The 115,343-nt window shown below is 38.7% G+C and carries 102 protein-coding genes and 5 pseudogenes (2 of these 107 cut by a window edge); 60 read left to right on the top strand and 47 right to left on the bottom strand.

Features of this window, described 5'->3' with window-relative positions; translation table 11 throughout:
- A protein-coding gene (gene obgE / locus PCY12_RS04000) for a GTPase ObgE (protein WP_050207537.1) crosses the window boundary here: on the top strand, positions 1–449 show its end. It extends 862 nt beyond the left edge of the window; 449 of the gene's 1,311 nt are visible here — the last part of the coding sequence; its start codon lies off the left edge, out of view; it ends in the stop codon at positions 447–449.
- 9 nt (positions 450–458) lie between these two features.
- Positions 459–617: a hypothetical protein gene (locus PCY12_RS03995; protein WP_301351662.1), complete on the top strand. Its 159-nt coding sequence runs from the start codon at positions 459–461 to the stop codon at positions 615–617.
- 42 nt (positions 618–659) lie between these two features.
- On the opposite strand, the gene PCY12_RS03990 is transcribed toward PCY12_RS03995, so the two are convergent.
- Together PCY12_RS03990 and PCY12_RS03985 are read right to left on the bottom strand one after the other, a co-directional pair.
- Positions 660–1,130 carry an arginine repressor gene (locus PCY12_RS03990; RefSeq protein WP_301351659.1) on the bottom strand — a complete coding sequence of 157 codons (471 nt, stop codon included), beginning with the start codon at positions 1,128–1,130 and terminating at the stop codon, positions 660–662.
- Positions 1,131–1,148: 18 nt separating this feature from the next.
- The gene (locus PCY12_RS03985) at positions 1,149–3,422 is read right to left on the bottom strand and encodes a Xaa-Pro dipeptidyl-peptidase (protein ID WP_301351658.1); all 2,274 of its coding nucleotides are present in this window, start codon (positions 3,420–3,422) and stop codon (positions 1,149–1,151) included.
- 347 nt (positions 3,423–3,769) lie between these two features.
- Between PCY12_RS03985 and PCY12_RS03980 the strand changes: the two genes are divergently transcribed.
- The 3 genes from PCY12_RS03980 (at position 3,770) to pyk (ending at position 9,525) form a co-directional block, all read left to right on the top strand.
- The gene (locus PCY12_RS03980; protein ID WP_301351656.1) at positions 3,770–6,871 is read left to right on the top strand and encodes a DNA polymerase III subunit alpha; all 3,102 of its coding nucleotides are present in this window, start codon (positions 3,770–3,772) and stop codon (positions 6,869–6,871) included.
- Positions 6,872–6,953: 82 nt separating this feature from the next.
- On the top strand, positions 6,954–7,961 hold the full coding sequence (gene pfkA, locus PCY12_RS03975) for a 6-phosphofructokinase (protein WP_000820862.1): 1,008 nt from the start codon (positions 6,954–6,956) through the stop codon (positions 7,959–7,961).
- Positions 7,962–8,019: 58 nt separating this feature from the next.
- Positions 8,020–9,525 carry a pyruvate kinase gene (gene pyk / locus PCY12_RS03970; RefSeq protein WP_001042817.1) on the top strand — a complete coding sequence of 502 codons (1,506 nt, stop codon included), beginning with the start codon at positions 8,020–8,022 and terminating at the stop codon, positions 9,523–9,525.
- 392 nt (positions 9,526–9,917) lie between these two features.
- Here pyk and PCY12_RS03965 read toward each other — a convergent pair whose 3' ends face one another.
- On the bottom strand, positions 9,918–10,904 hold the full coding sequence (locus tag PCY12_RS03965) for an L-lactate dehydrogenase (RefSeq protein ID WP_000204726.1): 987 nt from the start codon (positions 10,902–10,904) through the stop codon (positions 9,918–9,920).
- 193 nt (positions 10,905–11,097) lie between these two features.
- Here PCY12_RS03965 and gyrA point away from each other — a divergent pair, with 193 nt between their 5' ends.
- From gyrA to lepA, 16 genes are all read left to right on the top strand, one after another.
- Positions 11,098–13,566, top strand: a complete 2,469-nt coding sequence (gyrA, locus tag PCY12_RS03960) for a DNA gyrase subunit A (RefSeq protein WP_301351654.1) — start codon at positions 11,098–11,100, stop codon at positions 13,564–13,566.
- Positions 13,566–14,309: a sortase SrtA gene (srtA, locus tag PCY12_RS03955; RefSeq protein ID WP_000078843.1), complete on the top strand. Its 744-nt coding sequence runs from the start codon at positions 13,566–13,568 to the stop codon at positions 14,307–14,309. The genes gyrA and srtA overlap by 1 nt, the downstream gene beginning before the upstream one ends.
- Before the next feature lie 139 nt (positions 14,310–14,448).
- Entirely contained in the window at positions 14,449–15,246 is a 798-nt protein-coding gene (locus PCY12_RS03950; protein WP_301351652.1) for a formate/nitrite transporter family protein, read from the top strand.
- Between the two features lie 146 nt (positions 15,247–15,392).
- Positions 15,393–16,673, top strand: a complete 1,281-nt coding sequence (locus PCY12_RS03945) for an O-acetylhomoserine aminocarboxypropyltransferase/cysteine synthase family protein (protein WP_301351651.1) — start codon at positions 15,393–15,395, stop codon at positions 16,671–16,673.
- 95 nt (positions 16,674–16,768) lie between these two features.
- Positions 16,769–18,043: a DUF2130 domain-containing protein gene (locus tag PCY12_RS03940; RefSeq protein WP_301351649.1), complete on the top strand. Its 1,275-nt coding sequence runs from the start codon at positions 16,769–16,771 to the stop codon at positions 18,041–18,043.
- A gap of 10 nt (positions 18,044–18,053) precedes the next feature.
- Positions 18,054–18,932, top strand: a complete 879-nt coding sequence (gene truB, locus PCY12_RS03935; RefSeq protein WP_301351647.1) for a tRNA pseudouridine(55) synthase TruB — start codon at positions 18,054–18,056, stop codon at positions 18,930–18,932.
- Between the two features lie 110 nt (positions 18,933–19,042).
- Entirely contained in the window at positions 19,043–19,681 is a 639-nt protein-coding gene (gene udk, locus PCY12_RS03930; protein ID WP_001181376.1) for a uridine kinase, read from the top strand.
- Positions 19,682–19,791: 110 nt separating this feature from the next.
- Positions 19,792–22,140, top strand: coding sequence for a GbpC/Spa domain-containing protein (locus PCY12_RS03925; RefSeq protein WP_301351645.1), 2,349 nt, complete (start codon positions 19,792–19,794; stop codon positions 22,138–22,140).
- 239 nt (positions 22,141–22,379) lie between these two features.
- A complete protein-coding gene (gene xseA / locus PCY12_RS03920; RefSeq protein ID WP_173263067.1) occupies positions 22,380–23,720 on the top strand; it encodes an exodeoxyribonuclease VII large subunit in 1,341 nt (446 codons plus the stop codon).
- Positions 23,698–23,910, top strand: a complete 213-nt coding sequence (locus PCY12_RS03915) for an exodeoxyribonuclease VII small subunit (RefSeq protein ID WP_000043226.1) — start codon at positions 23,698–23,700, stop codon at positions 23,908–23,910. The genes xseA and PCY12_RS03915 overlap by 23 nt, the downstream gene beginning before the upstream one ends.
- Positions 23,907–24,782, top strand: coding sequence for a polyprenyl synthetase family protein (locus PCY12_RS03910; protein ID WP_301351644.1), 876 nt, complete (start codon positions 23,907–23,909; stop codon positions 24,780–24,782). The genes PCY12_RS03915 and PCY12_RS03910 overlap by 4 nt, the downstream gene beginning before the upstream one ends.
- Positions 24,775–25,590, top strand: a complete 816-nt coding sequence (locus PCY12_RS03905; RefSeq protein ID WP_301351642.1) for a TlyA family RNA methyltransferase — start codon at positions 24,775–24,777, stop codon at positions 25,588–25,590. The genes PCY12_RS03910 and PCY12_RS03905 overlap by 8 nt, the downstream gene beginning before the upstream one ends.
- Positions 25,583–26,014 (top strand): arginine repressor, encoded by a 432-nt coding sequence (locus tag PCY12_RS03900; RefSeq protein WP_050238300.1) that lies wholly within the window; start codon positions 25,583–25,585, stop codon positions 26,012–26,014. The genes PCY12_RS03905 and PCY12_RS03900 overlap by 8 nt, the downstream gene beginning before the upstream one ends.
- Positions 26,015–26,020: 6 nt before the next feature.
- Positions 26,021–27,688, top strand: a complete 1,668-nt coding sequence (recN, locus tag PCY12_RS03895) for a DNA repair protein RecN (protein ID WP_301351640.1) — start codon at positions 26,021–26,023, stop codon at positions 27,686–27,688.
- A 1-nt stretch (position 27,689) separates the two neighbouring features.
- Positions 27,690–28,418, top strand: coding sequence for a metallophosphoesterase family protein (locus PCY12_RS03890; protein ID WP_301351639.1), 729 nt, complete (start codon positions 27,690–27,692; stop codon positions 28,416–28,418).
- A 78-nt stretch (positions 28,419–28,496) separates the two neighbouring features.
- Positions 28,497–30,320 carry a translation elongation factor 4 gene (gene lepA / locus PCY12_RS03885; protein ID WP_301351637.1) on the top strand — a complete coding sequence of 608 codons (1,824 nt, stop codon included), beginning with the start codon at positions 28,497–28,499 and terminating at the stop codon, positions 30,318–30,320.
- 80 nt (positions 30,321–30,400) lie between these two features.
- On the opposite strand, the gene PCY12_RS03880 is transcribed toward lepA, so the two are convergent.
- Complete coding sequence (locus PCY12_RS03880) at positions 30,401–30,553, bottom strand: hypothetical protein (protein ID WP_301351635.1); 153 nt, start codon at positions 30,551–30,553, stop codon at positions 30,401–30,403.
- A 179-nt stretch (positions 30,554–30,732) separates the two neighbouring features.
- On the opposite strand from PCY12_RS03880, the gene PCY12_RS03875 reads away from it, so the two are divergent.
- The 13 genes from PCY12_RS03875 (at position 30,733) to PCY12_RS03815 (ending at position 42,278) form a co-directional block, all read left to right on the top strand.
- Positions 30,733–31,209 carry a PTS sugar transporter subunit IIA gene (locus PCY12_RS03875; protein WP_000521974.1) on the top strand — a complete coding sequence of 159 codons (477 nt, stop codon included), beginning with the start codon at positions 30,733–30,735 and terminating at the stop codon, positions 31,207–31,209.
- Positions 31,210–31,247: 38 nt separating this feature from the next.
- A complete protein-coding gene (locus tag PCY12_RS03870) occupies positions 31,248–31,553 on the top strand; it encodes a PTS sugar transporter subunit IIB (RefSeq protein ID WP_000590550.1) in 306 nt (101 codons plus the stop codon).
- Positions 31,554–31,600: 47 nt separating this feature from the next.
- On the top strand, positions 31,601–33,076 hold the full coding sequence (locus PCY12_RS03865; RefSeq protein ID WP_301351633.1) for a PTS galactitol transporter subunit IIC: 1,476 nt from the start codon (positions 31,601–31,603) through the stop codon (positions 33,074–33,076).
- Positions 33,077–33,175: 99 nt separating this feature from the next.
- On the top strand, positions 33,176–34,072 hold the full coding sequence (locus PCY12_RS03860; RefSeq protein ID WP_301351632.1) for an aldose 1-epimerase family protein: 897 nt from the start codon (positions 33,176–33,178) through the stop codon (positions 34,070–34,072).
- Positions 34,073–34,228: 156 nt separating this feature from the next.
- Positions 34,229–34,654 (top strand): galactose-6-phosphate isomerase subunit LacA, encoded by a 426-nt coding sequence (gene lacA / locus PCY12_RS03855; RefSeq protein ID WP_000029277.1) that lies wholly within the window; start codon positions 34,229–34,231, stop codon positions 34,652–34,654.
- Positions 34,655–34,684: 30 nt separating this feature from the next.
- On the top strand, positions 34,685–35,200 hold the full coding sequence (gene lacB / locus PCY12_RS03850) for a galactose-6-phosphate isomerase subunit LacB (RefSeq protein ID WP_001216916.1): 516 nt from the start codon (positions 34,685–34,687) through the stop codon (positions 35,198–35,200).
- A gap of 10 nt (positions 35,201–35,210) precedes the next feature.
- Positions 35,211–36,140 (top strand): tagatose-6-phosphate kinase, encoded by a 930-nt coding sequence (locus tag PCY12_RS03845; RefSeq protein WP_301351631.1) that lies wholly within the window; start codon positions 35,211–35,213, stop codon positions 36,138–36,140.
- Between the two features lies 1 nt (position 36,141).
- Positions 36,142–37,122, top strand: a complete 981-nt coding sequence (gene lacD, locus PCY12_RS03840; RefSeq protein ID WP_301351630.1) for a tagatose-bisphosphate aldolase — start codon at positions 36,142–36,144, stop codon at positions 37,120–37,122.
- Between the two features lie 232 nt (positions 37,123–37,354).
- A complete protein-coding gene (locus PCY12_RS03835; protein WP_301351629.1) occupies positions 37,355–38,191 on the top strand; it encodes a transcription antiterminator in 837 nt (278 codons plus the stop codon).
- Positions 38,192–38,226: 35 nt separating this feature from the next.
- Positions 38,227–38,544 carry a PTS lactose/cellobiose transporter subunit IIA gene (locus tag PCY12_RS03830; protein WP_262078539.1) on the top strand — a complete coding sequence of 106 codons (318 nt, stop codon included), beginning with the start codon at positions 38,227–38,229 and terminating at the stop codon, positions 38,542–38,544.
- Entirely contained in the window at positions 38,544–40,235 is a 1,692-nt protein-coding gene (locus PCY12_RS03825) for a lactose-specific PTS transporter subunit EIIC (RefSeq protein ID WP_301351628.1), read from the top strand. Before PCY12_RS03830 ends, PCY12_RS03825 begins: the two co-directional genes overlap by 1 nt.
- Positions 40,236–40,571: 336 nt before the next feature.
- Positions 40,572–41,978 (top strand): 6-phospho-beta-galactosidase, encoded by a 1,407-nt coding sequence (gene lacG, locus PCY12_RS03820; RefSeq protein WP_301351626.1) that lies wholly within the window; start codon positions 40,572–40,574, stop codon positions 41,976–41,978.
- Between the two features lie 42 nt (positions 41,979–42,020).
- On the top strand, positions 42,021–42,278 hold the full coding sequence (locus PCY12_RS03815; protein ID WP_301351624.1) for a DUF3884 family protein: 258 nt from the start codon (positions 42,021–42,023) through the stop codon (positions 42,276–42,278).
- Positions 42,279–42,561: 283 nt separating this feature from the next.
- Here the strand turns inward: PCY12_RS03815 and PCY12_RS03810 are convergent, their stop codons facing one another.
- The gene (locus PCY12_RS03810; RefSeq protein WP_000917603.1) at positions 42,562–43,323 is read right to left on the bottom strand and encodes a DeoR/GlpR family DNA-binding transcription regulator; all 762 of its coding nucleotides are present in this window, start codon (positions 43,321–43,323) and stop codon (positions 42,562–42,564) included.
- Between the two features lie 190 nt (positions 43,324–43,513).
- On the opposite strand from PCY12_RS03810, the gene PCY12_RS03805 reads away from it, so the two are divergent.
- Positions 43,514–43,660, top strand: a complete 147-nt coding sequence (locus tag PCY12_RS03805; protein WP_023933379.1) for a hypothetical protein — start codon at positions 43,514–43,516, stop codon at positions 43,658–43,660.
- On the opposite strand, the gene nrdF is transcribed toward PCY12_RS03805, so the two are convergent.
- From nrdF to nrdH, 3 genes are all read right to left on the bottom strand, one after another.
- Positions 43,657–44,619, bottom strand: coding sequence for a class 1b ribonucleoside-diphosphate reductase subunit beta (nrdF, locus tag PCY12_RS03800; RefSeq protein WP_000451369.1), 963 nt, complete (start codon positions 44,617–44,619; stop codon positions 43,657–43,659). The genes PCY12_RS03805 and nrdF overlap by 4 nt on opposite strands.
- Positions 44,620–44,806: 187 nt before the next feature.
- Positions 44,807–46,966 (bottom strand): class 1b ribonucleoside-diphosphate reductase subunit alpha, encoded by a 2,160-nt coding sequence (gene nrdE / locus PCY12_RS03795; protein ID WP_301351623.1) that lies wholly within the window; start codon positions 46,964–46,966, stop codon positions 44,807–44,809.
- Positions 46,967–47,046: 80 nt separating this feature from the next.
- Positions 47,047–47,265: a glutaredoxin-like protein NrdH gene (gene nrdH, locus PCY12_RS03790; RefSeq protein ID WP_000259242.1), complete on the bottom strand. Its 219-nt coding sequence runs from the start codon at positions 47,263–47,265 to the stop codon at positions 47,047–47,049.
- Positions 47,266–47,614: 349 nt separating this feature from the next.
- Here nrdH and PCY12_RS03785 point away from each other — a divergent pair, with 349 nt between their 5' ends.
- The 4 genes from PCY12_RS03785 (at position 47,615) to PCY12_RS03770 (ending at position 50,841) form a co-directional block, all read left to right on the top strand.
- The gene (locus PCY12_RS03785) at positions 47,615–47,878 is read left to right on the top strand and encodes a phosphocarrier protein HPr (RefSeq protein WP_000146947.1); all 264 of its coding nucleotides are present in this window, start codon (positions 47,615–47,617) and stop codon (positions 47,876–47,878) included.
- Between the two features lie 5 nt (positions 47,879–47,883).
- Positions 47,884–49,617 carry a phosphoenolpyruvate--protein phosphotransferase gene (ptsP, locus tag PCY12_RS03780; RefSeq protein WP_301351621.1) on the top strand — a complete coding sequence of 578 codons (1,734 nt, stop codon included), beginning with the start codon at positions 47,884–47,886 and terminating at the stop codon, positions 49,615–49,617.
- A gap of 133 nt (positions 49,618–49,750) precedes the next feature.
- On the top strand, positions 49,751–50,245 hold the full coding sequence (locus PCY12_RS03775; protein ID WP_000031471.1) for a YkgJ family cysteine cluster protein: 495 nt from the start codon (positions 49,751–49,753) through the stop codon (positions 50,243–50,245).
- A gap of 56 nt (positions 50,246–50,301) precedes the next feature.
- A complete protein-coding gene (locus tag PCY12_RS03770; RefSeq protein ID WP_173212595.1) occupies positions 50,302–50,841 on the top strand; it encodes a ClbS/DfsB family four-helix bundle protein in 540 nt (179 codons plus the stop codon).
- A 98-nt stretch (positions 50,842–50,939) separates the two neighbouring features.
- On the opposite strand, the gene dhaQ is transcribed toward PCY12_RS03770, so the two are convergent.
- Both dhaQ and dhaS read right to left on the bottom strand, forming a co-directional pair.
- Positions 50,940–51,929, bottom strand: a complete 990-nt coding sequence (gene dhaQ / locus PCY12_RS03765; RefSeq protein WP_301351619.1) for a DhaKLM operon coactivator DhaQ — start codon at positions 51,927–51,929, stop codon at positions 50,940–50,942.
- Positions 51,926–52,456, bottom strand: coding sequence for a dihydroxyacetone kinase transcriptional activator DhaS (dhaS, locus tag PCY12_RS03760; protein WP_112443715.1), 531 nt, complete (start codon positions 52,454–52,456; stop codon positions 51,926–51,928). The genes dhaQ and dhaS overlap by 4 nt, the downstream gene beginning before the upstream one ends.
- Before the next feature lie 153 nt (positions 52,457–52,609).
- Here dhaS and dhaK point away from each other — a divergent pair, with 153 nt between their 5' ends.
- The 12 genes from dhaK to pdrM all read left to right on the top strand — a co-directional run bounded on the left by dhaK (position 52,610) and on the right by pdrM (position 61,960).
- Positions 52,610–53,599, top strand: a complete 990-nt coding sequence (gene dhaK, locus PCY12_RS03755) for a dihydroxyacetone kinase subunit DhaK (protein ID WP_301351618.1) — start codon at positions 52,610–52,612, stop codon at positions 53,597–53,599.
- A 21-nt stretch (positions 53,600–53,620) separates the two neighbouring features.
- Positions 53,621–54,196 (top strand): dihydroxyacetone kinase subunit DhaL, encoded by a 576-nt coding sequence (gene dhaL, locus PCY12_RS03750; RefSeq protein ID WP_301351616.1) that lies wholly within the window; start codon positions 53,621–53,623, stop codon positions 54,194–54,196.
- The gene (gene dhaM, locus PCY12_RS03745) at positions 54,196–54,570 is read left to right on the top strand and encodes a dihydroxyacetone kinase phosphoryl donor subunit DhaM (RefSeq protein ID WP_301351614.1); all 375 of its coding nucleotides are present in this window, start codon (positions 54,196–54,198) and stop codon (positions 54,568–54,570) included. Before dhaL ends, dhaM begins: the two co-directional genes overlap by 1 nt.
- A gap of 669 nt (positions 54,571–55,239) precedes the next feature.
- Positions 55,240–55,971: a hypothetical protein gene (locus PCY12_RS03740; protein ID WP_301351613.1), complete on the top strand. Its 732-nt coding sequence runs from the start codon at positions 55,240–55,242 to the stop codon at positions 55,969–55,971.
- Positions 55,972–56,556: 585 nt separating this feature from the next.
- Positions 56,557–56,769, top strand: a complete 213-nt coding sequence (locus tag PCY12_RS03735) for a hypothetical protein (RefSeq protein ID WP_050253036.1) — start codon at positions 56,557–56,559, stop codon at positions 56,767–56,769.
- Between the two features lie 48 nt (positions 56,770–56,817).
- Entirely contained in the window at positions 56,818–57,036 is a 219-nt protein-coding gene (locus PCY12_RS03730; RefSeq protein ID WP_301351719.1) for a hypothetical protein, read from the top strand.
- A gap of 124 nt (positions 57,037–57,160) precedes the next feature.
- A complete protein-coding gene (locus PCY12_RS03725; protein WP_301351611.1) occupies positions 57,161–57,853 on the top strand; it encodes a YjjG family noncanonical pyrimidine nucleotidase in 693 nt (230 codons plus the stop codon).
- Between the two features lie 61 nt (positions 57,854–57,914).
- On the top strand, positions 57,915–58,568 hold the full coding sequence (locus tag PCY12_RS03720; RefSeq protein ID WP_301351609.1) for a uracil-DNA glycosylase: 654 nt from the start codon (positions 57,915–57,917) through the stop codon (positions 58,566–58,568).
- A 9-nt stretch (positions 58,569–58,577) separates the two neighbouring features.
- A complete protein-coding gene (locus tag PCY12_RS03715) occupies positions 58,578–59,042 on the top strand; it encodes an 8-oxo-dGTP diphosphatase (protein ID WP_001135770.1) in 465 nt (154 codons plus the stop codon).
- 12 nt (positions 59,043–59,054) lie between these two features.
- The gene (locus PCY12_RS03710; protein WP_301351608.1) at positions 59,055–60,323 is read left to right on the top strand and encodes a dihydroorotase; all 1,269 of its coding nucleotides are present in this window, start codon (positions 59,055–59,057) and stop codon (positions 60,321–60,323) included.
- 13 nt (positions 60,324–60,336) lie between these two features.
- A complete protein-coding gene (locus PCY12_RS03705; RefSeq protein ID WP_001105920.1) occupies positions 60,337–60,597 on the top strand; it encodes a hypothetical protein in 261 nt (86 codons plus the stop codon).
- 10 nt (positions 60,598–60,607) lie between these two features.
- Positions 60,608–61,960: a sodium-coupled multidrug efflux MATE transporter PdrM gene (pdrM, locus tag PCY12_RS03700; protein WP_301351607.1), complete on the top strand. Its 1,353-nt coding sequence runs from the start codon at positions 60,608–60,610 to the stop codon at positions 61,958–61,960.
- Between the two features lie 215 nt (positions 61,961–62,175).
- Here pdrM and xerS read toward each other — a convergent pair whose 3' ends face one another.
- The 12 genes and pseudogenes from xerS to PCY12_RS03640 all read right to left on the bottom strand — a co-directional run bounded on the left by xerS (position 62,176) and on the right by PCY12_RS03640 (position 85,461).
- Positions 62,176–63,246, bottom strand: coding sequence for a tyrosine recombinase XerS (gene xerS / locus PCY12_RS03695; RefSeq protein ID WP_301351605.1), 1,071 nt, complete (start codon positions 63,244–63,246; stop codon positions 62,176–62,178).
- A 406-nt stretch (positions 63,247–63,652) separates the two neighbouring features.
- Positions 63,653–64,219: a DNA methyltransferase gene (locus PCY12_RS03690; protein WP_301351717.1), complete on the bottom strand. Its 567-nt coding sequence runs from the start codon at positions 64,217–64,219 to the stop codon at positions 63,653–63,655.
- Positions 64,197–64,943 carry a HindIII family type II restriction endonuclease gene (locus PCY12_RS03685; protein WP_301351715.1) on the bottom strand — a complete coding sequence of 249 codons (747 nt, stop codon included), beginning with the start codon at positions 64,941–64,943 and terminating at the stop codon, positions 64,197–64,199. The genes PCY12_RS03690 and PCY12_RS03685 overlap by 23 nt, the downstream gene beginning before the upstream one ends.
- A 1,051-nt stretch (positions 64,944–65,994) precedes the next feature.
- The gene (locus PCY12_RS03680) at positions 65,995–67,545 is read right to left on the bottom strand and encodes a ClC family H(+)/Cl(-) exchange transporter (RefSeq protein ID WP_301351603.1); all 1,551 of its coding nucleotides are present in this window, start codon (positions 67,543–67,545) and stop codon (positions 65,995–65,997) included.
- Between the two features lie 15 nt (positions 67,546–67,560).
- The gene (locus PCY12_RS03675) at positions 67,561–68,340 is read right to left on the bottom strand and encodes a ribonuclease HII (RefSeq protein WP_301351602.1); all 780 of its coding nucleotides are present in this window, start codon (positions 68,338–68,340) and stop codon (positions 67,561–67,563) included.
- Positions 68,327–69,178, bottom strand: a complete 852-nt coding sequence (gene ylqF / locus PCY12_RS03670; RefSeq protein ID WP_301351600.1) for a ribosome biogenesis GTPase YlqF — start codon at positions 69,176–69,178, stop codon at positions 68,327–68,329. The genes PCY12_RS03675 and ylqF overlap by 14 nt, the downstream gene beginning before the upstream one ends.
- A gap of 353 nt (positions 69,179–69,531) precedes the next feature.
- Complete coding sequence (locus PCY12_RS03665) at positions 69,532–71,451, bottom strand: G5 domain-containing protein (protein ID WP_301351598.1); 1,920 nt, start codon at positions 71,449–71,451, stop codon at positions 69,532–69,534.
- 151 nt (positions 71,452–71,602) lie between these two features.
- A complete protein-coding gene (gene addA, locus PCY12_RS03660; RefSeq protein ID WP_301351596.1) occupies positions 71,603–75,253 on the bottom strand; it encodes a helicase-exonuclease AddAB subunit AddA in 3,651 nt (1,216 codons plus the stop codon).
- Entirely contained in the window at positions 75,250–78,525 is a 3,276-nt protein-coding gene (rexB, locus tag PCY12_RS03655) for an ATP-dependent nuclease subunit B (protein WP_301351594.1), read from the bottom strand. Before rexB ends, addA begins: the two co-directional genes overlap by 4 nt.
- 436 nt (positions 78,526–78,961) lie before the next feature.
- A pseudogene (locus tag PCY12_RS03650) lies at positions 78,962–79,387 on the bottom strand (transposase); the annotation flags it as partial.
- Between the two features lie 63 nt (positions 79,388–79,450).
- Positions 79,451–79,663 (bottom strand): hypothetical protein, encoded by a 213-nt coding sequence (locus tag PCY12_RS03645; protein WP_301351592.1) that lies wholly within the window; start codon positions 79,661–79,663, stop codon positions 79,451–79,453.
- Between the two features lie 479 nt (positions 79,664–80,142).
- Positions 80,143–85,461, bottom strand: a complete 5,319-nt coding sequence (locus tag PCY12_RS03640; protein ID WP_301351591.1) for a YSIRK-type signal peptide-containing protein — start codon at positions 85,459–85,461, stop codon at positions 80,143–80,145.
- Between the two features lie 222 nt (positions 85,462–85,683).
- Here PCY12_RS03640 and PCY12_RS03635 point away from each other — a divergent pair.
- From PCY12_RS03635 to PCY12_RS03620, 4 genes and pseudogenes are all read left to right on the top strand, one after another.
- Positions 85,684–86,823: pseudogene (locus PCY12_RS03635) on the top strand (IS110 family transposase); the annotation flags it as partial.
- A gap of 202 nt (positions 86,824–87,025) precedes the next feature.
- A complete protein-coding gene (locus tag PCY12_RS03630; RefSeq protein WP_301351589.1) occupies positions 87,026–87,835 on the top strand; it encodes a Cof-type HAD-IIB family hydrolase in 810 nt (269 codons plus the stop codon).
- Positions 87,836–87,976: 141 nt separating this feature from the next.
- Complete coding sequence (locus tag PCY12_RS03625) at positions 87,977–88,885, top strand: ATP-binding cassette domain-containing protein (protein ID WP_301351587.1); 909 nt, start codon at positions 87,977–87,979, stop codon at positions 88,883–88,885.
- Positions 88,886–88,895: 10 nt separating this feature from the next.
- The gene (locus tag PCY12_RS03620; protein ID WP_301351585.1) at positions 88,896–89,648 is read left to right on the top strand and encodes an ABC transporter permease; all 753 of its coding nucleotides are present in this window, start codon (positions 88,896–88,898) and stop codon (positions 89,646–89,648) included.
- A 40-nt stretch (positions 89,649–89,688) separates the two neighbouring features.
- On the opposite strand, the gene PCY12_RS03615 is transcribed toward PCY12_RS03620, so the two are convergent.
- On the bottom strand, positions 89,689–90,567 hold the full coding sequence (locus PCY12_RS03615; RefSeq protein WP_301351584.1) for a HAMP domain-containing sensor histidine kinase: 879 nt from the start codon (positions 90,565–90,567) through the stop codon (positions 89,689–89,691).
- Positions 90,564–91,265 (bottom strand): response regulator transcription factor, encoded by a 702-nt coding sequence (locus PCY12_RS03610; RefSeq protein ID WP_301351582.1) that lies wholly within the window; start codon positions 91,263–91,265, stop codon positions 90,564–90,566. Before PCY12_RS03610 ends, PCY12_RS03615 begins: the two co-directional genes overlap by 4 nt.
- 164 nt (positions 91,266–91,429) lie before the next feature.
- On the opposite strand from PCY12_RS03610, the gene PCY12_RS03605 reads away from it, so the two are divergent.
- Positions 91,430–92,125 carry a VIT family protein gene (locus PCY12_RS03605; RefSeq protein ID WP_301351580.1) on the top strand — a complete coding sequence of 232 codons (696 nt, stop codon included), beginning with the start codon at positions 91,430–91,432 and terminating at the stop codon, positions 92,123–92,125.
- 28 nt (positions 92,126–92,153) lie between these two features.
- On the opposite strand, the gene PCY12_RS03600 is transcribed toward PCY12_RS03605, so the two are convergent.
- From PCY12_RS03600 to PCY12_RS03590, 3 genes are read right to left on the bottom strand one after another with little or no spacing between them, the layout of a single operon-like run.
- Positions 92,154–92,357: a hypothetical protein gene (locus tag PCY12_RS03600; protein WP_301351578.1), complete on the bottom strand. Its 204-nt coding sequence runs from the start codon at positions 92,355–92,357 to the stop codon at positions 92,154–92,156.
- Positions 92,358–92,408: 51 nt separating this feature from the next.
- A complete protein-coding gene (locus PCY12_RS03595; protein WP_301351577.1) occupies positions 92,409–94,397 on the bottom strand; it encodes an ABC transporter permease in 1,989 nt (662 codons plus the stop codon).
- Between the two features lies 1 nt (position 94,398).
- Entirely contained in the window at positions 94,399–95,157 is a 759-nt protein-coding gene (locus PCY12_RS03590) for an ABC transporter ATP-binding protein (RefSeq protein ID WP_301351574.1), read from the bottom strand.
- A gap of 428 nt (positions 95,158–95,585) precedes the next feature.
- Between PCY12_RS03590 and PCY12_RS03585 the strand changes: the two genes are divergently transcribed.
- Complete coding sequence (locus PCY12_RS03585) at positions 95,586–95,783, top strand: hypothetical protein (protein ID WP_049524568.1); 198 nt, start codon at positions 95,586–95,588, stop codon at positions 95,781–95,783.
- 210 nt (positions 95,784–95,993) lie between these two features.
- Here PCY12_RS03585 and PCY12_RS03580 read toward each other — a convergent pair whose 3' ends face one another.
- The 3 genes from PCY12_RS03580 to PCY12_RS03570 are packed head-to-tail and all read right to left on the bottom strand — an operon-like array spanning position 95,994 to position 98,890.
- The gene (locus PCY12_RS03580; RefSeq protein WP_001085044.1) at positions 95,994–96,266 is read right to left on the bottom strand and encodes a PspC domain-containing protein; all 273 of its coding nucleotides are present in this window, start codon (positions 96,264–96,266) and stop codon (positions 95,994–95,996) included.
- A 58-nt stretch (positions 96,267–96,324) separates the two neighbouring features.
- Positions 96,325–96,774 (bottom strand): SprT family protein, encoded by a 450-nt coding sequence (locus PCY12_RS03575; protein ID WP_301351713.1) that lies wholly within the window; start codon positions 96,772–96,774, stop codon positions 96,325–96,327.
- A complete protein-coding gene (locus PCY12_RS03570; RefSeq protein WP_301351573.1) occupies positions 96,761–98,890 on the bottom strand; it encodes a Tex family protein in 2,130 nt (709 codons plus the stop codon). The genes PCY12_RS03575 and PCY12_RS03570 overlap by 14 nt, the downstream gene beginning before the upstream one ends.
- A gap of 128 nt (positions 98,891–99,018) precedes the next feature.
- On the opposite strand from PCY12_RS03570, the gene PCY12_RS03565 reads away from it, so the two are divergent.
- The 3 genes from PCY12_RS03565 to PCY12_RS03555 are packed head-to-tail and all read left to right on the top strand — an operon-like array spanning position 99,019 to position 100,868.
- Positions 99,019–99,150 (top strand): SPJ_0845 family protein, encoded by a 132-nt coding sequence (locus tag PCY12_RS03565; RefSeq protein ID WP_049511209.1) that lies wholly within the window; start codon positions 99,019–99,021, stop codon positions 99,148–99,150.
- Entirely contained in the window at positions 99,151–100,056 is a 906-nt protein-coding gene (locus PCY12_RS03560) for a permease (protein ID WP_301351572.1), read from the top strand.
- Entirely contained in the window at positions 100,053–100,868 is an 816-nt protein-coding gene (locus PCY12_RS03555; RefSeq protein WP_301351570.1) for a TIGR03943 family protein, read from the top strand. The genes PCY12_RS03560 and PCY12_RS03555 overlap by 4 nt, the downstream gene beginning before the upstream one ends.
- 154 nt (positions 100,869–101,022) lie before the next feature.
- On the opposite strand, the gene PCY12_RS03550 is transcribed toward PCY12_RS03555, so the two are convergent.
- From PCY12_RS03550 to PCY12_RS03470, 17 genes and pseudogenes are all read right to left on the bottom strand, one after another.
- A complete protein-coding gene (locus PCY12_RS03550) occupies positions 101,023–101,334 on the bottom strand; it encodes a hypothetical protein (protein ID WP_301351568.1) in 312 nt (103 codons plus the stop codon).
- A 112-nt stretch (positions 101,335–101,446) separates the two neighbouring features.
- Positions 101,447–101,626, bottom strand: a complete 180-nt coding sequence (locus tag PCY12_RS03545) for a hypothetical protein (RefSeq protein ID WP_301351567.1) — start codon at positions 101,624–101,626, stop codon at positions 101,447–101,449.
- Positions 101,627–101,638: 12 nt separating this feature from the next.
- A complete protein-coding gene (locus PCY12_RS03540; RefSeq protein WP_301351565.1) occupies positions 101,639–102,511 on the bottom strand; it encodes a DUF4300 family protein in 873 nt (290 codons plus the stop codon).
- Positions 102,512–102,597: 86 nt separating this feature from the next.
- Positions 102,598–104,337 (bottom strand): glycoside hydrolase family 13 protein, encoded by a 1,740-nt coding sequence (locus PCY12_RS03535; RefSeq protein ID WP_301351563.1) that lies wholly within the window; start codon positions 104,335–104,337, stop codon positions 102,598–102,600.
- Between the two features lie 161 nt (positions 104,338–104,498).
- Positions 104,499–105,383 carry a diacylglycerol kinase family protein gene (locus PCY12_RS03530; RefSeq protein WP_301351562.1) on the bottom strand — a complete coding sequence of 295 codons (885 nt, stop codon included), beginning with the start codon at positions 105,381–105,383 and terminating at the stop codon, positions 104,499–104,501.
- A gap of 113 nt (positions 105,384–105,496) precedes the next feature.
- Positions 105,497–106,349, bottom strand: a pseudogene (locus PCY12_RS03525) (ADP-ribosylglycohydrolase family protein).
- 43 nt (positions 106,350–106,392) lie between these two features.
- A complete protein-coding gene (locus PCY12_RS03520) occupies positions 106,393–107,022 on the bottom strand; it encodes an ABC-2 transporter permease (protein ID WP_301351560.1) in 630 nt (209 codons plus the stop codon).
- Complete coding sequence (locus tag PCY12_RS03515; RefSeq protein WP_301351558.1) at positions 107,022–107,870, bottom strand: ABC transporter ATP-binding protein; 849 nt, start codon at positions 107,868–107,870, stop codon at positions 107,022–107,024. The genes PCY12_RS03520 and PCY12_RS03515 overlap by 1 nt, the downstream gene beginning before the upstream one ends.
- Positions 107,863–108,243: a GntR family transcriptional regulator gene (locus PCY12_RS03510; RefSeq protein WP_301351556.1), complete on the bottom strand. Its 381-nt coding sequence runs from the start codon at positions 108,241–108,243 to the stop codon at positions 107,863–107,865. The genes PCY12_RS03515 and PCY12_RS03510 overlap by 8 nt, the downstream gene beginning before the upstream one ends.
- Positions 108,244–108,460: 217 nt before the next feature.
- Positions 108,461–108,589, bottom strand: a pseudogene (locus tag PCY12_RS03505) (ADP-ribosylglycohydrolase family protein); the annotation flags it as partial.
- An 11-nt stretch (positions 108,590–108,600) separates the two neighbouring features.
- A complete protein-coding gene (locus PCY12_RS03500; protein WP_301351554.1) occupies positions 108,601–109,407 on the bottom strand; it encodes an alpha/beta hydrolase in 807 nt (268 codons plus the stop codon).
- Positions 109,408–109,691: 284 nt separating this feature from the next.
- The gene (locus tag PCY12_RS03495; protein ID WP_301351552.1) at positions 109,692–110,435 is read right to left on the bottom strand and encodes a CPBP family intramembrane glutamic endopeptidase; all 744 of its coding nucleotides are present in this window, start codon (positions 110,433–110,435) and stop codon (positions 109,692–109,694) included.
- A 261-nt stretch (positions 110,436–110,696) separates the two neighbouring features.
- Positions 110,697–112,114 (bottom strand): annotated as a pseudogene (gtfA, locus tag PCY12_RS03490) (sucrose phosphorylase).
- A gap of 8 nt (positions 112,115–112,122) precedes the next feature.
- The gene (locus PCY12_RS03485) at positions 112,123–112,443 is read right to left on the bottom strand and encodes a PTS lactose/cellobiose transporter subunit IIA (protein WP_301351549.1); all 321 of its coding nucleotides are present in this window, start codon (positions 112,441–112,443) and stop codon (positions 112,123–112,125) included.
- 13 nt (positions 112,444–112,456) lie between these two features.
- Complete coding sequence (locus PCY12_RS03480; RefSeq protein WP_173218362.1) at positions 112,457–113,770, bottom strand: PTS sugar transporter subunit IIC; 1,314 nt, start codon at positions 113,768–113,770, stop codon at positions 112,457–112,459.
- Between the two features lie 10 nt (positions 113,771–113,780).
- Positions 113,781–114,083, bottom strand: coding sequence for a PTS sugar transporter subunit IIB (locus PCY12_RS03475; protein WP_001020606.1), 303 nt, complete (start codon positions 114,081–114,083; stop codon positions 113,781–113,783).
- Positions 114,084–114,095: 12 nt separating this feature from the next.
- Positions 114,096–115,343 carry the 3' portion of a 6-phospho-beta-glucosidase gene (locus tag PCY12_RS03470; protein ID WP_301351548.1) on the bottom strand. 183 nt of this gene lie beyond the right edge of the window, so only the last 1,248 of its 1,431 coding nucleotides appear in the window; the start codon falls outside the window, past its right edge — the gene reads right to left on this strand; the stop codon is at positions 114,096–114,098.

The raw sequence follows: 115,343 nt of genomic DNA, 5'->3' as shown, positions 1-115,343 counted from the left end.
TGCCTGAGAGTCAAGAAAATCTTAAAGAATTTAAGAAAAAATTGGCTGAAAACTACGATGAATTTGAAGAGTTACCAGCTATCTTCCCGATTTCTGGATTGACCAAGCAAGGTTTGGCTACGCTTTTGGATGCTACAGCTGAATTGTTAGATAAGACACCAGAATTCTTGCTCTATGACGAGTCAGATATGGAAGAAGAAGCTTACTATGGATTTGACGAGGAAGAAAAAGCCTTTGAAATTAGTCGTGATGACGATGCGACATGGGTGCTTTCTGGTGAAAAACTCATAAAACTCTTCAATATGACCAACTTTGATCGTGACGAATCAGTCATGAAATTTGCCCGTCAACTTCGTGGTATGGGGGTTGATGAAGCTCTTCGTGCGCGTGGAGCTAAAGATGGGGATTTGGTCCGCATTGGTAAATTTGAGTTTGAATTTGTAGACTAGGAGACTGGTATGGGAGATAAACCGATATCTTTCCGAGATGCGGATGGCAATTTTGTTTCTGCCGCAGACGTTTGGAATGAAAAGAAATTGGAAGAACTATTTAATCGTCTCAATCCAAGTCGTGCTCTGAGATTAGCACGAATTAAAAAAGACAATCCATCTCAGTAAAGAAGATAAAAAATTCCGTGCCTAATCAGACACGGAATTTTGCTATTCACCAAAGAAAAATGGTGGGGCGAATTTTTTCAGATCTTCAAAGCATTTTTGAGCAGCTTCTGCATCTTCGCAGATGACAAGACAGACATCATCACCACAGAGGGTAGCGATAGCGTCAGGGAAACTCAAAGCATCAATGATAGAACCAAAGGATTGCGCAAGTCCAGGAAGGGTTTTTAGTAGGACTTGGTGTTGAACTGGGCGCATCAAGACAAGGGCGTCTTCCATGTAGAGTTCGAGACGTTTTTCCCATTTTGAGATGGAACCATTGTTAAGAACATAATAAGAGTTATCCTCTTCGCGGACTTTTGATAGGTTCATATTTTTGATGTCACGTGAGAGGGTTGCCTGGGTCACTTGAATGTCGTTCTCAGCAAGAAGGGACTGCAATTCAGCCTGTGTATGAATCTTGTTTTTTGCGACAAGAGCGCGTATGAGTTGGTGTCGGTGTTCAGATTTATTCATAATAATGTAACTCCTTTTTTAGTGAGGTATGGTGAGCGTGGACTGAGTGAGGTCGACAGTCAAGTGATAGTCGGTATTGTCACGGATGGTGATTTCAAAGTCAGTAGTATAGAGGACTAAACGAAGAGCATCTCCTTCTTTTAACTTGTAAATAGTAGGTTGTAGTTCAAATTGCACATCCATCCATTCATCTGCAGTAATATCCTCTACTAACAGTAGATCAGTTCTATTTTGTAAATTAAGGTAGCCTTTTGTCACGACTCGTTGTGCATCTGGCCTAAATGGTAATTCACAGAGATTTTCCAACATGTGGTAGCGTCCATTATCAATGGTTCTAGCACTTAAAATAGCTGGATAAGGTTGTAGGTATTTCTTTTGACCAAGTTCCAGTAGTTGAGCAGATAAAAGCCCCTTGTTTGTGCTGGATTTGATACGTAGATTGAGCTGAGCGCGACCGTTCAGGTGGAGATCTTTGGTCACAGGAAGGTCAATAGTAATCTGATTGACTTTCCCTTGATAGAGTTCTGTATTGAAGGTCTGGTAGGTTTTTCCATAGCGCTCAAAATCCTCATCTGGGTACTGGTTTTGAATAACTTGCTCTTCTTGACCAAGTGAGAAGGTTTCACAGTTTTCCTGCCCACCGAAGTTATCAAGTGATAACCAAGTCTGAGGAGTGGTATTGTCCTGCCAGATAACAGTAGGAAGGTGGAAATCTGTATCTTGTCCCAGTAATTTCTTTGTCAACAAAGCATTCATGGACTCACGGAAGTCAATGGACTGCCAGTTGTTCATGTAAACATGGGCACCATTATGGAAAAAGAGATGCTTGTGTATATGAGTAGGAAGAGCATGGAACATCTGGTAAACATGAAGTGGTTTAACATTCCAATCCTGAGAACCATGGGTAAAGACAACCTCTGCCTTTACTTTATGGGCATTAAGCAGATAATTGCGGTCGTGCCAAAACTGATTGTAGTCACCAGACTTGCGATCCAGTTGTTCTTTTACTTTTTCTAAGTCAGCTTGGTGAGCTTCATTGCCACGGATATAGTCGCCAGCCAAGAGATTACGAGAATAGGTTAACTCAGCAAGGGAGTCAAAGTCCTCACCTGGATAGCCACCTGGGCTAGTCACCAGACCGTTTTCACGGTAGTAGTTGTACCATGATGAAATACCAGCCTCGGCAATGATAACCTCTAAACCATCGACGCCTGTAGTCGCAAGCCCGTTTGACATGGTACCTAGATAGGAAAGTCCAGTTGTAGCAACTTTTCCGTTTGACCAGTCAGCCTTGACTTGACACTGGCGCGTGTGGTCAGTAAAGGCACGGCAACGACCATTAAGCCAATCAATAACATTTTTATAAGCCTCAATTTGCTGGTAGTCTCCGTTAGTCATGAAACCAGTAGAGTCTTTGGTACCAACACCTGAGACATAGAGATTAGCAAACCCTCGTGGAAGGAAGTAGTCATTAAGAGTATAGCTAGAGTTGATGTGACTTAGCTTTTCCTCAGCTTCAGTCACAAGCTCAGCTTGGCCTTGAGGTTGGACGAGATTTAATTGAGGTTCCTCTAGTTCAATCTTATGAGCAGGTTTCACCTCAAGCTCGCCCTCCATCTTGTAGAGAGCCTTATCGCTTGCCTTGTCATTTGTTCCCTGATGATAAGGACTGGCTGTCATGATGGTAGGGATTTGCCCGTCATAACGAGGACGAATAATGCTGACCTTGACTAGGTCTGGTAAGCCTTTTTGGTCAGTATCGACACGAGACTCAACGTAAACGACTTCACGAATGACATTATGGCTGGAAAAAGTTGCTAAACTCTTGCCGTTAAAGTAGTGGTAGTCATTATCCTCCGGAATAAGACCATCACTAACAAGTTGGTCGATAAGAGTATTCCCCTTTTTGGTGCGAGTATTGAGTAACTGATAGAGATTTTCAATCAAGTCACCGTATACAATAGGAAATCCAGTCTCTTTACGAAAAGCTTCACTGTCTTCGAAGTCAATCAAATAAGAAAAGCCTAAAAGTTGAAAGGCGACAGTATAAAAAATAGCTGCTGTCAAGTCTTTGTCAGATTTGAAAAAAGTTAATATGTTAGTTTCTTTATCTATAGCTAAGCAGGAGAGTGGATAGTCGGTGTTCTCATAAGTGAAAAATAAGAGACGTAAAAAAGTTTCCAATAATTCCTTGGGATTGGCTGTGTTTTGTAAATCAAAGCCACATTTTTTTAGTTCAGATAAGATATTTTCTTTTGGAAAAGTGATATAACTATATTGATTAAAACGCATAGAACCTCCATATAGAATGATAGTTAAGGTTATTATATCAAAAAAAAAGCAGAAAGGGAATTGTTAACTGCAAAAGTAAATAATCCAATAAAAATGAATAAAGTGCTAAATTCAATATAGAGAACAGTGTAATAATAGACGTAATAGGTATAATATAAAAATTCTAGGAGATTTATATTATATGTTTTCTATTTCTATATATAATATAGTATAAATATAAAAAAACGATGACAAAAATACAAATGAATAGAAAGTAAATTAGTAAGCTGATGAAATTTTTCTCAAGAGCAGCCTTTTATAGGTGAAAATGGTATAATATAGTGAGAAGGATAGAGGAGAAGTGTAAATTGATCGCACAACTAGATACAAAGACAGTTTATAGTTTTATGGAGAGCGTTATTTCGATAGACAAGTATGTGAGAGCAGCTAAAGACTATGGCTACACTCATCTGGCTATGATGGATAGTGATAATCTTTATGGTGCTTTCGACTTTCTAGAGATTACAAAAAAATACGGCATTCATCCTTTGCTAGGTCTTGAAATGACAGTGTTGGTAGATGAGCAGGAAGTGAATTTGCGCTTTTTAGCTCTATCTAGTGTGGGCTATCAGCAGTTGATGAAGCTTTCAACAGCCAAGATGCAGGGGGAGAAAAGTTGGTCAGTCTTGTCCCAGTATCTGGAGGATATTGCGGTAATTGTGCCTTATTTTGAAGAGCTTGAATCACTAAATCTAGGCTGTGATTATTATATTGGAGTTTATCCAGAAACACTGACAAGCGAATTTCATCATCCTATTTTGCCTCTTTATCGGGTCAACGCTTTTGAAAGCAGGGATAGAGAAGTTCTTCAAGTTTTAACAGCGATTAAAGAAAACCTACCGTTCAGAGAAGTTCCCTTGCGCTCACGACAAGATGTCCTTATATCAGCAAGTTCTTTAGAGAAATTATTCCTAGAACGATTTCCGCAAGCCTTAGACAATTTAGAAAAGCTGATTTCAGGTATTTCTTACGACTTGGATACGAGTTTGAAACTGCCTCGTTTTAACCCAGCTAGACCAGCAGTAGAAGAGTTGAGAGAACGCGCTGAGCTTGGGCTTGCCCAGAAGGGATTGTCTAGTAAAGAATATCAAGATCGACTAGACCAAGAATTGGCTGTTATTCATGATATGGGCTTTGATGATTATTTCTTGGTTGTCTGGGATTTGCTGCGTTTTGGACGTTCGAATGGCTATTATATGGGAATGGGACGAGGTTCCGCAGTTGGTAGCTTGGTTTCCTATGCTTTGAATATCACAGGGATTGACCCAGTAGAGAAAAATCTGATTTTTGAACGCTTTCTCAATCGTGAACGCTATACCATGCCTGATATTGATATAGATATCCCTGATATTTATCGTCCAGATTTTATCAGATATGTTGGCAATAAATATGGTAGTAAACATGCGGCTCAAATCGTTACTTTTTCAACCTTTGGAGCCAAGCAAGCTCTACGAGATGTCTTGAAACGCTTTGGTGTTCCAGAATATGAATTATCCGCAATTACCAAGAAAATCAGTTTCCGTGATAATCTCAAGTCAGCCTATGAGGGCAATCTCCAGTTTCGTCAGCAAATAAATAGTAAGTTAGAATACCAAAAAGCTTTTGAGATTGCCTGCAAGATAGAGGGCTATCCAAGACAAACCTCTGTCCATGCGGCTGGTGTTGTAATCAGTGACCAAGATTTGACCAATTACATCCCTCTAAAGCATGGAGATGAAATTCCACTGACTCAGTATGATGCTCATGGAGTTGAGGCTAGCGGACTTTTGAAGATGGACTTTCTGGGACTACGAAATCTGACCTTTGTCCAGAAGATGCAAGAATTGCTTGCTGAAACAGAAGATATTCACCTTAAAATCGAAGAAATAGATTTAGAAGACAAAGAAACGTTAGCTTTATTTGCTTCTGGTAATACAAAAGGTATCTTTCAATTTGAGCAACCTGGTGCTATTCGCCTGCTCAAACGTGTGCAACCAGTCTGTTTTGAAGATGTCGTAGCAACTACTTCCCTAAATCGACCAGGTGCTAGTGACTACATCAATAATTTTGTGGCAAGAAAGCATGGGCAGGAAGAAGTGACTGTTCTGGATCCAGTACTGGAGGATATTTTGGCTCCAACTTACGGAATTATGCTCTATCAGGAGCAGGTTATGCAGGTTGCTCAGCGTTTTGCTGGATTTAGTCTTGGGAAGGCTGATATTTTGCGTCGAGCTATGGGGAAAAAGGATGCCTCTGCCATGCATGAGATGAGGGCTTCTTTTATTCAAGGTTCATTAGAAGCTGGACATACTGCGGAAAAGGCAGAGCAGGTCTTTGATGTCATGGAGAAGTTTGCAGGTTATGGTTTTAACAGGTCACATGCCTATGCCTACTCAGCCTTGGCCTTCCAGTTGGCTTATTTCAAAACACATTATCCAGACATTTTTTATCAGGTCATGTTGAATTCTGCCAACAGTGATTACTTAACAGATGCCTTAGAAGCAGGCTTTGAAGTAGCGCCTCTGTCCATCAACACCATTCCCTATCACGATAAAATTGCTAACAAGTCCATCTATCTAGGTCTGAAATCGATTAAGGGAGTCAGTAATGATTTAGCTCTCTGGATTATTGAAAATAGACCCTATTCTAACATTGAAGATTTTATAGCTAAATTACCTGAAAATTATTTGAAACTTCCTCTGCTAGAACCTTTGGTAAAAGTTGGTCTTTTCGATTTATTTGAAAAAAATCGTCAAAAAGTATTCAATAATTTAGCTAATCTATTTGAATTTGTGAAAGAGTTAGGAAGTTTGTTTGGGGATACCATTTATAGTTGGCAGGAATCGGAAGATTGGACGGAACAAGAAAAATTCTATATGGAACAAGAGCTTTTAGGGATAGGTGTCAGCAAACATCCCCTACAAGCTATTGCAAGTAAGGCTATTTACCCGATTACCCCAATTGGGAATTTGTCAGAAAATAGCTACGCTATTATTTTGGTTGAAGTTCAGAAAATAAAAGTAATTCGTACCAAAAAGGGCGAAAATATGGCTTTCTTACAGGTAGATGACAGTAAGAAAAAATTGGATGTCACTCTCTTTTCAGACTTATATCGACAGGTTGGACAAGAAGTAAAAGAGGGAGCCTTCTACTATATAAAAGGAAAAATCCAGTCACGTGATGGTCGTCTGCAAATGATTGCACAAGAAATAAGAGAAGCAGTTGCTGAACGCTTTTGGATACAGGTGAAAAATCATGAATCGGATCAAGAAATTTCACGTATTTTAGACCAATATAAAGGCCCAATCCCAGTCATCATCAGGTATGAAGAGGAACAGAAAACAATCGTTTCCCCTCATCATTTTGTAGCTAAATCCAATGAATTAGAAGCGAAATTGAATGAAATGGTTATGAAAACGATTTATCGCTAAAAATACGGAAAATAGAAGAATTTTAAAATCAAATGTGGTATAATCAATAAGAATGTTAAAAGAAAAAGGAGCATAAACCAATATGAAACGTATTGCTGTTTTGACTAGTGGTGGAGACGCCCCTGGTATGAACGCTGCTATCCGTGCAGTTGTTCGTCAAGCAATTTCAGAAGGAATGGAAGTGTTTGGTATTTATGACGGATATGCTGGTATGGTTGCCGGTGAAATTCATCCCCTAGATGCAGCTTCAGTAGGAGACATCATTTCTCGTGGTGGTACTTTCCTTCACTCAGCTCGTTACCCAGAATTCGCTCAACTTGAAGGGCAACTTAAAGGGATTGAGCAATTGAAAAAACACGGAATTGAAGGTGTAGTTGTTATCGGTGGTGACGGATCTTACCACGGCGCTATGCGTTTGACTGAACATGGCTTCCCAGCTATCGGTCTTCCAGGTACAATCGATAACGATATCGTTGGTACTGACTTCACAATCGGTTTTGACACAGCGGTCACAACTGCTATGGACGCTATCGATAAGATTCGTGATACGTCATCAAGTCACCGTCGTACTTTTGTTATTGAAGTTATGGGACGTAACGCTGGTGATATCGCTCTTTGGGCTGGTATTGCAACTGGTGCTGATGAAATCATCATTCCTGAAGAAGGATTCAAGATTGAAGATATCGTAGAAAGCATTAAATGTGGTTATGAGTGTGGAAAAAAACACAATATCATCGTCTTGGCAGAAGGTGTGATGTCAGCAGCTGAATTTGGTAAAAAATTAAAAGAAGCTGGGGATACAAGCGACCTTCGTGTGACAGAACTTGGACATATTCAACGTGGTGGTTCTCCAACTGCGCGTGACCGTGTATTGGCGTCACGTATGGGTGCGCATGCTGTTAAACTTCTTAAAGAAGGTATCGGTGGTGTTGCGGTTGGTATCCGTAACGAGAAAATGGTTGAAAATCCAATTCTTGGTACTGCAGAAGAAGGAGCATTGTTTAGCCTTACTGCAGAAGGTAAGATTGTTGTTAACAACCCACACAAAGCTGACATTGAGCTATCTAGCTTGAATAAGAGCTTGTCATAATTTACAATTTAGTTAATAAGACCAAAAAGGTCATATATATAAAGGAGTCACAAAAATCATGAACAAACGTGTAAAAATCGTTGCAACTTTGGGTCCTGCGGTAGAAATCCGTGGTGGTAAAAAATTCGGTGAGGACGGATACTGGGGTGAAAAACTTGATGTTGAAGCTTCAGCTAAAAACATTGCTAAATTGATTGAAGCTGGTGCTAACACATTCCGTTTCAACTTCTCACACGGTGACCACCAAGAACAAGGTGAGCGTATGGCAACTGTTAAACTTGCAGAAAAACTTGCAGGTAAAAAAGTTGGTTTCCTTCTTGATACAAAAGGACCAGAAATCCGTACAGAATTGTTCGAAGGTGAAGCTAAAGAGTATTCATACAAAACTGGTGAAAAAATTCGTGTTGCAACTAAACAAGGAATCAAATCAACTCGTGAAGTGATTGCATTGAACGTTGCTGGTGCTCTTGATATCTATGATGATGTTGAAGTTGGTCGTCAAGTTTTGGTTGACGATGGTAAACTTGGTCTTCGTGTGGTTGCTAAAGATGACGCAACTCGTGAATTTGAAGTTGAAGTTGAAAACGATGGTATCATCGCTAAACAAAAAGGTGTGAATATTCCTAACACTAAAATTCCTTTCCCAGCTCTTGCTGAACGCGATAACGACGATATCCGTTTCGGTCTTGAACAAGGTATCAACTTCATCGCGATTTCATTCGTACGTACTGCAAAAGATGTGAACGAAGTTCGTGCAATCTGTGAAGAAACTGGAAACGGACACGTTCAATTGTTCGCTAAAATCGAAAACCAACAAGGTATCGATAACTTGGATGAAATCATCGAAGCTGCTGATGGTATCATGATCGCTCGTGGTGACATGGGTATCGAAGTACCATTCGAAATGGTTCCAGTTTACCAAAAAATGATCATCACTAAAGTCAATGCTGCAGGTAAAGTTGTTATCACTGCAACAAACATGCTTGAAACAATGACTGAAAAACCACGTGCAACTCGTTCAGAAGTATCAGACGTATTTAACGCTGTTATCGACGGAACTGACGCAACAATGCTTTCAGGTGAGTCTGCAAACGGTAAATACCCACTTGAGTCAGTAACTACAATGGCTACAATCGACAAGAACGCTCAAACTCTTCTTAACGAATACGGTCGTTTGAACTCAGATTCATTTGAACGTAACTCTAAGACAGAAGTAATGGCTTCAGCTGTTAAAGATGCTACTAACTCAATGGACATTAAATTGGTTGTAACTCTTACTAAGACAGGTCACACTGCACGTTTGATCTCTAAATACCGTCCAAATGCTGACATCTTGGCATTGACATTCGACGAATTGACAGAACGTGGATTGATGTTGAACTGGGGTGTTATCCCAATGTTGACAGATGCTCCATCTTCAACTGACGATATGTTCGAAATTGCTGAACGTAAAGCAGTTGAAGCAGGTCTTGTAGAATCTGGTGACGATATCGTTATTGTTGCTGGTGTACCACTTGGAGAAGCTGTTCGTACAAACACAATGCGTATCCGTACAGTACGTTAATTAAAATGAAAAAAACCTATTATATCAAGCTTTCTAGCCTGTATGATGGGCTTTTTTGTATATGAGCAAAGTTTTTACTTTTGATTTAATGTAACTGTAGCTAAAGAGTAAATCGTTGCTTGTTCCATACTTTTTGTAATGTGAGTGTAAATCTGATTGGTAGTCTTTTTGTCTTCATGCCCAAGCTATGACATGATAGCTTTTAAAAGGATGTTGTTTTTTGAACGAAAATTTCATAAAATGTTTAGCTTTTATAGTGTATTGAAGCTAGAATAGTACGCCGTGGCTGCTAAAACATTTCTAGAAATTAATTTGTTCATATCTTATTTCAACCTACTATAATACAGAAAAAAACAACTCCCTGATGATTCAAGGAGTTGTCTATAGTTAAATTAGTTTTTTGAAGCAGCTTGGAATTCTGGGTTTTTCCATGCTTCGTCAATGATAGCTTGCAATTCTTTAGCAGATGCTTGCATTTTTTGAGTTTCTGCGTCGTTCAATGGGATATTTACTGGACGAACGATACCATGTGCACCAACAACAGCTGGTTGACCGATAAAGACGTTCTCAACTCCGTATTGACCTTCTTGGAATACTGAAAGTGGAAGTACTGCGTTTTCATCGTCAAGGATTGCTTTAGTGATACGAGCAAGGGCTACTGCAATACCGTAGTATGTTGCACCTTTTTTGTTGATGATTGTGTAGGCTGCATCACGAACACCTTCGAACAATTCAATCAATTCAGCTTCTTGAACATTTTGAGTGTCTTTAAGGAATTCTTCAAGGTTTACACCAGCGATGTTTGCGTGTGACCAAACAGCGAACTCAGAGTCACCGTGTTCACCCATGATGTAAGCGTGAACTGAACGAGCATCTACATCCAATTTTTCAGCAAGTGCTTGACGGAAACGAGCTGAGTCAAGTGAAGTACCTGAACCGATAACGCGTTCTTTAGGGAAACCAGAGAATTTCCAAGTTGAGTAAGTCAAAACGTCAACTGGGTTAGCAGCAACAAGGAAGATACCTTTGAAACCTGATTCAACAACTTGAGTTACGATTGATTTGTTGATAGCAAGGTTTTTACCTACAAGGTCAAGACGAGTTTCACCTGGTTTTTGAGGCGCACCTGCAGTGATCACAACAAGGTCAGCGTCTGCACAGTCAGAGTATTGAGCTGCATAGATTTTTTTAGGTGAAGTGAAGGCAAGGGCGTGACTAAGGTCAAGTGCGTCACCAACAGCTTTTTCATGCAATTGTGGAATTTCGATAATTCCAAGCTCTTGTGCAATTCCTTGGTTAACAAGTGCAAAAGCGTAAGATGAACCTACAGCACCATCTCCGACAAGGATAACTTTTTTGTGTTGTTTAGTTGAAGTCATTGTTCTAAACATCTCCTTAATTTTATTAGGGGATTTTCCCCAGACAACTTCATTCTATCACTTTTAAAAAACTTTGTCACGAATATGCCTTATAGTTCTCAATGTAAACGTTTTAGTGGTTTAGAGGCTGAAATAGATGGGAATTTATGGTATAATGTTGTTACTTACTAATTGTGAAATGAGGCATTTATTAATGCAGGATAAAAATTTAGTGAATGTCAATCTGACAAAGGAGATGAAGACGAGCTTTATCGATTACGCCATGAGTGTTATCGTAGCCCGGGCTCTTCCTGATGTTCGAGATGGCTTGAAACCTGTTCACCGTCGCATTCTCTACGGAATGAATGAATTGGGTGTTACTCCAGACAAACCTCATAAAAAATCTGCTCGTATTACAGGGGATGTCATGGGTAAATATCACCCACACGGGGATTCTTCTATCTATGAAGCCATGGTCCGTATGGCTCAATGGTGGAGCTACCGTTACATGCTTGTAGATGGACATGGGAACTTTGGTTCCATGGATGGTGATGGAGCTGCCGCCCAGCGTTACACTGAGGCACGTATGAGCAAGATTGCTCTAGAAATGCTTCGAGATATCAATAAGAATACGGTTGATTTCGTCGATAACTATGATGCCAATGAACGGGAACCCTTGGTCTTGCCTGCACGTTTTCCAAACCTTTTGGTCAATGGAGCAACTGGTATTGCCGTTGGGATGGCGACCAATATTCCCCCTCATAATCTGGGTGAAACCATTGATGCAGTGAAGTTGGTCATGGACAATCCTGAAGTGACTACCAAGGACTTGATGGAAGTCTTGCCTGGTCCAGATTTTCCAACAGGTGCCCTTGTCATGGGGAAATCAGGCATTCATAAGGCTTATGAAACAGGTAAAGGTTCTATTGTTCTTCGTTCTCGTACTGAAATCGAAGAAACTAAGACTGGCCGTGAGCGCATTGTTGTAACAGAATTTCCTTATATGGTCAACAAAACAAAGGTACATGAGCATATTGTTCGTTTGGTTCAGGAAAAACGGATTGATGGCATCACAGCAGTACGTGATGAGTCAAACCGTGAAGGTGTTCGATTTGTTATTGAAGTCAAGCGCGATTCCTCAGCCAATGTTATCCTCAATAACCTCTTCAAGATGACCCAGATGCAAACCAATTTTGGTTTTAATATGTTGGCGATTCAAAATGGTGTACCGAAGATTTTGTCTCTTCGTCAGATTTTGGATGCTTATATTGAGCACCAAAAAGAAGTGGTTGTTCGTCGGACACGTTTTGATAAGGAAAAAGCGGAAGCGCGTGCTCACATCTTAGAAGGTCTCTTGATTGCGCTAGACCATATCGACGAAGTGATTCGTATCATCCGTGCTAGTGAAACAGACGCAGAAGCACAAGCTGAGTTGATGAGTAAGTTCAAGCTTTCTGAACGTCAAAGTCAGGCTATACTAGACATGCGTCTTCGTCGTTTGACAGGTTTGGAACGCGATAAAATTCAGTCTGAATATGATGACCTCTTGGCTTTGATTGCAGATTTAGCAGATATTCTTGCTAAACCAGAACGTGTTTCTCAAATCATCAAAGACGAATTGGACGAAGTCAAGCGTAAGTTTGGCGACCAACGTCGTACAGAGTTGATGGTCGGTGAAGTATTGAGTCTTGAAGATGAGGATTTGATTGAAGAATCGGATGTCTTGATTACGCTTTCTAACAAGGGATACATTAAACGTCTGGACCAAGCTGAGTTTACTGCTCAAAAACGTGGGGGGCGTGGTGTTCAAGGTACAGGTGTTAAGGATGACGATTTTGTCCGAGAGTTAGTGTCAACTAGCACCCATGATCACTTGCTCTTCTTCACAAATAAAGGACGTGTCTATCGTCTTAAAGGTTATGAAATTCCTGAGTATGGTCGGACGGCCAAAGGTCTACCAGTAGTCAATCTCTTGAAATTGGATGAAGGTGAAAGTATTCAGACTATTATCAATGTTGAGTCTGAACGCAGCGATGATGCTTACCTCTTCTTCACAACCCGTCATGGTATTGTGAAGAGAACGAGTGTTAAAGAATTTGCTAACATTCGTCAAAATGGACTCAAGGCATTGAACCTCAAAGATGAAGATGAGCTAATTAATGTATTACTAACAGAAGAAGATACGGATATTATCATTGGTACCAAGTTTGGTTATGCAGTTCGCTTTAATCAATCAGCCGTTCGCGGCATGAGTCGTATCGCCACAGGTGTGAAAGGTGTGAATCTCCGTGAGGGAGACACAGTTGTTGGTGCTAGTGTGATTACAGACCAGGACGAGGTTCTTATCATCACAGAAAAAGGATATGGTAAGCGTACAGTCGCGACTGAATATCCAACAAAAGGTCGTGGTGGTAAAGGAATGAAGACGGCTAATGTGGCTGAGAAAAATGGTCCTCTATCAGGTCTCTTGACTGTGAAAGGTGATGAAGACTTGATGATTATCACTGATACAGGTGTCATGATTCGAACCAACGTTGCCAATATTTCACAAACAGGTCGCTCAACTATGGGAGTTAAAGTAATGCGCCTGGATCAAGATGCCAAAATTGTGACCTTTACAACGGTTGCAGCGGCAGAAAAAGAAGAAGTTGGGACAGAAAACGAAACAGAAGGTGAAGCATAATGTCTCAAAAAAATAATAAGAAGAAAAACAAACGAAAAAATCTGCTGACAAATATCCTGGCAGGATTTCTGATACTACTATCAATTGCTTTGATTTTTAATGCTAAAATTCGTGATATTTTCATAGTTTGGAATACCAATAAGTACCAAGTTAGTCAGGTATCAAAAGAAAAAATAGAAGAAAATCAGGATACAGAAGGAAATTTTGATTTTGATTCTGTCAATGCTATCTCTTCGGAAGCTGTTCTAGCTTCTCAATGGGATGCTCAAAAATTACCAGTTATCGGCGGAATTGCAGTCCCTGAATTAGAAATGAATCTGCCAATTTTTAAAGGGCTTGATAATGTCAATCTCTTCTATGGTGCTGGTACGATGAAACGCGATCAAGTGATGGGAAAAGGAAATTATAGTCTCGCTAGTCATCATATTTTTGGTGTCAATAATGCTAATAAAATGTTATTTTCTCCTTTAGATAATGCTAAAAATGGTATGAAGATTTATCTAACCGATAAAAATAAAGTTTATACTTATGAAATACGTGAAGTCAAACGTGTTACACCGGATCGTGTTGATGAAGTTGATGATAGAGATGGGGTAAATGAGATTACATTAGTAACCTGTGAAGACCTTGCTGCTACAGAACGTATTATTGTAAAAGGCGATTTGAAAGAAACAAAAGAATATTCACAAACATCTGATGAAATCCTAACAGCTTTCAATCAACCATATAGACAATTTTATTAATACAAATCAGTGAAATCCTGGATTTCACTGATTTTTTAAGCTTTTCATAAGAATAAACTTTTATGAAATACAGAAAACGCTTCCTTAATTTTAACGTTTGTGATATAATTATCAGGTAAAAAATTTTTAGGAGTTTATTATGGTTTCTTCAGAATTTATCTCAAAGATTGAATTTGCTTGCAAGAAGAAAGAAAGTCTTTATAGTCAAAGCAAATTTAAGTATGCGATTCGTTCTATGTTCGCAGGTGCATTTTTAACTTTCAGTACAGCTGCTGGTGCAGTTGGGGCTGACTTGATTAATAAAATTGCACCAGGTAGTGGACGTTTCCTCTTCCCATTTGTCTTCGCTTGGGGCTTGGCCTACATTGTTTTCTTGAATGCCGAGTTGGTAACATCAAACATGATATTTTTGACTGCTGGTAGTTTCTTGAAAAAAATCTCTTGGAGAAAAACAGCTGAGATTTTACTTTACTGTACCTTGTTCAATCTTATCGGAGCTTTGATAGCAGGTTGGGGCTTTGCCCACTCAGCAGCTTATGCACATCTGACTCACGATAGCTTTATTTCAGGTGTTGTTGAGATGAAGTTAGGCCGTTCAAATGAATTGATCTTGCTTGAGGCGATTTTGGCAAATATTTTCGTAAATATTGCGATTCTTTCATTTGTTTTGGTCAAAGATGGTGGTGCCAAACTTTGGCTTGTATTGTCAGCGATTTACATGTTTGTATTCTTAACAAACGAGCACATTGCGGCGAACTTTGCTTCTTTCGCGATTGTAAAATTCAGTGTTGCTGCTGACTCAATTGCTAACTTCGGTGTTGGAAATATGCTTCGCCACTGGGGTGTAACCTTCGTTGGAAACTTTATCGGAGGAGGCCTCTTGATGGGTCTTCCATATGCCTTCCTCAATAAAAACGAAGATACTTATGTAGATTAAGAAAATGAGCACGATTGAGTCGTGCTTTTTTCGATTTCGTAAGAAGTAATAGCCACTCCTTATATCAAAATATAGAAAACTGATATTGGTAAACTATACCATAAGGTGCTACAATATCCTTAATGAAACTATTTGGAGGTCGTTTTATGACTCGTGATTTTAAATTTGAAACCTTACAATTGCATGCTGGGCAAGTAGTTGATCCAGCAACCAAGTCTCGTGCAGTACCGATTTATCAGACTACATCCTTTGTTTTTGATGACACTCAGGAAGGTGCCGATCTGTTTGCCTTGAGGAAACCAGGGAACATTTATACTCGTATTACAAATCCTACAACGGCTGCTTTTGAAGAAAGAATTGCAGCTCTCGAAGGTGGTGTCGGAGCTCTTGCAACAGCATCAGGTATGGCCGCAGTGACTTATACGATTTTGGCACTTGCCCATGCTGGTGACCATCTAGTGGCTGCTTCGACTATTTACGGTGGAACCTTCAATCTCTTGAAAGAAACCCTTCCTCGTTATGGGATCACAACAACCTTTGTCGATGTTGATAATTTGAAGGAAGTGGAAGCAGCTATCAAAGACAATACCAAGCTTGTTCTGATTGAAACCTTGGGCAACCCCTTGATTAACATTCCAGACCTGGAAAAATTGGCTGAGATTGCGCATAAACATCAGATTCCACTTGTTTCTGACAATACCTTTGCTACACCTTATTTGATTAACGTCTTCTCTCACGGCGTAGATATTGCCATTCATTCTGCGACTAAGTTTATCGGTGGGCATGGTACGACTATTGGAGGAGTGATTGTCGATAGTGGTCGTTTTGACTGGGCGGCTTCAGGAAAATTCCCTCAATTTGTTGAGGAAGACCCAAGCTACCACAATTTGAGCTATACTCGTGATGTAGGTGCGGCTGCCTTTATTATCGCTGTTCGTGTCCAATTGCTTCGTGATACAGGGGCAGCCTTGTCACCATTTAATGCCTTTCTCTTGCTCCAAGGACTTGAAACCCTTTCACTTCGTGTCGAACGTCATGTGCAAAATGCAGAGAAAATTGTTGATTTCCTTGTAAACCATCCTAAGGTAGAAAAGGTAAATTATCCAAAACTTGCAGACAGTCCTTATCATGCCTTAGCTGAGAAATACTTGCCTAAAGGTGTGGGTTCAATCTTTACCTTCCATGTCAAAGGTGGGGAGGCAGAAGCACGCAAGGTAATCGATAATTTGGAAATCTTTTCTGACCTAGCAAACGTGGCAGATGCTAAGTCTCTTGTTGTTCACCCAGCTACAACCACTCACGGTCAATTGTCAGAAAAAGATCTAGAAGCAGCAGGAGTCACACCAAACCAAATCCGCTTGTCAATAGGTCTTGAAAATGTAGAAGATTTGATTGAAGACTTGCGCTTGGCCTTGGAAAAAATTTAAAGTAAAAGAAGATAAACAGTGGGTTTCGACTCACTGTTTTTGATTTTCCCTTAGGCATGATATAATGGTTACAGAAGTCTAGAAAGAGGAACGATATGAACGAAATCAAATGCCCTAACTGTGGGGCAGTCTTTACAGTAAATGAGAGCCAGTATGCTGAACTTTTATCCCAAGTGAGAACGGCAGAGTTTGATAAGGAATTGCACGACCGGATGAAGCAGGAACTGGCCTTGGCTGAGCAAAAGGCCATGAATGAACAACAGTCTAAACTGGCTCAAAAAGACCAAGAAATTGCGCAATTGCAGAGTCAAATCCAAAACTTTGATACAGAAAAAGAATTGGCCAAGAAAGAGGTTGAACAGACAAGTCATCAGGCTCTCTTGGCTAAGGATAAGGAAGTACAGGCCTTGGAAAACCAATTGGCCACCTTGCGTTTGGAACATGAAAATCAACTACAGAAGACCCTTTCTGACCTAGAAAAAGAACGAGACCAGGTTAAAAATCAGCTTCTCTTGCAAGAAAAAGAAAACGAACTCTCTCTTGCTTCTGTTAAACAAAACTACGAAGCTCAGCTTAAAGCAGCTAGTGAACAAGTCGAATTTTATAAGAATTTCAAAGCTCAACAATCTACAAAAGCCATCGGTGAAAGTCTGGAACACTATGCAGAGAGTGAGTTTAACAAGGTCCGTAGTTTCGCCTTCCCAAATGCTTACTTTGAGAAGGATAACAAGGTCTCTGCGCGTGGTTCCAAAGGGGACTTTATCTTCCGTGAGTGTGATGAAAATGGAGTGGAAATCATTTCCATCATGTTTGAGATGAAAAATGAAGCGGACGGAACAGAGAAGAAGCACAAGAATGCAGATTTTTACAAGGAATTGGACAAGGACCGTCGGGAGAAGAACTGTGAATATGCGGTTTTGGTGACCATGCTTGAGGCCGATAACGATTACTTTAATACAGGGATTGTTGACGTCAGTCACGAGTATGAAAAGATGTATGTGGTCCGTCCTCAGTTCTTTATTCAGTTGATTGGGCTTTTGCGAAATGCGGCTCTTAATTCCCTTAAATACAAGCAGGAGTTGGCCTTGGTTCGCGAACAAAATATTGATATTACAAATTTTGAGGAAGATTTGGACGCCTTTAAACTAGCTTTTGCCAAGAACTATAACTCAGCTTCGACCAACTTTGGAAAAGCTATTGATGAAATCGATAAGGCCATAAAACGGATGGAAGAGGTTAAGAAATTCCTAACCACATCTGAAAACCAACTCCGTCTCGCAAACAACAAATTGGAAGATGTCTCTGTTAAAAAATTGACTCGAAAAAATCCAACCATGAAAGCGAAATTTGAAGCACTGAAGGGGGAGTGAGAAAGCAAAAATGAACGGTATTATCAACTTAAAAAAAGAAGCGGGGATGACCTCGCATGATGCGGTTTTTAAACTGCGTAAGGTTTTGGGAACCAAGAAGATTGGTCATGGTGGGACCTTGGATCCGGATGTGGTGGGCGTTTTGCCGATTGCGGTTGGCAAGGCGACACGCATGGTCGAGTTTATGCAGGACGAGGGCAAGGTCTATGAGGGGGAAATCACTCTGGGCTATTCCACGACGACTGAGGATGCCAGTGGGGAAGTGGTCGCAGAGACACCTGTTTTGTCGCCTTTGGATGAAACCATTGTCGATGAAGCAATCGCTAGTCTGACTGGGCCTATTACTCAGATTCCGCCTATGTATTCGGCTGTCAAGGTCAATGGTCGTAAGCTTTATGAGTATGCGCGTGCTGGTCAGGAAGTGGAGCGTCCAGAACGTCAGGTGACTATTTATCAGTTTGAGCGGACAAGTTCGATTTCTTATGAGGGTCATTTTGCACGTTTTACTTTTCGTGTGAAATGCAGTAAGGGGACTTATATCCGTACCTTATCAGTTGACTTGGGAGAAAAACTTGGCTATGCGACTCATATGTCTCACTTAACACGAACAAGTGCAGCGGGTTTGCAGCTAGAAGATGCTCTTACCTTGGAAGAAATTGCTGAAAGAGTAGAGGCTGGTCAACTGGACTTTCTCCATCCTATAGAGATTGGGACAGGCGACCTTGTACAAGTTTTCCTAAGTTCAGAAGAGGCTACAGAAGTGCGCTTTGGTCGTTTTATCGAACTCGAACAAACAGAACAAGAACTGGCTGCCTTTGAAGGCAATCAATTGCTAGCTATTTTAGAAAAAAGGGACAATCTCTATAAGCCAAGGAAGGTTTTTATCTAATCTAACTGGAGTGTGGGGATGGAATTCTTCCCCTTGACTATCCAAATCAGACTATAAATTTTGCTAAAAATGTGATAGAATAGACGACGGATAAAAAAACGGAGGATAGCATGCAAAATAGACCAATCATTATCGGAGTGACAGGTGGTTCTGGTGGTGGTAAGACCAGTGTTTCAAGAGCCATTTTATCGCATTTTCCTGATGAAAAGATTTCCATGATCGAGCATGATTCATACTACAAGGATCAGTCTCATTTGACCTTTGAAGAGCGTGTCAAAACCAACTATGACCATCCTTTTGCCTTTGATACAGATTTGATGATCGAGCAGATTAAGGAATTGTTGGCAGGGCGTCCGGTGGACATCCCGACCTATGACTATACAGAGCATACACGAAGTAGCAAGACTTATCGTCAGGAGCCTCAAGATGTCTTTATCGTTGAGGGGATTTTAGTCTTGGAGGACAAGCGCCTGCGCGATTTGATGGATATTAAGATTTTTGTGGATACGGATGATGATGTGCGCATTATTCGTCGTATCAAGCGTGATATGGAGGAGCGTGGCCGTAGCCTTGATAGCGTCATTGACCAGTACTTAGGTGTAGTTAAACCAATGTACCACCAGTTTATCGAACCAACCAAGCGTTATGCTGATATTGTCATTCCTGAGGGAGTCAGCAATACAGTGGCTATCGATCTTTTGACGACCAAGATTGCAAAGATTTTGGAAGAAGCTCGAAATAGCAAATAATCAGATGAATTAGATTTAAGTAAATTTATTGTATATGTATTAAGTTTAGAAAATAAATAATCAAAAGAAACTAAGTTTTCTCTAAATCGTTCTAAGAAAGAGTGAGTAATATGAACAAAAACTCAGTAAAATTTGGATTAGCAAGCGCATGCTTAACTTCTGCTATCTTATTTGGGGTGCATACAGTTGAAGCTTCTGACCAATCTTCAAACATTCAACAAAACGAGTTTGATAGTTATGGCAAGGCTTTAACTACGTATAAGGCAGAAACAACAAAATATGAATTAGATAAGAAAGCATATGAAGCAGAACTTAAAGCCTACAATGAAAGTGTGGCTAAATATGAAGCGGACAAGGTTGAGTACGATAAGGCGAAGGCTGAATATGACAAAGCGTTAGTTGCAAACAAAGAGACACTTACAAAATACGAAAGTGACCTTTCGGAATACAATAAACAAAAAGCTGAGGCGGACAAGGTAAAAGCTGAATACGAAAAACTTAAAGCTGAGTGGGATGCTAAAAAAGCACAATATGAAAAAGATAAAGCGACCTATGACAAAGCTCAAACTGACTATAATATGGCCAAAGCTGATTATGACGCTAAACTCGCAACATACAATACAAAACTTGCAGAATACAATAAACAAGTTAAATCTAATGAAGCTGCTGATAAAATTGAAAACGATAAACGTAGAGCAGAATATAACGAAAAATTGAAAAAATTCGAAGAAGAATCGAAGAAACCAGGTCGTTTTGCAAGCGAAGAAAAAAACTATTTGATTTTCGTTAAAGAACCAAATGCTAAAATCAGCATAGAAGTTAAAGATACTGGTGATACTGGTGCTTTAGCAATGTTGAAATATACTCAGAAAGACGGAAGTTTTTGGAAACTAAATCATAAAAAGTTGAGTAGCGACCAATTATCAGATGAAGCATTAGCAAAAAATAATTTGACAGATAAGATCATCAAACGATGGGATGAAACAGTAACAGGTTATCGAGAATACGGCAAAGACCCACATATCACCACATATCCTGTCATTGCCAAAAAAGATAGACCGTTTACCGTGACTTACACAAACTTAGAGAACACCACATACGATAAGAAAAAAGTCACACGTATTGATTATGAATACACTGTCTTAGAGACTGGTAGTTCTGTTGATACAATGCAAATTTCTCCTGCCTACGATCCAACTATTTCAGTATCAATCTATGGTGATTTCAGAAAACATGGATATAGTACAAGAGTTCGTATGAAACCAACTCTATATCTTGAAGATGGAACGAAAGTGATTCCAACGAAAGAAAAACCAGTTATGTTTGCAGTGAGTTCTATGAATACAGGATGGCATGGTTATAGTGACAATTCGTATTATTTCGCAGACAATAAGGATATGTTTAAGGAATTCTATGGGAAATCAGGAGTTTATGACGAATACTTAAATGACGAATTTAAGAAACTGTATAACGTAGATCTCGAAACAGCATCAAAACCCGGCGGATTATTGAGTGACCCTTCCAAACGTCAAGAGTGGAATACAAAAAAAGCAGAATTGAAAACAGCATACGTAAAAGATGAAGAAGAGTACAAAAAAGATGGTTTCAAAAAAGTCAAAGATTATATGACTAACAAATATGGATCCAATGTGAATACATGGCCTAGTACCTATCGTGAAATTGTGTATGCTATTCATAATGCTTCATTTATCAAATTGAATGAATCTTTTGTCTATAAACATGATGATGGATTTTATGCCGATAAAACATTAGATGAAATTAACAGTGGAAACCCGGTATGGGATAACCAAGAATCACCTTACAAATACAAAGGTGCAGGTGTTATAAAAGTGACAGAAGATGGCTTCTATTTGGAATTTGGTGCAACCGTCCCATTCACTCAATTATTCGGAATCAACACGGCTATCGTTGACGAATATATTGATGTGAAACCGAAACTAGAATTGATTGAAACACCAAAACCAACGCCACCAACTCCACCGATTGAACCAAAACAACCAGAACTTAAAGAACCAACACCATTAGGAGTTGCTCCAAAAGAACCAAACAAGTTCGATAAAGAAAAACCAGTGAAACCTGACTTGAAAGAACCAAAAGCTCCAACCCCACCGGTTAAGCCTGACTTGAAAGAACCAACGCCACCAACGAGACCAGTGGAGCCACCAAAAGTGGAGAAACCAGTAAAACCTGTTGAACCACCAAAAGTGGAGACACCAGTAAAACCAGTGGAATCGCCAAAAGTGGAGAAACCAACAGAACCGGTTGAGCCACCAAAAATGGTGAAACCAACAAAACAAGTTAAGCCACCAAAAGAGGAAAAACCAACATTGCCACGTACGGGGAGTGCGTCGGACATGAGTATGACTGTGGTTGGGTTATTAACAACTTTAGCATCATTCTTTGTGTTTACTAAACGTAAAGATGAAAGTAACAAATAGTTATCAAGGTTTTGTCGAAAAGATTTAAGCAGAAGGCAAAAGTTCACTTTTAAAATATCAAAAAAACGAGTATATCCGTAATTGGAGATACTCGTTTTCTTATGCCATAAGCTGTCAGATATTTGTTGTAAACCTATTATTTATTTTTCCCTCATAATGGTACATAAATGGAGATTTTTAGGCATATTTTTGGTATAATAATACCCATGAAAGAGCAAGTAAATGAATAGTAGGTGGAGATGGAAAAGTATTTATCGGTAACAACTTTGACCAAGTATCTGAAAATGAAATTCGATAAAGACCCTTACTTGGAACGGGTCTATTTAACTGGTCAAGTTTCCAACTTTCGTAAACGACCTACTCACCAATATTTCTCCCTAAAAGATGACCATGCAGTTATTCAAGCGACCATCTGGTCTGGGATTTATCAGAAATTAGGCTTCGACCTGGAAGAAGGGATGAAGATCAATGTGATTGGGCGCGTACAGGTCTACGAACCAAGTGGTAGCTACTCCATCATCATAGAAAAGGCTGAGCCTGATGGGGTTGGGGCGCTTGCGATTCAGTTTGAGCAACTCAAGAAAAAATTGACAGAAGAAGGCCTGTTTCAAGAACGCTTCAAGCAACCTCTGCCCCAATTTGCTAAGCGAATCGGTGTAGTAACCAGTCGCAGTGGAGCCGTTATTCGAGATATTATCACGACAGTCAGCAGGCGATTTCCAGGTGTAGATATCCTTCTCTATCCGACTAAGGTTCAAGGAGATGGAGCAGCAGAGGAAATTGCTCGAAATATTGCGCGTGCCAATCAACGTGACGATTTGGATTTGCTGATTATTGGTCGTGGGGGTGGTTCTATCGAGGATCTCTGGGCCTTTAACGAAGAAATTGTGGTACGAGCTATTTTTGAGTCTCGTTTACCAGTTATCTCTAGTGTGGGGCATGAGACGGATGTGACCTTGGCAGATTTTGTGGCAGATCGACGCGCTGCAACGCCAACAGCGGCGGCTGAACTGGCAACACCTGTGACCAAGTTGGATCTATTAGCTCATTTGCAAAATCAGGAAAAACGGATGGCAACGGCAGTCCGAAATATCCTATCTAAGAAACAAGAAGCTTTGAAAAAATGCAGTCAGTCTGTTATCTTTAGACAGCCAGAGCGTTTGTATGATGGCTATATGCAACGCTTGGATCAACTGCAACTGCGCTTAAAACAAAGTTTACGAACACGGATTTCTGATAACAAGCAATTGGTCCAAGCAAGGACGCATCGACTGGTTCAATTATCACCTGTTACTAAAATCCAACGTTATCAAGATCGTCTAGGTCAGTTGGACAAGCTTCTCCGCAGCCAAATGGCTTTGGTTTATGATGCCAAGGTTGCTGAGGTCAAGCGACTTTCAGAAGCCTTGTTGATGTTGGATACCAGTCGAATCGTGGCGCGTGGTTATGCTATTGTCAAAAAAGAAGAGTCCGTTGTAGATTCGGTTGAGAGTTTGAAGAAAAAAGACCAAGTGACGCTTTTGATGCGAGATGGTCGAGTAGAATTAGAGGTTAAAGATGTCAAAACAAAAGAAATTTGAGGAAAATCTAGCAGAGCTGGAGACCATTGTCCAAAGTTTGGAGAATGGTGAAATTGCTCTGGAAGATGCGATTGCTGCCTTTCAAAAGGGCATGGTCTTGTCAAAAGAGCTCCAAGCGACGCTGGACAAGGCTGAAAAGACCTTGGTCAAGGTTATGCAAGAAGACGGAACAGAAAGTGATTTTGAATGAAGACGCAAGAAAAATTAGCTCTTGTCGAGTCAGTCCTGGAAGATTTTTATGGAGACCAGCAGTTTGCCTTTAGTTTGCGAGAGTCTGTTCTCTATTCCATTCATGCTGGTGGCAAGCGTATTCGGCCTTTTCTTCTGTTAGAAGTTCTGGAAGTCTTGCAGGTGGCTATTAAACCAGCACATGCACAGGTGGCTGCGGCCTTGGAAATGATTCATACAGGGAGTTTGATTCATGATGATCTTCCTGCCATGGATGATGATGATTACCGTCGAGGGCGTTTGACCAACCATAAGAAATTCGGTGAAGCTATGGCTATTTTGGCTGGAGATGCTTTGTTCCTAGATCCCTATGCCTTGATAGCGCAGGCAGATTTGCCAAGTCAGATTAAGGTGGACTTGATTGCCAACTTATCTCTTGCTTCAGGAAGTCTAGGCATGGTAGCAGGGCAAGTTTTGGATATGGAGGGCGAACATCAGCATTTGTCTTTGGAAGAACTTCAGACCATTCATGCTAATAAGACTGGGAAATTACTAGCCTATCCTTTCCAAGCGGCTGCTATTATAGCCGAATTGGAACCTGAAATGCAGGTGAAGCTGAAAATTGTTGGTGAATTGATTGGGCTTGCTTTTCAAGTTAGAGATGATGTGCTAGATGTGACAGCTAGTTTTGAAGAAATTGGCAAGACACCACAAAAGGATCTGCAGGCAGAAAAGTCAACCTATCCTGCCTTGTTGGGCTTGGAAGAGGCTATTGCCTTTTGTAACCAGACTTTGGATCAAGCTAATGCCAAATTAGAAGAAATTGCCCAGCAGGTTCCCTTTGAAACAGAGTCGATTGTAAAAGTAGTAGAAAGTTTGAGAATCAATGGCTAAGGAAAGAGTGGATGTACTAGCTTATAAACAGGGCTTGTTTGAAACGCGAGAACAGGCCAAGCGTGGTGTGATGGCTGGACTAGTCGTAGCAGTTCTGAATGGAGAACGGTTTGATAAACCAGGAGAGAAAATCCCAGATGACACCGAGCTGAAACTCAAGGGGGAGAAACTCAAGTATGTTAGCCGTGGTGGTTTAAAACTGGAAAAGGCCTTGCAGGTCTTTGATTTGACAGTAGAAGGGGCAACAACGATTGATATTGGTGCTTCTACTGGAGGTTTTACCGATGTCATGTTGCAAAATGGTGCTGAGTTGGTCTTCGCAGTCGATGTTGGTACCAATCAGTTGGCTTGGAAACTACGCCAGGACCCGCGAGTTGTCAGTATGGAGCAGTTCAATTTCCGCTATGCTGAAAAGACTGATTTCGAGCAGGAACCGAGCTTTGCCAGCATTGACGTGAGTTTCATTTCCCTCAGTCTGATTCTTCCGGCCTTGCATCGAGTCTTGGCAGCTCAAGGTCAGGTTGTGGCTTTGGTTAAGCCCCAGTTTGAGGCAGGACGTGAGCAGATTGGGAAAAATGGAATCATTCGCGATGCCAAGGTTCATCAACATGTCCTTGAATCTGTCACAGCTATGGCAGTAGAGGAAGGCTTTTCAGTCCTTGGTTTGGACTTTTCTCCCATCCAAGGTGGACATGGAAATATTGAGTTTTTAGCATATTTGAAAAAAGAAGAGTCAGCAAGCAATCAGGTTCTTGCTGATATTGAAGAAGTAGTAGAGAGGGCGCATAGTCAATTTAAAAATGAATAAAAAAGAGAGACTTGAAAAAATTAGACGATTTGTGACAGATTATCAAATCGGTACGCAAGAAGAAATCGTAGAACATTTGAAAGAAGCAGGTATCACTGCTACTCAGGCAACGGTATCCCGAGATATCAAAGAACTAGGTATTGTCAAAATTCCTTTGAGAGACAACACCTATGTCTACGAATTGCCAAAATCAATCGTAAAAAGTTTGCAACTGGCTGAAGATAATATCGAATCGGCTCAATTGATGGATAAGATGATCAATCTCCAAGTGATTCCAGGAAATACGGCTTTTGTAAAAGCTCAGTTAACCGAGACTTTTGCGGACAAGATTTTCAGCTGTTTGGCTGATGATAGCTCAATTTTAGTCATTGCCAGAAGTGAAAGTCTAGCTGAGGAAATCTTTGAACAAGTAAAAAATTGGTAGGTCTATATGTTACTTGAAATTTCGATAAAAAACTTTGCCATTATTGAGGCTATTTCCCTCAATTTTGAAAAGGGGATGACTGTTCTGACTGGTGAAACGGGTGCAGGGAAGTCGATTATCATTGATGCCATGAATATGATGTTGGGAGCTCGTGCGACGACAGATGTTATTCGTCATGGTGCGCCAAAGGCAGAGATTGAGGGGCTTTTCTCGGTTGAGAATAGTCGACTTTTACAGGAAATTTTTGATGAGCAAGGTTTAGAATTGGGTGATGAAATTATCATTCGTCGGGAAATCTTGCAAAATGGTCGGAGTATCAGCCGTGTCAATGGCCAGATGGTTAATCTGTCTGTTTTGCGTGCTATTGGACAACATCTTGTGGATATACATGGTCAGCATGACCAAGAGGAGTTAATGCGTCCTCAACTTCATATCCAGATGTTGGATGAATTTGGCGATGCAGCTTTTTGGAACTTGAAAGAAACCTATCAGACGAGTTTTGATGCTTATCGGAAAATGCGCAAGCAGGTTCTGGAAGTCAAGAAAAACCAACAAGAACATAAGGCACGTATCGAAATGTTGGAATTTCAAATGGCAGAGATTGAGTCAGCAAACTTGCAGGCTGGAGAAGATTTGGCTCTCAATCAAGAGCGAGATAAACTGCTCAACCATAAAAATATTGCGGATACACTGACCAATGCCTACAGTATGTTGGACAATGAAGACTTTTCAAGTCTGGCCAATGTTCGTTCAGCTATGAATGATATGGAAAGTGTCGAAGAGTATGACCCTGAATACCGTGAAATTTCAAGCTCTCTGTCTGAGACTTATTATGTCTTAGAAGACATTAGCAAGCGTCTGGAAGCTATTATTGAGGATCTTGATTTTGACGGCAATCGTCTCATGCAGGTTGAGAATCGTTTGGATCTCCTTCATACTATTACCCGTAAGTATGGTGGGACTGTAGACGATGTCTTGCTTTATTTTGCCAAGATTACAGAAGAGTACAATCTCTTGACAGGCAATAACCTTTCATCTGAGGACATGGAAGCAGAGCTCAAGAAATTAGAAGTCAATCTTGTTGATTTGGCAGGTCAGCTTGCATCTGCTCGTCATGACTTGGCTCAGCAGCTAGAAGCAGAGATTAAACAAGAACTGCAAGACCTCTTTATGGAAAAAGCCCAGTTTCAGGTTCGTTTTAGCAAGGGCAAATTCAGCCGTGAGGGCAATGAAATGGTCGAATTTTACATTTCAACCAACCCTGGCGAAGACTTTAAACCCTTGGTTAAGGTTGCATCTGGTGGGGAATTGTCTCGTCTCATGCTAGCCATTAAGTCTGCCTTTTCACGTAAAGAAGGAAAGACCAGCATTGTCTTTGATGAGGTGGATACAGGAGTTTCAGGCCGTGTAGCTCAGGCTATTGCACAGAAGATTCACAAGATTGGCCAGCATGGGCAGGTTCTAGCTATTTCCCATTTACCACAAGTGATTGCGATTGCGGATTATCAATTCTTTATTGAGAAGATTAGTAATGACCATTCAACGGTTTCGACTGTTCGTCTCTTGACGGTTGAAGAGCGAGTGGAAGAAGTTGCTAAGATGTTGGCAGGTGATGATGTGACGGAAGCAGCCCTGACGCAAGCCAGAGAATTGTTGAGAAACAGGGAGAAATAAGATGACAGACTATTATGTAATTGGAGATGTTCACGGAAAAGCTGGGGTGCTGGAAGACCTTCTCAAAACGTGGGATGGTCAGACCCAGTTGCTCTTTCTAGGGGATTTGATTGACCGTGGTGAAGATAGTCGCCGTGTCCTAGAGATGGTTAAGGACTTGGTCGATAATCAAGGGGCTATCTGTTTGTCAGGAAATCACGAGTATATGTTTTTGACTTGGCTCGATGACCCAGAAGAAAGCTATGACCATTATCGTCGCAATGGTGGAGATACAACCATTAACTCTATCCTAGGTCGTCCCTTGGATGCACCAGTTGATGGAGTTGAGGATGCCAAGCGTGTTGCTACTGAAGCGGCAGACTTGGTCGAATTTATTCGTCAAATGCCGTTTGTGGTAGAGACAGATAAGTATATCTTTGTGCACGCAGGTATTGATTTGATCTTGGACGACTGGCATGAAACTACAGATTACAAGAAAGTATGGCTTAGAAAACCATTCCACGAAGCAGAAAATCATACTGGGAAAACTATTGTCTTTGGTCATACACCGGTCTATGGTTTGTTGAAGCAAGAACGCGGTACAGCTGAGCTTTGGATGACGGAAGATGGCAAGATTGGAATGGATGGAGGAGCTGTTTATGGTGGTGTCCTTCATGGGATTGTCTTTACAGACCAAGGGATGACAGAACACCACTTTATCGAAAATGACGGCTTTGTCGCTGAAGATTAGTACTCCTAGCAGGGTATGGTCTTGTCAAAATGTCAAAAACAATTTATAATAAATAGATACCCTGAAAGGAAGAGAATCATGAACTTAGAAGAATTGAAAAAACGACAGGAGAAGATCCGTAACTTCTCTATTATCGCCCATATTGACCATGGAAAGTCGACTCTAGCAGACCGCATTTTGGAAAAGACAGAGACAGTATCCAGTCGTGAAATGCAGGCCCAACTTTTGGATAGTATGGATTTAGAGCGGGAACGTGGGATTACCATTAAGTTGAATGCCATCGAGCTGAATTATACTGCAAAAGATGGGGAAACTTATATTTTCCACTTGATTGACACACCAGGACACGTAGACTTCACCTATGAAGTTTCACGTTCGCTAGCTGCCTGTGAGGGAGCGATTTTGGTGGTCGATGCTGCCCAAGGGATTGAGGCTCAAACCCTTGCCAATGTTTATCTGGCTTTGGATAATGATTTGGAAATCATGCCAGTCATTAACAAAATTGACCTACCAGCTGCAGATCCTGAGCGCGTGCGTACGGAGATTGAAGATGTCATTGGTTTGGATGCCAGTGAAGCAGTTTTAGCATCTGCCAAGGCTGGTATCGGTATTGAAGAAATCCTCGAGCAAATCGTAGAAAAAGTACCAGCACCAACGGGTGATGTGACGGCGCCACTTAAGGCCTTGATTTTCGACTCTGTTTACGATGCCTACCGTGGGGTTATTCTCCAAGTGCGTGTCATGGATGGGGTGGTCAAACCTGGTGATAAGATTCAGCTCATGAGTAATGGCAAGACCTTTGATGTGACCGAAGTCGGTATTTTTACTCCGAAAGCAGTTGGTCGTGATTTCCTTGCGACTGGTGACGTTGGTTATATTGCGGCTTCTATTAAGACGGTTCAGGATACGCGTGTGGGTGATACCGTTACCTTGGCAACCAATCCTGCGGCAGAGCCATTACATGGTTACAAGCAGATGAATCCGATGGTCTTTGCGGGTCTCTATCCAATTGAATCAAACAAGTACAATGACCTTCGTGAAGCCCTTGAAAAATTGCAACTGAATGATGCTAGTCTTCAGTTTGAACCAGAAACATCTCAGGCACTTGGATTTGGTTTCCGTTGTGGATTCCTTGGACTTCTCCATATGGATGTTATCCAAGAACGTTTAGAGCGTGAGTTCAATATCGACCTCATCATGACAGCTCCGTCTGTTATCTATAAGGTTAATTTGACCGACGGTGAGTCTATGGATGTGTCCAACCCGTCTGAGTTCCCAGACCCAACCAAGATTGCGACCATTGAAGAGCCATATGTTAAAGCGCAAATCATGGTACCGCAAGAGTTTGTTGGAGCAGTGATGGAGCTAGCTCAGCGCAAGCGTGGGGACTTTGTGACTATGGACTATATTGACGATAACCGTGTTAATGTCATCTATCAAATTCCACTTGCTGAAATCGTCTTCGACTTCTTTGATAAACTCAAGTCTTCGACACGTGGTTATGCAAGTTTTGACTACGAATTGTCAGAATATCGCCCATCTAAGCTGGTCAAAATGGACATCCTTCTCAATGGAGACAAGGTGGATGCCCTCAGCTTTATCGTTCACAAGGACTTTGCCTACGAGCGTGGGAAACTCATCGTTGATAAGCTCAAGAAAATTATCCCTCGCCAACAATTTGAGGTGCCAATTCAAGCAGCTATTGGACACAATATTGTGGCTCGTACTGATATCAAGGCCCTTCGTAAGAACGTACTTGCTAAATGTTATGGTGGTGACGTTTCTCGTAAGCGTAAACTCCTTGAAAAACAAAAAGCTGGTAAGAAGCGTATGAAAGCCATCGGATCAGTAGAAGTTCCTCAAGAAGCCTTCCTCAGCGTCTTGAGCATGGATGAAGAATAAGTTGTCATAATTGCTTTTCCTTGTTCATAGGAAATTTATATAAGAATCAATAGTAAAGCAGGCTTAAATGGTCTGCTTTTTTAGTTTTTATACTCTTCGAAACTCTCTTCAAACCACGTCAGCGTCGCCTTGACGTATGTATGGTTACTGACTTCGTCAGTTTCATCTACAACCTCAAAACTGTGTTTTGAGCAACCTGCGGCTAGCTTCCTAGTTTGCTCTTTGATTTTCATTGAGTATTAGAACAGAAAAATGCTTGGAGTATTTGTTTGTGTGTTTATTTTTATATAACAAACTATAAACACAACAAAAATATAAAAAAAGAGACAAAAATCAACAGAAAACTATTGACAACGATTTCATATAGTGTTATACTTATGGCATAAAGTTAATGGAAAGAAGGGAAAACCTTATGGGATTAGATCATTTCTTTGACAAAAACCTTGTGTTTTGCTTAGAAGCGGATAATCAAGAACATCTCTTTGATCAGGTTGCAACTTTATTGGAAGAACGAGAAATCGTAACTCCGACCTATCGTGAAGCCTTGATCACGCGTGAAAAGTCATTTCCAACTGGCTTAGATATGGAATTTTTGGGTAAGGATTTGCCGAATGTGGCTATTCCTCACACAGATATTGTTCATAATCTGGCTGAAAAAGTTGTGGTCGTTCGATTAGAGAAACCGGTGACCTTCCACAATATGATTGCGCCGGATAAGGAAGTAGAAGTATCCTTACTCTTCTTTATCATCAATAACTCGAGTTCAAGTCAAACCAACATTCTTGCTCAGTTGATGGACTTCTTCACAGGAAATGGTCATCTTGAAGACCTATCAAAAATTTCTGAACCAGAAGCCCTCTATGCTTATATCGCTGAAGCAATCGCTTAATCTTGTCTATTAAAAATATTAAATCGGAGGAGATCCATATGATTAAAATTCTTGCTGCCTGCGGTGCAGGTGTTAACTCAAGCCACCAAATTAAAAGTGCTCTTGAAGAAGAACTTTCAAACCGTGGCTACGATGTTCACTGTGATGCAGTTATGGTCAAAGACGTTAACGAAGACCTTATCAAAGGTTATGACATCTTCACACCAATTGCTGCGACAGACCTTGGTTTTGACCCAGGTATTCCAGTTATCGAAGCTGGACCAATCTTATTCCGTATCCCAGCTATGAGTGCTCCAGTATATGATAATATTGAAGCAGCTATCAAAGAACACGGGTTAAGCTAATTTTAATTTGTTAACATTCATATAACATAAAAAAGGGAGGAACTGTTATGGATGCAATCTTTGACCTAATCAAAGAGGTCTTTACACCCGTCTTAGATATGGGTGGACCTGTCATCATGTTAATCATTTTGACAGTATTGGCTTTACTTTTTGGAGTGAAATTCTCCAAAGCGCTTGAAGGTGGTATCAAACTTGCCATCGCTCTTACAGGTATCGGTGCCATCATCGGTATGCTAAACACTGCTTTCTCAGCATCACTAGCAAAATTCGTTGAAAACACTGGTATCCAATTGAGTATTACTGACGTTGGTTGGGCACCACTTGCTACAATCACTTGGGGTTCTGCTTGGACACTTTACTTCTTGCTCATCATGTTGATTGTCAACATAGTGATGCTTGCAATGAAGAAAACAGATACACTTGACGTTGATATCTTTGATATCTGGCACTTGTCTATCACAGGTCTTTTGATTAAATGGTATGCTGACAACAATGGTGTGAGTCAAGGGGTTTCACTCTTTATTGCTACAGCAGCTATCGTGCTTGTTGGTGTGTTGAAAATTATCAACTCTGACTTGATGAAACCTACATTTGATGATCTTCTTAACGCTCCAAGTTCATCACCAATGACATCAACTCACATGAACTACATGATGAACCCAGTTATCATGGTTTTGGATAAGATTTTTGAAAAATTCTTCCCAGGTCTTGATAAATATGACTTTGACGCTGCTAAATTGAACAAGAAAATCGGTTTCTGGGGATCTAAATTCTTTATCGGTTTCATTCTTGGTATTGTAATCGGTATTATGGGAACTCCACATCCAATTGCAGGAGTTGAAGATGCAGATAAATGGCGTCTTGTTATCAGAGGATGGTTGTCTCTTGGTTTGACTGCCGGTGTATCTTTGGAACTCTTCTCACTTATCGGTTCATGGTTCATCGCTGCCGTAGAACCACTATCACAAGGTATTACGAACGTTGCTACTAAACGTCTTCAAGGACGTAAATTCAACATCGGTCTTGACTGGCCATTCATCGCTGGTCGTGCTGAAATCTGGGCTTGTGCTAACGTACTTGCACCAATCATGTTGATTGAAGCTGTGCTTCTTTCAAAAGTTGGAAATGGTATCTTGCCACTTGCAGGTATCATTGCTATGGGTGTTACTCCAGCTCTCTTGGTTGTAACTCGTGGTAAATTGCTCCGTATGATCATCTTCGGAACACTCTTGTTGCCACTCTTCCTTCTTTCAGGTACACTTATTGCACCATTTGCAACAGAACTTGCTAAAGGTGTAGGTGCTTTCCCAGCAGGTGTGAGCGAAACTCAATTGATCACTCACTCAACTCTTGAAGGACCAATCGAAAAACTTCTTGGTTGGACAATTGGTAACACTACAACTGGTGATATCAAAGCAATCCTTGGTGCTGTAGTCTTCCTTGTATTCTATATCGGTATCTTTGCTTGGTACAGAAAACAAATGATCAAACGTAACGAAGAGTACGCAGCAAAAGCAAAATAATGCGCTCCTATAAAATGTAAATTGTTGAAACTAGGTTGTCATACCGTTTAGGAGTGACAGCCTAGTTTTTTATAAACTATCAAGAAATCGGAGAAAATAATGGTAATTGAATTAAAATCAGAACAATTAAGAGTTCAATTTAACAGTTTTGGTGGGGCTCTTTCTTCTATAAAAGATGCTGAGGGACTGGAGTATTTGTGGCAAGGAGATGCTACTTATTGGAGTGGACAAGCTCCTGTTCTCTTTCCTATTTGTGGTTCACTGAGAGAGGATACAGCACTTTATATAGATGATAATGGACAAGAAAGTAAAGGAAAGATTCCTCGTCATGGTTTGGTTCGCAAGAAAGAATTTGAATTAGTTGAACAGACAGATAAGAGTGTAACTTTTGCAATTGAAGACGATGAGAATAGCTATCAAAACTATCCTTATCATTTTCGCCTAGAAATCACTTATAGCCTTACTGGCAAGACAGTACGGACTCAATACAAAATAATTAATAAAGAAACTAGCAAGGTCATGCCTTACTTTATTGGTGGACATCCAGGATTTAATTGTCCTCTACTGGATGATGAAGTCTACGAAGATTACTATATAGAGTTTGAGAAAGAAGAGACTTGCTCTGTTCCACGTCCTTTCCCAGACACGGGTCTGCTGGATTTTCAAGATAGAAGTCCATGGCTAGATGGTCAAAAAGAATTAGACCTCAGCTATGATCTTTTCAGCACAGATGCAGTGACTTTGGATGAATTGCAATCTCGAACAATTGCCCTTCGTTCTCGTAAACATGATAAGGGATTGAAAGTGCACTTTGCAGAGTTTCCAAACCTCATCATCTGGTCAACTTTGAACAAGGGGCCTTTCATTGCCTTTGAGCCATGGTCTGGCTTGTCAACATCCCTTGAAGAAGGAGATCATTTAGAAGATAAGAAGAATGTTCGTCTCTTAGAAGCCAATCAGGTTGAAGAAATAGGGTTTGAGATAGAAGTTTTATAAAAAAGTAAAAAATAAATAACAAAAACAAACACAAACTGTTGACTTTTTCAAACAATAGTAGTATATTATGTTTGTGAGGACTAATTGACTGTTTTTTAAAGACAGCCAATACACTGCTGGAATCCAGCATAGAAAAAATAAAAAGGAGTATACAATATGTCTATTGTTATCGGTGCAGATGCTGCAGGTTTGAGATTGAAAGAAGTTGTGAAAGACTTCTTAGAAAAAGAAAATTTCCACGTTGTGGATGTTACAGCTGAAGGTCAAGACTTTGTTGATGTGACTCTCGCTGTTGCTGCAGAAGTAAACAAAGAAGAACAAAACCTTGGTATCGTGATTGATGCTTACGGTGCTGGTCCATTTATGGTTGCAACAAAAATCAAAGGAATGGTTGCTGCAGAAGTATCTGACGAACGTTCAGCTTATATGACTCGTGGCCACAACAACTCACGTATGATCACTATGGGTGCACAACTTGTTGGTGATGAATTGGCTAAAAACATCGCTAAAGGATTTGTTAACGGTAAATACGATGGTGGACGTCACCAAATTCGTGTCGACATGTTGAACAAAATGTGCTAAGTAGATTACAGTAAGAAAGGTAAGATAAAAATGAGAATTGCAATTGGATGTGACCACATCGTAACAGATGAAAAAATGGCGGTTTCAGAATTTTTGAAATCAAAAGGATATGAAGTCATTGACTTTGGTACATATGACCATACACGTACTCACTACCCAATCTTTGGTAAAAAAGTAGGGGAAGCTGTAACTAGTGGTCAAGCTGATCTTGGAGTATGTATCTGTGGTACTGGTGTTGGTATCAACAACGCTGTAAATAAAGTTCCAGGTGTCCGTTCTGCCTTGGTTCGTGATATGACAACAGCCCTTTATGCTAAAGAACAATTGAACGCCAACGTTATCGGTTTTGGTGGTAAGATTACTGGTGAATTGCTCATGTGCGATATCATCGAAGCTTTCATCCATGCTGAATACAAACCAACTGAAGAAAACAAAAAATTGATTGCGAAAATTGAACACCTTGAAAGTCACAATGCTCAACAAACAGACGCAAACTTCTTCACTGAATTCCTTGAAAAATGGGATCGCGGAGAATACCACGACTAAGAGGTGACCTATGATTTTAACAGTCACAATGAACCCATCCATTGATATTTCCTATCCCTTGGATGAGTTGAAGATTGATACTGTCAATCGTGTGGTGGATGTAACCAAAACGGCTGGTGGTAAGGGACTCAATGTTACCCGAGTACTTTCAGAATTTGGGGATTCTGTTCTTGCTACTGGTTTAGTGGGTGGTAAACTTGGTGAGTTTTTGGTTGAACATATCGATGATCAAGTAAAGAAAGATTTCTTCTCAATTCAGGGAGAAACTCGTAACTGTATCGCTATTCTTCATGGAGATAACCAAACAGAAGTTCTTGAAAAAGGTCCTGAAGTATTGGAACAGGAAGGTCAAGACTTTTTGGAACATTTCAAAAATCTTCTGGAGTCAGTTGAAGTAGTAGCTATCTCAGGCAGTCTGCCAGCTGGTCTTCCAGTTGATTACTATGCGAGCTTGGTAGAAATTGCTAATCAAGTTGGCAAGCCTGTTGTCTTGGACTGCTCTGGTGCAGCACTTCAGGCGGTTCTTGAATCACCACATAAACCAACAGTCATCAAACCAAATAATGAGGAATTGTCCCAGCTTCTAGGAAGAGAAGTTTCTGAGGATTTGGATGAATTAAAAGAAGTACTTCAAGAACCTTTGTTTGCAGGGATTGAATGGATTATTGTTTCACTTGGTGCCAACGGTGCCTTTGCCAAACATGGTGACACTTTCTACAAGGTAGATATTCCTAGAATTCAGGTAGTCAACCCTGTCGGATCTGGAGATTCTACTGTGGCAGGAATTTCTTCAGGACTTCTTCATAAAGAATCGGATGCAGAATTACTCATCAAGGCAAATGTCCTTGGTATGCTCAATGCTCAAGAAAAAATGACTGGTCATGTCAACATGGCCAACTATCAAGCTCTATATGATCAATTAATAGTAAAAGAGGTATAAAATGGCTTTAACAGAACAAAAACGTGCACGCTTAGAAAAACTTTCTGATGAAAATGGTATCATCTCAGCTCTTGCATTTGACCAACGCGGTGCTTTGAAACGTCTCATGGCTCAACACCAAACAGAAGAACCAACTGTGGCTCAAATGGAAGAACTCAAAGTCTTGGTAGCAGATGAATTGACTAAATACGCTTCATCTATGCTTCTTGACCCTGAGTATGGACTTCCAGCAACTAAAGCTCTTGATGAAAAGGCTGGTCTTCTCCTTGCTTATGAAAAAACAGGTTATGACACAACAAGTACAAAACGTTTGCCAGACTGCTTGGATGTTTGGTCTGCAAAACGTATTAAAGAAGAAGGTGCAGATGCAGTTAAATTCTTGATTTACTATGATGTAGATAGCTCAGACGAACTCAACCAAGAAAAACAAGCTTACATCGAACGCATCGGTTCTGAATGTGTGGCTGAAGATATCCCATTCTTCCTTGAAATCCTTGCTTACGATGAAAAAATTGCGGACGCTGGTTCTGTAGAATATGCGAAAGTAAAACCACACAAAGTTATCGGTGCTATGAAAGTCTTCTCAGACCCACGCTTTAACATTGATGTCTTGAAAGTTGAAGTTCCTGTTAACATTAAATATGTTGAAGGCTTCGCTGAAGGTGAAGTAGTTTATACACGTGAAGAAGCAGCAGCCTTCTTCAAAGCACAAGATGAAGCAACTAACTTGCCATACATCTATTTGAGTGCTGGTGTATCAGCTAAACTCTTCCAAGATACTCTTGTATTTGCCCATGAATCAGGTGCAAACTTTAACGGAGTTCTTTGTGGCCGTGCAACATGGGCTGGATCAGTTGAAGCTTACATCAAAGATGGTGAAGCAGCAGCTCGCGAATGGCTTCGCACAACTGGTTTTGAAAACATTGACGAACTCAATAAAGTTCTTCAAACAACAGCGACTTCATGGAAAGAGCGCGTGTAAGAAAGTCCTCCTAGGTTAGGAACATGAATCTAAAAATTTTTAAAAAAGTTGTATGTAAAGGTTTACAAATTAACTTACTTGTGCTATACTTAAATCACAAGTTAATACAAGGTGAGTGTTACTAAGTAATATTAGGCATGATCACAGGTGAATTAGGAATCGGCTGATTTTCTAGTTCATTTGTGGTCATTTTTTATACTCATATACCTTTAAGACATAAAAGGAGGTTGACATGTATCGAATTCTAAATCCAATGAATCACAATGTCTCGCTTGTCAGAAATGATAAAGGAGAAGAAGTGATTGTGATTGGTAAGGGGATTGCATTTGGAAAGAAGAAGGGGGATTTGATTGCTGAACAGCAGGTTGAGAAAATCTTTCGGATGAAGACCGAAGAGTCCAGGGAAAACTTTATGGCTCTCCTCAAAGATGTTCCGCTTGATTTTATCACAGTGACCTATGAGATCATTGATAAGCTATCAAAGAAATATCATTATCCAATTCAAGAGTATCTCTACGTAACCTTGACAGATCATATTTACTGTTCTTACCAAGCTCTAGCACAAGGAAGATACAAGGATAGTAATCTGCCAGATATTTCCACTAAGTATCCTGTCGCTTTTCAAATCGCAAATGAAGCATTTGAAATTTACCGCCAGAAGTTAGCGGATCATTTTCCTGAGGACGAAATTATTCGGATTGCTTATCATTTCATTAATGCTGAAGGTGAAAATGAAGTGGAACTTGTGGAGTCGATTGATAAGAGGAAAGAAATTCTCAGGAATGTTGAGGAAGTTCTAAAGGAATATGCAATTCAACGAACCAAAGAGAATACCCATTTCTATGATCGCTTTATGATTCATCTGAATTATTTCTTGGATTATTTAGACAGATCTAGAGATGATAACCAATCACTTCTGGATATGGAAGAGCATATCAATCAATCCTATCCAAAAGCGTTCGAGATTGGCTCCAAGATCTATGATGTGATTACGCAACATACGGGTCTTGATTTGTATAAAAGTGAACGAGTTTATCTAGTTCTACATATCCAACGTTTATTGTCATAAAAATTTAATTAAAAATACATAAGGAGAATTCTATCATGAATAGAGAAGAAGTAACATTGTTAGGTTTTGAAATCGTAGCCTATGCAGGCGATGCTCGTTCAAAACTATTGGAAGCCTTGAAAGCTGCTGAAGCTGGTGATTTTGCAAAAGTGGATAGCTTAGTTGAGGAAGCTGGTTCTTGTATTGCTGAAGCTCACCACGCGCAAACAAGTCTATTGACTAAGGAAGCTTCAGGTGATGACTTAGCTTATAGTGTAACCATGATGCATGGCCAAGACCACTTGATGACAACTATTTTGTTAAAAGATTTGATGCACCATTTAATTGAACTGTACAAGAGAGGAGTTAAATAATGAATAAACTAATTACATTTATTGAGAAAGGAAAACCTTTCTTTGAGAAATTATCTCGTAATATCTATCTTCGTGCTATTCGTGATGGTTTCATTGCAGGTATGCCTGTTATTCTCTTCTCAAGTATTTTTATCTTGATTGCCTTTGTACCAAACTCATGGGGCTTTAAATGGTCTGATGAAGTAGTGGCTCTATTGATGAAACCTTATAGCTATTCTATGGGTATTCTCGCACTTTTGCTAGCTGGTACGACTGCTAAATCACTGACCGACTCAGTAAACCGGAGCATGGAGAAAACCAATCAAATCAACTATATGTCAACTCTGTTGGCAGCTATTGTTGGATTATTGATGTTGGCAGCTGATCCAATTGAAGGTGGCTTTGCAACAGGATTCCTCGGAACAAAAGGTTTGCTTTCAGCCTTCCTAGCAGCCTTTGTTACTGTAGCAATCTATAAGGTTTGTGTTAAGAACAATGTCACTATTCGCATGCCTGACGAAGTTCCACCAAATATCTCACAAGTCTTTAAAGATGTGATTCCATTCACTCTATCAGTGGTTTCTCTTTATGCTCTTGATTTACTAGCACGTCATTTTGTGGGTGCTAGTGTAGCAGAATCAATCGGTAAATTCTTTGCACCATTATTCTCTGCAGCTGATGGCTATCTTGGTATTACCATTATCTTTGGTGCCTTTGCCTTCTTCTGGTTTGTTGGTATTCATGGTCCATCTATCGTTGAACCTGCTATCGCAGCTATTACCTATGCAAATGCCGAAGTCAACTTGAACCTTCTCCAACAAGGTATGCACGCTGATAAGATTCTTACTTCTGGTACACAAATGTTTATCGTTACCATGGGTGGTACTGGTGCGACACTGGTTGTTCCATTCATGTTCATGTGGTTAACAAAATCAAAACGTAACCGTGCAATCGGTCGTGCTTCAGTAGTTCCAACTTTCTTTGGTGTAAATGAACCAATCTTGTTTGGTGCACCACTTGTTTTGAACCCAATCTTCTTTATCCCATTCATCTTTGCACCAATTGCAAACGTATGGATCTTTAAGTTCTTTATCGAAACACTTGGCATGAACTCATTTACTGCCAACCTTCCATGGGTTACTCCTGGACCTTTGGGGATTGTCCTTGGTACAAACTTCCAAGTTCTATCATTCATTCTTGCTGCCCTTCTAATCGTGGTTGACGTAGTCATTTACTATCCATTCCTTAAGGTCTATGATGAACAAATTCTTGAAGAAGAGCGTTCAGGTAAGTCTAATGATGAATTGAAAGAAAAAGTTGCTGCAAACTTCAACACTGCAAAAGCAGATGCTATTCTTGAAAAAGCGGGTGTAGAAGCAGCACAAAATACCATCACTGAAGAAACAAATGTCCTCGTTCTCTGTGCTGGTGGAGGTACAAGTGGACTTCTTGCAAATGCTTTGAATAAGGCAGCTGCAGAATACAATGTTCCTGTGAAAGCAGCAGCAGGTGGCTATGGTGCTCACCGTGAAATGTTACCAGAGTTTGATTTGGTTATCCTAGCCCCTCAAGTTGCTTCAAACTTTGAAGACATGAAAGCAGAAACAGATAAACTCGATATTAAACTTGCGAAAACAGAGGGAGCTCAATACATCAAATTAACTCGTGATGGAAAAGGTGCTCTTGCATTTGTACAAGCTCAATTCGATTAAGGCTAGGGACTCTGAAAAGTCTCCTATCGTTACGGAAATCGCTATGGCGAATTTCCTAATCGCCTTATTAATTCGTCGGTAAAAAGATATCGTTTTACCTCCTCATGTCACAATTCGATTAACGATAGGGACTCTGAAATAGTCTCCTATCGTTATGGAAATCGCTATGGCGAATTTCTTAATCGCCTTGTTAATTTGTCGGTAAAAAGATATCGTTTTTACCTCCTCATGTCACAATTCGGTGACTTGGTACAAGAAGTGAGATGGAGAAGGATGGCTCACTGACTCCTCTCCTCTCACTTTTACTTTATTTAAATCAAGAAATAGGTGAAAAAAATGACAAAAACATTACCAAAAGACTTTATTTTTGGTGGCGCAACAGCTGCCTATCAAGCAGAAGGTGCTACACATACTGATGGTAAAGGACCAGTAGCGTGGGATAAATATCTTGAAGATAACTACTGGTACACTGCAGAACCAGCCAGTGATTTTTACAATCGATATCCAGTTGACCTAAAGCTAGCAGAAGAGTATGGTGTCAATGGTATTCGAATTTCTATTGCTTGGTCACGTATTTTTCCGACTGGTTACGGTCAAGTAAATCAGAAAGGTGTCGAGTTTTATCATAATCTATTTGCAGAGTGTCACAAACGTCATGTTGAGCCTTTTGTAACTCTTCATCACTTTGACACGCCAGAAGCTCTCCACTCAAATGGAGACTTCTTAAACCGTGAAAATATCGAACACTTTGTAGACTACGCGGCTTTCTGTTTTGAAGAATTTCCAGAAGTCAACTATTGGACAACCTTTAATGAAATTGGCCCAATCGGTGATGGTCAATACTTGGTTGGGAAATTCCCTCCAGGTATTCAGTACGACCTTGCCAAAGTTTTCCAATCCCACCACAATATGATGGTGTCTCATGCACGTGCAGTCAAGCTATATAAAGATAGGGGCTATAAAGGTGAAATTGGTGTTGTTCACGCTCTTCCAACCAAGTATCCTTTGGATCCTGAAAATCCTGCAGATGTTATTGCGGCAGAGTTGGAGGACATTATCCATAACAAATTTATCTTGGATGCAACTTATCTGGGTCACTACTCTGAAAAGACTCTGGCAGGGGTAGAGGCTATCTTGGCTGCCAATGGTGGTAGCTTAGATCTTCGTGAAGAAGATTTCACAGCATTAGAAGCCGCAAAAGACTTGAATGATTTTCTAGGCATCAACTACTATATGAGTGACTGGATGGAAGCCTTTGATGGAGAAACTGAAATTATCCATAATGGTAAGGGTGAGAAAGGAAGCTCTAAATACCAAATCAAAGGTGTTGGTCGTCGTGTAGCTCCTGATTATGTACCACGTACGGATTGGGATTGGATTATCTACCCTCAAGGTTTGTATGACCAAATCATGCGCGTGAAGAAAGATTATCCTAACTACAAGAAGATTTACATCACTGAAAATGGACTTGGTTATAAAGATGAGTTTATTGATAACACTGTTTACGATGATGGTCGTATTGATTATGTGAAACAACACTTGGAAGTCTTATCTGATGCTATTGCAGATGGAGCTAATGTAAAAGGTTACTTCATTTGGTCATTAATGGATGTCTTCTCTTGGTCAAACGGTTATGAAAAACGTTACGGTCTCTTCTATGTAGATTTTGAAACTCAAGAACGTTATCCGAAGAAATCAGCTCACTGGTACAAGAAAGTAGCAGAAACTCAAGTGATTGAGTAGTAGAATGAGTCATTAGATATAGAATTTTAGTGAGGCAAAAAGATGTTCAAAGATTTTATCCAATCTATTTATGAAAAAGTTTATATTATAAATTTCGAAAAATGTTCTCAAATACCATGTTTGACGAATGAAGAATTGAAAAGTCTTGGGAAATGGTATGTCTCGACCGGTAAAGAATGGATTTATCATTCAGATTATGAGCTGGAAGAATTCAAAAATCTATTTTTAAATTTTATCAATCCTGAAGAACGGGATACTATCTCCTTTGATTCAGATTTTATGCCGTTTCAACAATCGTAACCAATTTCCAAAAAAGTTAAATCTTATATCTAGTACTCTGCAAAACTCTTATCTAATCACGTTGCTTATACTCAATAAAAATCAAAGAGCAACTTTAAACTAGAAAGCAAGTCGCAGGTTTCTCAATGCATAGCTTTGAGATGGCAGATAAAATAATTGGGCAAAAAGTCTTTGATACAGAAAAACGCATAATATCAGGTGTTGAAAAAACTTGATACTATGCGTTTTATTGTGGGAAGATTTACTTCTGAAATTGAGTTGTTACCCAGAATCTTTCAGTTGATTAAGGCTTGATGACTTTAGTAAGTTTAGATAGCTCAAAAAGGATTGAATCACTTAGTTTAGAATCTGAAACAATAGTATCAAGATTTGATACATTATAAAAAGTATAAAAATCAAACTTATTGAACTTACTATGATCTGCGAGTAAATATTTTTTATTAGAATTATTTAAAGCGATGCGTTGAGCCTCTCCCTCTTCCTCGCTAAAAGTAGCTAGAGCTCCGTTTTGAATACCATTACAGCTAACGAAAGCTTTAGAAAATTGGAGATTAGAGAGATTTTGTAGGGTCAATGTGCCAACAAAAGCACCTGTAATATCGCGATAATTTCCACCTATCAAAATCAAATCTGTTAATTTTCGTTCGCTTAAAATCAGAAAAACAGGTAGACTGTTGGTCACGACGCGGATATTGTCAATAGGCAACTCACGTGCAAAAAATTCTAATGTTGTTCCTGGTCCAATGAAAATAGTTTCTCTTTCTTCTACTAGACTGCCTGCAAAACGGGCTATTTCTTGTTTTTCTGCCGTTTGGAGGGCTTGTTTTTCAATATTTGATCGCTCATTAGTCAAAAGGGAGTTGGTTCGAAGTTTTTCAGCTCCACCATGCACACGAATCAGCAAATCTTTATCAGCTAATTCCTGTAAATAGCGCCTTGCAGTCATATCTGAAACGGCTATTTCATCCATAATCTGTTTAACCGTTATGGTTCCTTTACTATTTACTATCTCTAAAATTTTGGTTAATTTTTCTTGTTTGAGCATATTATCACCTCGTTTCCTACTACTATCTTACCATAAACTAGCTCATCATTCAAATACAAAAACAACAAAATAAAACAAAAACAAAAATATCGAGGTTTATTTTCAAAACTTTCGATATTTTTATTAAGTTATTATTTTGTTGTTTCTAGTTTACTTTTTGATGGTTAAGAGTGGTGGAGAATTATACTCAATGAAAATCAAAGAGCAAACTAGGAAGCTAGCCGTAGGTTGCTCAAAACACAGTTTTGAGGTTGTAGATAAGACTGACGAAGTCAGTGAGCATATCTACGGCAAGGCGAAGCTGACGTGGTTTGAAGAGATTTTCGAAGAGTATTAGTCCAAACCGTAGTTGTAGTCATCATCTTGCATGGCTTCAACTTCGCCAAGAAGGTAACCATTTCCGACTTGAGAGAAGAAGTCATGGTTGGAAGTTCCTGTTGAAATACCGTTCATAACGATTGGGTTGACATCTTCAGCTGAATCTGGGAAAAGTGGATCTTGTCCCATGTTCATGAGAGCTTTATTGGCATTGTAGCGAAGGAAGGTTTTAACCTCTTCAGTCCAACCAACACCGTCATAAAGACTCTCTGTGTAGCCTTCTTCATTTTCATAAAGAGTATAGAGTAGGTCGTACATCCATTCTTTGAGTTTTTCTTGCTCTTCTTCAGGCAATTCATTGAAACCAAGTTGGAATTTGTAACCAATGTAGGTTCCGTGAACAGACTCGTCACGAATAATCAATTTAATGATTTCTGCAACGTTGGCTAGTTTGTTGTTACCGAGATAGTAGAGGGGAGTGAAGAAACCAGAGTAGAAGAGGAAGGTTTCGAGGAAGACGCTGGCAACTTTCTTTTCAAGTGGGCTGCCGTTTAGGTAGATTTCGTTGACAATCTCAGCCTTCTTTTGTAGGTAAGGATTGGTATTGGTCCATTCGAAAATTTCTTCAATCTCAGCCTTAGTATTCAAGGTAGAAAAGATTGATGAGTAAGATTTAGCGTGGACAGATTCCATAAATTGGATGTTATTGAAAACAGCTTCCTCATGTGGTGTACGGATGTCTGCGCGAAGGGCTTGAACCCCAGTTTCAGATTGCATAGTGTCAAGAAGGGTTAAACCACCAAAAACTTTTCCAACTAAGTCTTTTTCTTTGTTAGATAGCTTTCTCCAGTCATCCAAGTCGTTTGACAAGGGAATACGTGTATCGAGCCAGAATTGCTCCGTCAGTTTTTCCCAAGTTGATTTATCGATGACATCTTCGATGGCATTCCAGTTAATGGCTTTGTAGTAAGTTTCCATTTGAAATCTCTTTCTGTGTTTAGTATTGCGAACTCACAATTATGTCTATTTCACCATAATTCTATAGGAGTATCGCACAAAAAGTCGGAAGCCCGACTTTTAAAATGTTACATAAATTATGTTATGACCTAGTAGATTTGATTTTATCAGTGCTGCTTAGGGAAAAATAGTGTTTCTATGCTAGAAACTAAATCACACAGCTTTCACACTGGTTGGCACCGACTTCTCCACCATCATCTGTAAAGGTACGGACGTAGTAGATAGACTTGATACCCTTGTTAAAGGCGTAGTTGCGAAGGATAGACAAGTCACGTGTCGTTTGTTTATTTTCTTTCTTCCATTCGTAAAGACCTTTTGGAATGTCACTACGCATGAAGAGGGTGAGTGAAAGTCCTTGGTCCACATGCTCAGTTGCAGCAGCGTAAACATCGATGACTTTACGCATATCCATGTCGTAAGCAGAAGTGTAGTAAGGAATGGTTTCTGTTGATAAGCCAGCAGCAGGGTAGTAGATTTTACCGATTTTCTTTTCTTGACGTTCTTCGATACGTTGCGTAATTGGGTGGATAGAAGCAGAAACGTCGTTGATGTAGCTGATAGAACCATTTGGCGCTACAGCAAGGCGGTTTTGGTGGTAAAGACCATCTGCTTGAACCTTGTCGCGAAGTTCAGCCCAGTCAGCAGCACTTGGGATAAAGACATCTTTGAAAAGTTCTTTAACACGTTCTGATTTTGGAAGGAATTCGCCAGTTATATACTTGTCGAAGTAGCTTCCGTTAGCATAGTCCGATTTTTCAAAGTTGTGGAAGGTGATACCACGTTCACGCGCAATATTGTTTGACTCAACCAAAGTCCAGTAGTTCATAAGCATAAAGTAGATGCTTGTAAATTCAACAGACTCAGGTGATCCATATTCAATGAGTTGTTGGGCAAGGTAGCTGTGAAGTCCCATGGCACCAAGTCCAAAGGTGTGGGCTTGGCTATTTCCATGGTCAATCGTAGGTACAGCCACGATGTGTGAACTATCTGTAACGAAAGTTAAAGCACGAACCATAGCACGGATAGAACGACCAAAGTCAGGTGAAGTCATCATGTTGACTACGTTGGTTGAACCAAGGTTACATGAAACATCCGTCCCCATTTGAAGGAATTCTTGAGCATCGTTGATCAAGCTTGGTTCTTGGACTTGAAGAATCTCAGAACACAAGTTACTCATGATAATCTTTCCATCAACAGGATTTGCACGGTTAGCCGTATCAATATTGACTACATAAGGGTAGCCAGACTCTTGTTGCAATTTAGAGATTTCAGTTTCCAAATCACGCGCCTTGATTTTTGTCTTGCGAATATTTGGATTTGCGACCAATTCATCGTATTTTTCAGTAATGTCGATGTAGTTGAATGGCACACCGTATTCTTTTTCTACAGAGTAAGGGCTGAAGAGGTACATTTCTTCATTTTTACGCGCCAATTCGTAGAATTTATCTGGTACTACAACACCAAGTGATAGGGTTTTGACACGAACTTTTTCATCGGCATTTTCTTTCTTAGTTGAAAGGAAGGCGATGATATCAGGGTGAAAGACATTGAGGTAAACCACCCCAGCACCTTGACGTTGCCCCAATTGGTTTGAGTAAGAGAAACTGTCTTCGAAGAGTTTCATAACTGGCACAACCCCAGAGGCTGCTCCTTCATACCCTTTAATAGGAGCTCCAGCTTCACGAAGGTTGCTGAGGGTAATTCCCACACCACCACCGATACGTGAAAGTTGAAGGGCAGAGTTGATAGAACGTCCGATAGAGTTCATGTCATCCGTCACTTGGATTAAGAAACAAGATACCAACTCCCCACGACGAGCACGTCCAGCATTCAAGAAGGAAGGAGTAGCAGGTTGGTAGCGTTGGTGGATGATTTCATTGGCAATATCGATTGCAACAGCTTCATTCCCATCAGCGAAATAAAGGGCGTTAAAGAAGACACGGTCTTCCATACTTTCAAGATAATATTCACCGTCATTAGTCTTTAAGGCATATTGATTGTAAAATTTATAAGCAGCCATGAAAGACTTGAATTGGAAGTTTTGGTCTTTGATAAATTGTGACAATTCTTCCAAAAATTCTGGACGGTATTTCTTGATAAAGGCTGTTTCGATGTAGTTGTGTTCAATGAGGTAGTTGATTTTATCAGTAATTGAATCAAAAACCATAGTGTTTGGAACGACATTTTCTTTAAAGAAGGCATCCAAGGCTTCCTTATCTTTATGAAGCATGATTTGTCCATTAACAGGACGGTTGATTTCGTTATTGAGACGGAAGTAAGTCACGTCTTCAAGATGTTTTAATCCCATAAAATTTCCCTTATCTAATTACAAAAGAAAGGCCTCTAAGTTAGCCCTAGAAGCAGTTTCTTCTGGATGATGTACTAAGATTATGCTAATTGTTTCAGTTTTCCTGGTTGGAAACCTGAAAAGACTTCAGTTGGTGTTTGAATAATAGGAGCTGCGCTAAAACCGAGTTCTTTGACTTGATCGATGTACTCAGGCTGCTCATCAAGATTGATTTCTTTATATTCAACGTTATTACTGTCCAAGAAACGTTTGGTCATTTTACATTGGACACAATTGTTTTTAGAATAAACGGTTACCATTGTGTAACTCCTCTTCAAAATTTAATACTACCTTAGTATATCAGAAAATAAATTTTTGTCAATGATTTAAACTAAATATAGTGGTCTGTTTTTCTACTCAAGCTCACAAAACACAATATGTGGTGTTTGTTTTATAAAATAGCAATGATTATCCTATAAATCGTTTTTAAAGAAACTATATCCTGTGTTTTGTTATCTAGGACAGAAGATTTTCAGCAAGTTATCTGAAAGGAAATTGAAGGAAAATCCAGAAAATGCTTGAAAAAAATCCTAGAAGATGGTATAATACCAAATTGTAAGGGTTATCACATATAACTCAAAAAAGAAAGAACAAAAGGAGAGTCAAACTATGGCTTCTAAAGATTTCCACGTAGTGGCAGAAACAGGTATTCACGCACGTCCAGCAACATTGTTGGTACAAACTGCTAGCAAATTTGCTTCAGATATCACTCTTGAGTACAAAGGTAAATCAGTTAACCTTAAATCAATTATGGGTGTTATGAGTCTTGGTGTTGGCCAAGGTGCTGACGTAACTATCTCAGCTGAAGGTGCAGATGCAGATGACGCTATCGCTGCAATCTCAGAAACAATGGAAAAAGAAGGATTGGCATAAGGGAAATGACAGAAATGCTTAAAGGAATCGCAGCATCTGACGGTGTTGCAGTTGCAAAAGCATATCTACTCGTTCAACCGGATTTGTCATTCGAGACTATTTCAGTCGAAGATACAAACGCAGAAGAGGCTCGTTTGGATGTTGCTCTTGAAGCTTCTCAAAACGAGCTTTCTCTTATCCGCGAGAAAGCTGTAGGTACGCTTGGTGAAGAAGCGGCTCAAGTTTTTGACGCTCATTTGATGGTTCTTGCTGACCCAGAATTGATTGGTCAGATTAAAGAAACAATTCGTGCTAAGAAGGTCAATGCAGAAGCAGGTCTTAAAGAAGTGACTGACATGTTCATCACGATCTTTGAAGGCATGGAAGACAACCCATACATGCAAGAACGTGCAGCGGATATCCGCGACGTGACAAAACGTGTATTGGCAAACCTTCTTGGTAAAAAATTGCCAAACCCAGCTTCTATCAATGAAGAAGTAATCGTCATTGCGCATGACTTGACACCATCTGATACAGCTCAATTGGACAAAAACTTTGTAAAAGCTTTTGTAACAAATATCGGTGGACGTACAAGCCACTCAGCTATCATGGCACGTACACTTGAAATTGCAGCTGTATTGGGAACAAATAACATCACTGAAGTAGTGAAAGACGGCGATATCCTTGCCGTTAACGGAATTACTGGTGAAGTGATTATCAACCCAACAGATGAACAAGCGGCAGAATTTAAAGCAGCTGGTGAAGTTTATGCTAAACAAAAAGCTGAATGGGCACTTTTGAAAGATGCTCAAACAGTGACTGCTGACGGTAAACACTTCGAGTTGGCTGCTAACATCGGTACTCCAAAAGACGTTGAAGGTGTTAACAACAACGGTGCAGAAGCTGTTGGACTTTACCGTACAGAGTTCTTGTATATGGATTCTCAAGACTTCCCAACAGAAGATGAGCAGTATGAAGCATACAAGGCTGTTCTTGAGGGAATGAATGGTAAACCAGTGGTTGTTCGTACAATGGATATTGGTGGAGATAAGGAACTTCCTTACTTCGATATGCCACACGAAATGAACCCATTCCTTGGATTCCGTGCCCTTCGTATCTCTATTTCTGAAACTGGAGATGCAATGTTCCGTACACAAATCCGTGCCCTTCTTCGTGCTTCTGTTCATGGTCAATTGCGTATCATGTTCCCAATGGTTGCCCTTTTGAAAGAATTCCGTGCAGCTAAAGCAGTTTATGAAGAAGAAAAAGCAAACCTTCTTGCTGAAGGTGTTGCAGTTGCGGATGACATCCAAGTTGGTATCATGATTGAAATCCCTGCAGCAGCAATGCTTGCAGATCAATTTGCAAAAGAAGTAGACTTCATGTCGATTGGTACAAACGACTTGATTCAATACTCAATGGCAGCAGACCGTATGAACGAGCAAGTTTCATACCTTTACCAACCATATAACCCATCAATCCTTCGCTTGATCAACAACGTTATCAAGGCAGCTCACGCTGAAGGTAAATGGGCTGGTATGTGTGGTGAGATGGCTGGTGACCAAAAAGCTGTTCCACTTCTTGTCGGAATGGGCTTGGATGAGTTCTCTATGTCAGCAACATCTGTACTTCGTACACGTAGCTTGATGAAGAAATTGGATACTGCTAAGATGGAAGAGTACGCTAACCGTGCCCTTACAGAGTGTTCAACAATGGAAGAAGTTCTTGAACTTCAAAAAGAATACGTTAACTTTGATTAATGTCATTAACCTTGTAACCTAGTTGCAAGGTTTTTTGATACATTCGGGAATAGTATAGTCTTGTAAAGTCCACTTTTCAATGAGTCAGAGGCATGATATAATAGGGGGAAACAAATAGAATAAGAGAGAAACCATGTCTAAAGAAATTGATATTGAGTACTACCACCAGCTAGCCTTACAAAAGCAGAAGGAGCACCGTAAAGTTTTAGCCAATTTAAAGAAAAAGCCACCAAAAAATCTAGATAAGATAGCCCAGCAGATTCACGAGGAAGTCTTTGCGGAGATTGATTGTACGGCCTGTGCCAACTGTTGCAAGACATTGGGACCTGACTTCAAGGAAGCAGACATCACTCGTATTGCTAAGTACTTTAAGATGAAATTACCGGCCTTTGAAGCTGAATTTCTGCAGGTGGATGAAGATGGGGATAAGGTTTTCAAATCCATGCCCTGTCCCTTTTTAGGAGGAGATAATCTCTGTTCCATCTATGACGTTCGTCCAAAGGCCTGTCGAGAGTTCCCCCATACAGATCGCAAAAAGATCCATCAAATCAACCATTTGACGATTAAGAATACTTTGACCTGTCCAGCAGCCTATCTCTTTGTTGAGAAATTAAAGGATAAGTTATAGAGATTTAAAGGATAAAAAATTTCTAATAATAACTAGTAATATGAAGGGAGAACTCTGTGCCTAGACCGAAAACAAAAGAGGAGCTAATGCTGGCCTCTAAGGAAAATTATGAAAAGCTTAACCTCTTCATCTCTCAATTAAGTGAAGATGAGCTACAGACTCCATTTGATTTTTCAAGAGACCTAAAGAAAAAAGAAGCTCACTGGAAAAGGGATAAAAATCTGCGGGATGTCTTGATCCATCTTTATGAATGGCATCAGTTACTTTTGACTTGGGTACATTCTAATCAAAAAGGTCACGAAAGACCTTTTCTCCCTGAACCTTATAATTGGAAAACTTATGGAGAAATGAATGTCGCTTTTTGGAAGAAGCACCAGAAAACGTCCTTAGAAGAAGCGACTAGACTCTTGGAACAATCACATAAAGAAGTTTTAGAGTTGATAGAAGTTTTTAGCAATGACGAACTCTTTGCCAAAGGTATCTATCAGTGGACGGGAGGGACAAGTCTAGGTTCCTACTTTGTCAGTAGCACTTCCAGTCACTATGATTGGGCTCTGAAAAAACTCAAAGCTCATCGGAAGAATTGTAAGGGATAGATGGACTGTTTGAAATAGAAAGAATGAATTTTTTTAAATATGAGATAAGATTAAAAGGGCTATCAAGTGATGTAGCCCTTTTGAGTTATACAAGCAAATTACCATGCAAAAGCTGTCGTTGGAGCATTGAGCGCTTCTAACCACTGTTTATTTTTTACGGGGCAAAGAGTTACGGATATACCTGCCATATCTAGACTGGTCATAAATGTTCCTGATTTTATAAAGGTAATAGTGATTCCTTCAATTTCTAAGAGTTGAAGGAGATCATTGATAAATATGCCCATTTCTAGGTTGGTAGTAGTGCCTAGATTATTTACAAGCAATATAAATTGATCACCCTTTTTCCAATGATAGTGCAATCTTAATTTACTTATAATTTCATTTGCAAGGATTTCCGATGATTGGAATGGGACTATACGATAGCCTTCTTCGCCATGTATCCCAATACCATAAGAAATATTTCCTTCTTCCAAGTTAAATAGTGGAAGGGTGGCTTGGGGGAGACTAGCAGATTTCGTTGCAAAGCCAATTGTTGCGATTTCGGGAGCAAGTTCATGACCTAAATCAGTTAGTTGCTCTATGTCGGCACCATTTTGAGCTGCATATCCTAGAACTTTATGAAGTAAAATAGTCCCTGCAAGCCCTCTTCCTCTAATTTGAAATTTATTGTGAGGTTCAATTGAAATATCGTCGTGTGCGAGACTATAGCCGACCTTAATTCCTTCTTTTCTAGCAGTGTTAATGGCCCAGCTAAATTCTTTGATGTCTGCTTCGAAATTTTTTACAATGATGAAGACACCGTGACCATTGTTTAAAAAACGAATGGACTCTAAGATTTCAGTTCTTGTAGGAGGAGTAAATAATTGGCCATAGATAGCAGCAGTAAGCATTCCTTCTCCCACATATCCAATATGCGCAGGTTCGTGACCGGAACCTCCACCCGACAATATTGGAACCTGATAAGGATTACGATTTTTTTGATAGACTAGTGGTAGGGTAGGGTGTTTTTCTAATTCAGGGTGACTGCTGACAGTTGCTGAAATGTAACTTGAAATAATTTTCTGTTTATGATTTGAAATAAATGTCATTGTGGTCTCTTTCCAATAATTGTCATGATTAGAAAGTCTGGTTGTGGAACTGGACTTTTTTTATTGACGTAAGCCTTCACGATTTCTGCTAGAGCATGTGAGTGATAGTCTAGCAAAAAACAAGTATAAGCAGATGAATCGCTATCAATCTGACCGTATTCTCTTAAAATTTTTGATACAAGCAAGCGACAGTAGCTGATAAAGTGGTCATAGAAGTTATTTTGCCCTTGAATATCAAAAAGTTGAATATAAAAGTCACGCTCTTGTTCGAAATAAAAAAATAATTCTTGTAATAGCTTTTGGCCTGAAATGAAGTCCAAGTTATTGGTGATATACTCGGTTAAGTCATTTTCAAATATCCAGTCTAGCAGTTCATATTTGTCAAGAAAGTGATTATAAAAGGTCTGTCTACGAATGCCAGCTGATTCCATGATATCTACAATGGAGATTTTGTCAAATTCTCTAGTAGCTAATAGGTCTCTAAATGCCTTGGCAATCCGTTTTTTTGTAATAAGTGATGATGCCATAGGAAACCTTTCTTTTACTTACTTCATTTTACCAAAAAAATGTTTTAAACGGGTTTAAAAGGGGACAAATAATAGAATCTGTCCCTTATCATCCAGCGATAAAAAATATATAATGAAAGCGAAAACAAAGGTAAATACCGAAAGGAGTTTCTCATGAAAAAAATTATAAATGAACCGACACAAGTTGTTGATGAAATGTTGCAGGGATTGTCATTCATGCATGATGACTTGGTAGAACGCTTAGATGGTTTTGATGTCATCGTTAGAAAGGCAGAAAAGACAGGAAAAGTTGGACTCATTTCTGGTGGAGGTTCAGGACATGAACCAAGTCATGCTGGATTTGTAGGAGAAGGAATGTTGTCTGCTGCCATTTGTGGAGCAGTCTTTACTTCACCTACTCCAGACCAAATTTTAGAAGCCATTAAGGCGGCTGATGAAGGTGCTGGAGTTTTCATGGTCATCAAGAACTATTCTGGTGACATTATGAACTTTGAAATTGCACAAGAACTTGCTGAAATGGAAGGTATTGATGTAGCAAGCGTTGTAGTCGATGATGATATTGCTGTTGAAAATAGTCTCTATACCCAAGGGCGTCGAGGTGTTGCAGGTACTATATTAGTCCATAAAATTTTGGGGGCTGCAGCTCGTTCTGGTAAATCATTATCTGAAATGAAGGACTTGGCCGACAAACTTGTCTTAGAAATTAAAACAATTGGATTAGCTCTATCTGGCGCTACTGTTCCAGAAGTTGGGAAACCAGGATTTGTTCTAGAAGATGATGAATTTGAATACGGAGTTGGTATTCACGGTGAACCGGGATATAAGAAAGAGAAAATGCAACCTTCAGCACAATTGGCTTCAGAATTGGTTGAAAAATTATCTGAAGGTTTCCAACTTAAGGCTGGTGAACGCTATGGGCTTCTCATCAATGGTTTAGGAAGCACTCCTCTTATGGAACAATACGTATTTGCAAATGATGTGGCTAAATTACTCCATGAAAAAGGTGTTGACTTGGCGTTTAAGAAAATTGGAAACTATATGACATCAATTGATATGGCAGGCTTGTCATTAACATTGATTCGATTGGCAGACGATGAGTGGTTGGCTGCTCTAAATGCACCTGTTACTACACCAGCTTGGTAAGACTCAAGGAGGAAATGTCGTATGAATGCTGAGCAAGCACTTGAATGGATGAAGCTTTTTAATGAAAAGATTCAAGAACAGAAAGATTACCTTAGTGAGCTAGACACCCCTATAGGAGATGGAGACCACGGTGGAAATATGGCGCGTGGCATGGCTGCAGTTATGGAAAACTTAGAAGGAAAGAAATTTGAGACCAGCAGTGATGTGTTTAAGCTTGTCTCAATGCAACTACTGAGTAAGGTAGGCGGTGCTTCTGGTCCCTTGTATGGCTCTGCTTTTATGGGTATGGCCAAGGCTGATTCAAATTCGAAATTAGAAGAAATCTTACAAAGTGGTTTGGATATGATTGTCAAACGTGGGAAAGCAGAAGTTGGAGAAAAGACAATGGTTGATGTTTGGACTCCTGTTATTGCTGCCTTGTCTGATAATCAGTTGACTCAAGGGGTTATTGATAAGGTAGTGAATGCTACCAAAGATTTACTTGCAACTAAAGGAAGGGCATCTTATGTAGGAGAACGTTCTCTTGGACATATTGATCCTGGATCATTCTCATCAGGATTACTATTTACTGCTCTTTTAGAAACTGGGGTGGTTTAATGGGAAGTATTGGTCTTGTTATCGTTTCACATTCCAAACACATTGCACAAGGTGTTGTTGAACTGATTAGTGAAGTAGCTAAAGATGTTTCGATTACTTATGTAGGAGGAACCGAAGATAGAGGAATTGGAACAAGTTTTGATCAAGTAGATAGGGTTGTTTCTGAAAATCCAGCAGATACTTTATTAGCTTTTTTTGACCTCGGCTCTGCTAAAATGAACTTAGAAATGGTGGCTGATTTTAGTGATAAGAGTATCATCATCAACAGGGTTCCAATTGTAGAAGGCGCCTATACTGCAGCAGCTCTTCTTCAGGCTGGTGCAGAACTGTCAGTTATTCAAACACAGTTGTCGGAGCTTGAAATCAATAAATAAGAAATTTTACTATAACTCTTTTTATAGGTGGGCTGTTGATTATCTCAACTATCAAAGTTTAATACTCAATGAAAATTAAAGAGCAAACTAGGAAGCTAGCCGCAGGCTGTACTTGAGTACGGCAAGGTGAAGCTGACGTGGTTTGAATTTGATTTTCGAAGAGTATAAGTAAATAATTTCAAAATCAGAAAAGGATTGCTTTGGGGCAGTTCCCTTTTAATGTAAAAGGAGTAGAATCATAGCGTTTCTAAATTGTGAATCATTCAAAACAGATTGTGATGGGACTATTCTATCTTTAGAATTCTTTAAAAATTAAAATTTAAGGCAATCAATTACTTAGAAGAGTACGAAAATATTTAGTTTATAGGAATTCTAGGTCTAGAATTACATGGATATTTATGAAGTCAGGGTGTTCGATAGTTAGGATTATTCTATTCTGAAAGATTTGGGCTAACAATCTTCTAGAGTAGTAGTTTGACAATGAATTTTGTTGAAAGATTCCTTGTTTTATGGTAGTCTAAAGTAAAAGAAAGCCTTATCATTATATTTGTATCTTTAATCTGAATCGGTTTATGTCTAGAAGAAGGAAATATCATGAAATGCTTATGACTTGTTTGAAAGAGAATGTAAACTAAAAATGGATTCCCTTTACATATTAGGAGTAGGTAGATGAGTAGTTTAGAGTCAATTCGTAAAGCGCATATCATCGTGTGGGGTGCCTATCTATTTTTATCATTAAGGGCGCCGCTAATTAGCAGCACAGAGTATTTCTTGCTTATTTTTTTAGCGTTTCTCTATTCGATAGTATCGCTCCCTATATATTCAGTGAAAAATAAAATAGTATCTATCTGTCTAGCCATAAATTCGATTCTGTTAATGAGTTTCCCGATTTTAATCAATAAATATTTCCCAGGAAAGGTTTTTACTTATATTGTATTAGTCAGTATTTTTATCCTGGAGTTCTTAATCTTTAATATAATTGGTAAAGATTTTGATACTAGATTAGCTAGCGAGTATAGGAAAATCAGTCAGTTTAAAAGTAAGATGTCTCAATCTCCTTGGATAAAATATTTAGAGATTTCTAGTTTTATCTTAACTATATTTCCATTTATTCTTCATGGTACAGTTGATAATCGTGTATTGGCTCTTATCTTTTTGATAAAAATTTGTGTAGATACTACGATAAAGATTCTATTAAACAGAATCTTTAAGACAAGTGAGATAATGAAAAGGAGGATATTTTATCTTTTCGCACTAGATTTGATGGTCTATATATTTTTAGGTTATGTTTTAGTGATACAAAAAGACGCATATCTGTTTTCAATTCTACTAATTTTTTCTAATTTCTCACTTCCCTCTATCAGAGAAAAAGAGTATGAATTATTTAAAAATAAGAGGTGAGATAGATATGGTTAAATCTTAGTTCTCTTTAAAATCAAATCAGGTAGAGAAAGGATATCTTATCTAGGTAACAAAGTACTATAAACAAAGTTGACGATTACCTGTTAGGAAACTATCCTAACCATGCAACGTTAAAGAGGAGAAATCTTATGAAACTCGTATCACCAAATAATTATGTTGCTATTGAGTAAGAAGAGATGAGGTGTCTTGATGGGGGATTATCTCTACATAAAGACGGGGGAATGTTACAGTAAACGTAGCCCTTGCTTATTTTATGGGGAATTAAATATGTTTAAACTAAGTGATAGAGTCAGAGTGGTTTTTGCTCCTTTAGGGGTAAGTTCCATATTGGTTAGTATGTATCTTATACCTTTTATTAAAACTGAGAATAAATTTTGGGAAATACTTTTATTTATATTAGGTGTATTGCTAATTGGTATTGGGTTACTAAATCCCCCCAAAAATTAAATTTTAGAATAGTATTAGTGAGTAGGTAATCATTTATTGATTGGATTTTTTAATGCTATTGATGAATGGAATGGGATGGAAAAAGTGACAATAAATTAAGAACAGGATGATAGTATTATGATGGTTATTTTAATTTTGATGGTTGTGGTGTTTCTGTATTATGTAATTACAGAGTATTTTCAGAATAGTTATATTGACTGTATACTATTTTTAACCTTGCTGATTTCTCATTTGATATGGGATTACTATTTTTTGCCCATTGAAGTCTTAGTAGCATTAAGTGGAGTAAATTTGTTGTCAAGATTTTTCAAAAAAAAGAGAAGCCAATAGATTTGCTAGTGGATTATAAAGATGAAAGGTAAAATTGGAATATTTACAATGAAACATTTTTTTGCAGGAATTGGTGAGATAAGATTTAGTAGTTATCTATTGTCTCTATGTGTAGGATTAGCCCCTCTTTTTCATATCTATGTAATAGGCTCTAAAATGAATTTTGTGAAAATAGTGTTATCTATTTTGGGAATTATATTTGTTTATATTTTAACTATTGCTCGAATTTATAGAAGATTTTTCTACAATAAAAATAAACTTGACTAGAATAGTATGGATTAATTAATCCATTGGAACGATTATTCTTTGTGATACTATACCACTTTTAAGTTTTTACATTAAACAACCGAATGAAGTGAAAGTTGTTTATCCTAGAAAGGAAAACCTCAAATTGTCCTACAAATTTCTACTCTTCGACCTTGACCACACTCTTCTTGATTTTGATGTTGCTGAGGATGTGGCTTTAACGCAACTTCTAAAAGAAGAAGGGGTTGCAGATATTCAGGCCTATAAAGACTATTACGTTCCTATGAACAAAGCTCTCTGGAAGGACTTAGAGCAAAAGAAAATTAGTAAACAAGAGCTGGTTAACACGCGCTTTTCTCGTTTATTTGCTCATTTTGGACAGGAAAAAGACGGTAGTTTTCTAGCCCAGCGTTACCAATTTTACCTTGCCCAGCAGGGGCAAACTTTTTCAGGCGCTCATGAACTCTTGGATAGCCTTATCGAGCGAGATTATGAGCTGTATGCTGCGACAAATGGCATTACTGCCATTCAGACAGGGCGCTTGGCTCAATCTGGTCTAGCACCTTATTTCAATCAAGTATTTATCTCAGAACAGCTGCAAACACAAAAACCTGATGCTCTCTTTTATGAAAAAATTGGTCAACAGATTGCAGGTTTTAGTAAAGAAAAGACGCTGATGATTGGAGATTCCCTAACCGCCGACATTCAAGGTGGCAATAATGCGGGGATAGACACTATCTGGTACAATCCTCATCACCTCGAAAATCACACACAAGCCCAGCCTACTTACGAAGTCTATTCCTTCCAAGATTTGCTGGATTGTTTAGATAAACTGTAAAAAGTGGTTTCCATAGCCACTTTTTGCTATAATAGAGGCAGTAAAAATGAAGGAGTCGGCTATGGAACACTCGTCTTGGCATGATTTGATAAAGGAGCAATTACCTGAGGGTTATTTCGGGAAAATCAATCAGTTTATGGAGCAGGTCTATGCTCAGGGTACTGTTTATCCGCCCAAGGAAAAGGTTTTTCAGGCTCTATTGACAACACCGCTTGAAGACGTTAAGGTGGTGATTCTAGGGCAAGATCCCTATCACGGACCAGGTCAAGCGCAGGGCTTGAGTTTTTCTGTACCTGACTCTATCCCAGCTCCGCCATCCTTGCAAAATATCTTGAAAGAATTAGCAGATGACATCGGAGTTAAGAAATCTCATGATTTAACGTCTTGGGCTGAGCAAGGAGTCTTGCTTCTTAATGCTTGTTTGACGGTTCCTGCTGGTCAGGCCAATGGTCATGCTGGGCAGATATGGGAGCCTTTTACGGATGCTGTGATTCAGGTGGTTAATCATTTAGATAGACCAGTTGTTTTTGTACTCTGGGGAGCTTATGCACGCAAGAAGAAGACCTTAGTTACCAATCCTCATCACTTGATTATCGAATCAGCCCATCCCAGTCCTTTGTCAGTTTATAGAGGATTTTGGGGTTCCAAGCCTTTTTCCAAGGCTAATACATTTTTAAAAGAGACAGGACAAGTGCCAATCGATTGGCTTAGATAAGGAGAAAATATGCCTCAGTTAGCGACGATTTGCTACATTGATAACGGGAAAGAACTACTCATGCTCCACCGTAATAAGAAACCCAATGATGTCCATGAAGGGAAATGGATTGGTGTGGGTGGTAAGCTAGAGCGAGGAGAGACCCCTCAGGAGTGCGCGGCGCGTGAAATCCTCGAAGAAACAGGGCTCAAAGCCAAGCCAGTTCTAAAAGGTGTCATCACTTTTCCTGAATTTACGCCAGATTTAGACTGGTACACCTATGTTTTTAAGGTGACGGAGTTTGAGGGGGACTTGATTGACTGCAATGAGGGGACGCTAGAATGGGTTCCCTATGACGAGGTTTTGAGTAAGCCGACTTGGGAAGGTGACCATACCTTTGTTGGGTGGCTTTTAGAGGATAAACCCTTCTTTTCAGCCAAGTTTGTTTATGATGGGGATAAATTGTTGGATACCCAAGTTGATTTCTATGAATAAAGGAGAAAGCAGATGCTACTAATCAAAAATGGTCGTGTAATGGATCCCAAGTCTGGTTTGGATCAAGTGTGTGATGTCTTAGTTCAAGATGGGAAAATTATCAAAATTGCGCCTGAGATTAAAGAAGAAGGAGCAGAGATAATTGATGCTAGTGGTCTTGTAGTTGCTCCTGGCTTGGTCGATATTCATGTTCATTTCCGTGAACCTGGTCAAACCCACAAGGAAGATATTCATACAGGTGCCTTAGCAGCCGCTGCAGGTGGTTTTACAACGGTTGTCATGATGGCTAATACTAGTCCAACCATTTCAGATGTGGAGACTTTACAAGAAGTTCTCCAGTCAGCTGCCAAGGAAAAAATCAATGTCAAGACAGTTGCGACCATTACTAAGCACTTTAATGGCCAAGATTTGACTGACTTTAAGGCACTTTTAGAAGCTGGAGCTGTTGGCTTTTCAGATGACGGTATTCCGCTTGAAAGCAGTAAAGTTGTAAAGGAAGCCATGGAGGAAGCCAAAAAACTCAATACCTTTATTAGTCTCCATGAGGAAGATCCAGGTTTGAATGGGATTCTTGGGTTTAACGAAAATATTGCTAAAGAACATTTCCATATCTGCGGTGCGACTGGGGTGGCTGAGTATGCTATGATGGCGCGTGATGTCATGATTGCCTATGCAACCAAGGCCCATGTTCATATTCAACATTTGTCTAAGGAAGAAAGTGTTAAAGTAGTGGAGTTTGCTCAAGGATTGGGAGCGCAAGTCACAGCAGAAGTAGCGCCACAGCATTTTTCTAAGACAGAAGCACTTCTTTTGACACAAGGTAGCAATGCTAAGATGAATCCGCCACTTCGTTTGGAATCAGACCGTCGTGCCGTGATTGAAGGTCTCAAGTCAGGTGTCATCACAGTTATCGCGACTGACCATGCGCCTCACCATGCGGATGAAAAAAATGTTGAGGATATTACCAAAGCGCCATCTGGTATGACTGGCTTAGAAACATCCCTGTCTCTCGGCTTGACCTATTTGGTGGAAGCTGGTGAGTTGAGCTTGATGGAATTACTCGAAAAGATGACATACAACCCAGCCAAGCTTTACAACTTTGAAGCAGGTTATTTGGCTGAGAATGGTCCAGCGGACATCACTATTTTTGATGACAAGGCTGACCGTCTTGTGGACTCCCATTTTGCTTCAAAAGCGACTAATTCCCCCTTTATCGGTGAAACCTTAAAAGGGCAGGTTAAATATACCATCTGTAAGGGACAAATCGTCTATCAAGCTTGATAGGAGTTAGAATATGAATTATTTTCGAAAACGTAGGGAGAGAAAAGCAAAATCTAATAGCGGAATTTACTGTCCCGCATCTAATCGTTCTAAAATTCAATATGAAACTAAAGAAAAAGCTGACCATGCAGTTCAATATGATAATGGAGGTTTAGTTAGAAGCTATTATTGTCGTACATGTGCGTGTTGGCATACTACTTCAAAATCTAATAACCCTCCGCTAAGTTTGAAAAACTATGGTTTGAAACTCTTTGGTTTAGATAAATCAGAATAGAAAGAGAAGTATGTATAAGACAAAGTGTTTACGAGAGAAGTTAGTATTATTTTTAAAAATTTTCTTCCCAATCCTGATCTACCAATTTGCCAATTATTCTGCCTCTTTTGTTGACACTGCAATGACAGGTCAATACAATACTATGGACTTGGCTGGTGTATCTATGGCAACCAGTATCTGGAATCCTTTTTTTACATTCCTGACAGGGATTGTGTCAGCCCTGGTACCCATCATTGGTCACCATCTTGGGCGAGGCAAAAAGGAAGAGGTTGCGTCTGATTTTTACCAGTTCATCTATCTGGCCTTGGGTCTATCTGTGGTCTTGCTGGGGATGGTGCTTTTCTTGGCACCACCAATCTTGAATCATATTGGGTTAGAAGCACCAGTGGCGGCAGTAGCGGTTCGCTATCTTTGGTTTTTATCTATCGGGATTATCCCCTTGTTGCTCTTTAGTGTCATTCGTTCCTTGCTGGATTCGCTGGGGTTGACCAAACTGTCCATGTACCTCATGCTTTTGTTACTTCCCTTGAATAGTGGATTTAACTATCTCTTGATTTATGGTGCCTTTGGAGTTCCAGAACTGGGAGGTGCTGGTGCTGGTTTAGGGACTTCTTTGGCCTACTGGGTCTTGTTGGGAATTTCTGTTCTGGTTTTATTTAAACAGGAGAAGCTCAAAGCCTTACACCTTGAGAAACGAATTCCGCTTAATATGGATAAAATCAAGGAAGGAGTTCGCTTAGGTCTGCCTATTGGGGGGACTGTCTTTGCCGAAGTGGCTATCTTTTCTGTGGTTGGTTTGATTATGGCTAAGTTCTCGTCCTTGATTATCGCTAGTCACCAATCAGCCATGAACTTTTCAAGTCTTATGTACGCCTTTCCTATGAGTATCTCATCGGCTATGGCTATTGTCGTTTCCTATGAAGTGGGAGCCAAGCGATTTGATGATGCGAAAACCTATATTGGTCTAGGAAGATGGACTGCCCTTATTTTTGCGGCCTTCACCTTATCTTTCCTTTACATTTTTCGAGGAAATGTGGCTAGTCTTTATGGTAACGACCCAGAATTTATCGATTTGACAGCACGTTTTTTGACTTACAGTCTTTTCTTCCAGTTAGCAGATACCTTTGCGGCACCGCTTCAAGGAATTTTACGGGGGTATAAGGATACCGTTATTCCTTTTTACCTTGGTTTGGTTGGTTATTGGGGGGTGACACTCCCAGTAGCTATGGTATTCGACTCTCTAACAGATTTTGGAGCTTATTCTTACTGGATTGGTTTGATTATTAGTCTAATCGTGAGCGGGGCTCTCTACCGTTGGCGTCTAACTGTGATTATGAAGAGATTTGAATCCAGAAAAGCTTGATTTTTAGAATTCATACAAGCAAAAATATTCTTCCTTATCTGCATTATTTTTGCTATAGTTAAATTAGTAGTAGGCAAATGAGAATTTCAAAAATATAGAAACAATTGATATTCCACGCTACTTTACTGGTATCAGATATAAAGAAAAAGAAGTTGCTTATTTTTAGCAGCTTCTTTTTCTTAATAATTATTTTACATAATTTACATTATGTAAAACTATAAACTATCCAAGGCATTCTTTTGTTCATCATTGACGATATGAGTATAGAGGTCTGTGACTTGTGTACTGGCATGTCCTAGCTGATGGCTGACCAAAACTTGCGATTTAGTAGCATCATAGAGCCTAGTTGCTAGGGTATGGCGCAGTTTGTGGGGAGTTACACGGACTTTGAAGTCCTCAGAGTACTTAGCAACCATTTTCTCAACGCTGGAAGCGTCAATACGATTGGGAACACCTCTATAGAGTGTCAAAAAGAGGGCTGTGTCTGTCTTTTCCGTTTTATAGCGTTGATTTCGAATGGCTAGATAATTCTCTAAATAAGGCTTAGCAAAGGCAGCTACATTGACAGAGTCACGTTTGCCCCCTTTTCGAGTGACATCGATAACCATCATTTTGAGATTGAGATCTCTTAGATCCAGATTAACAGCTTCAGATAAGCGGACACCAGACGCCAAAAGAAGAGCAATAATGGCCAAATCACGTTCTTTATTTTTGTTGAATGATGAGAGAGCTCGATTAGAGAGTCGTTGAGGGTACTCTTGGTCTATATAAGTTAGAAACCCTTCTGTTTCATCACCTAAAAAGAGTTTTTGCTTGATGTTTTCAGCTCTGGCAGCAAGCGTTTCTTTCTTTTTCTTAGTTGAAACTTTCTTCGTTACATTACGATAGAAATAAGGTTCGCCCTGGTCGTTTTCAACCTCCTCGGTCAGATACTTGTAAAGACTAGAAAGTGCTGATAAGGTTCGATTGATGGTTGTCTGAGAAACACCTTGTTTACTTGTATTGGCATTCAGCAAGGGACGTTCACGTAGATAAAGGATAAAAGATTCCATATCTTTCTTAGACATATTTTCCAAAACTGATAAAGGAATATCGGACATTTTATCAGCATCCGATATACCAGATTCTAAGACCCAAGTAAAAAATCGATCATATTCCTTTAAGTATTCGTACAAGGTCGTAAAACTGTATGGAACAGCCAGTTTCGATTGGTAGTATTCCAGAATATACCAGGGCATGACTTGTTTGAGTTTATCGATTCGTTCCAGTAAAATCTCACGTTTCATGTATTTTCTCCATATATAAGTCTACTAGTAGTATAGCATAGACTTATTTATTTTTCAAGAAAATTATAGTTTTTCGGAAAGATGTTGTAGGGATTTTTAAAAAAGACTTAGACCTGAGTAATACGGATCTAAGTCAGCTAAATAACTAAAAAAAAATTTTCGTCCAAAATTGCCTAAAATATACCTTATTAAAGTGAATTAAAGTGAAAACTAAAAATTTTTCAATTGTATATAATCCAAAATTTATTTTTTAAAATAAAATATTTTTTAGGAAGTAACTAAGACAATTTACATAAAAAATAAAGCACATCGATTGTAAAATGTACTTCATGTTTCTAATTCTGTTATATTAAGGAATTAAGTGCTTGCTATTCAGGACAATGTTCATAAACTTTTAGTTTTTTGTTTAAATTTTAAAGTGAGATTGGTTCAATCGCTCTTTTCCAATTTTATAAATTTCAAAGTCCTTTTCGTAACCAATATACTTTCTATTTAATTCTTTTGCTGCTAGTAGAGTTGTTGCACTACCAGCAAAAGGGTCCAAAACAATTTGTGGGGCTTTGTCTCGTTCCCAGCTTAACATATCTTTGAAAGTAAAACCAGCCTCTTCAAAAGCTACAATAACCCTGTGAGAAAACTGACGACCAGCAAAAACAAATACGCTACCTCCTGGTTTGACAATCCTCACCCACTCTCCAGCCCAAGTTGAAACCCATTTTTGGTATTCTAAAGGACGTAGCCTGTCAGCTTCCGACCAACCATTAAGAGGTTTTCCTCGGCGTTTAAAAAGAGAATTTTTTAATTGTGCATCAGAACTTCCCCCCAGAGCTTTATTGGAATTTGAATGTATTGTATCCCAATCAGCGTAATCAATCCCATAAGGGATGTCCGAAACAATAGCATGGATTGAGTTAGGCGGAAGTTCCTTTAATCCTGTGATAGAATCTCTACTATAAAAACAATCTACTTTCATCACCTAGTCCTTTTATAAATTTATCAATAGTATTTAATTTTGTTATAATGTTTATTTCTTTAAGCAATTCTTCTATCGCCTCCTTTCGTGATAACGATTTAATTCTCTTGATTTGTTTATCCCAGTATTCTATTTCAGAAATTGAACGTTCTTCTATTTTTGAAATTTCAATTTTTAACAATTCTTGAAGCTGTTCTTTTTCTAATTTAAATAAATCCATAAAATAATATAGATTGAAATCTGACATAAAATTTTTTTCTGCGTTATCAATGGACGTTCTTTTACGGTGTTTCAATGGAAAATTCCATAATTGCTCAAGAGAAAATGAATCGTTCTCTGATAAGTCTAGCTGTAACATTATTGATAAATGTTCCCAACTGAATAAAAGAACGTTTTCTTCTAGTGATTGTTTATATATTTGACTCTTGTTATTTGGATATTGAAAAAAAGGAGCAGTTAAAACAGCATAATCTTTATCTTTTCTCCAATCACTAAGAGCTTTAACTTTGAAATCTTTTTGATTTTTGGCTGTTCGACTTAATCTAAATGATTTTGCATCTGCGATAATACCGTAATTATATTCTATTGACAAAGCAACAACATCCCCTGCATTGCCACGTTGCTCCAAAGGTTTAGAATTTAGATTTAACAAACAAAGTGATTTGGCTAAAATAATATCACCTGCTTTTGAAAATAATTTTTCTTGAGATGAGCTAGCTTTTATCGACTCAGGTAAAAACTCCGATAAAGCGTACTAATTCAATAATTCCATCCCTGTGATTTAAAATCTAGTTTTAAATCCGACACTTCATAAATTAATTTGAGTAGTTTATTTGTTAAAGATACGTTATAATTTTCCATATTTTCTATCCTATATATACTTTTTTTGAATCAAGAGCAAATTCAACGATGGTGCAATACTTGATGTAGCTATTATACCCTAATTTCCAATTTAATTTAATTGTGGAATTATTAACACTATATTTTAAAAAGTTCTAATACTAAATGAAAAAATAATACAGCATTTTTATTGTAAATTACCATCAGGCGATATTTCATTATTAAATTATAGAGATAATAACTGATTCAGCTTTTTATATCTTTTTAGTTTTCTATAACGTAAACACTTCTATTACCTGTGATATTATAACAAAATGTATAAATCAATTTCTTAGATTAGATAATATTATGTACTAAAAAACATACAAAATAACACTCTAAAATAATGTACAAAATAAAAATAAAGTACACTTTTTAAAGAATGTACTTTATGCTTCTAATTCAGTTTTATCAATGGTTTAAGTCTAGTTAATTCAATTGTGCATAAACTTTTAGTTTTACAGATCTAAATCTTTGGAATTGCTATTGTGAATCATTATCTAGTGCTTTTTCTAGTTTCCAAATACTAAACCAGGATGAAATATTCAGCAGAATAAGGAAAATAAAAAAGAGATTATCAGTAACGATATTTCTGTTCATTCTACATAACTGAAGAGCTATATAAGGAGCTATGAGATACAAAATACATTGTATAATTGCTATCGTTTTCTTTTTCATGATTTTAATCTTACTATACAGATTTGATACAGTAAACTCCTTTCTAGCTTTATGTTTTATCATTTCTAACTTAATTATAGTCTTATTTTTACCAAAGTTCAATTATTTGTATGTGAAATATCTTATCTGTAAAAAATAACCGATCTCATTGCTGAGAATCGGTTATTTAAATAAATTAAGAAGTTTGTTTTTACATAACATAAATTATGTAAAAACTTCTACAACAACAAATCTTTGACTTTTCCAATTTCGCTTTTTGGAATAACCAGGTGAATCATATCACCCAGATACATTCTGGTTGAGCCGTTAACTGTTTGGCTCTTTCCATTATGCACTTGAGTAGTGATGAGGACGTTGTGTGGTAAGTTGAGTTCATGAACTTGTTTCCCAGCAATTTTATCAGAAACTGGTATTTCGATAAGTGTAACTTCTCCTTCGCTGGATACTTCTTCTGGAAGCATTTTTTCCAGCATGGCTTCATAGACTGGTGCACCCTTGAGCAAATCCATGATAATATAAGAGACAAGAGTGACAAGACCAAGTGGCATGAGGTTGCGAATATCTCCTACCATCTCAGTTACGAGGATCATGGCGGTTAAGGGAGCTTTTGATATGGCTCCAAAATAGCCACTCATTCCTAGAATGACAAATATAGGGAATTGCTCCTGACTGACAAGTCCAAGATTGACACAGATAACACCAACTAGGGCACCAAGTAAGGAACCGAGAGCCAAAATAGGTAGGAAAATTCCTCCTGGAAGACCACTTCCATAACTAATCATGCTCCAGATAAAGCGAATTAAAAAGTAAGCTAATAGAACTTGAAAACTAAAATCTTGCTCAGTTAGGGAAAGTACCAGCTGATTTCCACCACCAAGGATGTGGGGTAAAAAAATTCCGACTGGTATGATGAGAATAAAAGCAAGAATTGGATAATAAGCTCTATCCAAACGAATTTTTTGACCAAGCCAGTCATAAACTCTACCGACGTTTAATACAGCTTTCTCATAGAGAAAACCTGAAAATCCAAGGAAAATTCCCATGACAAGATAAATCCAGTACTGGTCTAGGGTCATGAGTGGGATATTATCAGGCATATCCAGTACGGGTGTTAGGCCAAATATGAGCAGAGAAACAAAGTTTGCTACGAGACTAGCTGCTAGAGTAGATACCCAGAAAAAGCGAGAAAAGTGATGATAGACTTCTTCTACGACAAAGAGAAGACCCGCTATTGGAGCATTAAAGGCTGCGGCTAATCCTGCTGCAGCACCACTAGCAATCAGGGAACGTTCCTCCACTGGACTGGATTTGAGCCACTTGGCAATTCCTTTACCACCAACTGCTCCCAGTTGGATACTTGGCCCTTCACGCCCCAGCATGAGTCCGCTGGCAATAGCTAGAATTCCTAGAATATATTTTTTCCAGAGAACGCCCCACCAGTTAAGGGTCATGAGGCCTTTCAGTTCGGCTTCGACTTGAGGAATTCCTGAGCCTTTAATATCTTTTTCAGAGCGTGTCAGTTTGGCACTGAGCCAGCAGATGATTAGATAAAACAGGGCAATAATAAATAAATTAACAAATAGGTGTCCTTGATCTTGATAAAGTCCTTGTATCAGGTGGAAGCCCTTTTCAATTAGGAAACGAAAGGATCCGACGATAATTCCAACGACGAGGCCGACAATGATTCCTCGACCAACTTGGGATAGGATAGTGCTGGATGCAAAGGCGAATTCTTTCTTAGAACGGAATATTTCCGACTGTTCCTCCATGGTATTTCCTTTCAATTAACTTTCTTTTTTACCTAAAACCAGTGATTTAACGGGTTCAAAGCTGGTTCGGTGAATTGGGGTAACTCCTAGTTTTTCGAGTCCTTCTAGGTGTTTAGCAGTTCCATAACCTGCATTAGTAGCAAAATCATAGCCAGGAAACTGCTGATCATATTCCTTCATCAATTCATCACGTGTCACCTTGGCTACTATAGAAGCTGCTGCAATCGAGAGGGAGTTGGCATCTCCTTTGATGATAGATGTTTGTGAAATGGGTAAATCCAGTTTCATGGCATCTATCAAGAGATGCTCAGGTTGAGGACTGAGCTGGGAGATAGCTTCCTTCATGGCCAGTTTGGTTGCTTCATAGATATTGACTTGGTCGATGATATGATTATCCATGATACCAATGCCGATTGACAAGGATTGGTTTTGAACGGCTTTGAAAATTTCCAGATGTTTCTTTTTAGGAATTTTCTTGCTGTCGTTGAGACCTTTAATCTTACAATTTTTAGGTAAAATAACGGCTGCAGCGACTACAGGACCAGCAAGAGGACCACGGCCAACCTCATCAACACCAGCAATTAAGGTCAAACCTTGCTTATACAGTTCTTTTTCGTAGGAGAGCATGGATTCCAAACGAAGATCCTCATCCAATTCTGCCTGAATGGCTTTTTTACGCTTGCTGATTTCCTTTTGAACTCCTGAGCGATTATCCTGTTCAAGCTCTAAAAAAATAGGGTTATCTAACTCCTTGACCGTCGCAAGGAGTTCTTTGATTTCTTTAATCGTCGCCATCGAGGTCATCCAATGTATCTAAGGTATAGTTACCGAGTTTGCCATCACGGACTTCCTTCACGAAGAGATTGTAAAAGCGGTCATAGTCGTCACGGAAACCGAGAGCACGGGTCATGTTCATAATAATCACAGGCGCTTCTTCTTCAATTTTAATTTGTTTGAAGCGTTCAGCTAGCTTTTCTGGATAATGTTTTTTGAAATAATTAAGGCCAAAAATGGTCACCTCGTCCATAGGAAGCAACTGGTCTTTGATAGCTCCAGTCAAGGCCAGTTTCAGTGCAACAGTTTCATCTTCAAACTTAGGCCAGAGAATCCCTGGTGTATCCAAGATTTCCAGGTCTTTATTGGTTTTGAGCCATTGTTGTCCCTTGGTAACACCTGGTTTGTTTCCGACAACGGCAATTTTCTTACCAGCCAAACGATTCATGAGAGTGGATTTACCAGCATTTGGAATCCCGATAATCATGGTACGCAAGGTTTCAATCTTGATACCACGTTCTTTCTGACGAGCAATCTTATCAGCCATGAGTTTTTTGGCCGCATCTGTTACAACTTTTACAGTCACTTGCTCTTTGGAGTTGATAGCTAACGTCTGGATTCCTTGTGATTCAAAATATTGACGCCATTCCTTGGTCATTGCTGGATCAGCCAGATCTGCCTTATTTAAAATCAAGAGTTTTGGTTTATCACCCACAATCTTGGTTAACATAGGATTTTGACTAGATAGAGGTAAACGAGCATCCACCAAAATCGTCACAAAATCAACAAATTTTAAATTTTCCTGCACCTGTCGACGCGCTTTAGACATGTGACCAGGAAACCATTGAATAGTAGTCATAAAAATTTTCCTTTAAATGTTAATTTATACTCAATGAAAATCAAAGAGCAAACTAGGAAGCTAGCCGCAGGCTGTACTTGAGTACGGCAAGGCAACGCTGACGTAGTTTGAATTTGATTTTCGAAGAGTATTAATATAAATCGAGTTCTTCTTACCTACTATTTTATCATAAATCAAGGTTTTTTGCATGGACTTATAGTTTGGCTAAAATTTTGTAACATAAAAATAGTTATGTTACAAACGTTCTTTTGATTTTTCTATTCTCAAAACTTGCTAGCTAATAAAAGAAAGCCAGTAGCATTTAAAAAAAGAGAGAACAATTTCGTTCTCTCTCATGATTTGCTCACAAGAATCTAGTTTTCATCTTCTTTCTTTTTGAAGAAGCCTAGTCCTAAACCAGCTAGCAAGGTTAGGATACCAGCGCTCGCAAGGCTAGCATTGGTTTCTGTACCTGTGTTTGGTAATTCTGCTTTATCAGATTTGTTCGTAGATATTCCGTTTTCTACTGGCTTTTCTGATGTAGCTACTGCTTCACCTTTTTGTTCTGAGACTTTAGCTGGTGCTGGGCTTGGAGTTTGAGATTTCTTTGTTCTAAACACATGAACTGTCAAATTATCCCCTTCACGGTGGCTTTCAACAAATTCATAGCCTTCAACTTCACCTGCTTCTTGCTTCTCAACTGATGGTGTTTTCAAGTCTTTTCCATTTTCATCGCGCCATACTGTACGAATCACTGGATTTTCAGTTTTACTACTTGGTTTTTCCGGAATTAAGTTTGATGATTGTGAGTTTCCGTTATTTATTTCCTCAAATTTATGAGTTAAAATACCGTCTTCTAGGCGACTAGATACCCATTTATATCCCTCAAACTCTCCTGCTGGTTCTTTTCCATTTACTTCATCTCTTAGTGTTTTTAGTTTGTTATTATCTATTTGAGCAACCCATCGTGTTACTAGACCTACCGGTTTAGCTTCTGCAATAGAGAGGACTTCATATACAGGTAGAGAAAAACCACTATTCCCATTTTTAGATCGAGCTTGAACTTTTTGTTTATTGACGATAGCTTCTCGTGGAATTGTTACTATACCTTTTTTCTTATCTAACGTCACATTTTCAGGTTGTTTGTCTAAAGTCCATTCGCCACCAGATTGCTTGGTAAGAGTGAGAACTTCATTACCAGAGCCATCACGCTTAGGATAAGTGATTCTTACTGTATCCGCATCTTTCTTAGGTGCTTTGACTTCAATACTTGCTTTATTATTGGACTCTTCCACTATAGCTATTGTAGGTAGTGGCACGTTACGATTTGGTTGTGCTCCTAGCGTTATCACCTCATTTACCGCTTGTTTAGTTATTACTGTTTTAGATTTTGAAGTCACTGTTCCATTTGTAGTATCTAAAGAGTAAGTTGTAGTTGTTGTTTCTTCTCCTTTTTCACCAGGTGTGGTTACTTCACAATAATCTTCTCCTTTTGTATCATCTATCACATAACGCGTTGTATATGGTATTTCTTCTGTCACGACTGTTGGTTTTGTTCCTACAGTAATAACTGTATCTACCTTATCTTCCTCGTTTTTTATCTCGTAATAATGCGGATTTAAACGTACTACTTTGTTATCCGAATCATAATCAGCAACTACTTCATTGTCATCATAATCTATCATAGTTGATTCATCAGGATTGTCCGGATCAGCAGTGGTGTTTGTCAAGGCTACAAACTTCTTATTTGATTCTACCTTACGTTCAGCAGATACAGTATTTCTACCAAGATCCTTATCATAGATATCCTTGTCACGAAACTCCCCATTGTTATCTTCATCAATACGTTTTGGAAATTCTTTCCCATTATTATCATTATAGCTCTCTGCCCAGTCAGGGTGTGCAGGTACAGTACCATCTTCATCTAATGTTTTATCTTGATTTCTAGAATATAGCTCCCCTAGCATCTCAGTCACATTTCTTCCAGGATATTTGTCCTCAAAATAATCCCTTTTTTCGAACTTCGTCCAAATTTCTTGTTTACCAGGTGTACCTTTCTCTTCTTTACGATAACCTACATCTTTCGAATCGTCTGCCTTATATACAGTTTCAGGAGTTATAGTGACATCATATACCTTCATAGGCATATAAGGAGGCGTAGTAGCATGCACTTCATTCAATGGTATTGTTGCAGCTACTCCGACAGCAATCATAGTACCAATCACACATGGTCCAAAATATTTTCCAATTTTTCGTAAAGCGTATTTCTTGTTTTTATTTGTACGTCTTAGCATTTTATTGCCTGCTTTCTATATATATATATATATATATATATGCAAACAGCGTTTTGACACACTACTTGACACCGCCTATTATACATCAAATTTTATCTATTTTCAAATAATTTCTTCATTAACTGATAAGATTTTTAACTAGATGATTCTACTAGACTTTTACAACTTGAACCTCGTCTTTACCCAGTAAAATCAAGTATTTCTCAATATTTTCAATCGAATAGGCTCGAGATAAAGCCTCTCCGTATAGGGCTAACTGACCACGATAGCGGTCTATGAGTTGACTTGGATCATCATAGCGATCTGTCTTATAGTCGAACAGAACAATTTTGTCTTCGTAAAGTAGATAGCCATCAAGGATACCACGGACAACGAAGTCTTCCTGACTCTTGTGGTCTCTTTTGAGCATGGAGAAAGGTTGCTCACGGTAGAGATGGTTGGTATGAGCGAGAATTTCCTGACCGAGTGCTGTGTCAAAGAATGCAAGAATTTTAGCAAGATTGATCTTGTCCCTAACAGCTGGGCTGGTTTGAACTTGTTTGAGAGTTTCTGTCAGGCTAGCAAGGGTTGGTTTCTGGCTGAGGTCAATTCTCTGCATGAGTTCGTGGGTGGCACTACCAATCTCAGCTCCAGTTACCTTTTCTTTGCTTGAAAAATCTGGCAAATCAAAACTAATTTTCTTGTCTACTGACTGGCCTTGACCTGCAATCTCAACACCCTCCATATCCATAACTGGTTCGTAGAATTTCTTGATTTGACTTGGGGTTTGAACACTTGGAAGTTCAATGGCTGCGCGGTGAAGTGTATTATAAACTTCCACCTCTTTCAGCATTTCAAGAGCTTCTTTAATGGTTTCTGACTGACGATTGTCTGTTTGGGAGCTAGCTTGGAGATTACTCTTGGTTTCCAACTGACCAATAGCTTCTTTAGTCAGCTGATCTTCGCCAATAAAATGATAACTAAAGTTGAGATGATCCTTGGCAAATACCTTGCTGATAGCCCAAATCCAATCTTGGAAATTCCGTGCTTGCAGTCTAGTATTGCTATTTAGTTTCCCATTTTTGGCTGCTGGGTATTCCTTGGATTCCAACTTTTCACGAGAACCTTTACCGACAAGATAGAGCTTTTTCTCAGCCCGTGTCATAGCAACATACAGTAGACGCATTTGCTCAGAATAGCTTGCCAGCTGTAATTCTTCTTCGTTCTGTCTATAGGTCAGACTAGGAATGGAGAGTTTGATGGTTTTAGGATAGTGATCTTCCACTGCTCCTGTCTCCATTTTGGCAATATATTTGACACCAATCCCATTTTTACGGCTGAGAATGACCTCTGACATAGAGTCTTGCTTGTTGAAATCTTGATCCATATTGAGGATGAAGACGTAAGGAAACTCCAGCCCTTTACTCTTGTGGATGGTCATAAGCTCTACTGCATCTTTTGGCGGTGCGACGGCCACGCTTGCAAGATCGTGCTGGGCTTCTAAAACTTGGTTAATCATACGAATAAAACGCGACAAACCTTTGAAATTGCTCTTTTCAAACTGGTCAGCTCGCAGTGCTAGGGCATAGAGATTGGCTTGTCTAGCAGGACCATTGGGCAAAGCCCCAACATAGTCATAATAAAAACGGTCGTTGTAAATCCTCCAAATCAAGTCATAGAGGGAGTGGGTTTTGGCATACAAGCGCCAAGAAGCTAGTATATCCATGAATTGCTCTAGTTTTTCAGCTAGAGCTGTGTGAATCAAGCCTTTTTGACTACTTGCCAGTTTTTGAGTATTGACCAGTTTCTCATAGAGATTCTCTTGAATTTTATCATCTGCTTTCTGAAGGGACAAACGTGCTAACTCGTCTTCGTCAAATCCAAACATTGAAGACTTCATAAGGGCAACCAAGGCGTAATCTTGCAGGGGATTGTGAATGACACGAAGGGTGTCTAGCATGACTTGCACTTCTAGGGATTGGAGATAATTGTTTTGCTCTCCGTCAGTTTTGACAGGGATCCCATACTCAGACAGGGCGAGGAGAATCTGGTCATTACGACTGCGACTGGAGGTTAGAAGGGCAATTTCCTTAAAGGTAACACCTTTTTCCTGATGAAGTTTAAGGATTTCCTTGATAACTAAGCGCATTTCACCTGTTAGTTTCGTTTCTGCCTGCCCCTCTTCTTCCTCACTTGTGTCGTCCTTATCGTAGATGAGAAATTCTGCCTTGTTGTCTGGATTAGGAGTCAGTTTGGTATTGGCAAAAACAAGCTGGTGCATGTTATCATAGTTGATTTCGCCGACCTCTTGGTCCATAAGGCGTTCAAAAACATCATTGGTTGCTGATAGCACTTCTGAACTACTACGGAAATTTTCTTTGAGGAGAATGAGCTTGCCCTCTTTTGGATTTTGCGCATAGCGTTGGAACTTCTCATTGAAAATCTGCGGATCTGCCTGACGGAAACGGTAGATAGACTGCTTGATATCTCCCACCATAAAGCGATTGTGGCCATTAGACAGCAATTCCAACATCCGTTCTTGAATGTGGTTGGTATCCTGATACTCATCGACCATGACTTCATGGAAGCGCTCCTGATAAGCCTCACGGACTTGCGGGAATTTCTCTAAAATCTCAATGGTGTAATGGCTAATATCAGCGAATTCAAAGGTATTTTCCTGACGTTTACGCTGACGATAAGCTTCTACAAAATCACTCATGAAGGCTTGGAAGGTTTTAGCTAGTTCCCATGTGTCTTCATGATAACGTTCTTGATAGTCGAGAATCGTTATCTGATCTGCTAGTTGTCCTAGTTTAGCAAACTGGGTCTTTCTCTCTTCGTTGTAGGCATCAGCCAGGGGCTTCAAATCAGCCTTACGACTGGCATTAGTCAGAGCACGACCGTTTTTCTCCTTAGAGATGGAGACAACACGCGCAAGCACTGCCTGATAAATCTGACTATCGGACTCTTGATTTAAGGAGCCAATTTCATCCAGAATCAGCTGGACATTTTCTAAATAAGCAGCCTTTGCAAATTCCTTGGCATCATTATCCATATGATAACGGAAAAAGCTTTCCAAATCCCAGAGAGCTTGCTGGATTTGCTCAGTTAGTTTTCCTTTTTCACTGGTAAAATCAGCCTCTTCAAAACCTTTGAGGAAAGAGTCACTCAGCCACTTTTGAGGGTTGCTGGTGGATTGGAGGAAGTCATAAATTTTATAGACTTGCTGGCGCAGCCCCCGTTCGTCCTTGCCACGCCCTGCAAAATTTTTCAGCAAATGACTAAAGGTCCCTTTCTGTTTGCCTTGGTAATGGGCTTCAAATACCTCATGAAAGACTTCATTTTTTAGAAGGAGTTGCTCGCTTTGGTTTTGTAAAATACGGAAATTAGGTGCAATATCAATCAGATAGCCATGTTTACCAAGGAATTTTTGTGTGAAAGAGTCCATGGTTCCGATGGCAGCGTTGGGTAGGTCTGCCAACTGGCGACCCAAGTGTTGTTTGAGGTCGACATCGCTGCTTTCTTGGATTTGTTGGCTGATTTTTTTCTCCAAACGTTCTTTAAGTTCAGTCGCAGCCTTAACAGTAAAGGTTGAGATAAAGAGTTGAGAAATTTCGACACCACGCGCCAATTGTTCTAGAATGCGCTCTGCCATGACAAAGGTTTTACCAGAACCAGCCGACGCTGAAACCAGGATATTTTGACCAGAAGTGTAGATGGCTTCGATTTGTTCGGCAGTTTTCTTTTGTTCCTTACTCGAATGCGCTTCTGCTTCTTGCAGTTTTTGAATCTCCTCCTCAGTTAAAAAGGGAATAGGCTTCATCGATTCAACTCCTCTCTTATTTTTTCAAACCAAGCTTGCTTGAGTTTTTCTCCAACCAGACGCTTGCCATCAGTTAAGTCCAACTTTTCTAGAAAACGGGCTTGGCCCAAGTGGTAATTGGCTTCAAATCCTGTGATGGCTTGATGTTGTTGAACATACGGTGCAATACTTCTGCCATTTTCGGTATAAGGGTTAATGGCGAACTGGCCTGCTAAAATCTTCTCAGCAGCTTTCTTGTAAAGACAGGCATTGTAGTCCAGTAGGAGCTGGAATTCCTCATCCGTCAGCTGATTAGCCTTGTTTTTGTTATAAAATTCGCCCAAATGACTGCTTTCTTTTTCTAAAAAGAGGCCTTGGTATTTCATTGACTTGCTGGCTTCTACTACTGCACCTGCTAGATTTTTAACGGCCATCAGAGATTGGACGGGCTCAGCCATTTCCAAGTACATAGCACCAAAAAAGTTGTTCTCTCCTTCTCTTTTTAAGGCAGCTAGATAGGTTGGCAACTGGGAATTGAGTCCATTAAAGAAATGAGGAAACTGGAACTGAGTTAGACTAGACTTGTAGTCTACCACTCCTATCGCCCCATCAGCTTTCAAACGGTCAATACGGTCAACCTTACCTCGTACAAAGACACTGCGACCATTGTCCAATTGAATAAAAGCTTGGTCTTTGCCGCCAAAATTTGCTTCCTCTTTAATAGTCTCGATTGATGGATTGTGTCGGAGAATATGCCCAGTCGTCCGTGCAACATCAAGCAGAACTTCCTTGGTAAACTGGGCTTCCAAACTTTCCTGATAAATTGCTTCAAATTCGCGTTCTTGACTGGTTTCTTTAATAGCTTGTTCTAAACGTTGGTCAAAGGAATCTTCGTCAGGAAACTGCAAGGCACGTTCAAAAATGCGGTGTAAGAAATTTCCGTGACTGCGGGCATCAGGACGCAAACGTAATTCCTCCTGTAAGCCTAAGACATAACGTAGGAAATAACTGTATTCATTGCGGTAAAACTCCGTCAAACCGGAGGTAGACAGGTAAAACTCCTGATCAGTTGGATAGAGAGCTTGCAAGGTGTCCTTGGTCAAGGGCTTACTGCTTGGACTGGTTGGGAGGGCAGGATTTTCCAGACCTTGCTGGTCTAGTTTTTTACCCATGACACGCGCCAGAACCTTAATAAATGTCAAATCTTGCCCAGTCTCACTCATCTCATCCTGCTGGTGATAGACAACTAGGCTAGATAAAAGACTGTGATATGAGCCCATATCCTCCTTAGACAGCCCTTTGTGATTCATCCTCTTCTCTCTCCGACTAAATCCAAAATGGACCAGCTCTTGAAGATAAGCTGATTCCTTGCTTTCACTTTCGTTAAAAAGGCTTGGAGCCGACAAAACCAACTGCTTACGAGCAGAATTGACCAAGGAAAGCATAGTGTAGCGATTTTTCTTGAGGTTTTCACTGCTGGCAATCAGCAATTGTGCCCCTTCCTCTGTCGCTTGGTTTAGGTTTTGCCTTTCTTCATCTGTCAGAAGACTGGTATTTTGCGCTATTTTTGGTAAATTGTCCTGAGTCAGCCCAATGGCATAGACAAAGTCAGCCGTTAAGGGCGCAATCAAATCATAGCTCTGCACCAGAACGGTGTCCACTGTTGCTGGAATGGTGCGATACTGAGATAGACTCATCCCAGAATGAAGCAAGGCTAGGAAGTCCTCTAGATTAACTTGCGAACCAGCAAAAACGGTCGCAAATTGTTCTAAAACATGGCAGAATGCCTTCCAAACTTCGGCCTGTCTTTCCTGCTCTAGGGCTTTCATGGTAGCTGTTAAATCTTGTAACTGCTTGGTCACAGCTCCTTCTTTTAGAAAGACATTCCATTTTTGTAGGAGGTTTTCAGCCTTTTGTTTTCGACTGGCAAATAGGGTCTCAAGAGGTGTTAAAATACGCAGACGAAGAGCATTTAAACGCTCTAAATCAAATTTTCTGTGATGGGACTTGGTGAAGGCTTGCTGAAAGGATGGCAAGCCATTGATACCAAGATAGCGGATATATTGCTCAAAAGCATCAATATCAGCCTGACTAAGGTCGGTATATAGACCTGTTCTAAGAAGGTTTATCAAATCCTCCTGACGGAAACGATAGCGTTTTAAAGCTAAAATAGACTCGACAAACTGAGTTAAAGGGTGGTGCGCCATGGATTCGCTTCTACCAAGATAGAAAGGAATCTGATACTGGTCAAAAATAGTTTTAAGAGATAACTGGTAAGAAGCTACATCCCCCAAGAGAATACGAAAATGCTTGTAACTCAGGTCTGAGTTCTCATGCACTTTCTGACGGATGCTACGGGCTACCAATTCCAACTCTTCTTTTTGCGTCAAACAAGACCAGATTTGTAAGTTTTCACGGTCTTTCTCATCGACATCCAATGTTAATTCTGAAAAATCATAAGAAGACTCTAGCAAACGAGAGGCCTTGTCAAAACTATCCATCTTCTCATGAGTTTGAGAACAGTCCAGAGCAGGTGTTTGGTATTTAGAGGCTAGATGATGGAGAAACTCCACACTGGCTTGGTAGAGATTGCCCTCGCTAAAAGGACTAGTATAAGCTTTCTTACTAGCATAAGCCCCAATGACAACCTCAACACCCTTGCCATGAAGTAAGTCCACAATTCGTTCTTCTTCGGCAGAAAAACGGGTAAATCCATCAATAACCAAGGCGATTTGAGTAAAATTACTGCTAACTTTGTCATTCTCAATAGCCTCAATCAAATGGGATAACTGACTTCCCTGAGCCAACTGCCCTTGGTTAAGATAGGCCGTTACTTTCTCAAAAATCAATAGTAAATCGGTCCTCTTATCCTCATCCGTCAAACTCTCCAAGTCCAAAAAACTCATCTGAGCAATCATCATCTCGTGATAAAGATCAATCAACTGCTGGATAAATTGAGGATCCTGCTTGATAGCTCCATAAACACGTAAATCCTTGGGATCAAGTTCGGCAAGACACTTATAAAAAGCCATCCCAAGACCAATATCATCAAGACTGGTCTTGGCAGGCAAATCATTCAAAATCAGGTAACGAGCCATTTGAGCAAAGCGCGTGACGGTAATCGCAAAAGAAGCCTGCTGGGACAAGCATTCCAGCACGGCGCGTTCCTTTTCAAAAGAAAGAGAGTTGGGGGCGATGTAGAAGACTCGCTTGCCAGCAGCAACTAGCTCCTCCGCCTCTCTGGTTAGAATTTCTGTCAAAGAAGTCCGAATATCAGTATAAAGTAATTTCATCTCTGCCTCGTTGGAATTTTTCATTACCTTTTATTATACCATGATTAACCCGAAGATTCCTCCTGAATCATTTACGCTGTGCCCTTTTTTGGGGCAAAAATAGCGATATCATGAATTTTGAAAATAAAAATCTGTTTCAGAAACCAAAAAAATATCTCATAAAGTAAATTTCCTTTTCATTTTAAGGTGTAATGATTCAATGACAGCCTCAGTTCCTAAAAAAGGGTAGACTATCCCCCTTGAAATTTCGTCATTTTAAAAAAATGGGATAACTATTTAAGCAACCCAACTGTTCAAATGCTTTGTTTCTTGTTTTTGTACTTTTGAATAAGCAAATCCCAATGTGCATAAACAAGCCATTGTGACATATAAAGTTACTTTTTCTAATCCTCTTATCGTATGATTCTCAAACATAAAGTCTCTCAAATTTATGTGATTATTGGGATACTTTTGGAAAGATTCGAATATCTTCTGAACGATTTATTCTAAAAATGCGATTATCATTATATTTTGGATGAAATCCATAACGCAATGAATCTGTCCCTTTGTACACTAATAATATTAATTGAAAATCTTCTGTTCGATAAAATACTTCTTCATCTTGATTATAATAGAGTGGGTAGTCTTTATATTGACGACTATCTTCTTCTCCCCACATATGTCTTGGTGGAATTACTGCAATCATTCCTTTTTCTTCGATGAATTTTCTAAGATTGACACTATCATAGCCTTTATCTGCCATCACTGCTTTTGTATTCCTTAATAGGATTTCTGATTCTGTAAGAATTTCTTCAGCGACTTCACGTTCTCCTTTACTTGCTGGAGTCACTTTAAAAGCTATCGGTAGTTCATAATTTACATCTGCTAATAAATGAAATCAGAAACCAAAATAATACTTCGTAGTTTTAGTTCCGTTATTTGAATACTAATTTTTTGAGGTCGTATCAGCCTGCGTTTCTCTTCTGCCATCTGGTTCTTTAGTCGATACTTTATTGGCGTAACTTTGAATAATTTTCCCGTCAACGGCTACTTCTTTTCCAAAATCCGGTAACTCTTCTTGTACTTTCTTTTCCAAAATCAGCATCATCTCTGTCAAGTCTTCTTGATGTTCCTTTAATTTTTTTATAAAACGAGACATCGCAGCAGAACTTGGTACTATACAAACATGATTATTAGTATGATTCATAGAAATATAGTGAGATTTAAGTCCACATAATTGTCTTAATTGGCTATTCTATGACATTCACGTAATAAACTTTCAATCGTTGTATGTTGGAAAACATTTTTTGCAAGAAGTAATCGCCATCACAAAATCCTCATTTTACGGGATTTTATGGTGGCGATTTTTATTTTTATACTATCTATAAAGTATTGATTTCATTGGCTTTATTTAACTACGAAAATAATTCTCAAGATATCTCTGTTGTTTGGAAGATTATTTTGCTCAAAAAAGCAGACGAAGAACAAAGAAGACTTCCTATAGTAGTATTCTCAGGCATGAGACCGCAGGGCTGCTGCCGTCCAAATACTACTATGTTAGGAAGTCATTCGAAAATATAAATTTGAGAAATTTGAATCCTAAACAAAATTTGTCAACAACCTAAAAGATTAGAAAACCTAATTCTCATATTCTTCTTTCTTCCGTGTAACAAGCCCAATTCCACTCAAAGCTGCTAAAACTCCAAGTACTGTAAGTCCAGCATTAGTTTCTGTACCAGTATTTGGTAATTCTGGTTTACACGGCTCTTCAGTTTTATTCGGTTTTTCTGGCTCGGGTTGTGGTTCTACCGGATTTGGTTGTGGTTCTACCGGATTTGGTTGTGGTTCTACCGGATTTGGTTGTGGATTAGGAATTACAGGCGTAGGTGGAGTCGGTATTTTTCCTGGAATAAACGGTTTTTGTATTTTTTCATATAAATGAATTGTAATTCCATCAATTGTTGCGGTTTTAACAAATCTATAACCATTAAACTCCAATGCTGCTTTTTTACCCACTTCGTACGGTTTCAATTCATTCCCTTCAGTATCACGCCAAATCGTTATTTTTAATACAACACTTTCTTCGACATTTTCAGTATAGAAGTAATTTACAACTACCCCTCCTTTTACAACTTTACCTTTGCTATTTTCTGGATTAGCTTTCAAAGTATAAGTATATGTTCTTGTGGTAATTGTTAGTTCAGTTTCTTCGATTACTTTTTTTGAAGAAATCTTTTTTGCTTTAGTTTCATAATCTGTAAACACTCTTTTATTTTCTTGAGTATCACTTTCGGCTAATTTTTCTTCTGTTCCATCTTTGTAGTAATTCGCTACTACATTCGCATAAATTATTGGTTTTTTAACTATAATCGTATAAATTTGACTTATATTATCCTCTACATCACTGACATTATCGGCTACTCGAGTTTTTCCATTGCCAAAATCACTTGAAACAATATCATACCCGATTTTTTTCAACTCTGCTATCTTTTCATTGACAGCTTCTGCAGGGAAATCTTTTCCAACAAGGGATTCCAAAATAAAGTCATTTTGATTTTCAACAGGAATTAGATTATTGTTGTCATCTCTTTCTAACACTTGAACTTTAGCTCGAGCAACTTCATCATACAGATAAGTAACAGTTGTATTTACAGAAGATAATACTCCGGAAGGACGATTAGATGTTTCTGTAACACCACCTCTATGAGTTGTACTCAAACGATAAGTAACTCCGTCTTTTTTTATGGTTCTTAGATACTCACTCGTTGAATCATAGTACAAACCGATTTTATTACTAATTTCTAATAAGTCTTCTGGTTTATCTTTACCTTTGATTAAGTGTTTTTTATTGTATTTTCCAGCTACTTTTCCATCTTTATCTAGTCTTGCAAGGTATTCTTCATGAATTGTTTTTTCTTCTTCCTTGTTTGTTTCAGGGTTCAATACTTTTTCAACTCTATCTTCTTTTACAAGTTTATAAAGTTTTAATTCTTGGATTTTCTCACCTTTTTCATCACTAGCAAAAATATCACCATTTTCGTCAACCACATAAGTTTTGATTGTTTTTCCATTATGATCAACTTTATAAGCCTTAACGATTTTATTCTCAACAATTTCAAGGACATTTCCATTTTCAAATACTTTATGTGTTTTTACTAATTGATCATTTTTATCTGTTTCAGATAAATTTCCTTCCTCATTAACCCTAATAAAGTTTCCAGATTTAGCTAATGTTGCACTCTCTTTTAACGCTTTTCCATTATTATCCTTATATTTAACTGTAATATTTCCTTTAAATAAAAGTTTTAATTGATGGGTTCTTGTAGTTGCGTCAATTTGATTGTGGATTTTATTTAAGCCTTTTTCGACTTCTTTGAAAGATTCATCAATATCTTGAATTTTTTCCTTTTCAAGTTGAATTTTGGATTTTGTAGATTCTAATTCATTTTTTAATGATTGAACTTCTTCTTTTATTTTTTTAGCGTCATCCTCTAATTTCTTAGCTTCATCTTTAAAAGGTTTGGCTTCATCCTCTAATTTTTTTGCTTCATCTTCAAGTTTTTTAGCCTCATCTTCTAATTTTTTTAATTCATCTTGGCTTAGTTTATCTTTATCTTTTAATTTGTCTGCTACTGATTTTTGTTTTTCTTCAAGTTCTTTTTGTTTATCTTCAATTGGTTTTAGTTTTTCAGCAACTTCTTTTTGTTTATCTTCGAAAGGTTTTATTTTATCTCCTAGCTCGTTTTGTTTATCCTCTAATTCTTTTTGTTTGCTTTCAAGAGGCTTCAATTTATCTTCGAGCGGAGGTATATTTTTTTCCAATTCAGTAACTAATTTTTGTTTTTCAGCTCGTTTTTCATCAACTTTTTCTTTTTCTTCTTTAATGGTTTGATCAAGAATACGATGAGATAAAGCTTGAGCTGCTTTTAAGGTGTCTTGGACAATCGAAAAGTTTGCTAAAACTGGTAGGTTATATTGTATACGTGGACTTTGGGGATTTATCCCAACTCGTTTATTATTACCTGAAAATATTTGGATCTTATAAGCAACGATATCTTTTTCTAAGTGAATATCTCCTGTTGAGAAGTATCCACCTTTACCTAGTTTATCCTCATCGCCACCAATTTCCTTAGTAATTCTTTCTGATAATTTATCATCAGGTAGTACATCTGAACGTCTAACTTTTTCTTTTTCGACAAAATAGTGCGTGAATTTTGAAAGACCTTTTTCTTCCTTCGCAGCAAGTTCATTCGTCTTTATCCTATTGTACTCACTTTCTGTTAGTTCACTTGTACTAGGTTGTTCAGTTGCTTCCATGTGTGATCCAAGGATTTTTGCTTCTTTACTACCGTTTCTTGCTTCTACGTAAGTGTATGAGTTCGTGGATCCAATGGCTGATTTTAAGGCTGAGATTTCTTTTTTAAGTTTAGTTTTTTCCTCTTCATTCGTACTGCTTGCTAAGCTAGCTTCTTTTGCCTCTAACCTAGACTTAAGCTCTTCACGATGACTCCTCACTTTTTCTGGATCTGTTTGGAGTTCTAATTGATCTGTATCTCCATGATAGATAATTTTTTTCGCAGTAGGCAATACAAAATTTAATAATTTATAGACGCGGTCTGGATCTTTATACTTAGTTAATGTTGGGTTGTCTGGATATGTTTCAGCGCTAACCGCCCATACTGGAGAGTTTTTTTGAACCTCCGCATCCTTTATTGTTCTTAATTCATTATTGAGTTTATTAGCTACAGTTGCATATGAAACTGTAAAAACACTTCCCTCTTTAAATTTATTAGTTGGTTTCCCATTTTTTTCTACTTCATGCAATTCATCCTTATCTATAGGTAACTCAAATGTAACGTCTCCCTTTTTGGCAAGTTCTTGTTTAGCTTCCTCTCTCAAAGCGTCTAGTTTATTTTTATCTTTTCTTTCACCCGGATATCTTACCTTATATTTATCATCTGCAAGAGCATTGACTTTTTTATTGTATTCATCTTTCAATAAATTTTTAATTATTTTATTAATCGCTCTTAAATCCACACCTTGGCTGTAGCGTTCTTCGTTCTCTACTACTCCATCGACATGGTTGATAGTGTGGTCATAGATAGTTTCTTCTACTTCTTTTGTAGGGTCTGTTTTATCTTTTTTAATAGCCTTAACAACGATACGGTAACTTCCTTTTGTCTTGAATTCAAAATCTGAGATGTAACCTGTCACGAAGTCTAGTTTTAAAGTACTTCCATATTTACTTGAAAAAGCTTCGAAGCGTTTCTCAATGCCGTTAAATCCTTCTATATTAGGAGAATGAGCTATAAGATCATCCCTATCTTTTACAGGTAGATTAGCGAGTTTCTCCTTATTCACATTATTATTTTCTGTCTTTATTTTAAACTCAGAACCATCTTGTGCTTTATCAGTTCTATTGGCTATAGTGCGTCCTTTGGCAAGCATTAACATATACTTAAATCTGTAGTCTAAGGCTTGTTCGTGAAGGTAGATTCGGTCAAGAGCATCAGAACCGAGCATTCCACCTTGTTCTATTATTGGTTTTCCTTCAGGAGTATAACCTGTAACACGCCAACCTGTGAAATACCCCGATTCATTTTTCTTACCGATGGCGAAAGTACCTCCACCGATCGGTTTCCATCCTCCGAATTCATTGTATTTTTTTAATACTTCAGGTAAAAGACTTTCTTTTTCAAGTCTATCAAAAGCATTATGCACGACTTCTAATTCGTCTTTTGTCAGATTTTCTTTTTCCATTAATACAGGATTTAAGAGGTATTCTTTAATTTTGTCAGGATTCAACTTTAATTTATCAGCTAACTCTTGTGTTAGTCCTAAGCTTTTCAACTTATTAACCGTAAGATTTTCTTTTTCAAGTTTTTCAAAAGCTTCAATAAGTTTATTGTTTATTTTTTTATTTTCTTCTTCCTCTAAAATTAATTGTTTTACTAATTGAGGATTTAAGACAAGCTCTTTAATTTTTTCAGGAGTTAAGTTTAATTTTTGAATAAGCTCTTCTTTCATTCCCATTTTTTTTAAGATTTCAGGGTTTAAAGTTTCCTTATCAAATTTTTCAAAAACGGCATTCAACTCTTTATTTTCTTCAGGTGTCAGTTTTAACTCTTTGATCAATTCAGGATTTGCTAACAATTCTTTAATTTTTTCAGGAGTTAGATTCAATCTATTCGAAAGTTCATCTTTTAAGCCTAATTCCTTTAATTTTTCTGAAGTAAAACTTTCTTTTTCAACTTTTTCGAAAATCAAACTTAATGCTATATTTTCTTTTTCATTCAAAATATATTCTTTAATAAGTTCAGGTCTAATTGCAATTTCCTTAATTCTTTCAGGAGTTAAGTTTAATTTTTTAATCAAGCTAGGTTCGACACCTAATTGTTCTAATTTTTCAGGGGTTAAGCCCAACTTATTGATTTTTTCAAGGGTTAAACCCAATTCACGAATTTCACCTGATTTTAAACCTATTTTATCACCGATAGCATCCATATTTTTCAAGTAATTTAACTCATTATTTTGGAAATCATCTGGTAAACTATCTAACACCTTATATAAACCTTTAGCTGAGGTTCCTTCTTTTGGCTCTTTATATACTCTATTGGCATCAGCATCTTCAGTATTGGTATTTTTTTCTAGAGAAGGATTATCTTTTTCAAAAAATTCTCCCTTATGTTGACGTCTTTCTTCTTCTTCTTTTCTTTCTTTTTCTTCAATTTCTTCGTCTAATGGTTTGCCATGTTCGGTTGGTTGTTCTTCTGCTGGTGAACCTGGTGTACTTGCTGAACCTGCTGCTGGTCCATCCGCTTGAACAGTCGTCACGCCAGTTGCAAAAAATAATAGCGAAGCCACTGCCACACTAGCCACTCCCAGATGATGCTTTCTAATAGAATAGCGTAAAACTTTTTCCCCGTTTTCTTCACATTTCCTTGACTTAAAGTTCATTTTCATCCTCATTTCTTTTTTACAAATGGGTACTTATAAAAATACCCCCCCCTTAAATATTTTAGTATTTAAAGGAAGGTTCAATTTTTAAGCCTAAAATTGTAATTTTCATCATCTCTTAAAAAACAATTAATATTGCCTTACTAGTATACACCTTTTCCTAAAAAATGTCATGTGAAACTATAATTTTCATAGTAAATTACAGCTATTTTTATAATTCCCCTCACAAGCTACCATCGTAAACGTTTCTCAACTTTTACAAATGGGTTAGTACAGCTACGAGACTGGCTAGAATACTATTCTTGCTTTGATGTCTGTATGGAATCTACCGATAAATATTGGATTCCTGTCTTCAATATCCTCGAAAAATCCTGCAAGATTTGCTTGGCTCACCCCAAGTATGTCAAGGCTATCAGAGGAAAGAAGACCGACAAGAAAGATGCCCAGTGGATAGCCGACCTCTTCAAGCATGATTTAGTTGCTTCTAGCTTTATCCCACCTCTTAAAATTAGACAGCTTCGAGACCTGTTTCGCTATCGCATGAAATTAACACAACTTCAAGTCAGCGAGAAAAATCGTTACCAGAACTGTCTGACTTGGTCTAATCTTCAGATTGCAAGTGTCATTTCCGACGTGTTCGGAAAAAGTGCTCAGGCTATTATTCAAAGCATCCTTGACAATCCAGAGGACAAACCAAACATTGAACAGTTGGTTCACAAGCGAATGAAGGATAAGGTGCAGGACTTGAAAATCGCTATCGAGGGGGAGGTGACACCTAAACAAGATGAGAAAATCAGAACCATCAAGGAACACTATGATGCTCTTGCCGTCTGTAAAGAAGATTTAGAAACCATGATTCGGAAACTCGGACAAGAATACCAAGAACAGGTCAAGTTAATCCAAACCGTGCCTGGTTTCAAAGAGGAACTATCTGCCCTCAGAATTATCTCTGAAATCGGAGCTGATATGACTGTCTTTAGTACTGTAGGTAAACTTTGTTCTTGGGGCGGATTAGTTCCTGCCAACAATGAAAGTGCAGGAAAGAAATTTTCTACTCGTATTTCGAAAGGTGGTCACTATCTCAAACCTTTTCTTGTTCAAATAGCTAACGCCGTGGTTAAATCAGAGAAGCACCCTGAATTACGAAATAAATATCTCAAACTCAAGAAACGACGGGGGCATCGAAAAGCTATCATCGCTATCTGTCGCAGATTATTGGTTGCCATCTACCACGTACTTTTAAAACAGGAGAGTTATAATCCAAGATTACAAGGTCTTACAGAAATAAGAAATCCTGATAAGACAATGTCTGTCCAAGATGCCGTTCGCTTCGCACAACAGCACGGATTCAACGTGCTTTAATTTTAAAATTTAGGTGTCAAGACCTCTTTTTAGTGTGCACAAAATTAGGATAAATAATAAATCAACTAATTTTTATTTTTTTCAAACTTGCACTATCTCTAAAGTATTGATTTCATTGGCTTTATTTAACTACGAAAATAATTCCTCCTCCTTTCCTCCAAAATATGCTATAATAATACCAAAAGATAAAGAAGGAAGACCTATGATTAAACTACTAGCCTTGGATATGGACGGAACCCTCCTCAATGAAGCCAAGGAAATCCCACCAGCTCATATTACTGCTATTCACCAAGCCATTGAAAAAGGTGTCAAACTGGTTCTCTGTACAGGTCGCCCGCTGTTTGGTGTCCTCCCCTACTATCAAAAACTGGGGCTAGACCTCCAGAATGAATATGTCATTGTTAACAACGGTTGTTCAACTCACCAGACAAGTGACTGGGGACTAGTTGACTGGCAAGAACTTAGTCCTGCAGACATCGAATACCTCTATGACCTAGCTGAAAAAAGTGATGTTCAGTTGACTCTTTTTGATGAGGAACACTATTTTGTCCTCGGTGGCAAGCCCAATCAAGTCATTGAAAATGATGCTAAACTAGTCTTTTCAGACCTGACTGAAATTTCCCTTGAGAAAGCGACTAGTGGCAAGTACCGTATGTTCCAAGGTATGTTTTTGGGGACAGAGAGCCAAACAGACGATTTTGAAGAGCGTTTTGCTACAGAACTCTGCCAACGATTCAGTGGAGTTCGTTCGCAGCCTGTCATTTATGAAGCTATGCCACTTGGTACGACAAAGGCTACTGCTCTTTCTCGACTAGCAGATATTTTGAAAATTGATTCCTCAGAGATTATGGCCATGGGCGATGCCAATAACGACATTGAAATGCTCCAGTTTGCCGGCCTCGGTATTGCTATGGGAAATGCTAGTGACCATGTCAAATCTCTTGCGGATGCTGTTACAGTCAGCAACGAAGAAGACGGCGTTGCGCGTGCGATTGAGAAATATATTTTATAATTAAGAAGCCCAGTTCATATCAACTGGGTTTTGATATTTAAGAATTCCTAAAACTTTAGAAACTCTTTAGAAATGCTTGAGCTTTCTTTGATTTCTATGCTTTATACTAAAATTATCAAAATAAATCAAAAGGAGAGAATCATGAAAACAGTACTTGACATTCATGGATTGTCCAAAAACTTTGCCAAACAAGCTATTCTTCAGGATCTTCATCTAACGATAAGAGAGGGAGATATTTATGGACTTATCGGGAAGAACGGAGCTGGGAAGACCACCTTGATAAAAATTATTACGCAACTACTTTTTGCGGATAAAGGAACTGTTTCCCTCTTCTCCAGCAAAACGGAAAATGAGTGGAGCAAGTCTCTATCTCGAGTAGGTTCTGTTATCGAATCACCTGTAGCTCATAATCACTTAACAGCTTATCAAAATCTGAAATATTACTGTATGATTCGGCATATTCCAAATGCTGATCAAGTCATTCGTGAAACCCTGGACTATGTAGGTTTGGCAGATACAGGTAAAAAATTCTTTCGTGATTTCTCGCTAGGAATGAAACAAAGACTTGGGATCGCCATTGCCCTTCTATCTAAACCAGACTTCCTGATTTTAGATGAACCTATCAACGGTCTCGATCCAATCGGTATCAAAGAATTTCGACTCATGATTCAACGGCTCAATCAAGAAAAAGGGATCACCATTCTCATCTCTAGCCATATCTTGTCAGAACTTTATCTCCTAGCAAATCGCTTTGGTATTTTAGATCAAGGCAAGATTATCCGTGAAATCAGCAAAGCTGAATTTGAAACACTAAGTGAGGATTACATTGTTCTTAAGACAGCTGATCAAGAGAGAGCTTGTCAAGTATTGAAAGAACAAATCCAACTCCAGTTCAAGGTTGTCAATCCTGAAAACGAAATTCATATCTTTGGTCAGGAACAAGATGTCAAACAGATTCTTAAGGAATTAACCTTGGCAGATGTTGCCATTGACGAGATTTACTATGCCCGTCAAAACCTAGAAGAATATTTCACTCAATTGGTTCAATAGGAGAAAAATCATGATACATACCATTCAAGCAGACTTTTACCGTCTTTTCCGTTCCAAAGGATTCTGGATTACAGAATTCATTCTCTTTGTACTCATGTTAATGGGGGCTGTTTTTGGGGCTACTGGCCATCTGATGGCAATCAATACAGAAGAGCCAGACATTCCAACCCATGGTTGGGACGGTGTACAAGCCCTGATCAACGCATCTAGTCAAGGTTCAAACCTCGTTTTTCTCTGCATAGTCCTAGCCTGCCTCGTTCTTGGAGTTGATTTAATCGGCAAACTCTATAAAAATAATTTAACAGTGGGTGTTTCTCGTACCGAGTTTTTCCTTGCCAAAGCCTTTGTATTGACTTGTATTGCACTCTTGCAAGTTATCATCAGCCTTGTGATTGCCTTTATTCCAGCAACTATCTTAAATGGATTTGGAACTATGCCTGATGGCTTTATCGGCAATCTACTGATAACCATTTCCCTTCAATTCCTTTGCCTCCTTGCTTGGCTTTCCATTGTTTCCTTCATCCTCTATGTTAGTCATTCTTATCTTGCAGTATTTATTGGCTATTTGGTCAGCTCTATCTTACTTTCTATGCCAATGCTCATCTTCCCAAGTATCAAAATTTTGCCATATTTATCATTGCAGTTTTTCTATGCTATGACTGCTAATAGTGAATCCATTTTCTATACCCTTATAGTTACCTTAGCTGTTATTCTAATCTTTAATCTAAGTGGACTGGCAGTTTTCAAAAAGAAAAGTCTATAATAAAACGACCTCCTCTAGCCTACAGAGGAGGTTTCTTTCGTTAAAAGTAAATGAAAACCGACAACCACTGCCCATCTGTGCTTAGTTCCATCTCTGCACTGAGAAGATGGCATAATTCCTCAGTGATATAAAGGCCTAAACCAGAGGATTCTTCCGTATCAGATAGATTTTCAGAATAAAAACGATTGCTGAGATTTTCTATTTTTTTGATGGGTTGTTTGACAAGGTTTGCAATCTCTAAGACAAGCTGTTCCTGTTCCTTTCTCAAAGATAGCCGTGCTTCTTCCTTACCATGTTTGAGGACATTTCCAAGCAAATTTTGTAAAATTCGATCCAGCAAGTCTTCATCGGTCCTCGTTTTTAAACCAGCTTCAACCTTAAAATCAAGCGTGATATTTGCAGCCTGAAAAACATCATAATAAGCCAGAGTCTTCTTGGTGATAAAAGCTGAAAGGTCCACTTCTTCCAGTTTCGGTTTGACAGCTCCTTCCATCAACCGACGGTATTCTAGGAGAGCCTCCAAACGTTTAGAAACTAAATCAAGATGCTGGGCTATTTTTTGTAAGGTTTCTGCTTGGTTTTCAGGAGACTTTATCAATTGTTGGGTGTAACCTGAAGCGATAGTCAAAGGGGTTCGAATATCATGAGCGATATTGCTGATGGCCATATCCAGAGTCTGTTTTTCCCTTTTCATCACCAACCGAGATTGTTCCACTTCTTGAAATAGATTTTCAATTTGCTGGTAGAGTTGTAAAAAATGTTTGGAAAAAATGTTGACTCCGACTCTTTTCATACTACCCGTGAGAATCTTGTCTTCAATCTGTTGACTCAAGTTTTTAAGTGCTAGATGGTAGCGAATCAATGCAATCGATAAAATAATTAAGAGTACCAGTAGGATAAAGATTATCATGTAAGTCATTGCTTGTCTCCTTTTAATCTTACCCCAACTCCCCAGATGGTTTCAATATATTCTTGATTTGGGTCAAGCTGGTTTAATTTTTTACGAAGATTACTCAAATGCGTATTGAGGGTATTATCTCCAGGTAGATAGCTATCCTCCCAGACCAATTCATAAAGTTCTTCCTTGGTAAATATTTTCTTAGGGTGTTTGAGGAGAGTTTGGAGAATCAAGCATTCTTTCTTGGCAAGGCGAATCGTTTCCTGACTATTTTTGATTTCAAAACTTTCTGCATCAAACTGGATATTTTTCAAGTTTTGTGGCAGATTTTCAGTTTTTTCTATTTCCATAGGCTGTTTTTCTATGCTTTGACGTAATTGAACAGTAACTCTGGCAAAGACTTCATCCAAATCAAAAGGTTTGACTATGTAATCATTTGCACCGTCTAAGAGGTATTGACTGATTAACTTCTTATCGCTCAAAGCCGTTAGCATAATGACTGGAGTTTGACTTTGTTCCCTGATGGCTTTTAAAACCTGATCCCCATTTTTCCCAGGAAGCATGATATCTAGCAACACGAGGTCAATCCCCCCTTGGTCAAAACGCATGATTCCTTCTGTACCAGAAAAGGCTTGAATTACCTCATGTTCCTCAGTAAGAAGTGTTCGCAAAATTTCTTGAATGTCACTATTGTCTTCAATAACCAATATCCTAGCCATAAATACCAACCTTTCTGCAACTATTATAGCATGTTTTATTGATAAAGCTTAAACAGAAAAGCTTTTTCCTCTTTTTCATTAAAATCGTGCAACTTTTTTCAGATACTTTTAAAAGATTGATTTCCTTATATTTTTCCTTTATACTGGATAAAAAGGAGAATAGTATGTCAGAAACAAATCACGAAATCGATTCAAATTTTGCAGGTCGTTTAAATATCCTGCGTGCGGGTGTTCTTGGTGCTAATGATGGAATTATTTCCATTGCTGGTGTGGTTATCGGGGTTGCCAGTGCTACGAGTAATATCTGGATTATCTTTTTATCAGGATTTGCAGCTATTTTGGCAGGTGCCTTTTCAATGGCTGGTGGAGAATATGTATCCGTTTCAACTCAAAAAGATACCGAGGAAGCGGCCGTTGCGCGTGAGAAACTCTTGCTAGACCAAGATATGGAACTAGCTAAAAAGTCCCTCGATGCTGCCTATATCCAAAATGGAGAATGTGAAACATCAGCCCAACTTCTCACCAACAAAGCCTTTTTAAATAATCCGCTTAAGGCTTTGGTAGAGGAAAAATATGGGATAGAGTATGAAGAGTTTACCAATCCTTGGCACGCTGCCATTTCTAGTTTTGTTGCCTTTTTCCTTGGAAGTTTGCCTCCAATGCTTTCAGTAACCATTTTCCCAAGTGAATACCGCATCCCTGCTACTGTCCTTATCGTCGGTGTGGCCCTTCTTCTCACTGGTTACACTAGTGCCAAACTTGGAAAAGCACCTACCAAAACAGCTATGATTCGGAACCTTTCTATTGGTCTCTTAACTATGGGAGTTACCTTTCTGCTAGGACAACTTTTCAGCATTTAATACTCTTCGAAAATCTCTTCAAACCACGTCAGCTTCGCCTTGCCGTAGATATGTTACTGACTTCGTCAGTTCTATCTGCAACCTCAAAACGGTGTTTTGAGCTGACTTCGTCAGTCTTATCTACAACCTCAAAACGGTGTTTTGAGCTGACTTCGTCAGTTTTATCTACAACCTCAAAACAGTGTTTTGAGCAACCTGCGGCTAGCTTCCTAGTTTGCTTTTTGATTTTCATTGAGTATAAAATACAAGAAATACCTCGATTTTGAAGTCGAGGTATCTTTTTTTACATTTGCACAATCTTGCGATAACTTCTTGAAGTAACCATGAAAATCAGCACATAGGCGATGAGGAAGATAGCGCAGATAGACAAGGTCACAATCAACATCATAGTCGTATCCAGTACACCAATCACTTTTAAAATCAGACTAAGCATATGGTAGGCAAAGGCTAGATGTAGGAAGGCAAAGAGCAAAGGAAGGAAGAAAACAGTTAAAACCTGTTTGTTAATGGTTTGCTTGATTTGCTTTTGATCTAAACCAACTTTCTGCAAGATAATAAAGCGCTCACGGTCTTCATAGCCTTCAGAAATTTGCTTGTAGTAGATGACCAGAACAGTTCCGACCATAAAGATAATGGATAGGAAAATACCGATAAAGAAGACACCACCAAAGAGGGCACTCATCTGAGTACTAGCATCTGATAAATTACTACCATAAACATAGCTACCTTCCGTGTTTAATTGAGCATTAAATTGATCGAGGTATTTATCATACTCCTCAGCGACCTTGAGTTGTTCTTCTTCACTGGCATTTACATTCATACCACCGTAAAACTGATTATAGATAGCCGAATCTGGGAATTGATCCAAAAAGGCTTGTAAATCAGGTACAACAAGATAATTGTAATCAGCAGTCAAAATATTAAACTGATTTGGAACGTGGTTCACAATGAAATCTTTATTAAATTCTTCTTTGACAGAAAATTGATGATCATTCAGAATTAGAGTTTTCTGTTCTTTAACTCCCTCATTCTTGGCAAAGAGTCCGACCTCATTTCCTGATAGAGACAGTTTTTGACCAGTCATATTTTCATAATCTTTTTGGTCAAATACCATGAAAACTGTTGTGGGTTGGACACGATTTTGTCCTTTTTCAAAAAGGGTTAACTTATTTCCTTCTTGGTTCGCAACACCGAAGTAAGTGTAACGAAACACTTCTTTTTCTTTAATCTTATAACCTTTGTCACTTGCAAACTGGCTCAAGAGTTTATCCAAGTCTTCTTTTTCAACATTTTGCCCTGAAACTCCAAAATCATGAGGATTTAGAACTTTTTTAAAGCTTTCTGCGGAATTGAAAATGCTTGTCGCTGCTGACATGGTTACCAAAACCATTGTTGACAAGATAGCGATGGTTGCTAGTCCAACTGCATTTTTCTTCATACGGAAAATCAAGTTGGAAACAGAGATGAGGTTATTAGGTTGGTAATAGTATTTCTTGTTTTTCTTTAAGATTTGGAGGAAAACGGTAATCCCTGCATTGAACAAGAGATAGGTACCAAAGATAACCAGTAAAACAGCTAGGAAGAAGGTTGTTAGGGCTGTAAGAGGATCTTTTACCGTAAGGGCAAGATAATAGCCAATCCCTAAACTAATGGAACCAAGAATCGTTTGGAGAGGTAGGAAACGACCTTTTTTCTCACCACTAGCTTTCTCACGAGAGAGCTGAAGGGCATTCATACGGGCGATTCGAAGGGCATTCAGGAACATGAGGCCTAGGAAAATCAATCCAAAGACAACAAGTACTGCAATGACAACTTTCATCTGGAAGGTAGCGACCAGCTCAACCTTCAATTTCATCAGTTTGAGCAAGAAAGCGAAAATTAACTTGTCAAACAAGGCTCCAATACCGATACCCGCTCCAACAGTTAGAATCCCAAATACCACTAACTCCTTAAAGGTCATACTAATCAGATGGCGCTTCTCCAAGCCCAACATGCCATAAATTCCCAGTTCCTTGGAACGGTTTTTCATAACAAAACTATTGGCATAGAGGACGATAATGGCTGACGCAAGGGTGACGACAAACATACCAAATCCTAGAGTAGCTTGAATGGTGTTTCCTCCACGGATTTCAGCAATCTTGGGATTGAAAGTTAGAGAGTAAAAGAGATAGGTGACAGTGACTGCCAAAAGAACAGCCAGCGCAAAAGGATAGTAGAGTTTGCGGTTTTTAATCAAGTTCGATACCGCTAACTTATTGGTTAATCGAAACATACTAATTCACCTCGCTTGCCATGACAGTCAAGGTATCAGAGATTTCTTGGAACATCTGACGATCTGTCTTCTCTCCACGGTAGATTTGGTTGTAAAGAATGCCGTCTTTGATAAAGAGTACACGTTTAGCTCTGCTAGCTGCTGCTGTTGAGTGAGTTACCATAAGAATGGTTTGGCCACGCTCATTGATTTCATCAAAAACATCAAGTAAGGCTGCAGATGACTTGGAGTCAAGAGCTCCTGTCGGTTCGTCCGCAAGGAGAATTTCAGGTTCTGTGATGATGGCGCGGGCTACTGCTACACGCTGTTTCTGCCCACCTGAAATCTCGTAAGGGTACTTCTCTTGCAATTGGTTGATGCCTAGATTCTCAGCTGTCACCACCAATTTCTTCATCATCTCCGTAATGGGTCTTCTTGACAAGACAAGAGGAAGCAAGATATTGTCCTTAACAGACAGAGTATCTAGCAAGTTAAAGTCTTGGAAGACAAAGCCCAGCTTTTCACGACGGAAGCTAGAAGCCTGTGAATTTTTAATGGTTGCGGTGTCAGTTCCATTCAAGTAAACCTGCCCACGACTTGGTTTATCCAGCATAGCTAGGATATTGAGAAGAGTTGATTTACCAGAACCAGACTCACCCATGATGGCAACGTAGTCACCTTTTTCCACGGTAAAGTGAATATCCTTGAGGGCCTCTACTTGGTTGCCCTGAAAACGAGTTTTATAAATTTTTTGAACGTGTTTTACATCTAAAAGTGTCATGAGAATCTCCTTTCTTAATATCCCATCAAATGAAATGTCGCTTGCATCATAGCGCATCCCAGTTGAACGCGCTCGATATCTTTGTGGCTTGGTTTTCTTGTTTTCTTATGTAAGATTTGTTTCATGATGTTACTCCTTTGTTCTTTATGAGTCTAGTTTACATCAAAAAAAGACCTCTTGCCATAACCTAACCTTACAAAAGAGACTTTAATCTTACATTTTTGTAAGATTGGGGGGAAATGTAGGAAAAATTACTTAGAAAATGTTTTGATTTCCTATTTTTAAAATTGTAAAATATAAGTGTGAAAAGGCTTACTTTGGAAAGGAGGAAGCGGGAACTATCATTTGAGTAAGCTTACCTAGATAACATACCATTAAATTCAACACTTTCAAATCGAACTACCTATAAGGAAAGAAGGTGCGCCTTAATGAAACACAAAGAACATATACTCATCGGACTTCTCTATCTCCTCTCTCCATTCATCGGTCAACTCTTAGTTGAAAAAACATACTTTATCGGTACAGAATTTACAGCTACTGCTTATGCTATTTGCTGGCTATCAGTTGTTATCAGCATCCACCATTTTTCAAAAAATGTATTGTCTCAGCATGAAAAATCAGATTAGAAATCTAAGTTCAAAAAGATGCTTTTAGTTTGTGGATGAAGCTGGCAAAATATTATTAAAAGTAAAAAAGCTTTAAATCAAGCAGTTTAGACTATTGATTTAAAGCTTTTTTGCTTATTCCAAATCTTTTGTATAAGGCTATTAGCTATGTACAGAAAAATCCTATTTCCATAAATATGTAAGTAGCTATCTCCTTATTAACTAAGTACCTCACCAAAACCAACCTTCATTATCGTCAATAGCTTGGGCTTCTTTGCGTTTGCGTGGGCCTGTTCCGTACATTTCTGCTTCGATTTCTTCCTTGGTTGGCATGATAGAAGCTAGGATGATATAGATAATCACGCCAAGTCCAAAGTTTGCAACTGTAAAAATGGCAAACAAGAAACGAACAAGGGTAACATCAAAGTTCCACTTGTCTGACAAACCTGCCAAAACTCCTGAAATCATGCGATTTCGTCTCATTTTATAAAATTTACTGTTCATGATATTTCCTCTTTCTGCTAGGTTAGACATAGTATATCACGGGTAGGCTCGGCTTTCATCAGTCCTCAGGCTGATTTATCAGAAGCAATTTACCTCGACAAAGTCCACAGCGATAGCGTTTAGTATCAATCCTTCTCTTGCGCTGATACCTTTGCTGGCAGGATTGGCAACGATAGAGCTTGATTGACTTGGAGTTGCTATTGGACAAGGATGGCACAAAGCGTAATCCATCCACTGCTTTCAAAAGTTCCTTAAAATCCCGATCCTTGTGTTGATAGCCCTTCCCTTGAAAATAGAGGTGATAATGACAGAGTTCATGTCGGACAATTTTCCTAAAAACATCCAGACCCAGTTCCTGATAAACCTTGGGATTAAAATCCAAGTGCCCATCTTTTGGGAAAAATCGCCCACCTGTCGAACGTAGACGCCTATTCCACTGGACATGATGGATAAAAGGTCTCCCGAAGTCTTCTAGCGAAACTTGCTTGACGTAATCAGTTAGATTCATCTGGAGCGAGGAGCGACAGATTGACTTTTTCACGTTCAGTATCAATTTTCTTGACCCAAACGGTCACCAAATCACCAACGGACACCACTTGGCTTGGGTGTTTGATAAATTTGCGACTCATATGGGAAATATGAATCAAGCCGTCCTCATGAATACCGATATCAACGAAGGCACCGAAATCAACGACGTTACGCACCACTCCTTCTAGCTTCTGACCAACCACTAAGTCTTTGATATCTAGGACATCTTGGCGAAGCACAGGTGCGTCAAAGGAATCACGGAAATCTCGACCTGGTTTGAGAAGATCTGCAATGATATCTTTAAGAGTTTCTGGACCAAGGTCTAACTCTTGCGCCATTTTCTTGACTGAAAGCGACTTGAGTTTGCCTTGGGCTTGTTCGTTTAGGTCTTTAATATCTAAACGTTTGAAGAGCTCCTTAACTGCAGCATAGTTTTCTGGGTGAACTCCTGTATTGTCAAGGATATTACTACTTTCAGGGATACGAAGGAAACCAGCTGCCTGCTCAAAGACCTTGGCTCCCAGACGGGGAACTTTCTTGATTTGGGCGCGTGAAGTGATTTTTCCTTCTTCCTCACGGTATTTGACAATATTTTCAGAGATAGTTTTATTGAGTCCAGCAACGTGGGAAAGAAGAGCTGGACTGGCCGTATTGATATTGACACCGACTTGGTTAACCACCGTATCCACGACAAAGTCCAGACTTTCAGATAGTTTCTTCTGGCTGACATCGTGCTGGTATTGACCGACACCAATTGACTTAGGATCGATTTTGACCAATTCCGCAAGAGGATCTTGCAAACGACGGGCAATAGAGATGGCAGAGCGTTTTTCAACGGTCAAATCTGGAAACTCCTGACGAGCAAGTTCGCTGGCAGAATAGACCGAAGCACCACTTTCATTGACGATAACATAGCTGACTTCAGGAAAATCTTTAAGAACTTCCGCCACAAAGGCTTCACTTTCACGACTAGCAGTCCCGTTTCCGATGGCAATGATCTCTACACCGTATTGACCAATCAAATCTGCCAAATCTTTCTTGGCTTCTTCGATTTGACGAGCTGATGCTGGTTTAACAGGATAAATAACCTGAGTTGTCAGCATTTTTCCTGTTGCATCCACGACAGCTAGCTTGGCACCTGTACGAAAGGCTGGGTCAAACCCAAGAACCACGCGCCCTTTTAAAGGAGCAACCAAGAGGAGATTGCGCAGGTTGTCAGAAAAGAGTTGGATAGCTCCTTCTTCTGCTTTCTCAGTCAATTCTGTCCGAATACGTCGCTCGATAGCTGGCAAGACCTTTTTCTTAACAGATTGCTGAACGACTTCATCAATATAGGCATTTTTCACCTTGAAACGAGCAGCAAAGAAAGCTAGAATACGGTCCGTTGCATGTTCAAAACCGACCTTCAAGACACCTAGCTTCTCCCCACGATTGAGGGCCAAGGTACGATAACCCTGCATATTTCCAACCGTTTCTGAAAAATCATAATAAATCTGAAAAACCTGCTTTTCATCAAGACTTTCATCCTTAACTTGAGAAGTTAGTTTAGAGTGTCTCAGCACCTCCTGATAAGTCATGGAACGCAAGGCCACATCTTCCGATAAGGCTTCAACCAAAATATCAACTGCACCAGCCAAGGCTTCCTTACCAGTCGCAAATCCTTCACAGACAAACTTTTCAGCCTCTTTCTCTAAATCAGCTACATTCTGCAAAATCAGACGAGCAAGAGGAAAGAGTCCAGCTTCACGGGCAATGGTTGCCTTGGTTCGACGTTTTTCCTTATAAGGAAGGTAGAGTTCTTCTACATCTGCTAATTTTTCGGCAGCTAAGATAGCTTCTTCCAATTCCTTGGTCAGCTTGCCTTGTTCTTGAATCTTAGCTAAAACAGCTTCCTTACGGTCGTTGAGGTTGGTCAGACTTTTATCCAAGTCAATAATGGCCTTAATCGCCACCTCATCCAGACTACCAGTCATGTCCTTGCGATAACGCGCGATGAAGGGAATTGTCGCCCCTTCAGCTGTCAAACTGAGAACGGTATCGATTTGCTTTAACGTCACTCCCAAATCTTGGGAGATTTTTTCATATTTTTTATCCATAAACCTATTATACCACAAGCTAGAAGGCTTGCTCCAATCCTTTTCAACTATCGAAAACAAATTAAAAAACTCCCTTTTCCTCAAAATAATAGTATAATAGAGGTAGAATTTAGAATCGAGGTACACCTATGGCTGTAAAATTTACAAAACGAGACGACTTGGACAAGATGTTTGAAGAGTTTGCTAAACTTCCAGATTTGAAACAAGTCACTTTCCCTGATGACAAAGAGAAAAAAGCCAAAACAGAAAAGAAAAACTAGATGACTGCTTTTCAACAACTCCCATCTAGTGTGCTTCAGACTGGGGCTATTTTTCTCTCCATTATAATTGAAGCCCTCCCCTTCGTTCTGATAGGAAGCATTGTCTCAGGGCTGATTGAGGTCTATATCACACCTGACAAAGTTTATCATTTTCTCCCTCGAAATCGTTGGGGGAGAATCTTTTTTGGCACCTTCGTAGGGATTCTTTTCCCCTCTTGTGAATGTGGAATCGTCCCCATTATCAATCGTTTTCTTGAAAAAAAGGTTCCCAGTTACACAGCCGTTCCCTTTCTTGTGACAGCACCTGTTATCAATCCCATTGTTCTCTTTGCGACCTATTCTGCCTTTGGCAACTCCTTCCATATCGCGCTGTTACGAGCTCTGGGTTCCATCGTTGTGGCTGTAATACTAGGAATTTTTCTAGGATTTTTCTGGCAAGAACCGATTCAGAAAGAAAATCGGTTGGCCTGTCATGAGCATGATTTTTCTCACTTAAGCCCTGCAAAAAAGGTTTTTCAGGTTTTTGTGCAAGCAATTGATGAATTTTTTGATACGGGGCGTTATTTGGTATTCGGCTGTCTCTTTGCCTCTGTTATACAGGTCTACGTTCCAACTCGGATTCTGACCTCTATCAGTGCAACCCCTATTTTTGCCATCCTGCTCTTGATGCTTTTGGCCTTTCTTCTCTCTCTCTGCAGTGAGGCGGATGCCTTTATCGGTGCTTCTCTTCTCTCGAGTTTCGGTTTGGCACCAGTTCTGGCCTTTCTGGTGATTGGCCCAATGCTGGATATCAAAAATATTCTCATGATGAAAAATTACTTGAAAGCACGATTTATCAGTCACTTCATAACGATTGTAACTCTTGTCGTCTTAGTCTATTCTCTCTTGATTGGAGTCATCCTATGATTCGATTTTTAGTTTTAGCTGGCTATTTTGAACTGACTATTTACCTCCATCTGTCAGGCAAATTAAACCAGTACATCAACATGCACTATTCCTATCTGGCCTATATCTCCATGGTGCTTTCATTTATCTTGGCAATTGTTCAACTGTATATCTGGATGAAGCAAGTCAAAACCCACAGTCATCTGAACAGCCGATTGGCCAAGATGACGAGTATTTCTCTTCTGGCTATTCCACTTGTCGTCGGCTTAACTTTCCCAACTGTTAGCTTGGATTCTCAGACCGTTTCAGCTAAAGGCTATCATTTCCCTCTATCGGAAGGAACGAATCTAGCCATTCAGACAAGTGAAGGGACGACAAGCCAATATTTGAAACCAGATACCAGTTCTTATTTTTCAAAATCAGCCTATGAAAAGGAAATGCGAACGGCGGCGGATAAATACTTATCCCAAGATAGCATTAACATTACTAACGAAAACTATATGGAAGTCATGGAAGCTATCTACGACTATCCAGATGAGTTTGAGGGTAAGACAGTCCAGTTCACAGGCTTTGTCTATAACGACCCCAGTCATGCCAATAGCCAATTTTTGTTCCGCTTCGGCATTATCCACTGTATCGCAGATTCTGGTGTGTATGGATTGCTGACCAAGGGAAATAACCGGCAGTACGAGAACAATACCTGGATAACAGCCAAAGGAAAACTGGTCAATCACTACCATAAAGAACTCAAACAAAACCTTCCAACCTTGGAAATCGAAAGCTTTACCAAAGTCGATAAACCAGAAAATCCCTATGTTTATCGAGCTTTTTAAGGAAATCAATATAAAAACGAACAAGTTCTCTTCTGAATAACAGAAAAGATCCTGTTCGTTTTTTGTTGAGTATTGTATAGTAGAATATAAATTGCGATTTTTAAAATGATATATAACTAGTGAACAATTCACAAATCAAATACATTTTCATTCTCTACTTAATACTATGCTTATTCATCTTTTGTTCAAAGATAGTCGTGATAATTTGACGCAATTCTTCGCGTTCTTTTTCTGGAATCTCACCACTTGTTTGAGCTGCAGCGTAAAGCTCAGGGTGTTCGATTGAAATGCGTTTAATCGTACGTGTCGTAGCATGTTTTCTGACGAAAAATGGGATTCGCTTAATCAAGTCTTGTGAGACAAGCGCAAGAATCTTCTCAGCAGTTTCCTTGTCACTAATCTTAGACGTAGTCAGCCCCTTCTTAATCATTTCCTGTTCTTTTTCTGTAAAATCTTTTAATTCCATTCGATTAGTCCTCCTATTTTCTCTACCTTAAATTATAAACCAATCCAGATAAAACTACAAATGGACTGTCTGGAAATAGGTACAATACTGTAAAGACGACTCTGTTCTTTAATTATAAATCTTCCTCCTCAGTCACTTCCCATACTTCTGATTGATAGCCATTCCCATCAATATCGTATCTTTGGATATAGCCAATAAATGTTTCATTTTTTCCTGGTTTCTGGCTATTAACGATTGAAATAACCCACCAACTCATCAAAAATAGAAATAAAAATCCTAGGATTACTGTCATATCATACCACCATTAAAGTTTAACCCACTTATCATTATCCATGATAAAAGGCCGAGCCAGTCCCTCGCCTGTATAGTCCGCATACTTAGTGCCTAAATACTTGTAACAATCTTCCTTGCTGGCAAATTTAATCGCTTGGTAGGGCTCTTCGAAAGTCAATTTCTCTACAAATAAGAATCCATCATCAGCAGGCACTAAGACTCCAACGTGGCCTACAAACAGATACTCACCATCCAGATTGTCGTGCAAGACTACAGACAGCATTCGAGCTTTGTCGTTGAATTGAAATTGGGAGAAGAATGTTTCCATCTTTTCAGCGTGAACCTTGACATCTGTAGTTGCCTCAGTTGGAACTCTCGAAAATAGAATATCAAACTCTTCCTTATCTTGAGAATCAAAGACCTTTCCCTTATCAATCGCATCATTATCTAGGAAAAGCAATTGGTCATTCTTTTCAATCTTGGGAATGGTGACTGAATTTTTCAAAAGACAATAACTATTGATACGGCAGTTGGTCCCAACGAAATCGCACTTCTTTTGATTCCAAAGGTTACTAATTTTCTCAACATCGTATTCGGTGTGAGTAAAGGAAGTAAAATCTCCCGATAAGCCAGTTGACCCGACAATGGTATTGTAATCATTAACGAGATTAAAAAATGCATCAACACTATTTGGATCCAAATGGGCTGATAAGAGAGATTTGACCTCTTCTGTACTTACCTGGTTGTTTAGGTTGGTGTATGAAGCTTTCCATGGCACTTTCGTTGAACTACTTTGCCTTTGACTCGTCCCATTCGAAATTGTAGCATCTTGTTGACAGGCAGGCAAGCCTAAAAACAAGATTGAACAGATTCCTAATGTGGCTAATTTTCGTGATTTCTTCATCTCTTTCTCCTTTTTACAGGTTTAGTAACCAGCCTTATTATACTACATAAGTTGGCAATAATACCATGATCGACATCAACCACTTTTTAGAAAATCACAAATCCATTTTGAGAGATCACAAGCTGATTCTCCGATTCTTGGCAATTACTTTCTAGTGCTACGGTTTCCTTCTCTAAAAGATAATCTTCTTTTGATTGGTTAAAGATAGCTTTAAAGACCCGACCTTCGTATTCCCATTTCAACGTCACTAAATCAGGTTTGATTTCTTGGAGACTATACTTACCATGCGAAATGATTTCTGACGCATATTTTCTAATATTAATCAGCTTCTTCATGAAGCTCAGCATATCATGGTCACTTGATACGCGTTCCCAAGGCATACAGCGACGACAATCTGGGTCTGGACCGCCGGTTAAGGAAAGCTCGGTTCCGTAATAGATGCAAGGTGTTCCTTTTTGTAAAAAGAGAAAGGCTAGGGCTGATTTAACCAGTTGAACATCCTCATTGGCCGTCCACAAGATTCGTGCTGTATCATGCGAATCCAATAGATTAAACATGACCTCTGAAATCTGCTGCTTGTAATACATAGACTGACCATTGATTTCATCGATGAATTGGTCTGTCTTCTTAATTCCTCGTAAGAAATAGTCCTTGATACTATCAGATAAAGGATAATTCATGACCGCATGGAACTCATCTCCATTTAACCAAGGCTGAGACGTATGCCAGACTTCTCCTAGGATATAAAGATCAGGCTTTTTAGCTAAAACTGCATTACGAAAATCCCTCCAAAACTGATGGTCAATCTCATTAGCCACATCCAAACGCCAAGCATCGATATCAAACTCTTCAATCCAATAAGTCGCAACCTTTAAAAGATAGTCCTTGACCTCTGGATTAGCTGTATTTAGCTTAGGCAAATAGTCCTCGAAACCAAAAGCATGATAGGGTAAGTCACTCTTATTAGCAAGTTTTTCAGTCGTCACTGGGAATTGTTGAATATGGAACCAATCTTTATAAGCAGATTGCTCACCATTTTTGACAACATCTTGCCATTGAGGAGATTGCGAACCAATATGATTAAATACAGCGTCCAGCATGATTTTCATACCTCGCTGATGCGCTTGCTCGACCAGCTCTCGAAAGATTTCCTTGTCTCCAAAATGACGGTCAATTTCGAAATAATCCGTCGTATTGTACTTGTGATTGCTCGTCGATTCAAAGATGGGACAGAGATAAAGACCAGTAATGCCCAAGTCTTGCAAGTAATCCAGATGGTCAATAATGCCTTGTAAATCACCACCAAAGAAATCATCACTACTAGGTGTGATAGATGAATCCCAGTCTAAAGTCCCTTCTGGGTCTAATCGAGCATTTCCATTGGCAAATCTCTCAGGAAATATCTGATACCATACCGTATTTGAAACCCAGTCAGGAACCTTGCAGGTATCAATCTCATGAAGATAGGGCAACTTAAATCCATTCCCAATAGCATGAAGATTTTCTAGAGAATTTTCCACACAACCTTTATCACCATACAAAATACTTTGACCTTCTGTATCCATGACTTCAAAGAGATACTGGATACGTGCAAAGTCAACGGACACTTCAACCTGCCAATAATCAAAGATGGCGTCAGAAGTCAGCTTGGGCATTTCCTTTGTATCCTGATAAAACTCCTCCATAAAAATAAAAGGGTCACCATAATGCAAGGTGATACTCTCAATATCCCCTTTCTTAGTTCGAATCCGAATATGAAGTTTCTTATCCTTATAAAGATAGGCATACTCCGACTCAGTCCTATGGTAAATAGCACTTAATTCCATCAATTTGTCTCCTAAAGTTTTAATCTATTTTTACGCAAACGTTTTTAAAGTTAATAAATCCAGTATACTATTTTTGTAGACTATTTGCAAGAATGGTCCATTTTTAAAAGAACTATCTTTTTAAGTATACAAAAAGCCTTAAAAAAGGCTTTATCTATATACTATTCATCTTTCGGTTTTGAAAATACTTCTACTCGTTGAGCTAAAACTTTGATTTCTACAGGTAGGTTATCCGATTTATCGCCGTCAACATCCGACTCCAATTCACTATCTGAAGAGATTTTAATATTGCGCGCTCTGATATACTCTATATTATCATTGCCGACAACATCTCCTTTTAGTAAATCAGGAATGACAGATAATTTAGAGAATATAGAAGCATCTTTCAGAATCAAAATGTTGGCATAGCCGTCTTTATTTTCTTCAAAGATTTTCTTATCAGCGAAGTAATTTGTCAAGAGAACCAACACATGGCTCGCTTCACCAACATAATTTTCATTTTCTGTCTCAACCTTAATATTAAAGACCTGATCCGTCATGACAGACTTCATAGTATTTACAGCATAGGCTAAAATACCGAATTTTGTCTTATCTTCAATTTCAACATTGTGAATCGCTTCTGGCAGAGAACCGATACTAAAGATATAGCCAAAATAATTGTCATTCGCTTTACCGATATCAATCTTATTGGTTAAATCAAAATCCAGTTCATCAATCGCGCCATCGATGTCTTGATTGATTTCCAACAGTTTTGTAATGAGGTTTCCCGTACCGCCTGGGATAATCCCTAACTTAGGAATGTAGTCTCTCTCAGCAATATCCGAAATGACTTCATTAACAGTCCCATCTCCACCAAAAACAACCACTGCATCGTACTGCTCACGAGAAGCTTCCTCAGCAAAATTTGTTGCATCTAGCGCTTTTTCTGTTATTTTGGTTTCTACGTGCTCAAAGTATTCTTTTGCTTTATTTTCCAGCTTATCTTTGTAATCCAAAGCCTTCTCGCCACCAGAAGTAGGGTTGATAATTAACATTGCTTTTTTCATTGATTTTCTCCTTAATATTCTTTAGAAATCTTTATATTCCATTATATGAAACTAAATGTATCCCTATTATATACAATGAAAATACAGAAAAGAGAAACCTGACGTACTGGAGATTAATACGCTTTTATTCTATTTTCCCATCGCATAACTACATCTTTTAAGGGAGCATCCAAGTAAGAATAGGCCTTTTCCTTGATTAAATCAGGGATACCGTAAGCTGCCTCTGCTATGCTGCCAGTAATTGCAGCCAGAGTATCACTATCGCCACCAAGGGAAATGGCATTTCTTATCGCATCTTCGAAATCTGTACTCTCAAGAAAGGCGATAATGGCTTGAGGGACAGTTTCTTGACATGTTTCGTTAAAACGATAGTTAGGGCGGATTTCATCTAAAGTTTGAGATAGATTGTAGCCGTATGTCTTCTTTATATAATCCTTAATCCGTCTTTTACACTCTGTAGGATTGTCGTTAATTGGTTGCTCGTACTCTCTACAATGACCACCAAAGTAAAAACGACATAGAAAAATAGCATCAGCTGTAGCCATAGCGCCTTTGACACCTTCTGGATGATTATGGGTTCTCTGCAGAAAGACTCGCAAGTCCTCTAGATGATGACCACATTCCGGTTCTCTCATAAAAACCACAGTCCATGACCCAAGCACATGGAGAAACACGCATAGCTGATCCATTCCCAAAGCTATTATAAGGCTCACGGTTATCGCTGTTTAGCCATGCATTGAACCGAGCACCGTAATCAGCATTCGGATACAGTCTGCCATATTTCTTCATCGCGTCAATGAAGTCGTCTTTTTGTCCCCCATTCATAATTGCTTCTGCAACAGCACAGGTCATAACCGTATCATCTGTAAAAAAGCAGTCCTTCCGAAATAAAGGAAAGTCCTTCGTTTTGATATTGTTCCATTCGTAAACAGAACCTACAATGTCTCCAATAATTGCTCCGAGCATCAGATTCCTCCTTCTAAGTTTTTATAATCTACTCTAAACTTCTCTAGTATTCTTTTTTCTCCATAATTAAAATAGATATTTTTATAGCGATTCCTATGATAATAATACTAATAAAAACTATTCCAATAAAAATCATTAATCTCGAATTCTTTAAGAAAAACTCTACAACATTAGTCAGTAAATTTGATTTTGCTTTAAAAAAACTAGATAGAGCAAATACTGTAAAGTATGTTATAACCATGATCAGCCTACCTTTTTCAGCACCGTACTTAAGAATAAACGGAAGTTGAATAGCTGATATCAAAATACTTACAACTAATGTAATTAGTGAGATAAATATGATGCTGTCTATTAACATCTCTTTTTTTATTACCAATTGAACAAATAAACAAACTGAACCTACTAATCCAAAAACAAACGCAAAAAACAATTTACTTAGTACAAAGCTACTCTTTTTAATAGGCATGGAAAAGGCAAATTGTTCAAACTTCGATCTCGTATCATAGCCAAAAGCGATAGCAGTTAAAATTAACGGTATCATAGTACAAATAAGCGGTATCATAAAAATTTCATTTTCATATACCCCATAAACAATGAGTGCAATACAGAGAGTAATCGTTAATAGTAGTGTTTTCTTTAAAGTAGCTATATCTTTTAATATTAATGCAGTCATTATCTTTCATCTCCTTTCAAAAAATATATCATAATATCTTCGATAGAAGGTTTTTGTAATCTGATTCCATCTGGAATAAAATTTCTTTTAACAAGCATCTCTTGTCCAAATGCGTGTATCCTTCTCCCAATTATAGCTTTCTCATCAAGATTTTTAACTTCTTCATTAGATAAAGTACAGATAGCATAGTTTTCTTTGAGTTCATCCTTTGATTCAACAAAAAGTACTTTACCATCATTGATAAAAGCAATATAATCCGCCACTTTCTCTAAATCTGATAGGATATGTGACGATATTAAAATTGTATGATTTTCATCTTGAATAAAGTCAAGAAGAAAATCTAAAATTTCGTCCCGTACAATCGGATCCAGTCCACTTGTAGCTTCATCCAAAATGAGAATTTCTGCTTTATGAGATAAAGCTACTGCCATCGATAATTTCATTCTCATTCCACGAGAATAACTTTGAATAGCCTGTTTTTCAGATAATTTAAATTTCTTTTTTAATTGATAGAAAAATTCTCTGTCCCATTTTGAATATACCCTTGAACAAAATTTTTCTAAATCAACGAGTGTCATTTCTTCCGGCACTAATAAATCATCAAACACTACTCCAATTTTATCTTTCAATTCAAGACTATTAGGATTATCATAACCTAAAATTTTAATTTCTCCTGAGTCTTTCTTAAGTAATCCTAACAATAATTTTATGGTTGTACTTTTACCAGCCCCGTTTTGGCCAATGTATCCGACAATAGAGCCTTTAGGAATAGAAAAATCTATCGGTCCTAATGTAAAGTCATCAAATTTTTTAACCAAGTTTTTGATTTCAATAGCAAAATCACTCATATTTTCCCTCCATATAACTACTAAACATCTCTACCAACTCATCATTGGTAACACCTGCAATCGCTGAAAGCTCAAGAATATCTTGCATTTTTGATTCGATTCGTTTCAAATATTCTTCTCGAATAAGCTCTTTATTTTGAGGTGCAACAAAATTACCTTTACCTTGAACTGAATTAATGAAACCATCAAGTTCTAGATCATCAAAAGCTCTTTTAGCAGTTATCATACTCACTCGAAGTTCTTTAGCTAAAAATCTGATGGATGGTAATTGCTCGCCAACCTTTAATTTTCCCGAAATAATCTGAGCCTTTATTTGATTTTTAATCTGTAAATAAATCGGATTATCACTTGAATTATCAATCTGTATATTCACCCTCCATATCCTCCTAACTATCCAACTGTCATCTCTGTTTTATCTGTTTATATTATATCATAACAGTTATATAAGTTCAATATTTAACAATCTGTATGAAACATATTATTGTTTAAATTGATTCCTTTTCAATTTAAATTTTTAATATAACAAAAAGCCTTACAATCAAGGCTTTTCTTAATCACTTTCGTTCACAGTTTTATACGTTTTTACCATCAACAGCATAAGTCATAATCGTATCGTCAGTGAAAAAGCAGTCTTCCCTGAATAAAGAAAAAACCTTCGTTTTGATATTGTTCCATTCGTAAACTGAACCTACAATATCTCCAATAATTGCTCCTAGCATAAGGTTCCTCTTTATGGCATATCAGATTCGTTACAAATTTCTAATGAATCACTCTTTAAAAATGGAACCACCAAATCAATCCACTCATAAGGCAGGTAAGCTGATAAATAACCGTGGTTATACCCTTTTGCTTCATACAAAATTGTATTTGAATGTAGCTGATGAAATAATTTCGCTGATTCTTTCACACAGTTCAATTCTTTTTCACCATAGATATACAGAACCTGAGCCTTGCTAGCAGAAATCATATCTTTCAGCTTGTAATGCCCCATATAGTTTTTGTAAATGGTCACCAATGTTTTGACAGGCGTCCTTGGAAGATCCTCCAAATAATAAGCTTTTATTTCCTCTGGATAAGCCAGTTTAGGATAGAGTTTGTTCATCATGCTTAACTGAAGTTTGCAAGAGAATTTATTGAACATCAGTTTACCAAATAGAGACACTAGAAAGATGCTGATTTTAGCTAACCTTGGTTGAGGAATACAGAGGCTTCCGTCTATAATGGTCTTCTCAGCAATTTCACTGTCTAAAGATAAAAGCTCCATGGTAATTTGACCACCAAGTGAAACACCACCGATTGCAAACAATTTTCCACCACAGTTTGCTTTGATATAGTCTAGAATCTCCAAAGCAGAATCTTCAGTAGAAACATAATCAAGTTGATATTCCTCGCCATGACCATTCAAAGTAGGTAAAATAACACGGTATTTTTCTGACAAGATACGTTCTTGACGAAGATAATTCCACCAAGAACTGCCACCACCATGTATCAGTAAAATAGGAGGCAAATTCTTATTACCAAATTCATGGAATTTCATGTTTAAACTCCTTACTGTAGGACTTTCACTAGCTACATCCTTGTTTAATCAGTTTGAATAAGCAGTGATACGCCTCAACGTGTGTTAATATTCTACTTTTATACTAATAAACAAAAGGCAGTAAAAATCATTTTAGAATGATACTGTGGAACGGAAAGATTATCACTACTTCCAAAAGAAACGACATTCATCACTCCACTTTAAATTATAATAGATAATTCTCTAACATAGATCATCTAATTATCCAATCGTTACTTTCAATAATGGATATACTGATCTAAATTTTAAAATGTTGTTTCCTTACTAATCCTATTACTCGCCAATATTGTATAAATTAAATAAGTAATAAATATGATAATAAAAATAAGATTAATTTTTAACACAAAATAGAGATTTAACAAATTTGCGAATGCATGAAATAATAGACAGTACCCCACAGATTTCGTTTGACGATAAAGAAGCCCTAAAACAAAACTTAAAAATAATGTATATATAAAAAATAAAATAAAAGGAAATCCTTGATGGCTTTCTCCAACTATAAACCATAAAGGCAGATGCCAAATCCCCCAAATTGATCCTACAATCAAATTAGATTGCCAATAAGTATATTTTTTATCAAGTAACGGTTGTAATATACCTCTCCATCCTAATTCTTCATGTCCACCACCAAAAAAAATTAATTGTATAAAGAATAGCGGCATCAGATAAATTGATACTCCGTTTAATTCTAAGGAAGATACAGAAAATAGTATCAAAATTGCTAACAAATGAATAATGAAATAAATACTACTATTTTTTCTTTTATTAAATACAAAATGTTTAAATTTTATATTATTACTTTTCAAATAAAAGCCACTTGCAATAGCTGGACCAAGTGCACCTACTATATGTAACATTCTCCCTATAAATGTTTCTAATCCCAAAATATGAGATTGCGTAAAGATGGCAAGAATCCCCCAAGCTATATAAGTAATTCCAAATGTACAATAAAGATAATTTTTTAAATTCCTTTTATCAATTTCTGTCATTTTATCTTCCTAATCTTGATTATTTTATGAATAATATTTTTACTGCTTCTTAGTTGCTCTCGGTTATAACTACCTATATTCTATCACAAAAATAGGAGCAGTTTAATTGACTGTTCCTGTTTTTTTATTACAAATATTCTCGAACAATTATCGTCACAACAGAATATAATTCATAGTTTACGTTTAAGTACTATTTTGTTACTAACTAGCTAACAAAAAGAGTGAGGAAATCAAACGTTTCCACCACTCTTTTGTATTCTATTATAGATAAATCGATGTTCTTTCACTATCTATTTTCTCTGTAATTTCAAATGATTTATCTTTCAGATTAGCTCTTAATTCTGCCACTGTATTGGCATCGGTATTGGTCCAACTGATGTGGATAGTATTAGCGTCTTCCATGTCAACAGTAAACTCTCCATCAAATGCTGCGCTGCTATTACGGAATTTGAGCAGATTGAACAAGGACAACTGGGCGTTGAACTTCTCGCTCAATTTCTTCCAAATCATAATAGTGACGGTTGATGTTGCGGCCTTCTTTGGTTGATTCGAGCAATTCGATATCATTTTCTCCTGCCAACAAGCCAACGTAGTAAATCTGCGGAATACCTTGTGCAAAACATTGAAGCACACGTGCCAAGAGATAGGCTTGGCCATCATTTCCTAAAACTGAATAGTAGGTACAATTTATCTTATAAATATCCAAATTGTTGTAGTCCTCTGTTTTGACATTTGCTCCTTGGGCATAGAGGGCTTCTCTTGTCACCTCTGTTTCCTCATCTGTCAGCAAGTCCTTGACATCGACCACTCCGTGTCCAAGGTTGTAAATTGCTTGCGAGGGCAGATTTCCATCCAGTGAACAAGACGGTTGACATTACCTGAATAAAGAGCATGAAGAACCAGCATCGGAAGGGCAAAGTCATAGACATAGTAGTCTTGCTCAGCGATTTTTTGCTGAATGGTGTAATGTTCATGAATTTCTGGAAGAATTTCCACTCCTTTTGGTGCCAATAGCTGACGCGGAAAATGAAGCATTTCCCAAATATCTGGCTCAACAAAGAAACAGTTGGTGCCGATTTTATTATTGGCGTAGGCAAAGGCGTCCAAGTGAATAATGGAAGCTCCGTGGTCCGCCAGCTGTTCCAGATTTTCCTGAATAAAGCGACGAGTTGTTTCTGTTGTCACATCGAGGTCGATCTGTTGCTCATCAAAGGTACACCAAACTTTTTCCTCACTACCATCAGCAAACTTGGTAATGCGATAGGGAGCACGTGGCTTCCGTTTGTAAATCAGGTCTACATCTTCCTGAGTCAGCCCACTGTTTGGCCAAAAGTTTTTGTAGCGGATAAACAAATCCGCATAGGCAGACTCATCTTTCTTTTCTAGGAAATCAAGGAAAAAGGCGACTTGGCTGAGATATGGTTAATCATGAAATCAAACATGAGGTAGTAGTCTTGACTGAGTGCCTCAATATCGCTTCAATCTCCAAAAGCCTCATCAACCTTGGTATAGTTCATGGGTGCAAACCCGCGGTCGCCTGACGATGGAAAGAAGGGAAGAATGTGGACACCACCGACCACATCTTTCAAAGGGCCTTCTAAGACCTACTTCAAGTCTTTCAGATTTTTTCCAAGACTGTCAGAATAGGTAATTAACATTGCTTGATTTTTTACTTTCATAACTTGCTCTATTTACCTTCCTCAAAGCGTTTATAGACTGCTATAAATTCCTCAGCAATCGTTCGAAAACCTTCTGCACTCATTAACTGATCCTCAGCGTGCATCAGAAGTAGACCTGTTTGGCTTAATTCCCCATTCATTTCTTTTGTCAAAAGTGAGTGGTGAGCATTGTGTCCCTGTACAAATGCTTCTTCGCCTTGTTTAATTCTATCTTTAGCATGCTCGAATTCACCCTGCTTAGCCAATTGAATAGCATCGATGTACATAGATTTTGCTGTTCCTACATAGGTGATAATTTGAAAACACACTTCGAGTACTTTTTCGTCCATTTTAATACCTCTCTTACCAATCTTCGTCTTCTAAATCGCTTGTTTCTTGTATTACAGCTTGTAAAGCTTGTTTATCCATCTGTTTAATAAACGGATAATAAACAAAGAAAGACATAACCAAAATAAGTGTTTGCAACAAGGCTGTTTTCCAACCACCGATGATAAATCCTGAAATAATTGGAGGACAAGTCCACGGAACTTGAACGGCACCATACATAGGTGTCAGTCCAAAATAAATCGCTGAATACTGGATGATACAAGATAAAATAGGCGTTAATATAAAGGGAGTTGCTAAAACTGGATTCATTACAATCGGCAAACCAAAGAGCACCGGCTCATTGATATTAAAGATGGCTGGAACCATTTCAAGACGTCCAAGAATTTTTAGTTGTTTTGATTTTGCAAATGCAACCATGTAAACTACCAAACCAATCGTAATCCCGGCACCTGTAACATTGATAAATTGATCAAAAAATTGAATCGTCACAATATGACCGCCATTGGCTAGATTTAATTCTAGGCCCTTATCTAAAATGGCTTGGTTTTCCAAAGCATTCGCCTGTAGCAAGCCACTCATGATGCCACCAACTACAGTTGAGCCGTGAACCCCAAACATCCATAAGAATGGTACAAGGAAACACATAAGCACCGCACCAAACAATGAGTCAGTCAAGCCTTGCATTGGTGTTTGAATAAGATTATAAATCACTTCAATCGTTGTGACCTTAAACAATTGTTCAACAAGTCCGACAAAGATCGTTGCCGCTGTGATGATAACAGTAGCAGGAATCAAGGCTGAAAATGCGTTGGCTACACCAGTTGGTACGCCATCTGGCATTTTGATTTTGATATTTTTCTTCAAAAACCAAGAATAGCTTGCTCCTACAATCAAACCAACGATAATGGCACCAATCATCCCTTTCCCGGAAGTCCAATCCTTCAGAATAATGTTACCAACTACATCCCCATTTTGAGAAATCAAACTGGAAGGCTGGATTAGCAAGAAAACTGCTAGGGCAATGACACCTGCCCCAAGCGGCTCCTGTTTTTCTAGCTTAGCATAGGTATACGCAATCCCAATGACTGTTACAATCGCACTGATATTAAAGGTTGCACCAATTGCTTGATTGAGAACAGGGGTAATACCACTAGTTTCTAACATCGTTGCTAGAGCTGGAACTGGAAGATTGGCCAAGATAAGAAAGATGGAGCCAACAATCAACAATGGCATAGAAAAAACAATACCATCTTTTATCGCTGTTACACCTTTGGTATTGACAAAGGCCATCATCCCATCAACAAACTTTTTAATCAGTTTATCCTTCATCATCTTCTCCTTATTTTTTCATCATGTAAGCTTGTTTAAGAACTGCCATACCGTTTGCAGTGCCATAATCAGCCATTGCAATCACTTCTACAGGAACATTGTGAGAAGCACAAATTTCTTTTGCTTTTTCAAGTTGGAAACCAACCTGTGGGCCTAATAGAGCCACATCAATATCTCCAACTCTTTGTTCCAATTCACTGATGGAATAAGCTGCAATTGTTGCATCTTTCCCTTTTTTCTGAGCCGCTTCTTTCATTCGCTCAACCAAAATACTTGTTGACATACCTGCTGCACAAAACAATCCAATATTCATTTTAATTACTCCTTATAATTCGTTTCCATTTGATGTAATCACTTTTTGATACCATGTAAAGGAATCTTTCTTCATTCGTTGCAAAGTTCCTTCGCCATTATTATTCTTATCGACATAGATAAAGCCATAACGCTTCTCCATTTCACCTGTACCAGCACTAACAATATCGATACAGCCCCAAGGGGTATAACCAATGACATTTACGCCATCTTCTTCAATCGCTAACATCATTTGTTCAATGTGTTGTTTGAGGTAATCAATGCGGTAAGAATCATGGATTCCATCAGGCTCTACCTTATCATAAGCACCGAATCCATTTTCAACTATAAAAAGCGGACAATGATAGCGATCGTATAAAAGATTTAAGCTATAGCGTAATCCCTCAGGATCAATCTGCCAACTCCAATCGCTTGATTCAATATAGGGATTTTTCTTAGTATAAACATCTTTGAAAAGTTCTTCTGTTTCCTCAGATGCTGTAGCAGTCACTGTATCACTCATATAGTAACTCAAGCCAATATAATCTACACAACCTTCTTTTAGAGTTTCTAGATCTTCTGGTAAAATATCCAGTTTGATATTATTTTTTCGACAAAAGGCCTCGATATAGTAAGGACGCTCTCCAAAAACATGAAGATCTCCATAGTGAAATAAACGATGCTCCATTGCCTTCTGGCTAGCAAGTATATCTTTTGTATCACATGTATTCGGATAAAATGGTACCATTGCCAGCATACAACCAATTTTGAAATTTTTATTGATTTTCCGACCCAATTGTACAACTTTTGCAGAAGCCACTGACTGATAATGGATAACCTGCTGTAGTACCTCAACTGGATTTTCATCTTCTTGATAAATGACACCAGAATTAGTCCATGAGCACCAAGGAACATTAATTGCACCTTGATTATTGATCTCGTTAAAGGTCATCCAATACTTAACTTTGTCCTTATATCGTTCCATGACGACTTCCGCAAAACGAACAAAGAAATCAATCAACTTGCGATTACGCCAAGCACCATACTTAGTAACTAGATGATAGGGCATTTCAAAGTGACTGAGTGTGATGACCGGTTCAATTTGACGAGCTAGCAGCTGATCAAATAAATCATCATAAAATTTCAACCCTTCTTCGTTAGGTTCTTCTTCATCTCCATTTGGGAAGATACGAGTCCAGGCAATCGAAGTTCGAAAACACTTAAATCCCATCTCAGCGAATAATTGTATATCGTCCTTATAGGTTCTGTAAAAATCTATTGC

Source organism: Streptococcus sp. SPS1 (assembly GCF_030439915.1).
Classification (GTDB): Bacteria; Bacillota; Bacilli; order Lactobacillales; family Streptococcaceae; genus Streptococcus.
The sequence above is the reverse complement of the archived record's forward strand: the minus strand, read 5'-3'. Positions and strand labels throughout refer to the sequence as shown.

Coding starts and splice junctions, on each gene's coding strand:
- PCY12_RS03730 (WP_301351719.1), top strand. CDS start 56,818: ATGAAACATTTTTTTGCAGGAATTGGTGAGATAAGATTTAGTAGTTAT.
- addA (WP_301351596.1), bottom strand. CDS start 75,253: ATGAAGCCTATTCCCTTTTTAACTGAGGAGGAGATTCAAAAACTGCAA.
- PCY12_RS03590 (WP_301351574.1), bottom strand. CDS start 95,157: ATGACACTTTTAGATGTAAAACACGTTCAAAAAATTTATAAAACTCGT.
- PCY12_RS03985 (WP_301351658.1), bottom strand. CDS start 3,422: ATGCGTTTTAATCAATATAGTTATATCACTTTTCCAAAAGAAAATATC.
- PCY12_RS03995 (WP_301351662.1), top strand. CDS start 459: ATGGGAGATAAACCGATATCTTTCCGAGATGCGGATGGCAATTTTGTT.
- PCY12_RS03890 (WP_301351639.1), top strand. CDS start 27,690: ATGACAGACTATTATGTAATTGGAGATGTTCACGGAAAAGCTGGGGTG.
- PCY12_RS03905 (WP_301351642.1), top strand. CDS start 24,775: ATGGCTAAGGAAAGAGTGGATGTACTAGCTTATAAACAGGGCTTGTTT.
- PCY12_RS03600 (WP_301351578.1), bottom strand. CDS start 92,357: ATGAAAATCAAAAAGCAAACTAGGAAGCTAGCCGCAGGTTGCTCAAAA.
- PCY12_RS03690 (WP_301351717.1), bottom strand. CDS start 64,219: ATGAAAGTAGATTGTTTTTATAGTAGAGATTCTATCACAGGATTAAAG.
- PCY12_RS03515 (WP_301351558.1), bottom strand. CDS start 107,870: ATGAGTGATTTTGCTATTGAAATCAAAAACTTGGTTAAAAAATTTGAT.
- PCY12_RS03810 (WP_000917603.1), bottom strand. CDS start 43,323: ATGCTCAAACAAGAAAAATTAACCAAAATTTTAGAGATAGTAAATAGT.
- PCY12_RS03545 (WP_301351567.1), bottom strand. CDS start 101,626: ATGACAGTAATCCTAGGATTTTTATTTCTATTTTTGATGAGTTGGTGG.
- PCY12_RS03875 (WP_000521974.1), top strand. CDS start 30,733: ATGGGATTAGATCATTTCTTTGACAAAAACCTTGTGTTTTGCTTAGAA.
- PCY12_RS03845 (WP_301351631.1), top strand. CDS start 35,211: ATGATTTTAACAGTCACAATGAACCCATCCATTGATATTTCCTATCCC.
- udk (WP_001181376.1), top strand. CDS start 19,043: ATGCAAAATAGACCAATCATTATCGGAGTGACAGGTGGTTCTGGTGGT.
- PCY12_RS03500 (WP_301351554.1), bottom strand. CDS start 109,407: ATGAAATTCCATGAATTTGGTAATAAGAATTTGCCTCCTATTTTACTG.
- PCY12_RS03785 (WP_000146947.1), top strand. CDS start 47,615: ATGGCTTCTAAAGATTTCCACGTAGTGGCAGAAACAGGTATTCACGCA.
- PCY12_RS03865 (WP_301351633.1), top strand. CDS start 31,601: ATGGATGCAATCTTTGACCTAATCAAAGAGGTCTTTACACCCGTCTTA.
- PCY12_RS03720 (WP_301351609.1), top strand. CDS start 57,915: ATGGAACACTCGTCTTGGCATGATTTGATAAAGGAGCAATTACCTGAG.
- xseA (WP_173263067.1), top strand. CDS start 22,380: ATGGAAAAGTATTTATCGGTAACAACTTTGACCAAGTATCTGAAAATG.
- lacD (WP_301351630.1), top strand. CDS start 36,142: ATGGCTTTAACAGAACAAAAACGTGCACGCTTAGAAAAACTTTCTGAT.
- nrdE (WP_301351623.1), bottom strand. CDS start 46,966: ATGGGATTAAAACATCTTGAAGACGTGACTTACTTCCGTCTCAATAAC.
- PCY12_RS03675 (WP_301351602.1), bottom strand. CDS start 68,340: ATGGCGACGATTAAAGAAATCAAAGAACTCCTTGCGACGGTCAAGGAG.
- PCY12_RS03680 (WP_301351603.1), bottom strand. CDS start 67,545: ATGGAGGAACAGTCGGAAATATTCCGTTCTAAGAAAGAATTCGCCTTT.
- PCY12_RS03940 (WP_301351649.1), top strand. CDS start 16,769: ATGAACGAAATCAAATGCCCTAACTGTGGGGCAGTCTTTACAGTAAAT.
- PCY12_RS03475 (WP_001020606.1), bottom strand. CDS start 114,083: ATGAATATTGGATTGTTTTGTGCAGCAGGTATGTCAACAAGTATTTTG.
- PCY12_RS03965 (WP_000204726.1), bottom strand. CDS start 10,904: ATGACTTCAACTAAACAACACAAAAAAGTTATCCTTGTCGGAGATGGT.
- lacG (WP_301351626.1), top strand. CDS start 40,572: ATGACAAAAACATTACCAAAAGACTTTATTTTTGGTGGCGCAACAGCT.
- PCY12_RS03860 (WP_301351632.1), top strand. CDS start 33,176: ATGGTAATTGAATTAAAATCAGAACAATTAAGAGTTCAATTTAACAGT.
- rexB (WP_301351594.1), bottom strand. CDS start 78,525: ATGAAATTACTTTATACTGATATTCGGACTTCTTTGACAGAAATTCTA.
- nrdH (WP_000259242.1), bottom strand. CDS start 47,265: ATGGTAACCGTTTATTCTAAAAACAATTGTGTCCAATGTAAAATGACC.
- PCY12_RS03775 (WP_000031471.1), top strand. CDS start 49,751: ATGTCTAAAGAAATTGATATTGAGTACTACCACCAGCTAGCCTTACAA.
- dhaK (WP_301351618.1), top strand. CDS start 52,610: ATGAAAAAAATTATAAATGAACCGACACAAGTTGTTGATGAAATGTTG.
- dhaL (WP_301351616.1), top strand. CDS start 53,621: ATGAATGCTGAGCAAGCACTTGAATGGATGAAGCTTTTTAATGAAAAG.
- PCY12_RS03620 (WP_301351585.1), top strand. CDS start 88,896: ATGATACATACCATTCAAGCAGACTTTTACCGTCTTTTCCGTTCCAAA.
- PCY12_RS03570 (WP_301351573.1), bottom strand. CDS start 98,890: ATGGATAAAAAATATGAAAAAATCTCCCAAGATTTGGGAGTGACGTTA.
- PCY12_RS03815 (WP_301351624.1), top strand. CDS start 42,021: ATGTTCAAAGATTTTATCCAATCTATTTATGAAAAAGTTTATATTATA.
- gyrA (WP_301351654.1), top strand. CDS start 11,098: ATGCAGGATAAAAATTTAGTGAATGTCAATCTGACAAAGGAGATGAAG.
- PCY12_RS03665 (WP_301351598.1), bottom strand. CDS start 71,451: ATGCTAAGACGTACAAATAAAAACAAGAAATACGCTTTACGAAAAATT.
- PCY12_RS03520 (WP_301351560.1), bottom strand. CDS start 107,022: ATGACTGCATTAATATTAAAAGATATAGCTACTTTAAAGAAAACACTA.
- PCY12_RS03990 (WP_301351659.1), bottom strand. CDS start 1,130: ATGAATAAATCTGAACACCGACACCAACTCATACGCGCTCTTGTCGCA.
- dhaQ (WP_301351619.1), bottom strand. CDS start 51,929: ATGACATTTATTTCAAATCATAAACAGAAAATTATTTCAAGTTACATT.
- dhaS (WP_112443715.1), bottom strand. CDS start 52,456: ATGGCATCATCACTTATTACAAAAAAACGGATTGCCAAGGCATTTAGA.
- truB (WP_301351647.1), top strand. CDS start 18,054: ATGAACGGTATTATCAACTTAAAAAAAGAAGCGGGGATGACCTCGCAT.
- PCY12_RS03480 (WP_173218362.1), bottom strand. CDS start 113,770: ATGAAGGATAAACTGATTAAAAAGTTTGTTGATGGGATGATGGCCTTT.
- nrdF (WP_000451369.1), bottom strand. CDS start 44,619: ATGGAAACTTACTACAAAGCCATTAACTGGAATGCCATCGAAGATGTC.
- PCY12_RS03705 (WP_001105920.1), top strand. CDS start 60,337: ATGAATTATTTTCGAAAACGTAGGGAGAGAAAAGCAAAATCTAATAGC.
- lacB (WP_001216916.1), top strand. CDS start 34,685: ATGAGAATTGCAATTGGATGTGACCACATCGTAACAGATGAAAAAATG.
- ptsP (WP_301351621.1), top strand. CDS start 47,884: ATGACAGAAATGCTTAAAGGAATCGCAGCATCTGACGGTGTTGCAGTT.
- PCY12_RS03835 (WP_301351629.1), top strand. CDS start 37,355: ATGTATCGAATTCTAAATCCAATGAATCACAATGTCTCGCTTGTCAGA.
- PCY12_RS03615 (WP_301351584.1), bottom strand. CDS start 90,567: ATGACTTACATGATAATCTTTATCCTACTGGTACTCTTAATTATTTTA.
- PCY12_RS03870 (WP_000590550.1), top strand. CDS start 31,248: ATGATTAAAATTCTTGCTGCCTGCGGTGCAGGTGTTAACTCAAGCCAC.
- PCY12_RS03560 (WP_301351572.1), top strand. CDS start 99,151: ATGACTGCTTTTCAACAACTCCCATCTAGTGTGCTTCAGACTGGGGCT.
- PCY12_RS03565 (WP_049511209.1), top strand. CDS start 99,019: ATGGCTGTAAAATTTACAAAACGAGACGACTTGGACAAGATGTTTGAA.
- srtA (WP_000078843.1), top strand. CDS start 13,566: ATGTCTCAAAAAAATAATAAGAAGAAAAACAAACGAAAAAATCTGCTG.
- PCY12_RS03945 (WP_301351651.1), top strand. CDS start 15,393: ATGACTCGTGATTTTAAATTTGAAACCTTACAATTGCATGCTGGGCAA.
- PCY12_RS03910 (WP_301351644.1), top strand. CDS start 23,907: ATGAAGACGCAAGAAAAATTAGCTCTTGTCGAGTCAGTCCTGGAAGAT.
- PCY12_RS03900 (WP_050238300.1), top strand. CDS start 25,583: ATGAATAAAAAAGAGAGACTTGAAAAAATTAGACGATTTGTGACAGAT.
- PCY12_RS03645 (WP_301351592.1), bottom strand. CDS start 79,663: ATGTCTCGTTTTATAAAAAAATTAAAGGAACATCAAGAAGACTTGACA.
- PCY12_RS03595 (WP_301351577.1), bottom strand. CDS start 94,397: ATGTTTCGATTAACCAATAAGTTAGCGGTATCGAACTTGATTAAAAAC.
- PCY12_RS03540 (WP_301351565.1), bottom strand. CDS start 102,511: ATGAAGAAATCACGAAAATTAGCCACATTAGGAATCTGTTCAATCTTG.
- PCY12_RS03550 (WP_301351568.1), bottom strand. CDS start 101,334: ATGGAATTAAAAGATTTTACAGAAAAAGAACAGGAAATGATTAAGAAG.
- PCY12_RS03915 (WP_000043226.1), top strand. CDS start 23,698: ATGTCAAAACAAAAGAAATTTGAGGAAAATCTAGCAGAGCTGGAGACC.
- pfkA (WP_000820862.1), top strand. CDS start 6,954: ATGAAACGTATTGCTGTTTTGACTAGTGGTGGAGACGCCCCTGGTATG.
- PCY12_RS03830 (WP_262078539.1), top strand. CDS start 38,227: ATGAATAGAGAAGAAGTAACATTGTTAGGTTTTGAAATCGTAGCCTAT.
- PCY12_RS03805 (WP_023933379.1), top strand. CDS start 43,514: ATGAAAATCAAAGAGCAAACTAGGAAGCTAGCCGTAGGTTGCTCAAAA.
- lepA (WP_301351637.1), top strand. CDS start 28,497: ATGAACTTAGAAGAATTGAAAAAACGACAGGAGAAGATCCGTAACTTC.
- PCY12_RS03740 (WP_301351613.1), top strand. CDS start 55,240: ATGAGTAGTTTAGAGTCAATTCGTAAAGCGCATATCATCGTGTGGGGT.
- PCY12_RS03610 (WP_301351582.1), bottom strand. CDS start 91,265: ATGGCTAGGATATTGGTTATTGAAGACAATAGTGACATTCAAGAAATT.
- PCY12_RS03925 (WP_301351645.1), top strand. CDS start 19,792: ATGAACAAAAACTCAGTAAAATTTGGATTAGCAAGCGCATGCTTAACT.
- recN (WP_301351640.1), top strand. CDS start 26,021: ATGTTACTTGAAATTTCGATAAAAAACTTTGCCATTATTGAGGCTATT.
- PCY12_RS03580 (WP_001085044.1), bottom strand. CDS start 96,266: ATGAACAGTAAATTTTATAAAATGAGACGAAATCGCATGATTTCAGGA.
- PCY12_RS03950 (WP_301351652.1), top strand. CDS start 14,449: ATGGTTTCTTCAGAATTTATCTCAAAGATTGAATTTGCTTGCAAGAAG.
- PCY12_RS03530 (WP_301351562.1), bottom strand. CDS start 105,383: ATGAAAAAAGCAATGTTAATTATCAACCCTACTTCTGGTGGCGAGAAG.
- PCY12_RS03555 (WP_301351570.1), top strand. CDS start 100,053: ATGATTCGATTTTTAGTTTTAGCTGGCTATTTTGAACTGACTATTTAC.
- pyk (WP_001042817.1), top strand. CDS start 8,020: ATGAACAAACGTGTAAAAATCGTTGCAACTTTGGGTCCTGCGGTAGAA.
- ylqF (WP_301351600.1), bottom strand. CDS start 69,178: ATGACTACTATTCAATGGTTTCCTGGTCACATGTCTAAAGCGCGTCGA.
- PCY12_RS03640 (WP_301351591.1), bottom strand. CDS start 85,461: ATGAACTTTAAGTCAAGGAAATGTGAAGAAAACGGGGAAAAAGTTTTA.
- PCY12_RS03585 (WP_049524568.1), top strand. CDS start 95,586: ATGAAACACAAAGAACATATACTCATCGGACTTCTCTATCTCCTCTCT.
- PCY12_RS03495 (WP_301351552.1), bottom strand. CDS start 110,435: ATGACAGAAATTGATAAAAGGAATTTAAAAAATTATCTTTATTGTACA.
- PCY12_RS03485 (WP_301351549.1), bottom strand. CDS start 112,443: ATGGACGAAAAAGTACTCGAAGTGTGTTTTCAAATTATCACCTATGTA.
- xerS (WP_301351605.1), bottom strand. CDS start 63,246: ATGAAACGTGAGATTTTACTGGAACGAATCGATAAACTCAAACAAGTC.
- PCY12_RS03625 (WP_301351587.1), top strand. CDS start 87,977: ATGAAAACAGTACTTGACATTCATGGATTGTCCAAAAACTTTGCCAAA.
- PCY12_RS03605 (WP_301351580.1), top strand. CDS start 91,430: ATGTCAGAAACAAATCACGAAATCGATTCAAATTTTGCAGGTCGTTTA.
- PCY12_RS03630 (WP_301351589.1), top strand. CDS start 87,026: ATGATTAAACTACTAGCCTTGGATATGGACGGAACCCTCCTCAATGAA.
- pdrM (WP_301351607.1), top strand. CDS start 60,608: ATGTATAAGACAAAGTGTTTACGAGAGAAGTTAGTATTATTTTTAAAA.
- PCY12_RS03825 (WP_301351628.1), top strand. CDS start 38,544: ATGAATAAACTAATTACATTTATTGAGAAAGGAAAACCTTTCTTTGAG.
- PCY12_RS03715 (WP_001135770.1), top strand. CDS start 58,578: ATGCCTCAGTTAGCGACGATTTGCTACATTGATAACGGGAAAGAACTA.
- PCY12_RS03710 (WP_301351608.1), top strand. CDS start 59,055: ATGCTACTAATCAAAAATGGTCGTGTAATGGATCCCAAGTCTGGTTTG.
- lacA (WP_000029277.1), top strand. CDS start 34,229: ATGTCTATTGTTATCGGTGCAGATGCTGCAGGTTTGAGATTGAAAGAA.
- PCY12_RS03735 (WP_050253036.1), top strand. CDS start 56,557: ATGATGGTTATTTTAATTTTGATGGTTGTGGTGTTTCTGTATTATGTA.
- PCY12_RS03535 (WP_301351563.1), bottom strand. CDS start 104,337: ATGGAATTAAGTGCTATTTACCATAGGACTGAGTCGGAGTATGCCTAT.
- PCY12_RS03575 (WP_301351713.1), bottom strand. CDS start 96,774: ATGAATCTAACTGATTACGTCAAGCAAGTTTCGCTAGAAGACTTCGGG.
- dhaM (WP_301351614.1), top strand. CDS start 54,196: ATGGGAAGTATTGGTCTTGTTATCGTTTCACATTCCAAACACATTGCA.
- PCY12_RS03880 (WP_301351635.1), bottom strand. CDS start 30,553: ATGAAAATCAAAGAGCAAACTAGGAAGCTAGCCGCAGGTTGCTCAAAA.